Raw genomic sequence first — 111,060 nt, forward strand, 5'->3', positions numbered from 1 at the left:
CGCCGCGTGCTGGCCACCGTGCGGCCGCCGTTATACAGCGGCTGCGTCACCGTCGCCTGCAGCGAGCCGATCTGCCGGTCGGTATCGGCGTAGATGCCGCGTGAGCGCGCCGTGCCGGAATTGTAGCCGGCTGAGCCGGCAACGGTGACGCTCGGCCGCCAGCCCGACAGCGCCTGCGGCACATTCTCATCCACCACCCGCAGCTGCGCCCGCGCCGTCTGCAGGGTCGGGTTGTTGGCATAAGCCTGCGACAGCGCCGCCTCCAGCGTCTGCCCCCGCGCCACCCCAACCATCAACCCACACATCAATACCGACGCCGATAGCATCCGGAACATCGACATCGCCACTCTCCCCAACCCAAGCCGGGGCTCCGCCCAGGCGGCGCGAGATTAGACGAGGCCGCCCGATCCGGCCAGCATCCTCGCCGCCCTGGCGATCACGTAACCGCCCTCAGAAGACGAAGCCCGGCTCCGGCGCGAAGCCTGGCAGCGGCGCCGTGGTGCAGTCAAAGGCTTCGGTGGTGCTGAAGGCGCCGCCAGCGCGGCGGCCGAGCACGGCGGCGCCGGAACGGCCGGGCGCATGGCAGACGCAGACCAGCCGCCCACCTTCCGCCAGACGGTCGGAGATGGCGGTGGGGATGGCCGGCACCTCACCCTCCAGCATGATGACGTCGAAGGGGCCGGCCGGGGCGCCGGTGGCCGGCGGGGCCTCCACCAGCTGCACGGAACCTGGCGCCAGCATCGCGCTATCCGCCAGCGCGGAGCGCGCCAGGGAGAGCAGAGACGCATCGTCCTCCACCGCCGTGACGCGGGCACCGAGGCGGGCCAGCAGGGCGGCGCCGTAGCCGGAGCCAGAGCCCAGCACCAGCGCCGTCTCCCCTTCCCGCACCTCGGCCAGCTGCACCAGGCGGGCCATCATCATGGGCTGCATCAGCACCCGGCCGTGGCCGAGGGGCACGTCCTCATCGGCATGCGCGCGGGCGATGCAGTGCTGCGGCACGAAGAGATGACGCGGCAGCTCCAGCATGGCCTCGATGATGCGGGTGTCGGTCACTTTGTTGGGCCGGACCTGTCCGTCCACCATCCACTTGCGCGCATCGGCGAAATTCATCGGCCGCTCATCCTCGTCCTTCGCGCGGATCACACCCCCGCGCGTGGCCGCGGTTATAGGCGCCGTATTCCGCGGTTCCAAGCGGCAGGCCAGCGACGAACCGCATTGAGGCCGATCTGCCCCCTTGACCCTGAGCCTCTGGCACCCGATACAGCGCCCACGGCCTGATGGCAGAATGGTGATGCAACGGACTGCAAATCCGTGAATGTGGGTTCGATTCCCGCTCAGGCCTCCAAACTAAGACTACAGTAAAGCGTTAGAGCGGAACGATTAAAAAAGCCCCTTGCGGCCCACGAATTGCCCCGCTATAGCGCCCCTCACAAACTGATCCCCGATAGCTCAGCTGGTAGAGCACGCGACTGTTAATCGCTAGGTCGTTGGTTCGAGTCCAACTCGGGGAGCCAATACATAGAAAAGCCCCTGGATGCTTCAGCATCCAAGGGCTTTTTCTTTGGCTTGGCCGTTGCGCGGCCTAGCCGCCCTCCTCGATGACGATCTGGACCCGCCCTGCCGCGTAGCAGGACAGCGTGAAATCGACTGGCCGTCCCTCAGGGTCGGCATTCAGCGCCTCAGCCACCATCACAGGGCGGCTGCGCCCCTGCTGCAGCAGATCGGCCTCCTCCGTCGTGGGCAGCCGCGCCGTCAGGCGGGTGGAAACACGGTGGTAATCAGCAACGCCGCAAGCCTTCATAGCGCCGGTGATGGAGGCGTCCTGCTCCAGCGCCGCCGTGACGCCTTGAAAGCGTGGCAACACGAAATGGTGCTTGCCGAACACCACCGGTCGGCCATCCGCCAGACCCAGCCGCTCCACCACCAGGACAGCGCGGCCTGGGCGCAGGCGAAGCGCCTCGGCCACCAGTTGATCCGCCGGCTGCTCGACCACACGCAGGATGCGCCCGGCGGGTTCCCGGTTCTGCGCCCTTATCACCTCGGAGAAACGGGTGCGGGGACCGAGAGGGTAGTCCACCACATCCTCCGCGACAAAGGAGCCGCGCCCCTGCTCGATACGGATCAGCCCGCGCAGGCTCAGGGCATCCAGCGCCCGGCGCACGGTATGGCGGTTGACGCCGTGGCGGGTGGCCAGTTCGGCCTCGCTGGGCAGGCGGCTGCCGGGGGCGTGCTGGCCGCTGGCGATGGCCTGCTCCAGCACCTGCACGATTTGCCGCCACAGGGCGACGCCCTCTCCACGGGCCAGGTTGTGCGGAGGAGGTGTCATGAAAGCTTCAACCCGCCGGTTCCTTCCAGATGCCACATTCGGCTTGACGCTAGCCTGTTGGATATCTACTCGTCTAGACATCTCAACAGGACACGGAGCCTACCTTGTCCGAGGATATCAAAGCCCGCCGTCGCTGGATGGGCCTGCTCGCACGCTCCAGCCACAATGCCATCCGCGCCCGACTGAACGACGCCCCCCCTCTGCCGCCCCATAGCCGCCTGCGCGGCCCTGAAACCGGCCTCGTGATGCTGCGTGGCCGCGCCGGGGGCGATGGCAGTGCCTTCAACCTTTCCGAAATGACGGTGACCCGCTGCGCGGTGACCTTGGAGGATGGAACGGTGGGGCATGCCTATGTCGCCGGCCGGGACCGGCAACAGGCGGAGCTGGCGGCTGTGCTGGACGCCGCCTTGCAGAACGCGGCGTTGCGGCCGGCGCTGATGGGCGCCGTTGTCGAGCCCCTCGCTGCCCAGGAAGCGGAGCATCGGGCGCGGGAGGCCCGCAAGGCGGCCGCCACCCGCGTGCAGTTCTTCACCATGGCGAACATGCGCTGATGCGCCCCGGATTCACCGACCCCGTGCAGGATGCGCAGTCCTGCTTCCGTGCGGTGCTGGAGGCCATGAGCCGCCCCGGCCGCGTTCAGGTGCTGCCGGACGGCCTTAATCCACCTGCCGCCCTGCATCCTGCCACGGCCGCCGTGCTGCTGACCCTGGCTGATGCCGAGACGCCGCTGCACCATGATGCCGGCGCCGAAGCCGACTCCTGGCTGCGCTTCCACTGCGGTTGTCCGCTGGCGAGCCCTGCCGACGCCGCCTTCGTTCTGGCGGCAGGGCAGCCGCCGGCGATCTCTGCCCTGGCGCAGGGCAGCGATGAGGAGCCGGAGCGCGGCGCCACCCTGATCCTTCAGGTTTCCGCACTGGAAACCGGCCATGGCTGGCGCCTCACCGGGCCCGGCATCGCCCAGGAACACCGGCTTTGGGTGGAGGGCTTGCCCCCCGGTTTCGTGGCTGAGTGGCGGGCGCAGCGGGCCTGCTTCCCTCGTGGGGTGGATGTCATTCTCTGCGCCGGCCATCGCATCGCCGCCCTGCCGCGCGGCATCCGGATCGAGGAGGGCTGACGCCATGGCCTATGTGGCTGTCAAAGGCGGCGAACGCGCGATCGGCAACGCCCATGCCTGGCTGGCCGAAACCCGCCGTGGCGACACGGATGTGCCGGAGCTGGACGTTGCCCAGGTGGCGCAGCAGCTTGGCTTGGCGGTGGACCGGGTCATGGCGGAAGGCTCCTGCTACGACCGTGATCTTGCCGCCCTGGCCATCAAGCAGGCGCGCGGCGACCTGATCGAGGCCGCCTTCCTGCTGCGCGCCTATCGCACCACCCTGCCCCGCTTCGGCTATGCGGCGCCGCTGGATACCGGCGCCATGCGCATCCGCCGCCGGGTTTCCGCGACCTACAAGGACCTGCCAGGGGGGCAGGTCCTGGGCCCGACCTTCGACTACACCCACCGCCTGCTGGATTTCACCCTGGCCGCCGCCGGAGAGCCTCCTGCCCCCGCCCCCGAGGTGGAGGCGGAGGACGCGGAGGCCCCGCGCGTGACGGAACTGCTGGCCCGCGAGAACCTGATGCGGCGCGATGAAGCGTCGGAGGTCGAGCCGGCGGACCTGACGCGCCAGCCGCTCTCCTTTCCCGCAGCGCGGCCAACGCGGCTGCAGAACCTGGCGCGGGGCGACGAGGGTTTTCTGCTGGGCTTGGGTTATTCCACCCAGCGCGGCTACGGCAACAGCCATCCCTTTGTTGGTGAGATCCGGCACGGCAGCGTCACCGTCTGCTTCACGCCGCCGGAACTCGGCTTCGAGATCGAGATCGGTGAGATCGATGTCACCGAATGCCAGATGGTGAACCAGTTCCACGGCAGCCGCAGCGAACCCCCGCAGTTCACCCGTGGCTACGGGCTGGTGCTGGGGCAAGGCGAGCGCAAGGCGATGTCGATGGCCCTGGTGGACCGTGCCCTGCAGGCCGGCGAACTGGGCGAGGACCGCACCGCGCCCGCGCAGGACGAGGAGTTCGTGCTGATGCACAGCGACAATGTCGAGGCGACTGGCTTCGTCGAACACCTGAAGCTGCCGCACTACGTGGACTTCCAGAGCGAGCTGGAAGTGGTGCGCCTGATGCGCGCGACCGCCGCCGAACCGGAGAAGGCTGAGCCATGAGCCGCGACGAGGCCTATAACTTCGCCTATCTGGACGAGAACACGAAGCGGATGATCCGCCGCGCACTGCTGAAGGCAGTGGCCATCCCAGGCCATCAGGTGCCCTTCGGCGCGCGGGAAATGCCGCTGCCCTATGGCTGGGGCACCGGCGGCATCCAGGTGACGGCCGCCGTGCTGGGGCCGCGCGACGTGCTGAAGGTCATCGACCAGGGGGCGGACGACACCACCAATGCCGTATCCATCCGCCGCTTCTTCCACCGCGTGGCGGGCGTGGAGACGACGACGCGCACGTCGGAGGCCACGGTCATCCAGACCCGGCACCGCATCCCGGAAGCCAGGCTGACCGAAGCGCAGATCATCGTCTACCAGGTACCGATGCCGGAGCCGCTGTTCCGCCTGGAGCCCCGGCTGGCGGAGACGAAGCGCATGCACGCACTGGCCGATTACGGGCTCATGCATGTGAAGCTTTACGAGGATATCGCGAAGCACGGCCATATCGCGACCTCCTACAGCTACCCGGTGATGGTGGACGGGCGCTACCTGATGTCGCCCTCGCCCATCCCCGCCTTCGATAATCCGAAGATGCACCGCATGCCGGCGCTGCAACTCTTTGGTGCCGGGCGGGAGAAGCGCATCTACGCCGTGCCGCCCTATACCGATGTGCGGAGCCTGGATTTCGAGGACCACCCCTTCCGGCCGCATCGCGCCAAGGCGCATTGCGCGCTTTGCGCCTCCTGCACCAGCTACCTCGACGAGGTGGTGACGGACGATCGCGGCGGGCGGATGTTCGTCTGCTCCGACACCGACTACTGCGAAACCCGCCAGGCTGAACAACAGAAGGTTGCCGCGGCATGAGCGCGCCTCTGCTGGAGGCTGAGGGCCTCCGCCTCCGCTTCGGCGCCGTGGTGGCGCTGGACTCGGTGGCCATCGATGTCCATCCGGGCGAAGTGGTCGCCATTGTGGGTGAATCCGGCTCGGGCAAATCCACCCTGCTGCGGGTTCTGGCCGGGCAGATGCGGCCCGATGCGGGGCAGGTCACCTACCGCGCCCCGGACGGCACGCCGCACCCGGTGCATGACATGGGCGAGGCCGCCTTGCGGCGCCTGATGCGCACGGATTGGGGCTTCGTGCACCAGCATGCGCGGGACGGGCTGCGCATGGGCGTCTCCGCCGGCGGCAATGTCGGTGAGCGGCTGATGGCCGTGGGCGCCCGCCACTACGGCAATATCCGGGGCGAGGCCGCGGAATGGCTGCGGCGGGTCGAGATCGACCCCGCGCGCATCGACCACCTTCCCCGCACTTTCTCCGGCGGCATGCAGCAGCGGTTGCAGATCGCCCGCACGCTGGTGACGCGCCCGCGGCTGGTGTTCATGGATGAGCCGACCGGCGGGCTGGATGTTTCCGTGCAGGCGCGGCTACTGGACCTGATCCGGGCACTGGTGGCGGATCTCGGCATTGCCGTGCTGCTGGTGACGCACGACATCGCCGCCGCCCGCCTGCTGGCGCACCGCATCATGGTCATGCGGCACGGCCAGGTGGTGGAGCACGGGCTGACCGACCGGGTGCTGGACGACCCGCAGCATCCCTATACACAACTCCTCGTTTCCTCGGTGCTGGCGGCATGAAGGCCTCTCTCTGGACCCAGGACCTGGGCAAGAGCTTCCGGCTGCACCTTCAAGGCGGCATCCGCATCCCTGTGCTGGAGCATGTCGATTTCGCCGTGGCGCCGGGTGAATGCGTGGCGCTCTCCGGCCCCTCCGGCGCCGGCAAATCGACGCTGATGCGCTGCCTTTATGGCAATTACGGTGCCGAGGCCGGGCGCATCCACCTGATGCATGACGGCGCGGCGGTGGAGCTGACCGGTGCCGATGCCCGCGCGATGCGCGAGATCCGCCGGCAGACGCTGGGCTATGTCTCGCAGTTCCTGCGCGTCATTCCCCGCATCGGTGCCCTGGACATCGTGGCGGAGCCGCTGATCGCGCGCGGCGCCGCGCCCGAGCTTGCGCGGACGCGGGCCGAATCCCTCCTGCTGCAGCTCAACCTGCCGCGCCGCCTGCACCACCTGCCGCCCGCGACCTTCTCGGGCGGCGAGCAGCAGCGGGTGAACCTTGCCCGTGGCTTCGCCCCCGGCTACCCCATCCTGCTGCTGGACGAGCCCACCGCGAGCCTCGACGCCGCCAACCGCGAGGTGGTGATCGCGTTGATCGCCGAGGCCAAGGCCGCCGGCACCGCGATCATCGGCATTTTCCATGACGTGGAAGTGCGGGACCGCGTGGCCGACCGTCTCTTCGAAGTTTTGCCCATCCAGGACGCCGCATGACCGCCGAGACCATTCTGACCAACGCCCTGCTGGTCCTCCCTGAAGAGGTGCTGCCCGGCACCCTGGTGGTGCGGGAGGGACGCATCGCGGAGGTGCAGCCCGGCCGCAGCCATGCGCCCGGCGCCATCGACCTGGATGGCGACCACCTGATGCCCGGTGTCATCGACGTGCATACGGACAACCTGGAACGCCAGGTGCAGCCCCGCGCCACAGCGCGCTGGCCTTCCCGCTCCGCCTTCATGTCGCATGACGCGCAGACGGCGGCGGCGGGCGTGACCACGGTGCTGGACGCGCTGTGCCTGGGCGATCTCGGCTTCGACGCGCAGCGGACGGAGACCTTTCTGGACGGCGTGAGGGATCTCGATGCCCTGGCACCGACCGGGCTGCTGAAGAGCGAACATTTCCTTCATCTGCGTTGCGAATTGCCCGCCGCGGACCTGATGCCCTTGCTGGACACGGTGGCGGACCACCCCGCCGTGCGGATGGTCAGCTTGATGGATCATTCCCCAGGTGTCGGCCAGTACGTGGATGTCGAGCGCTACCGCGCCATGCGGGCCAAGAGCTTGCCTCTCGAGGAGGTGGAGCGCCGCATCGACCACCTCCTGGCGCAGCGCGAGCGCCTGCTGGGCCCGCAGCGGCGCGCGCTGCTGGAGCGCTTCGCGGGCCGCGACCTGCCACTGGCCAGCCATGACGACTGGCGTGAGGACGAGATCGCACAAAATGAAGCCGACGGCATCATGATTTCGGAATTCCCGGTCTCGATGCTGGCGGCGGAGGCGGCGCGGCGGCATGGCATGCAGATCATCGCCGGCGCGCCGAACCTGGTGCGCGGCGGCAGCCATTCCGGCAATGTCGCGGCTTCCGACCTGGTGCGCAGCGGGCTGGTGGATGTCTTCGCCAGCGACTACGTGCCGCCCGCGATGATCGAGGCGGTGTGGCGCGCGGCGGCCGAGACCGGCCTTTCCCTGCCCAGGGCCATCGCCACCATCACCGATGCCCCCGCGCGCATGCTGAAGATGCACGACCGCGGCCGCATCGAGGCCGGGCGCCGTGCCGACCTCGTGCGCATCCGGCCGCTGGGCGACATGCCGGTGGTGCGCAGCGTCTGGCGGGCGGGCGAGCGCGTCGCATGACGGCGCGCCTCGCCCTCTACTGGGCGCCGGAGGTTGCTGACCCGCTGCACGCGGCAGCCTCCCGCTGGCTGGGCCGCGATGCCGAAACCGGCGCGACCTTTCCGCAGGAGCCCCTGCCCGGCCTGGATATCGGTGAGATCACGGCCGATCCGCGCAACTATGGCTTCCACGCCACCCTGAAGCCGCCGTTCCGCCTCGCGACATCCTATGAGGCGGCGCGCGCCGAGGCAGCAGCACTGGCGGCGCGGACGGCGCCCTTCCAACTGCCGCCACTGACGGTGATGGATCTCGGCGGCTTCCTGGCCTTGCGGGAAAGCGAACCCTGTCCGGCCTTGCAGGCTTTCGCGGATTCCTGCGTCGCCGCACTCGATGCGCACCGTGCCCCGCCAACCGAGGCCGAGCTGGCGCGGCGCCGCCCCGAACGCCTGAGCGAGTCGCAGCGGGCGATGCTCTCCCGCTGGGGCTATCCTTACGTCTTCGCGGAATGGCAGTTCCACCTGACGCTGTCGCGGCGGCTGTCGGCGGAAGAAAAGGCGGTGGTCATGCCGGCGGCGCAGCGCGCCGTCGGTGAAGTGGCGGCGCGGCCGCGCGTGGTGCGGGAACTCTGCCTCTTTACCCAGGTGGCGCCCGGCGCGCCCTTCCTTATCGCGGAGCGGCTGCCCCTGGGCGGCTGAAGCCGGCGTCGAGGCCGTCGCGCAGCGCCCGCAGCAAGCGGGCCGCGCCGGCCTCGGCACTCGTATCATTCACCACCTGCACGACCTCCAGCCCCTGCGGCAGAGCTGGCTGGCGCATCAGACGCTCGGCGATCTCCTCCGCCGTCTCGCGCCCACGCTGTGCCAGGCGAGCCGCCAGGATGGCCGTGGGGGCCGTGACCTCGATGACGCGGAGGCGGTAGCGGGTATTCGCTTCCGCCAGCACCGCACGCGACAGATTGGCGATCACCACGCGCCCGGCCGCCAGATCGGCCTCGATGTCGCGGGGGATGCCGTAAAGCAGTCCATGCGCCTGCCAGTGCAGCGCGAAGGCGCCACGGTCCCGCGCCGCGATGAATTCCGCCTCGCTCATCGGGAGATGATCCTCGGCGCCGGCATGCTGCGAGGTTTCCGGCGGGCGGGTAATGGCGCGGCGGGCGAAGACGAAGCGCGGGTCCTGGGACAAGGCGGCGCGGGCGGACCCGAGAAGCGTGTCTTTCCCGGCCCCGGAAGGCCCCACAACAGTCATCAACCAGCCTGACATCACCATCCCTCGATTGACCTGTCGCTTTTCCGCGCGCAGAGGGAATGACGCAAGCAGCCGGGGTGCGTTTTTGGCGGCCCCTCCCCTGGAGCAACCGAATGTTCACAACTCGCCCTGAGATTGCCGCCACTTTTGGTGCCGTTGGCAGCACGCACTGGATCGCCAGCCAGGTTGGCATGGCAGTGCTGGAGCGCGGCGGCAATGCCTTCGACGCCGCCGCCGCCGCCGGCTTCACCCTGCAAGTCGCTGAGCCGCATCTGAACGGCCCGCTGGGCGACTGCCCCATCATCATCCACGATGCCAGGACGGGCACGCAGAAGGTCATCTGCGGCCAGGGCGTGGCGCCGGCCGGGCTGAGCGTGGCCAAGGTGAAGGGCGAGCTGGGGCTGGACCTGATCCCCGGCACCGGCCTGCTGGCCGCCATGGTTCCCGGCGCCTTCGATGCCTGGGCCACCATGCTGCGCGACTGGGGCACCTGGACGCTGGCCGACGTGCTGTCCTTCGCCATCGGCTATGCGGAACGCGGCATCCATTACGTGCCGCGCATCTGCGCCACCATCCAGACCGTGAAGCCGCTGTTCGAGGATGAGTGGAAGACCTCCGCCGCCCTCTGGCTGCGGGATGGCGGGCCGAAGCCGGGCGCCCTCTGGGCCAACCCGACGCTGGCCGCCACCTATATCCGCGTGCTGAAGGAGGCGGCCGCCGCTGGCTCCGACCGCGTGGCGCAGATCGATGCCGCCCGGCGCGCCTGGTACGAGGGCTTCGTGGCCGAGGCCATCGACCGCTTCTGCCGGGAGAACGAGGTGCTGGACGCCTCCGGCCGCCGCCATCGCGGCGTGCTGACGGGCGATGACATGGCCCGCTGGCGCGCGCCGGTGGAGGCGCCGCTGGCCTATAACTATCGCGGCACCACGCTGCTGAAATGCGGCCCCTGGAGCCAGGGCCCGGGCATGTTGCAGACCATGGCCATCCTGGCCGGCTTCGATATCGCCGCCATGGACACGACGGGCGATGAATTCGTCCACACCGTGATCGAGGCGATGAAGCTCGGCTTCGCCGATCGCGAGGCCTTCTATGGCGACCCGGACTTCGTGGATGTGCCGATGGAGACGCTGCTCTCCGAGGCCTACAACATCGAGCGGCGCAAGCTGATCGGCTCGCAGGCCTCGATGGAACTGCGCCCCGGCAGCGTCAACGGGCGCACACCGTGGGTGGACCATGAGGCGGAGAAGCGCCTCGCGATGCTGGGTGCCGCGGGCGCGGGCGAGCCGACGGTCTCCCGCCTCGGCGTCTCCGGCGCCGACACCTGCCATGTCGATGTTATCGACTGCTGGGGCAACATGGTCTCGGCCACGCCCTCCGGCGGCTGGCTGCAGTCCTCTCCGGCCATCCCCGAACTTGGCTTCGCGCTGGGCACCCGTGGGCAGATGTTCTGGCTGGACGAGTCGCTGCCCAATGGCCTGAAGCCGGGCAAGCGGCCGCGCACCACCCTCTCCCCCGGCATGGCGCTGCGCGACGGCAAGCCCTGGATGGCCTTCGGCACCCCGGGCGGGGAGCAGCAGGACCAGTGGCAGCCGATCATGATCGCCCGCATGCTCGACCATGGGCTGAATATCCAGCAGGCGATCGACGCACCGGCCTTCCATAGCGAGCACTGGCCGTCCTCCTTCTGGCCCCGCACGGCGCGGCCGGGCAAGGCGGTGCTGGAAGGCCGCCTGGGCCAGGGGGTGCTGGATGCCATGCTGGCGCGCGGCCACAAGGCCGAGCTGGGCGGCGACTGGTCCGAAGGCCGCCTCTCGGCCGTGCGGCAGGAGCCGGACGGCCAGATCTTCGCGGGCGCGAACCCGCGCGGGATGCAGGGCTACGCGGTCGGCCGCTAACGCAGCACGGTCGGCTCCTCCTCCGCCCAGTCGCGGAGGAGGGTGAAGCCGACCGCCAGTAGCACCGGCCCGAGGAACAACCCGAGGAAGCCGAAGGCGAAGACGCCGCCCAGGGCGCCCAGGATGGTCAGCAGCAACGGCAGGTCGGCGCCGCGGCTGATAAGCCAGGGGCGGATGACGTTATCGACGCTGGAAATGCCGGCCGCACCATAGACCAGCAGGAAGATGCCCCAGCCGGTGGAGCCGGTGGCAAAAAGCCAGATGGCGGCGGGCAGCCAGACCACCGGCGCGCCAACCGGCAGGATCGAGACGATGCCGGCCACCACGCCAAAGAGCACGGGCTGCGGCACGCCCGCGATCCACAGGCCCAGGGCCGTCAATGCGCCCTGCGCCACGGCGGTGCCCAGCAGCCCGTAGACCACGCCGACCGTGACGGCGGCGGTGAGTTGCACCAGCCGCCGCGCCTGCGGCCCGGCGATGCGGCTGACCAGCGCATCCAGCACCCGCGCCATGCGGGGGCCATCCCGGTAGAAGAAGAACGACAGCAGGATGGCGATCACCAGTTCCGCCAGGCCGGACAGGACCGCAAGCAGGAAGCCCAGCAGGTTCTGCGCGATGATGCCGGCATAGGGCCGCAGCATGTTGGTGAGGGGCGAGAAATCCAGTTGCAGGGTCGCCCAGCGCTCCTGCAGGAAAGCGCCGATCAGCGGAATATAGCCCAGCTTGTCCCCGATCCCTGGCAGGCCGCCCGCGATGAAGCCTTCCACGGAGTGCCGCAGGCCCTCGATATCCTCCGCCCGCAGCGGCGTGGCGAACAGCAGCGGCAGGCCGATCAGCAGCATCTCCGCCACCACCATCGCCAAAGCGGCCAGCGTGGGAGAGAGCCCGAGCTTCTCGCGCAGCATGCGGCACAAGGGCCAGGTGCAGTAGGACAGGATGGCGGCCCAGAGCAGCGCGGAGATGAACGGCCGCAGCACCAGCAGGCAGCCGACCATCAGCGCCGCCAGTGCAGCGAGGCCCAACAGCCGCGCGGGCCGCAGCGAGTGGTCGTCCGGGGGAGAAGAAAGGCTCATGGGCGGCATGATGGCCTGAGCACCCCCCGCTCCGCCAGCACCGCCCTTGCTCTTCCGCGCCGGGTCTCTAGCCTGCGCCGGCAACGCGGCCATTGCCGCCGCTCCATAAGAGGGAAACAGTCCATGCCGCGCTTTGCAGCCAATCTGTCCATGATGTTCGGGGAGCTTCCCTTCCTGGACCGTTTCGCCGCCGCGCGCGCGGCTGGCTTCAGCGCCGTGGAGTTCATGTTCCCTTATGACTTCCCGGCTGCCGAGATCGCCAAGCGCCTTGCCGACAACGACCTGGCGCAGGTGTTGTTCAACGCGCCCCCGGGCGATTCGAGCAAGGGAGAGCGCGGGACCGCCTGCCTGCCCGGACGGCAGGAAGAGTTTCGTGACGGCGTGCGGCGCGCGCTGGACTATGCCGCCGCCCTCTCCTGCCCCCGCCTGCACCTGATGGCCGGCATCGCGCCCACCGGCGTCGCGCGGGATACGCTGACCGGCGTCTATACCGCCAACCTGGCCTGGGCGGCCGAGGAAGCGGCCAAGTTCGGCGTGAAGCCGGTGATCGAGCCGATCAACCACCGGGATATCCCGGGCATGTTCCTCAACACCATGGACCAGGGCGCCGCCATCATTGCGGCGGTGGGGCCGGAGCGCCTGGGGCTGCAGTTCGACCTCTACCACTGCCAGGTGACAGAGGGCGACATCGTCAAGCGGGTGGAGAAGCACCTGCCCATCATCGCCCACATGCAGGTGGCCGACGTGCCCGGGCGCAACGAGCCGGGCACCGGAGAAGTGAACTGGCCTTTCGTCTTCGAGCGTATCGACGCCCTCGGGTTCCGCGGTTGGATCGGATGTGAATACCGGCCGCTGGGCGAGACGGTCGCCGGCCTCGGCTGGTTCGCCCCCTACCGCGCCTGAAGGGCCGCCGGGTGCAAAAACTTTACCTGGGCCGTTAGAGCGTCAGCTTGAGCACCACTATTAGTGTTGCGTTATCTCGTCAGGAAGCGCATTTTCCCATCCAATGAGCACCGGGCGAGACGCTTCTCCTGCGGCGCTTCCTTTTACCCGGGCTTTAACTGCGAGAGGTCTCCATGCGGTTCGCGGATATCGGTCAGCAATTGCGGGCCTACCGTCTCGAGTCCGGCATGCGGGCGGAGGAAATCGCCGCCCGCCTTGGCGTGTCCCGCGCGGCCCTCTACCGGTATGAGAAGGGCGAGGTCATCAAGCTGGATACGATCCGGCGCCTCGCGGAACTGCTGAAGATCTCGCCGTTGTCCCTGCTGGGAATCGGCGTCGAGTATTTCTCCCGTCCCCTCGCCTTCCAGGAACGGCTGCGGCAGGTCGAGGAACAGGCCGACCAGATCCTGCAGGTCGGCGGCGCCGTCTGCTATCAGGCCACCACGGAAGCCTTCGACGGCGCCCTGGCCGAAGCCTGGGCCGAGGCGGCGGATCAGGCGCCGGAGCGTATCGCCGCCCGTGCCGCCGCCGACCAGGCCATGGGGCTGCTGGCCGCCCGCAAGAAGCTGCACCAGTCCCGGCGCGCCAATATCATCGCCATGCTGTCCGAGACGGCCTTGCGGCGCATGCTGATGGAAGGGGTGGCGTCTGGCGCCGGCCTGTCCGAACGCACCCGCACCCGCTGCCGCCTTGCCGCCCGCACGGAAGCCGAGAACATCGCCGCGCAGATGGAAAGCGTGCCGATCGGCTTGCAACTGGGCCTGTTGGCCTCGGAGCCTGCCGGCAATTTCCTGGTGCTGCGGGGGCGGGAGCGCGCGCATGTCTGCCTCAGCCCCTTTGCGCCAGAAATGACCTCGGGCGCCGCCATCGGCGTCGGCAGCATCACGGCGGCGGATGAGGCGGTGAGCGCGCACCAGCGCGTCGCCGAGGCCGCGTGGCGTGATGCGCTCAAGGGCGCCGCCGCCGCCGCCCGCGTGCGTGACCTGATCCGCGAAACGACGCGCTAAAGCTCCATCCGCGCTTCCATTACTTCATCGTCGCCGGGCACGCGGCGCAGGGCGAAGCCCAGCGCCTTCACGAAGCCGATCATCGGGCGGTTGTCGGCCAGGACCTGTCCGGCCACGGTATGCAGGCCCTGCGCCCGCGCCCAGGCCAGCAACTGCTCCATCAGGTGGCGCGCCAGCCCCTGCCCTTTCCAGGCCGGCAGCGTGACAACGGCGAATTCTCCGATGTCGCTGCCCGGCTCACGGATCAACCGGGCGCTGCCGACGGTGCGGTCCGGCCCGTCCTGGACCTGCTCCACCGCCACGAAGGCCATCTCCCGGTCGTAGTCGATCTGCGTCATGCGCACGATCTGCTCGGGCGGCAGGGCGCGGAGCTGCGTGAAGAAGCGCCAGCGCACGTCCTCGGGCGTCAGTTGCCGGAAGGCCTCGGCATGCGCCTCGGCATCCTCCGGGCGAATGGGGCGCACCGTGAGCTTGCGGCCATCCCGTGCCGTCCATTCATGCGCCAGTTGCGCGGGGTAAGGCGGAACAGCCAGGAAGCCGGCTTCGCCGGGGGGCCGCAGGCGCAGCGAGGCATCCAGCACCACCGCTTCCTGCCCACGGGCCAGCAGCGGGTTGATGATCAGGTCCTCGACTTCGGGGAAATCGACCGCGATCTGCGAGACGCGGACCAGCGCATCCACCACCCGCTCCAGGTCCACGGCGGCCAGGTCGCGGAAGCCGGAGAGCAGGCGGGCACCGCGCGTGCGGCGGATCTGCGCCAGTGCCAGCGCCCGGTTCAGCGGCGGCAGGTCGTAAGCGACATCCGGTTCGAAATCCGAGGCGGTGCCGCCGCGCCCGAAGCCGATCCAGGGGCCGAACATCGCGTCGTCCCCCAGGCGGATCCGCAGCTCATGCGCCTTGGGCGTGCCGAGCCCCAGCATGCGCTGCACCAGGACGCCCTGCAGGCGCAGGTCCGGGTGGTCGCGGCGGGCCTGCTCCAGCATCGTGGACGCGGCCTGCATCACGGCCTCGGCGTCCGGCAGGTTGAGCGTGACGCCGCCAATCTCCGTCTTGCGCGGCAGGTCGGGGCTGGAAAGCTTCACCACCACCGGGAAGCCCAGGCGCTGGGCGGCGGCAGCGGCGGCGGCGGGGTCAGCCGCGACTTCCCCAGGAACGACAGGCTGGCCATAGGCGGCCAGGATCGACAGCGCCTCCTGCTCCGTCAGCGACAGGCGGGACTCCGCCCGCGCGGTATCCAGGATACGCCGGACAGCGGCGCGGTCGGGCGCCAGATGCAGCACGTCCCTTGGCGGCAGCTCGGCGGCGGCGGCGCGGTTGCGACGGTCGGTGGCCAGATGGAATGCCCCCCGCACCGCGGCTTCCGGCGAGGCAAAGACCGCGATGCCCGCCTGCGCCAGTCGCCGCCGCGCCGGCTCGGCGCTGGCATGGCCGAGCCAGCCGGCCAGCACCGGCGCCCCCCGCGTGGCCTTGGCGGCAGCGGCCATATTGCCGGCGGCCACCATCTCATCCTCGCCGGCGGAGGGGGAATGCACCGCCACCACGGCATCCACTTCCGGCAAGGCAGCCAGCAGCGCGGCGGCCTCGGCAAGCCTGTGTGCCTGGCCACGCGGCAGCAGGAGAGGATTGGCCGCCGAGGCGTCGGGCAGCACCATGGCCAGGGTCTGGCCGGCGGCCTCGCTCCAGCGCGCCAGCCTGGCACCGCTGGCAACCACCGCATCGGCCGCAATCTGCGCCGGACCCTGGCCATTGGAGACGATGGCAATGCGGTCCCCCGCCATGGCATCCGGCCCGGTGCGGCGGGCGGGCCGTACCCTGGCCAGGGTTTCGGCGGCGGCCAGCAGATCCTCGAAGCCGCCGACGCGCAGCACGCCGGCGCGCCGCAGCGCGGCCTCCATCACGGCATCCGCCGTCCCGGAAGCGTCACCCTGCCGGCCGCCGGGCCGCAGGGCCACCACGGGCCGGGTACGCGCCGTGGCACGGGCGGCGGAGATGAACATGCGCCGATTCTTGATGCGGCGGATATCCAGCAGCACGGCGCCGGCCATGGCATCGCGGGCCAGCCAGTCCAGCGCCATGGCGAAGCCCAGCCCCTGATTGGTGCCGATGCCGAGGATATGGCTGAAGCCCAACTCCTCCCCGGTTGCCCAGTCGATCACGGCGCGCGCGGTGGCGGCGGATTGGCAAAGCAGCGCCAGCTTGCCGGGCCGGGGCGTGAGATGCGACATGCTGGCGTTCAGCCCGATCGCCGGCAGGCACAAACCGAAGCTATGGGAACCAAAGGCCCGGACCCCGGTCTGCGCCGTCAGCGCCGCCAAGTCCGGTGAAGCCACGGGAACCACGGCCGCGAAGCAACCGCGCGCGGCGAGGCTGGCCATGGCTGCGGCCTGCGCCTCAGGCGGCAGGCAGAGCACGGCCAGATCAGGCGCCTCGGGCAGATCCTCGATACTGGCGGCGGCGGTCAGGCCCGCCTGTTGGCAGCCAATGGCATAGAGGCTGCCCTTGAAGCCGCCGGAAGCCAGGTTGCGCGCCAGGATGGCGGTTTCACCCAGCGTCTCGTCGCCCACCAGCACCACGGATCGTGGGCGGAAGAGCGCCGTGTCACGGAATCCATGCTGGGAGCGGGAGAGCGGAACAGGCAGGTTCATGGCGCCATCAGCATGGCGCGGGCCTGCCTGCCCCGGCAACTCCGCCGGCTTCAGGCCGCCAGCAATTCCTTGGCGGCCAGTTCCCTGGCCAGGAAAGCCGCCAGGGCGCCGGGGCCCGAGCGGGCGGTGCCAGCAAGGCCGGCGGCCTCCTCGGCAGCGGCATTGTAGTTGGTATTGGTGTTGACGTCGTAGACCAGCGCCCGGCCGTCCGCCGTGCGGATGAACTCGACGCCAGCGACATCAATGCCACTGCTGGACAGGAAGCCTTCCAGCCGCTCCCGCAGCGCGGGCTCCATGCTGCCCTCCGGCAGGATGGTGAAGCGCGGGGCAGCGGCGGGCGCGGGCTGGGTGCCCACCGGGCAGGCGGCATCGCCAATGGCGCAGACGTCCGCCGGGCAGAGCTCGAACCCCGCAGTGGTATCGACCTCGATCGCATAAACAAAGCGGCCGCCGACGAACTCAGCACGGGTGATCACCGGACGCGGCGCGCGGATATATTCTTGCAGCAGCCAGATGCCGTCGATCGGCGCTTCATCGTCCGGCAAGGCTGCCAGCTGGTCCGCCAAGGCCTGGGGCGAGGTGAAGAGACGCACGCCGAGGCCCTTGCCGCCCCGGTTCGGCTTCAGGATCACCGGCCCCTCGCCAAAGTGGCGGCGAGCGGTTTCGATCAGCACCTGCGGATCATCCTGCACCAGCACGGTGTGGGGCACCGAAAGGCCAGCGGCTTCCAGCGCGGCGTACTGGCGGACCTTGCTGATCTCCAGATCCAGCGCACGGGGGCCGTTCACCACCCGGCGGCCATGGCGGGTAAGCCAGGCCAGCACAGCGGCGGTCAGCTCAGCGGAATAGCGATGGCCGCGCGTGTGAGAGGACGCGCTCATCCGGTTGTAATAGACGCCTTCCGGCGGCACGGCGGAAAGGTCGAAGACGCCGCGGGACAGGTCCAGTTCCGCCCATGGCAGACGGATGCGGTCAAAGGCCTCCGCAAGAGGCGGGAGCCAGGCGGGATTCTCGTGAATCACGTAAGCCTTGGTCATGACGAATCCTTTCCACCACGGTCGGGCGCGTGGCCCCTATTAGGGCCGGTATATGCCTATGGCGCCGCGCCATTCTAGTGGGAAGGATGTGGGTTTGTTAGTTATCCACTATTTTATGTGTCAAAATACATGATTTACGTCCTGACCGAAGCGATCGAAGCGCGCGCCATAGACGTGAAAGGATATCGCCTCCTCTCCACTAAGATTCGCCAGCCGATGGATGGCGCCAGGATCGGCAGGGCCGCAGGATGTGGAGCCATGCCCACGCAAGACGACGCCGGTCTGCCGAGGCGTCACATTTCCCCCCGGAAGATCGTAGAATGCTTCCGACAACACGCCGCGATAAACGCCGAGAGCGCACCAGGTGCGGTGGGCGTGCACCGGGCTCATCTGGCCAGGCCGCCAGATCAGAGCCACCACCGCATAAGAGCCGTCCGGATCGGCATGAAGAAGATGCCGGATGTAGCTGTTGGGGCAACTCGGGCAGGAGATCCCGGCCAGCAGATCCGGATCATGGAGATGAGCCTGGATGGCGACAGCAACACGTTCAGGCCGCCCGGCCATGTCACTGAGCGCGGCCCGGTGAATATCGGCCAGCATGGAGGAAAGCCCCGCGGTACGAGGCAGAACAAAGGTCATGGCCTCTACACCGCCGTCAGGGCGTCGGGTGCCGTCAATGCTGCCAGAACCATGGCCTGGGATGCGGCCACCTGCTCCTTCATGAAGGCTGCGGCTTCAGCGGCATGGCCAAGCGCCAGTGCTTCGATCAGCGCATGATGCTCATGGGCCATTTCACCTGTGCGGTCGCGCCGCCGCAGGCCTAGGGCCAGCATGCGTGTGCTCTCGTCCAGCAGCCGGTCGATCTGCCGTGCCAAGCGGCCATTGCCGGAGAGTTCCGCTAGCGCGACATGGAAGGCCTTATTGGCATCCAGGAAGGCATGGGTGCTTTCCTCGTCATTCGGCTGGTAACCGCAGGCGCAGATGGAATCGAGGCGGCGCAGTAGCTCCGCATCCACCCGGCCGGCTGCCAGCCGCGCGGCTTCCGGCTCCAGGAGCAGCCGCATGCCAAAGACCTCATGGATGTCGCGGATGGTGACGAGCGACACCGTCCACCCACGGCGCGGCACGGCCTGCACCAAGCCTTCTTCAGCCAGCCGGGCCAAAGCTGCCCGGATCGGCGCCTTTCCAAGACCAATCTGCTGCGCCACCACAGCTTCGCTGAGCGTGGCGCCCGGCCGCATGCGGGTCGTGAGAATTTCTCGCCGCAGCAAGCCGACGGCCTGCTCCGTCAAGGAAGGCGGAACATCAACCGGCGTCATCAATGACATGCAGCTAAACTTCCACTGACATGTCACAACATTATCGAAGCGGAAGTGGCGATGCAAGGAAGCCGCCACCAACGAAAAACCCCCGGCACCTTACGGTACCGGGGGCTTTCCAAAGCCTGTCGCGGTGAGGCGAAGGTTAGTCCTTCATCACCACGGCCTGACGGCCGCGCTGCCCGTCCTTAACTTCCAGCGCCACCTTCTCACCCTGCTGCACGTCCTGCTTGCCAGCGCGCTGCAGAACGGAGGAGTGCAGGAACACGTCCTGGCCGCCATCGTCCGGAGTCACGAAGCCGAAGCCGCGCACCTGGTCGAACCACTTAACAGTGCCGTTCACCGCATAGGTCGGGCCGCTGTCGTCACGGCCGAAGTCGCGGCGCGGCGGCGGACGGTCACCGAAGGAGCGCGGCGCGCCGAAGCCGCCGCCGCCGCCACCGAAGCGGTCGCCACCACCGAAGTCACGGCGCGGCGGACGGTCGCCGAAGCCACCACCACCACCGAAGCGGTCGCCACCACCGAAGTCGCGACGCGGCGGGCGGTCGCCGAAGCCACCACCACCACCAAAGCCGCCGGGAGCACCGAAGTCGCGGCGCGGCGGGCGGTCACCGAAGTCGCGGCGGGGCGGACGGTCGCCGAAGCGGTCACCGCCGAAGTCGCGGCGCGGCGGACGGTCTCCACCACCCGGGCCCAGCTTACGCTCATGGATCTTGGTAACCAGCCGGCGCCCCTGCCGGTCGGAGCCAATCTCGCAGACCAGCTTGTCGCCAGTCTCGGGGGGCTCAATTCCCGCCTCGGTCAGGGCCGATGCGTGGAAGAACACATCCTGGCCATCCGGGCCCAGTACAAAGCCGAACCCCTTACGGCCATTGTACCACTTCACCTCGGCCTCAATCGGCCCGGTGCCACCCTGCGAATCGTTGTCCGGCAACACTGCGTCTCGTATCCGTAAAAACTACACGGCCCGACGGGATGCAGGACCGGCCCCAACATCCTTGCACCACAGGGCAACGATTGCTAGCCGAATCGGTGAAATTCACAAAGGAGTGGCTTGTTTTTCGGTGCCGCGAACAATGAGGAGGGGCCGGCAGGGCCGCCCCCTCCCCGCTCAGCCTTAACCGGCGTCGGCCAGGGCCCGCTTGGCCATCACGCCAACAAGATGCGCGCGGTATTCGGCGCTGCCGTGGATGTCGCTGTTAAGGTCGTCCGACGACTGCTTCACGCCTTCCAGCGCAGCGGCAGACCAGTTGGAAGCCAGCGCCACTTCCATATCGGCCTGCCGGAAGGCACAGGGGCCGGCGCCATTCACGCCCACCCGCACCCCGGCAGGCCCCTTGGCCACGAAGACCCCGGCCATGGAGTAGCGGCTCGCCGGGTTGCGCAGCTTGGCGTAACCAGCCTTCTCGGGAATCGGGAAGGACACGGCCACCAACAATTCGCCCGGCTCCAGCGCCGTGGTGAACATGCCCAGGAAGAATTCGTCAGCCGGGATGCGGCGGCTGTTGGTGATGAAGGTCGCGTTCAACGCCAGCGCCGCCGCCGGGTAGTCCGCCGCCGGGTCGTTATTGGCCAGGCTGCCACCGAGCGTGCCGCGATTGCGCACCTGCGTGTCGCCAATCGTGGCGGCCATGCGGGCCAGCGCCGGAATGCTTTCCGTCACCAGCGGGTTGGTGGCGACCTCGTAATGCTTGGTCATCGCACCGATCACCAGCGCATCGCCTTCCCGCTTCACGCCGCGCAGCTCGGCGATGCCGCCGAGATCCACCAGCGCGGTTGGGCGGTTCAGCCGGTGCTTCAGCGCCGGCAGCAGCGTCATGCCGCCGGAGATGGGCTTGGCATCCGGGTCCGCAGCCAGGATCTTGACCGCATCGGCCACCGAGGTGGGCTTGTGGTACTCGAAATCGTACATGCCCTGCTCTCCTTAGCCAGCCGGCGCCAGTTCGGCGCGCTTGCCATGCATCACATCGGCCGCGGCGGTGATCGCCTTGACGATGTTATGGTAGCCGGTGCAGCGGCAGATGTTGCCATCCAGGCCCTCGCGGATCTCGTGCTCGGTTAGCCCCTGGGGATTCTTCTGCACGAGGTCGATGGCGCTCATCACCATGCCCGGGGTGCAGAAACCGCATTGCAGCGCATGGTACTCGCGGAAGGCTTCCTGCATCGGGTGCAGCGTGCCATCGGCCGCAGCCAGACCCTCGATGGTGGTCACCTTCGCGCCTTCGGCCTGAACCGCCAGGATGGTGCAGGCTTTTACGCTCTCCCCATCGACATGGACCACGCAGGCCCCGCACTGGCTGGTGTCGCAGCCGACATGGGTGCCGGTCAGGCGCAGCTTCTCGCGCAGCAGCTCCACGAGCAGCGTGCGGCTTTCGACCTCGACCGTGTGATTCTGGCCGTTCACGGTCAGTGTGACCTGCGGCATTGGCGCATCCTCCGGAGGCGAAGACGCCGCGACGCGCGGCGATCGGGGATGAAGAGTCATCCGAGCCCAGGGCGCCCGTCAAGTCAGCCCAGCATGATCGCAGCGGTTCCTGGCAGAAGAAATCCGCGAATGCGATGCGTTCGCAAGTAAAGCAGTAAGAAAAGGGGCCGAAGCCCCTTCTCTGTCGTTACTCAGGCGTATTCGGCCACATTGCGCGCCAGCGGGTTCTGGCTTGCCGGTAGGTCGTGCAGGTGGCAGGCCGCCCAATGTCCCGTCACCGTCTGCTGCAGCCGCGGCTCGTCGCTCCTGCAGCGGTCGAAGGCATAGGGGCAGCGGGTATGGAACCGGCATCCGGGCGGCGGCCGGATCGGGCTCGGCACATCGCCCTTCAGGATGATGCGTTCCCGCGCCGCCCCGGGCTCCGGCACCGGCACGGCGGAAAGCAGTGCCTCGGTATAGGGATGTTTGGGCGCGGCGAAGAGGCTGCGCTTCGGCGCGATCTCGACGATCTTGCCCAGATACATCACCGCCACGCGATGCGTCATATGCTCGACGATCGCCAAGTCGTGACTGATGAAGAGCAGCGCCAGCCCGAGTTCCTTCTGCAGATCCTGCAGCAGGTTCACGATCTGCGCCTTCACCGACACGTCCAGTGCCGAAACCGCTTCGTCGCAGATGATCAGCTCAGGCTCACCTGCCAGGGCGCGCGCGATACAGATACGCTGGCGCTGGCCGCCAGAGAATTCGTGCGGGAAGCGTTCCACCGCATCGCGCGGCAGCCGCACGGTGTCCATCAGCTTGCCGAGGCGCTCATTAAGGTCGGCGGAGTTCTTCGCCAGGCCATAATTGCGGATCGGCTCCGCCAGCAGGTCGCGCACCCGCATGCGCGGGTTCAGGCTGCTGAACGGGTCCTGGAAGACCACGCCGATGCGGCGGCGGACGGGGCGCAGCTTGCCCTCGGACAGGTCGTCGATGCGCTGCCCGTCGAGGACCACCTGCCCGCCCGTGGGATTGTAGAGGCGCAGGATGGTCTTGCCGACGGTGGACTTGCCGCAGCCGGATTCACCGACGAGCGAGAGCGTCTCGCCCTTGTTGACGTTGAAGGACACGCCATCCACGGCATAGACATGGCCGGTGGTGCCGCCGAAGAAGCCCGCCTTGATGGGGAAGTGCTTCTTGAGGTCGTTGACCTCCAGCAGCGGCCGGCCGGCATTGGCCGTGAGTTGATCCACGGTTCGGCTCATGGTCTCGCTCATGCGGGCACGGCCTCCTTGGTCGCGTAGTGGCAGGCTGCCTGGTGGCGAGGCGCCTTCTCTTCCAGCGCCGGGGCGATTTCCAGGCATAGTTCGGTCTGCTGCGGGCAGCGGCTGGCGAAGACGCAGCCCTGGATCCGCTTCTTGAGGCTCGGCACCAGGCCGGGGATTTCCGCCAGCCGCGTGCTTTCACCCGTCAGCGAGGAGCCGAGCTTCGGCACCGCGCCGAGCAGCCCCTTGGTATAGGGATGCTTCGGGTTCTTGAAGAGCTCGTTGACCGGCGCTTCCTCGACCTTCCGGCCGGCGTACATAACGATCACCCGCTCCGCCACCTCGGCCACCACGCCGAGGTCGTGGGTAATGAGCACGATGGCCGCGCCCACGCGGTGCTTCAGGTCCCGCATCAGGTCCAGGATCTGCGCCTGGATGGTCACGTCGAGCGCGGTGGTCGGCTCATCGGCGATCAGCAGCTTCGGGTTGCAGGCCAGGGCGATGGCGATCATGACGCGCTGCCGCATGCCGCCGGAAAGCTGGTGCGGGTATTCCTTCACCCGCTTCTCCGGTGCCGGGATGCCGACGAGCTTCAGCATCTCCACCGCGCGCGCCTCGGCCTGCGACTTGGACAGCCCCTGGTGCAGCCGCAGTGCCTCGCCGATCTGCTGGCCGATGGACAGCACCGGGTTCAGCGATGTCATCGGCTCCTGGAAGATCATGCTGATCTCGTTGCCGCGGATGGCACGCATCTCGCGCTCGGAGAGCTTCAGCAGGTCCTTGCCATTGAAGCGGATGGCGCCGGCGATTTTGCCCGGCGGCTCCGGGATGAGCCGCAGGATCGACATGGAGGTGACGGATTTGCCGCAGCCGGACTCACCGACGATGGCAACCGTCTCACCCGCTTCCACGGAAAACGTCAGGCCATCGACGGCGCGGTTCACGCCATCGGCGGTGGCGAAATGCGTCTGCAGGTTTTCGACTTCGAGGAGTGCCATGGTGCTTACACCCGCTTCGCCATGCGCGGGTCGAGGGAATCCCGCAGGCCGTCGCCCAGGAGGTTCACCGCCAGCACGGTAATGGAAAGAAAGATGGCCGGGAAGAACACGATATACGGCTTCACCTGCCACAGGGCACGGCCCTCGGCCATGATATTGCCCCAGGACGGGATGATCGGCGGCGTGCCGGCCCCGATAAAGCTCAGGATGGCCTCGGCGATCATGGCGCTGGCGCAGATATAGGTCGCCTGCACCGTCATGGGCGCCAGGGTATTCGGCAGGATGTGCCGCCAGATGATGACCGGCGTGCGCGTGCCCGAGGCGATCGCCGCCTCGACATAAGGCTGCTCGCGCAAGCTCAGCACCACGCCACGCACGAGGCGTGAGACGCGCGGAATCTCGGCCACGGTGATGGCCAGGATGACGTTGCCGACCGAGCCACGGGTCAGCGCCATCAGCGCGATGGCCAGCAGGATGGAGGGGATCGACATCAGCCCGTCCATGACACGCATGATGATGCTGTCGGCCCAGCGAACGAAGCCGGCGACAAGACCGATGAACAGGCCGATGATCGAGGAGGCGATGGCCACGCCGAAGCCGACGGTCAGCGACACGCGGGTGCCATAAAGCACGCGGGAATAGACGTCGCGGCCCAGCATGTCCGTGCCGAACCACCAGCGCTCACCCGGCGGGCGGGTACGCATGGCCGGCGCCAGGGCGGTCGGGTCCTTGGTCCACAGGAAGGGCGCGAAGACGGCGATGGCCAGCATCACCAGCAGCAGGAACCCACCGATGGCAATGGTGGGATAGCGGTACAGGTAGCCGAGAACGCCTTTCCGCGCGCGGCGGTTCGGCAGGATGTCCGGCATCTGGGGCGCGGCGGCGGGGACCCCGCCGGGCGGGAGTGCGGTGGTGCTCAATACCGGATCCTCGGGTCGAAGAGGGTGTAGCTCAGGTCAATCACCAGATTGACCAGCACGTAAACGAAGGAGAACAGCAGGATCACGCCCTGAATGACAGGATAGTCGCGGCGCAGAATGGCATCCACTGTCAGACGGCCCAGGCCAGGAATTGCGAAGACGCTCTCCGTCACCACGGCGCCGCCGATCAGCAGCGCAACGCCGATGCCGATCACGGTGACGATCGGCACGGCAGCGTTCTTCAGCGCGTGCAGGAACAGGATGGTGCGCTGGCCGGCGCCCTTGGCACGGGCGGTGCGGATGTAATCCTGCTGCAGGATCTCCAGCATCGTCGCGCGGGTGATGCGGGCGATCAGCGCGATATAAACGCCGCCGAGCGAGATGGCCGGCAGGATCAGGTTCTGCAGCCAGGGCCAGAAGCCATTGGAAATCGGCGTATAACCCTGCACCGGCACCCAGTCGAGTTGCAGGGCAAAGATATAGGCCAGCACATAGCCGACCACGAAGACTGGGACGGAGAAGCCCAGCACAGCGAAGCTCATCACCATCCGGTCGATCCAGGAGCCGGACTTCCAGGCCGCCACGACACCCATCGGCACGGCAATGCCGATCGCCAGGATCAGCGTCACCACCATCAGGGACAGGGTCGGCTCGATCCGCTGCGCGATCATGCGCGTCACCGGCAGGTTGGTGAAGATCGACAGGCCAAGGTCGCCCTGGATGATGCGGAAGGCCCATTCACCAAAGCGAATCAGAAAGGGACGGTCCAAGCCGAGGCTGGCCCGGATCCGCTCCACATCGGCAGGCGTCGCCTGGTCGCCAGCGATCACCGCCGCCGGGTCGCCCGGCGCCAAGTATAGCAGGCTGAATACAAAGAGCGCGACAATCGCCATGACTGGAATCGTCGAAGCGATGCGTCGGATGATATAGGCAAACATGAGAATCCGATCAGGTTTTTGAGACACCCCAGAAGAACGGCGCGGGCGCTTTCACGACGCCCGAGATGTTCTTACGCCAGGCCTGGTAGGACAAGAAAAATCCCGTAGGTGCGAAGAGGCCGAAGTCCACGGCGGCCGCATTCATCTTGTCCACGGCCGCTTTCTCGCCCGCGATATCGCTGGCGGCGAACCATTCTTCTCGCGCAGCCTCGATGGCGTCGCTTTTGGGCCAGCCGAACCAGGCGGCATCACCATTGGCGCGCATCGCGGTATAGGGCGCGGGATTGATGCAGTCGGCGCCGGCGTGCCAGGTGTGGAAGATGTGCCATCCCCCCTGCCTCGGCGGCGCCTTGACGGTGCGGCGGGAGCCCACCGTGCCCCAGTCGGTCGCCACGAAATCCACATTCATGCCGATCTGCTTCAGGAGGTCGGCGCTGACATCACCGAAGGCCTTGGTGATCGGCTGATCCTGGGCCACCAGCAGCGTGACCGGCTGGCCATCGTAGCCGGCTTCGGCGAGCAGCTTCCTGGAGCCGGCGATGTCACGCCGGCCTTTCATGATCTCGCCGCCGGCCTCGGTGTAAAGAGAGGTGCCGGGCGTGAAGAAGCCGCCCATCTCCTTCCAGAGGCTCTGGTCCTCGCCGACCAGGGCACGCATGTAGTCTTCCTGGCTGAGCGCCATCATCACGGCGCGCCGCGCCCGCGGGTCGTTGAAGGGCGCGTGGAGGTGGTTCATTCGGAAGCTGCCGACATTTCCAAGCGGATCAGCGATATCCACCTCGATATTGCGGTTCCGCCTCAGGATCGGCACGAGGTCGGCGATCGGGTTCTCCCACCAGTCCACCTCGCCATTCTGCAAGGCGGCGGAAGCGGTGGCGGGGTCGGGCATCACCACCCATTCCACCCGGTCCACCAGCACCCGCTTGCCGCCGGCAAGCCAGCTCGGCGCCTCGTCGCGCGAAACGTAGCCGTCGAACTTGGCGAAGACGGCCTTGGCGCCAGGCACCCACTCTTCACGCACGAAGCGGAAGGGGCCGGAGCCGATATACTCCGTGATCTGCTGGAAGGGATCGGTCCTGGCGACCCGCTCCGGCATGATGAAGGCGCAGGGCGCGTTGTTCTTGCCCAGCGCCAGCAGCATCTTCGGATAGGGCTTCTTCAGCACCCAGCGGAAGGTGCGGTCATCGACGGCCACAAGCTCGTTTTGCAGGGCCCGGATCATCTGGCCCATCGGGTCGCGCACGGCCCAGCGCGTCAGGCTGGCAACCACGTCCCGCGCCAGGACCGGCGCATTGTCGTGGAACTTCAGCCCGGGGCGCAGCCTGAAGGTCCAGGTCAGGCCGTCATCCGAAACCTCCTCCGCCTCCACCATCTGGCGGCGCGGGACGATATCGGCATCGACGCCGTAGAGCGTGTCCCAGACCAGCAGCGAGGCGTTCCGGACCACATACTGGCTGCCCCAGATCGGGTCGAAATTGGCGAGGTTGGCCTGCGGCACGAAGCGCAGGGTCCGCGCCGCCGCGCCCTGGGCGAGCGCGGGCGCCGCCAGGTTGCCAGCCGATGCCAGAACGCTGCCGGCTAGGCCGGCCTTGAGGAAGGACCTTCGTTCCATCGTCATTCTCACCCCGTTCGTCACCGAAGCCAGGGGCCCTGCGAGATGCATGGCCGGATCAGGCAAACACCAAGCACGCGCCGTGCCACAATGCCGCCACAGGCGATCCGCAGGAGAGCTGCGGCATCCTCGATGAAGGCGCCGCCTCTCTCTGCCTCGGAAAAAGGCAAAGCTCGGGGTCAGGCCCTCTTCACGTTCCAGAACAGCGGCAGCCCCTTTGGCACGCCAACCAAGTCACGCCGGTAGGCCGTTGCCTGGAAGTACTGTCCAACAGGCAGATACGGCACATCCTGCAAAGCCTGCAGCTGGATCTGCCGCCCGATCTCCTTCTGGGCGGCAAGGTCCGGCGCCTCGAACCAGGCATTGCGCAGCTCTTCCAGCTTCGGCGCGGTCGGCCAGCCGAACCATGCGGCCTGCCCGTGCCCGCGCAGCGCCTGCTGCACCCCCGGGTTCACCATGTCCAGGCCCGCCCAGAAGGTGAAGAACATGCTCCACCCGCCCTTCTCCACCGGCTCCCGACTGGCGCGCCGCTGCACCACCGAGCCCCAGTCGGTGGACACGAACTCGACGTTCATGCCGCATTTCTGCAGCATGTCGTTGCCCACCTGCGCCAGGGCGTTCAGCGACGGGAAGTCCGAGGCGGCGATCAGCACCACCTTCTCGCCCTTGTAGCCGGCGGCGGCGAGGTCGCGCTTCACCTTGTCAAAGTCGCGCGGGCTGGTCAGCACTTCCATGCCGGCGTTGCTGGCCAAGGGCGTCTCCGGCGGGAAGACGCCGACACCCTCGCGCCACAGCGTGCGGTCGGTGCCGATCACCGACGTCATGAAGTCTTCCTGGCTGACCGCCCCCAGCAGGGCGCGGCGGATCGCCGGGTTGTTGAAGGGCGGGTGCAGGTGGTTGAAGCGCGCCATGCCGACCAAGCCGGTTGGGTCCGGGATTTCCAGCACGATGTCGCGGGAGCGGCGCAGCACTGGCTGCAAGTCGCCAGTCGGCTGTTCCCACCAGTCCATCTCGCCATTCTGCAGGGAAGCGGCGGCGGTGGCGGCATCCGGCATCACATGCCATTCGACGCGGTCGAAATGCACGTGCTTCGGGCCAGCAGTCCAGCTCGGGCTACCCTCGGTGCGGGGCACATAGTCGGCGAACTTCTCGTAGACCACCAGGCTGCCGGGCACCCGCTGGTCCTGCCGGAAGCGGAAGGGGCCGGAGCCGACGACCTCCTTTACGGCAGTCGCCGGATCAGTCTGGGCCAGGCGCTCCGGCATGATGAAGCAGACGGGAGTGGCGGGCTTGGCCAGCGCCTCGAACAGCAGGGGGAACGGCCGCTTCAGGCGGAAGACAATGGTCTTGTCATCGGCGGCCGAGAGGTCATCCAGCACCGAGAACAGCACCTGCCCCAGTGCGTCCCGGGCCGCCCAGCGGCGGATGGAGGCCACGGCATCGCTGGCCCGGACCGGTTCTCCGTCATGGAACTTCATGCCGGGGCGCAGCGTCATGGTGACGCGCTTGCCGCCTTCCTCCACCACATGGCCCTCGACCATCTGGGGCTGCGGCTTGAAGTTCTCGTCCATGCCGTAGAGCGTGTCCCACACCATATAGGCATGGTTCCGGCTGACATAGGCCGTGGTGATGATGGGGTCGACGACGGCCAGATCTGCCTGGGCGATGAACTTCAGCGTCCGGGCATTGGAGCGCTGAGCCACGGCGAAGCGCGGGAAGGCAGAGCCCATGGCGGCACCCGCGGCGCCGGCAAACAACTGGCGTCTGAGCATTCGTCTAGCTTCTCCCACCCATGCGATTCTTGCGGGACGGAGGGAAGCCGAGCCCTGCACCGGACGCAAGGGGTAATCGGTCGCCCACCTCTTGGCAGACTCGGTTGGCAGGCCTATGCGGCGGCATGTCACTGCCATCCCAGCCCGGCCTCCTCGGGCCTCGGCGCCTTGCCCTGGTGGGTGAATTGCTGCGCTTCGGCGTGGTCGGGACGCTCGGCTTCCTGATCGACACCGCGATGCTTTATGCCGCCCTCTCGCTTGGTGCCGGGCTCTATCTTGGCCGGGTGTTGTCCTATGTTACGGCAGCCTCGGCCAACTGGGCGCTCAACCGCGCCTGGACCTTCCGGCAGGCGGACCGCAGCCACCGGGGCCGGCAGTGGACCATGTTCCTGCTGGTTAACCTGCTGGGCTTCGTCATCAATTACGGAACTTACTTGCTGTTGATCACCCTCTGGCCAGTAGCAGCCAGGTATCCGGTGCTAGCAGTCGCGGCAGGAGCGGTAGCAGGACTTGGCGGTAATTTCCTGCTCAGCCGCCGCTTTGTTTTCCAGAAGCGTTGCAGTGACAGCATCACAGGGAAGTGAGAGTAAATCAATTTAAAGGGTGCAACTCCGCACCCGCGAGACTACAACGGCGCCGCTCAGAAACTTTTAAGCTGCGGCCTAACTGGATAGACAATAGAGCCTTAGCGATATCTTGGCTATTAAGGCTCATGACCTTCTTTCTGGTGAGGCGCACGGAGTTCCCGGCTGCATGTTTCTCTCCCGCCGTCATTCCGACCTTCACCGAGGCTGAGAGCACCCGAACCGCATGAATATCTCACCTCGTATGCCCGGTGCCGAGATCGACCCCGGCAACCTCCTGTCCCGTGCCGTTTCAGCCTGTCGCCGTGAGTTTGTGGCCGTCGGCCTGTTCAGCGGCGTGGTGAACCTGCTGCAGCTGACCGTCTCGCTGTACATGATGCAGGTCTTTGATCGGGTGCTGGCCACCCGCAGCATGGACACGCTGCTCTTCCTGACCGTCATCGCCTTCGGGGCCATCCTGCTCCTGGCGGTTCTGGAGGCCGTGCGTGGGCAGGTGATGCAGCGCGTCGCGGCCTGGATCGAGTCGCGCGTGGCGCCCGAGGGCTTCGAGCGCGCGCTGGAAGCCCAGCTCCGCGGCCGCCCCTATCGGATGGAGGCGCTGCGGGACCTCGCGGTCTGCCGCTCCTGGCTCGGCTCTCCCGGCGCCCTGGCCGTCTATGACGTGCCCTGGGTGCCGATCTATCTCGGCGCGATCTTCCTGCTGCACCCCATCATGGGCTGCATCGCCCTGGGCGGCGCGGTGCTGCTCTTCGCGCTGACCCTGCTGAACGAATTCACCACCTCTGCCCTGCTGCGGCAGGCCAGCACCGCCAGCATGGCGGCGCAGCGCCGGTCCGACGCCATCGCCCGCAATGCCGAGGTGATCGACAGCATGGGCATGGGCCCGGCCGTGATGCAGCACTGGCGCGACAGCACGGCCCAGGTCACCGCGCCGCAGCAGAAGGCGGCTGACCGGGCCGCCGTGCTGCTCTCGGCCACCAAGTTCTTCCGCCTCGCCGTGCAGCTCGCCGTGCTCGGCATCGGCGCCTATCTGGTGCTGCAACAGGAGCTGACCTCGGGCGCCTCCATCGCCGGCTCCATCATCATGGGCCGCGCGCTGGCGCCGGTGGAGCAACTGATCGGCGGCTGGAAGGGGCTGGTGCAAAGCCGCCAGGCCCTGAAGCGGCTGAAGGTCTTCCTGTCCATGCCGCGCATCCGCCCGCCGGGCCTGGCGCTGCCGGAGCCCGCCGGCCGCGTGGCCGCCGAGCGCGTGACCTATGCCGCGCCGGGCCAGCCGATGGCCATCATCAAGGGTGTCTCCTTCACGCTGGAGCCGGGTGAGAGCCTCGCCATCATTGGCCCTTCCGCCGCCGGCAAGACGACCCTGATCCGCCTGCTGATAGGCACGCTTGGGCCGACCACCGGCAACGTGCGGCTGGATGGCGCCGATGTCTTCACCTGGAAGCGCGAGGATTTCGGCCGCCACATCGGCTACCTGCCGCAGGACGTGGAGCTGTTCGACGGCACCGTTTTCCAGAACATCGCCCGCATGGCCGATGCCGACCCGGAGGCGGTGTTCGCCGCCGCCCGGCTGGCCGGCTGCCATGAGATGATCCTGCGCCTGCCGCAGGGCTATGACACCCAGATCGGCGAAGGCGGCCAGCACCTCTCCGGCGGCCAGCGGCAGCTGGTCGGGCTGGCGCGCGCCATGTTCGGCAGCCCGAAGCTGGTGGTGCTGGACGAGCCCAACTCCAACCTCGATGGCGATGCCGAGGCGGCATTGCAGCGCGGCGTGGAGGCACTGAAGGAACGCGGCGCCACCGTGGTGCTGGTTTCGCACCGCCCGGCCCTGGTGCAGGGCGTGGATAAGGTCCTGTTGCTGAAGGACGGTGCCGTCGAGATGTTCGGCCCCCGTGCCGAGGTGCTGCGCCGCCTGATGCCGCCGCCCCGCCCTGCCACCGCCGCAACCCCACAGGCCGCAGGCCGTCTGGCTCCGGGAGGCGCCGCATGAGCATCACCACCACACCCGGCGCGCAGCCCCCGGCCCTGCCCGGCCGTGGCGGCCTGCCCCCGCTTTCTCCGGGCCAACTTGAGAACAGCCGTCCACGCACGTCGGGTGCCGTGTGGCTGGGCATCGTGGCCATCGTCGTCTTCTTCGGCGGCTTCATCGGCTGGTCGGTGCTGGCGCCGCTGGCGGAGGCCGCCATCGCCCCCGGGCAGATCCGCAGCGAGGGTAACCGCCGGACCATCCAGCATCTGGAAGGCGGCATCATCAGCGAAATCCTGGCGCATGACGGCGACAAGGTGAAGGCCGGCCAGGTGCTGATGCGCCTGAGCGACGCGCAGTCGGCCGCCAACCTGGAGATGCTGGTGGGCCAGCGCTGGGCGCTGCTGGCGCAGTTCGCCCGGCTGCAGGCCGAGCACCAGGGCGCCAGCGAGATCACCTTCCCGCCCGAGCTGCTCGCCGCCAGCGATGCGCGGGCACTGGAAGCCATGACCGGCCAGCGCACGCTCTTCGCGGCGCGGCAGGCCAGCCTGACCAGCCAGATCCAGGTGCTGGATGCGCGGATCGCCCAGCACGAGGCCACGGCCGTCTCCGCCCAGGCGCAGATCGGCAGCCAGAAGCGGCAGCTGGACCTGATCAAGCGGGAGGAGACGGATGTCCGGACCCTGGTCGCCCAGGGCCTGGAGCGGATGCCGCGCCTGCTGGCGCTGCAGCGCAACGCCGCCTCGCTGGAGGGCAATCTGCAGGACCTGATCGGCCAGACCGAGCGCGCCGCCGCCTCGGCCGCGGAAGCCCGCAGCCAGATGCAGCAGGTGCGTGACCAGCGGCTGGCAGAGGTTTCCACCGAGGCGCGTGAAGTGCGCGTCCGGTTGAACGAGGCCGAGGAGAAGCTGCGCGCCGCCCAGGACGTGGTGACCCGCCGCGACATCGTGGCGCCGGACGACGGCACCATCATCGCCAGCCGCTTCTTCAACCTTGGCGCCGTGGTCCGGGCCGGGGAGCCGGTGATGGAACTGGTGCCGAGCCACGACCGGCTGGTGGCGGAGGTTCAGCTCTCGCCCACGGATATCGACGTGGTCTATCCCGGCCTGCATGCCGAGATCCGGCTGCCGGCCTTCAAGCAGCGGCTGGTGCCTTTCCTGCATGGCCGTGTCACCTATGTGGCCAGCGACGTGACGATCGATGAACGCACCCGCGCCAGCCATTACCGCGTGCAGGTGACGGTGGACGAGGACCAGCTATCGCGCTTGAAGGATGTGGAGCTTCGTGCTGGCATGCCGGTAGAAGCCCAGATCCAGACCGGCAGCCGTAGCTTCTTCCGCTACATCGCCCAGCCGGTGCTCGACAGCTTCCACCGCGCCTTCCGCGAACAGTAACCAGCCCAAGGAGATCCAATGCCTGATCAACCGACTGTCTTCGCCGATGGCATCCTCGATGCGAGCGTAAACTTCGGCGTGGCGCGGCTGACGCTGGCGCAAACCAAGGCAGACGGCTCTCCGGCTCCCTGTGGGCAGTTGGTGATCCCGGTGGTACAGCTTCCGGCCTTCACCAATGGGCTGCTGACCCTGTTGAAGCAGATTGACGCCAAGGTGAAGCAGTCGCAGGCGCAGCAGCCCGGCAACGCGGCAGCGGCTGCGCCGCTTGGTGAAGCGGAAACGATACCCGGTGCCTTCCGCTTCTCGGGAAGCTGAGGTTCTTGAGAAAGGGCGGTGGCAAGCATAGCCACCGCCCTTTTTTTTCAGGCGGCTGAACTTTGATCCCAAAGATCCGGCACCTTCTCCCGCTGCTGTTGGCCGCGTCTCTGCTCGCGGCGCCGGCCCTGGCTGCCGATCCGCCCATCAGTGCATGGGCTGGAGTGAGCCACCCGACCCCAGGCGCGCCACAGGTCATCGGAACACATGGGCTTGGCTGCATCGCCGGGGCCGTTGCCATGCCTCCGGAAGGGCCAGGGTGGGAGGTCGTGCGGCTCTCTCGCAACCGCTTCTGGGGCCATCCGGCATTGATCGGGATGCTTCGAGACCTGAGCAGCGCCGCACGGCGCAGTGGCCTGCCGCCACTGTGGATCGGGGACCTCGGGCAGCCGCGCGGCGGCCGGATGCCCTGGGGCCATACCAGCCACCAGATCGGGCTCGATGCGGATATCTGGCTTGATGTGACGCCCCGGGCAGCAATCCCCAGAGCAGCGCGCGAATCCATCGAGGTTCCCTCGCTGGTCCGGCAGGACGGGCAGGACATCGACCCTGCCTTGTATTCTCCACGCCACGCCGCATTGATCCGCTTGGCTGCCGAACAGCCGGGCGTTGACCGGATATTCGTCAACCCGGCCATCAAGCGGGCACTGTGCCGCAGCCACGCCGGCGAGCCGTGGCTGCGTCGGGTCCGCCCCTGGGGCGGCCACGACTCGCATATGCATGTGCGGCTGCGTTGCCCTCCGGGGCAGCACAGTTGCCAGGATCAGGCGCCGGTGCCTCCAGGCGACGGCTGCGATTCGAGCCTGGACTGGTGGTTCACCCCGAGGCCCAGCCACCCTGCCCCTCGCGCTGCCGTGGCGCCGCCGCGGTTACCGGCGGCTTGCGCCGGCATCGTGGCGGCGCCTTAGGTTCAGCCGCGCAGCCGGGTAGCCAGGACAGGGTTGTCCGTGGCCACCGCTTCGAGCCCAAGGCCGAAGGCCTTCTCCAGCGTTTCCGCATGATTGGCGCCCCAGGCGCCCAACCGCAGGCCGGCGGCGCGGAAGCGGCCGCAGAGTTCCGCGTCCAAGGCCACCACATCGGTTTCCACCATGTCGAAGCCATAGGTCCGGGCGATGGCGATCACGCCCTCGGCGCCGATCGCGTGCAGCAGGCGGTGTTCAAAGAGCCAGATCACGCCGGCCAGGCCGCCAGCCTGCTGGGCCGCCGCCGCGACTTCGGCATCGAAGGCGATGATGCGGCACTGGGCGCGGATGCCCGCCTGGTCAAGGATGGCCAGGCTGCGGTCCAGCAGGCCCGGATAGGCGGCGCCGGTGATGGCGGGCTTCACCTCCACCTGCAGCTGCATGGATTTCCCGGTGAACAGGGCGGCAACCTCGGCCAGCGAGGGGATGGTCCCGCCCCGGCCGCCGCGCAGCCGGATCTGCCCCAGTTCCTCGGAAGAGCGCGTGGCGACAGGCCCCTGCGCCTCCGTCGTCCGTTGCAGCACCGGGTCGTGGATCACCATCGGCACGCCGTCGGCGGAGAGGTGCACGTCGCACTCCGCCTGCTCGATGCCGAGCATCAAACTGTTCTCGAAGGCTTCCAGGCTGTTCTCAGGCCAGAGGAAGGTGCCGCCGCGATGGCTGACGATGTCGGCTTGGTAACGATTCGGCATGGAAGGGTTCGATGGCTCTTTGGCTGCTACGGGTTCTTGGTGGACTGCTTGCGGGTCTACTCTGGCGGTTGGTTCCCCGCACGGGATCTTGTAGTCTGTTTTTCGTCATCGCTGCGGCGGCCGGGCATGAGGATCAGAACGATGTTTGCCATCTCTTCGGCCCGCATGCGTCAGTGGTACCGCGCATCTCTCCTGCTCGGTGTCTTCGCCGCACTGCTGAACGGCCGGGCCTCGATGGCAGAAGAGCCGCTGCGCCTCAAGGTCGTCGGCGGTCTGGCCGATGTATCGCAATACGTGCGGTTTGAGGAACCCTTCTGGCGCAAGCGAATCAGCGAGCTGACGAACGGCCGCGTGGTGGGAGAGATCGCGCCCTTCGACCGTGCCGGCTTCCGCGCCGAAGAGATGCTTCAATTGATGCGCCTCGGCGTCGTGCCGTTCGGCACCGCCCTCTTGGCCGTCGTGTCGTCCGAGGAGCCGGAATTCAACGCGGTGGATCTGCCTGCGCTGAACCCTGACCTCGCCAGCCTCCGCCAGACCGTGCGCCTCTACCGGCCGCACCTGAAGCAGATCCTGCAGGAGCGCTACGGGATCGAGCTGCTGGCCGTCTATACCTATCCGGCGCAGGTCACCTGGTGCCGCCGCCCCTTTACCGGCCTGGGGGATCTGGCGGGGCGCCGGGTCCGCACCTCCTCCGTCGGACAGACGGAAATGTTTGAGGCGCTGGGCGCCACGCCGGTGGTGATCCCCTTCGCGGGCGTCGTGCAGGCCATGAAGTCGGGCGTGGTGGAATGCGCGGTCACCGGCACTCTCTCAGGGCTTGCCGTCGGACTTCAGGAGGTTACCAGCCACATCCATTCCATGGCCCTCACCTGGGGCGTTTCGGTCTTCGGCGCGAATCAGGAAGCCTGGCGCGCGCTGCCACCGGATATTCGCGAGACGATCCGAAAGGGCATCGTGGACCTTGAGGACAACATCTGGGAAAGCGTGGCGCGCGAGACAGGCGACGGGCTTGATTGCAGCGTCGGCAAGCCAAGTTGCAGCGGCAGCGCGCGCGGCAACATGACCATTGTTCCGGTAACGCCGGCTGACGATGCGCGCCGCCGAAGCCTGCTGGTGCAGACCGTTCTGCCGCGCTGGGTGGACCGCTGCGGCCCCGACTGTGCCGACGCCTGGAACCGCTACCTTGGGCCGACCCTAGGCATTCCCGCTTATGCGCATTGACCTGACGCATTCCAGACGACTGCGGCTCGCCGTCCTCTTCGGCGTCGCGGCGCTGCTGCTGGCGCAATGGGTGACTACGGGGCTGCTCGTCAGCCGTGCGCGGGAGGCCGCCGTGAGCGCGGCCTCCGACACGGTGCAGCGCATCGCGCGCGCCGTGGAAGCCTCGCTGAACCGCAACCTCGTATCCGTCGATGCCATGCTGGCCGGCCTGCCGCCGATCCTCGCCTCCCTCTCGGCGGAGGGAACGTTGGATATGACGGTGGTCAACCGCGTCCTGCGCGAGCTGAACAACCAGAACTTCACCTTCCGGGACGTTCTTCTGGTGCAGCCGAATGGAACCCCTGTCGCGTCCGGCCTCGCCGTGTCACGCCGCCGGCCGCTGCCGAGCTCGCTGACCTCTTCCTTCTTCGACAGCGGCTCGCGCGCCGGGCAGGTGCTGATAGGCGGCCCGTTCCGCAATCCCGCCACTGGTGAATGGGCTTTGTTCCTGGCTCGCCGCATCAGCCTGCCGCAGGCCGGCCCGCTGATCGCGGTGGCGGAGGTTCCGGTCCCGGTCATCAGCACCTTGCTGGCGGTGAGCGGCGAAGGCGCCGGCCTGCGCATTGCGCTGGAGCGCGATGACGGCACGCTGATGGCCAGCCTGCCGCATGATGAGACGCTGATCGGCCATAAGCTGTTGCCGCCTTCGGCCGAACGCCTGACCCAGCCGGAGGGTGGCGAGGTCTTCAACTCCGTCAGCCGTTTCGATGGCGCCCAGGTCATCTCCACCGTGCGGCCGACGCTCTACCCTACCCTCTCGCTGGCGGTCAGCCTGCAGATGAATTCCGCCCTGGCTGGCTGGGAGCGGGAGCGCACGCGCGCCTACATGATCTCCGCCGGTTTCGCCGTGCTGGTGATGGTGATCGCGGCGACCCTGATCCTGGCGCTGCGGCAGCGGGAGAAGGTGGAGGCCGAACGCAGCCGCTGGCGTGCGACCCTCGAGAATGCCATCGATTCGATGACCGATGGCTTCGTGATGTGGGATGCCAATGACAGGCTGGTGGCCTGCAACAGCCGCTACAAGGACTTCTACCGCGTCAGTGCGCCCTTCATTACCCCTGGCGCGCATTTCGACGACATCATGCGTGAAGGCTTCAAGCGCGGTCAGTACCCCCAGGCCGGCGAGGACGTGGATGCCTTCCTGGAAGAGATGCGCCTGTGGCACAGGGGCGAGAACCGCCCGATGGAACGGCTGCTCCCCGATGGCCGCTGGGTGCTGATCACGGAGCGCGCGACGCCGGGCGGCGGCACCGTCGGCATCCGGACCGACATCACCGAGATCAAGCGCACCATCGACGACCTGGCCGCGGCGCGCGATGCCGCCGCAGCCGCCGGTGAAGCCAAGAGCCAGTTCCTGGCACGCATGAGCCACGAGCTGCGCACGCCGTTGAACAGCATCCTGGGTTTCGCCCAGGTGCTGTTGAACGACCCGCGCATCACGTCGGACCAGAAGGAGCAGCTCCAGACCCTGCACGATGCCGCCCGCCATCTGCTGGATCTGGTCAACGGCTTGCTGGACCTGTCCAAGATCGCTGCAGGCCGGTTGGAGATGCGGCCGGCACCGACGGAGCTGCGCCCCCTGCTGGAGCGCTGCATCACGCTGATGGGGCCGGAGATCGTCCGCAAGGAACAGCGGTTCCATATGGATGTGCGCGTTGGCACGCCGGAAGCCGTCATGGCCGACCCCACGCGGTTGCGGCAGCTTTTGCTGAACCTGTTGTCCAACGCTGTGAAGTTCACACCGCAGCGTGGCGAGATCTGGCTGCGGGCCATCCCTCTGGATGAAGGCAAGATCCTTCGGCTGGAGGTGCAGGACAGCGGCCCCGGCGTCCCGGCCGAACAGCAGCACCTGCTGTTCCAGGATTTCGTTCAGCTCGCGGCACCGACAACCGGTAACGAGGTCGGCACCGGAACGGGCCTGGGCCTCGCCATCGCGTCGCAACTGGCGGCGCTGATGGGTGGGCGCATCGGCTGCGACAGCCCGCCCGAAGGCGGCGCCCTCTTCTGGGTGGAACTGCCGCTGCCGGAAGTGGAGCTGCCCTGGCAGGGCACCGCCCCTGCCCCCGCTCCCGTCGTCGCTGCCGGCACGAAGCCAAAGCTGCTGGCGGAAGCTCCCGCCCCGGCCCTGTTGCAGGTGCCGGCGCGGGACACGCCGCTGCGCGTGCTGGTGGTGGATGACGTGGCCGCCAACCGGCTGGTGGCGCGCGCCATGCTGACCAGCGCCGGCCACCATGTCACTTTGGTCGAGGACGGCTCAGCGGCACTGGCCGCGGTGCAGGCTGAAGATTTCGACCTGGTGCTGATGGACTTGCAGATGCCGGTCATGGACGGGTTGGAGGCCACCCGGCAGATCCGCAAGCTGGCTCCGCCCCGGAATCAGGTTCCCATCGTCGCCGTGACCGCTTCGGTGCTGCCTGAGCAGGTGGAAGCTTGCCGTGCCGCCGGCATGGATGCGCATCTTTCCAAGCCGATCGACCGCGAAAGCTTGCTGCGCATGGTGTCCGATTTCGGGCGCCGCGTGGCAGTGGCGCCAGCGGCGGGCGCTGCCCCCCAGCCGCCCGTGCTGGACCCCGTGGCCTTCCAGACCTTGACGCGAGACCTCGGTGTCGCGGCGCCAGCCGTGATGTCAGAATTTGCCGTGGAGTTGCGCCGGGGTGCCGAGATGCTTGATGCCATGCACGGCGGCACGGAGGCGGCACAGATGCGCGCCGCCATTCACCGGCTTACAGGCGTCTCCCGCACCCTGGGTGCAGCACGGCTGGTGCAGGCGCTGGAAGCATTGAGCCGCAGCCTGGGCGGAGACGCGGTGGAGGAGAAGCTGGCGCAGGTACGCGCCGCCCTTCAGGAAACCCAGCCTGAGATTCTTCGCTGGCTGGAAACCGCCCCGATGGCGGAAGCGGAACGGGACGCCAGCAACTAGGGCAGTCGCGCCAGCCTCTCGCCCAGCATCGCGAAGAAGCCGTCGGCATCCAGCGTTTCCAGCAGCCGTGCATGGGGTGCCGTGCCGCTGCGGCCCCAGCGGTCGATATGCGTGCGGCCACGCCCTGGGCCGGTGCCGCATTCCACCTGCACCGCCACATCACGTGCGGAGAAGAGTTCGGGCCGGACAATCCAGGCCAGCGCGCAGGGGTCGTGCAGCGGGTGGCCACGATGGCCCAGGCGCCGGGACGGCGGAACCGCCTCCATGATATCGCAGCAGGCCGCGAGGCAGCGGCCGCCGCCCTGTGCCCGCAGCGCGGTGATGCGCTCAGGCGTCACCAGGGCCTGAGCGGTCAGTTCCAGCGTCACCAGTGTCATGGGGCAGCCGGCGGCAAGCAGAATGGCGAGGGCCTCGGGGTCCATGGCGGCGTTGAACTCAGCGCCGGCGGTCCAGTTCCCCTCGCCCACCGCGCCGGTCATCAGCACGATCTCCGCCACGCGGTCAGCCAGGGCGGGCTCGCTGGCCAGCGCCAAGGCCAGGTTGGTGGCGGCCGCGATACCCAGCAGCGTCACCGATCCGGGCGCCGCCTGCCGCAGCGAGGCACGGATGGCATCGGCCGCCAAGCCCGGCGTTGCGGCGGGCCCCTCCGGCAGCCGGACACCCGCCAGGCCATCGGTGCCATGCACCTTCACATCTGCCCGGAAGGCACCCAGCAGCGGCCGATCCGCCCCGGCCACAACAGGAACCGCCTGACCGGTAAGACCAACGATGGCTCGGGCATTGGCCAGGGTGCTTGCCAGCCCGGCATTGCCGCCCGCGACGGTGATCAGCGGCACCTCGATCTCGGGTGAGGCAAGGGCCAGCCACAGGGCGATGGCATCATCCGTGCCCGGGTCGCAATCGATGACGACGTGGCGGGTCATGCCGGCAGCTCCGCCTCGACGATGCTGGCCAGGAAGGCAGCGCCGGTGGCCAGGGCCTCGTCGTTGAAATCGAAATGCGGGTTATGATGAAAGCCCTCGGGATGCACCGGGGCGCCGGTGCCCAGCCAGGCATAGGCGCCGGGGCGGGCTTCCAGCATGGCGGAGAAATCCTCCCCGGCGGTGATGGCCGGGTAGTCATCCAGCGCCTGCGCGGCACCGACCGTGGCAGCGGCCGCGCGATGCATCATGGCGGCCTGCGCGGCGTGGTTCACCGTGGGCGAAAGCCGGCGGGTGTAGGTATAGTCCACCTCCACGCCATGGGTGGCGGCCATGCCTTGCGCGATGCCGCCGATCCGCTGCTCCAGCAGGTCGCGCGTGGCAGCGGTCAGGGCCCGGGCGGTGCCGCGCAGCAGCACCTCGGCGGGAATGACATTGGGCGCATCGGCATGGCCTGCGGCCATATGGCCCAGGCTGACGACACCGACGCCCATGGGGTCAAGCTCCCGCGCCACGATGCTGTGCAGAGCGGCGATGAACTGCGCTGCCGCCAGCGTGGCGTCCGTGCCCAGATGCGGCTTGGCGCCATGCGTGCCGCGCCCACGAAACACCGCCTGCCAGGTGTCGGAGGAAGCCAGCACCGGCCCCTTCGGCACCGCGATGGTGCCGAGCGGCAGGCCCGGCAGGTTGTGCAGGGCATAGACCGCGTCGGCCGGGAAGCAGTCGAAGAGCCCTTCTGCAACCATGCGCTGGCCGCCCCCACGGGATTCCTCGGCGGGCTGAAACACGAAATGCACGGTGCCGGCGAAATTGTCCCGGTGCCCGGCCAGCCATTTGGCGGCCCCCAGCAGCATGGCGGTATGCCCGTCATGGCCACAGGCGTGCATCTTGCCCGGCACCGTGCTGGCATAGGCGGCGCCCGTCGCCTCCGTCATGGCCAATGCGTCCATGTCGGCCCGCAGCGCGATGGCGCGGTTGCCGGGGCGGCCGCGCAGCGTGCCCACCACGCCTGTCACCGCCAGTCCTTCCTCCACGGCAATGCCGGCGGCGCGCAGCTCAGTGGCGACAAAGGCGGCGGTGCGGCTTTCCTCAAAGCCGAGCTCGGGATGCGCGTGCAGGTCCCGCCGCCAAGTGGTCATCAAGGGGGCAAGGGCGGCAAGCGCCTGGGGCGTCGGCATGGCTGGTCCTCGAAGCAGGCCGCCGCGCATCCGTCATGCGTTGCGGCGGGCGGGCCACCATGCCAGTTTGCGCCCCTGCGGACCACCCGCCCCCTTTTCATGCTCCTCCGGAGATCGTTTCCCGATGTCCCGCCTGCGTACCGGCCTGTTCGCGGCCGCCCTTGCCGCTTTTCCTCTTCTCACCGTCTCGACGATCAGCGCACAGGCGCAGGACACGCTGCGGATCGGCATGGAATCCGGCCCGACGAGCCTGGACCCGCATTACGCCAGCATCATCACCAACATCGCCTTCAGCCGGCATGTCTTTCAGCCGTTGATGGAGCAGGATGCGCGGCAGGTGCTGCGCCCCGCCATCGCGAAAGCCTGGCGCGCGGTGGATGACCTGACCTGGGAAATCGCGCTCGACCCCGCCGCCCGCTTCCATGACGGCACGCCGGTGACGGCGGAGGACGTGGCCTTCACCCTCTCCCGCGCCGGGGACGTGCCGAACTCCCCCTCCTCCTTCCGGGTCTATACGAGGCCGATCTCCGCGGTGGAGGCGGTGGATGCCGCGACCGTCCGCATCCGCACCAGCGCGCCGACACCGCTGCTGCCGAACTACCTGTCGCTCGTCATGATCGTGTCCAAGAAGCACGGCGAGGGCGCGACCACCAACGACTACAATTCCGGCAAGGCGATGATCGGCACCGGGCCGTACCGCCACGTCTCCTGGCAGCCGGGCAGCCCTGTGGTGATGGAACGCAACCCGGATTTCCACGGCAAGGCCCCGGCCTTCGCCCGCGTCGAGTTCCGCCCGCTGGCCAATGCCGGCTCGCGCGTCGCGGCGCTGAATGCCGGCGACGTGGACCTGATCGAGATCGTGCCGCCGGACCAATACGCCAAGTTCCAGAAGAACGAGCAGTTCAGCGTGGCGGAGAGCCCCTCCAACCGCCTGCTCTTCCTGACGTTGCACAGCGACCGCGAGAACAGCCCGCATATCCGCGGCCGCGATGGGTCGGTCATTCCCAATCCGCTGCGTGACGCACGGGTGCGCAAGGCGCTCTCCATGGCCATCAACCGGGAGGCCATCACCACCCGCACGCTGCAGGGCCAGGGGAAGCCGGCTGGCGACCTGGGGCCGGAAGGCTACTTCGGCGCCTCGCCCGACATGGTGCCGGAGCCTTTCAACCTGGAAGGCGCCAGGAAGCTTCTGGCCGAGGCCGGCTATACCAACGGCTTCAGCGTCCAACTGAACGGCCCCAACGACCGCTTCGTCAATGACGAGCAGGTGGTGCAGGCCATTGCCCAGATGTGGACCCGCGCCGGGCTGCAGACGACGGTGGAGACCCGCCCGCGCGGCGTCTGGCTCTCGGAAGCCGCCCAGCTGAAGTATTCGGTGAACTTCGCCGGCTTCTCCCCAAACCCGGAGGTGCTGGGGATGCTGGAGACGCAGATCCACACCTGGGACACCAAGCTGGGGCTCGGCACCGCCAATCGGGGCCGCTTCAGCAACCCCGAGATCGACGCCATCATCCAGCGCGCCCGCCAGACCATGGACAATGCGGAACGCGAGAAGCTGACGCAGCAGGCCACCCGCATGGCGATCCGGGACCAGACGGCGCTGATCCCACTGTATTTCGCGGTGAATACCTGGGCCATGAAGAAGGGCCTGTCCTATGAGGCCCGTACCGACGAGATGACGCTGGCCACCAGCGTCTCTCGCGCGCCCTGAGGCGGAGCCCCGGCCCATGGCAGGCAAGGGAGGCGGCACTCCGGCCCAGCAACGCGGTGGGCCGGATCTGGTGCAAGGCATCGAACTGGCGCCGCTTTCCCCGCCTGCCAACCTGACGGCGGAACTGGTCCGCCGGCTGGCCGCTGAGATCCGCGCCGGGCGCCTCAACCCCGGTGACCGGCTGCCGACCGAGCAGGCCCTGATGCGGCAGGCCGGCGTGTCCCGCACCGTGGTGCGGGAAGCTGTCTCCGCCTTGCGGGCCGAGGGGCTGGTGACGACACGCCAAGGGGTGGGCGCCTTTGTGGCCGACCCCGCCGCGCGGGGGCAGATGCGGATCGACCCGGCGGAGATGCAGTCCCTGGCTGATGTGCTGCAGGTGATCGAGCTGCGGATCGCGATCGAAACCGAGGCCGCCGGCCTGGCCGCCGAGCGGAGAGACCCAGCCGCGCTGGCGCGGATCGAGACGGCCGCCGATGCCTTCACCCAGGCGGTGGAAGTCGGCGAGACGGCGGTGGCGCAGGACCTGGAATTCCACCGCGCCGTTTTTGCCGCAACTGGCAACAGCTTCTTTCCGCGCTTCCTGGAGTTTCTGGGCCCGATGCTGATCCCGCGCCAGACGGTGCGCCCCGCCCTGGAAGATGGCGCGGCGCGTACCGCCTATCTCTCCCGTGTGCGGGAGGAGCATGCGCAGATCGCCGCCGCCATCGCCGCCAGCCAGCCGGTTCAGGCCCGTGCCGCGATGCGCCGTCACCTGACCGCCAGCCGCGATCGCTATGCCCGCATGGCCAGGGCCGCCAAGGATCAGTAGGACGGGATCTCCGGCACCTCGGCCAGATATGCGAGCACCGAGCGCGCCAGGGCTTCGACATCCTCGACGGTGGTGAATTCATCCGGGCCATGCGGCGTGCAGGCCGCGCGGCGCAGGCCGCCCAGCAGCAGTTCCTGCACCCCCGCCTGCTGCACGAAGCCCAGGGGCGAACCCTCCCGGCTGCCGATGCGTCGGAATTTGGCGGCAGGGTAGCCGAAGCCCCAGCTCAGCGCCTGCGTCCAGCGGGGCCAGTTCGGCCCCTGGTCAGGGTCCTGGACCGGGGCGCAGTGGCCGGACAGCGACGTCTTGACATTGAGATGGCTGGCTTCGGCGCATCCTTCGTGAATGGCGGCCTGCAACTCGTCCAGCACGGCGTCGAAGTCTTCCCGCGCTGTGTAGCTGCGATGCAGCAGGAGGCGGCAGTGGGTTGGCCAATCCGTCTCCGGCGTGCCGCCATGGATGCTGGAGACGGAAAGCGCCGCCCGAAGATCCTCCTGCTCACTTTCGGAGGCGCCGGCTTCGATCTCTTCCTTCAGGCGCATCAGCCGCGCCATCAGCGGAGCCATGGCCTCGACCGGGTTCGCCACCGAGGTGGGGTCAGGCGGCTCCGGCCCTTCGAGAGAGACCGACAGGTGGATGCTGCCCAGGCTGCCGGACCAGATGCGCGGCGTAGCCGGCCCGTCCAGGCACATGACATGGCCTTCGAGGAGCCCTTCCGACGCCATGCGGCGCAGCCCCGGGTGATGGCCGTCACTACGGTCAGCACAAAAGACCAGGACCGGATCGTATCCAAGCCCGAGCCCTACCGCATCGGCGGCCCGCAACGCGGCCCAGACGGCGGCGATGGCGCCCTTCATCTCGGTCGTGCCGCGCCCGTATAGGCGGCTGCTCTGCCGCGTCAGCGCAAAGGGCGGACGCGTCCAGCCCTCGCCTGCCGGCAAGCTGTTCATGCGGAAATAGATGGTACAGACCCGGCGCCCGGTGCGCCGGGCGGCTACCATGCCGATGTCGGCCCCGCTGCGGGCGGAAGTGCCCCGTTCCCCCGCCGGCGCGGACAGCCTGCGGAAGCTGAAGCCCAGTGGGGTGAACATGTCCCGCAACACATCGGTATAGTCACCGAAGCAGGAGCTTGGCTGGCCGGAGCAGTCGATATTGACCAGCCGCGCCAGCCCGTCGATCCACCCGGTAGCCCCCAGCAAGGGCGCAGCCAGGGACAGCCGGTCAAGATCGGCGTGGTCATAGAGTGAGTGACCGGCCAGGAACTCGCCGTCGGTCACCGCTCCCGCATCCCCTTCCGCTAATCTGCCAATCACCCGACCCCGCCCTGACCCATTTCAGCCTGGGCCATACCGTCTTCAACCGGTTTAGCGGCTTCAACGGAAGGTACGGACCCTCCTTGGCGTGAAGCACGGGCTTTTGAAGGTAAGCAGGGCTGCCTGAGTCATCGCTTTGACAAGCTCAGGCTAGCACGGGGGTGTCCGGCGTCCAGTATTTCTACCTGCGGTAGCGGCTTTCGGAACGGCGGCCGGGCTCCTCGGCGGCGCCGGGGGGCAGCGGCTCGACACGGATATGCGGCTCAGCCGGGTCCGGCTTGCGGGCCGCGGCAGCAAAGCGCGCGGCGGCATGGCCGGCCACCTCGAAGCGGGTTTCCCGCCCCAGGATGCGGATGCGGCCGATCTCATCGCGAGCCACATGGCCGCGGCGGCACAGGAACGGCAGGATCCAGCGCGGGTCCGCCTTGCCGTCACGGCCGACGTTCAGGCGGAACCAGGCCCCCTCGCCCGCGGAAGCGGTGCGCGGCGTACGCGTCGGACGGCGGTCCTCGACCACCGACACCGAGCTGAGTTCCTCGGCAGCCGGCAGCGGTGCCCGCAGCACACGCAGCAGCGCGGCGGCCAGGGCTTCCGGGTTGCTCTGGGCCAGCAGCGCGCGGGCGGCATCCAGTTCCTCGACCGTCGGCTCCTCGGCGGCCAGGGTCGTGGCCTCGGCCGTCAGGCGCTCGGTGTCCTGGGCACGGATGGACTCGGCGCTAGGCGCCTCACCCCAGCTGGCCTGCAGGCGCGCGGCGCTCAGCAGGCGCTCGGCGAAGCGGCGGCGGCTGGGCGGCACCACCAGGACGCTGACACCCTTGCGGCCAGCGCGGCCGGTGCGGCCACTGCGGTGCAGCAGCGTCTCCGGCTCCTTCGGCAGCTCGGCATGGATGACCAGGTTGAGGTCCGGCAGGTCGATGCCGCGCGCGGCCACGTCGGTCGCGACGCAGACCCGGGCCTTGCCATCGCGAAGCCCTTGCAGCGCCCGGCTGCGCTCGGCCTGCGTCAGCTCGCCCGAAAGCGCCACGGCCAGGAAGCCGCGCTCGGTCAGGTTGGCATGCAGCCGGGCCACGGCGGCGCGGGTGGAGCAGAAGACGATGGCGCGCGGCGAATCGGAGGCACGCAGCAGGTTGACCACCGCGCGCTCCATGTCATGCGGCGCCACCACGGCGACGCGGTACTCGATGTCGCCATGCTGGCCGCCTTCCTGGGCGGCAGCGATGCGCAGGGCATCGTTCTGGTAGTTCTCGGCCAGGGTGGCGATGGCGCGCGGCACCGTCGCCGAGAAGAGCAGCGTCCGGCGCCCTTCTGGCGCGGCGTCCAGGATCGCCTCCAGCTCCTCACGGAAGCCGAGGTCGAGCATCTCGTCCGCCTCGTCCAGCACCACGGCCTTCAGAGTGTCAGGGACGAGGTTGCCACGCTCCAGGTGGTCGCGCAGGCGGCCCGGGGTGCCGACAACGATATGGGCACCCTGGGACAGGGCGCGGCGCTCGGCGATCGGGTCCATGCCGCCGACACAGCTCACCACGCGGCCGCCGGCCGGGGCGTAGAGCCAGGCCAACTCGTTCTTCACCTGCAAGGCGAGTTCGCGCGTCGGCGCTACCACCAGCGCCAGCGGGGTGCGGGCCTGTGGCATGCGGTCCTCGCCGCCCATCAGGTCAGGGGCAATGGCCAGGCCAAAGGCAACGGTCTTGCCGGAGCCGGTCTGGGCGGAGACCAGGAGGTCCCGCCCTTCGGTCTCGGGCTCCAGAACAGCGGCCTGCACAGAGGTTGGCTCGGCGTAGCCGCGCTCTTGGAGAGCGCGCAGAAGCACGGCGGGCAGGGAATCGGAAAACGGCATAGGGTATGGAAAATCCGGCAGCAGGGCGTGATGAAAAAGGCAGCAATGGCCGCGGCAGGAGCGGTGCCATCTGCACGTCAGCGCCTGCGATCTGGCTTGTTCTACATGGGATTGCAGAAATTTGCATCGTCAGCATGCATATAGGGAGGGAGGCATTCCCCCAACGCATAGGTAAGGTCCCTGCAAGCATGCTTGCAGCCGCGTCATGCAGGCGTCATTGTAGATAACGGAAATGCACGCCATTTCCCGCGGAATTTGACGCATGCAGCTTGCGCCGCGACACCAACCGCTAAAGCGCCAGGACGCCTGAACGATGACGATGTGCTGCCCCCGTCGGACCTGAGCGCCGACTGACCGCCCCCGGGCCGGGCCGCCATACTGCGTCCGCTCCCCGGATCGTTCCGCCTTTCGCCGAGCATGCCTCGGCCCGCCATCCGGAATTGCCATGTCCGTATCCTCGCCCGGGCCAGCGCCCGCGCAGTCCTCCCCCGCCATCCAGTTGCGCGGGTTGCTCCGCCATTTCCACAACCGCGCCGGCGCCGTCACCAAAGCACTGGACGGCGTGTCGCTGGAGGTCGCCCAGGGCGAGATCTTCGGCATCGTCGGCCGGTCGGGCGCCGGCAAATCCACGCTCATCCGCTGCGTGAATCTGCTGGAACGCCCGACGCAGGGCGAGGTGCGGGTGCTGGGCGAGGACCTGATGCTGCTGGATGACGCGGCGCTGCGGCAGCGCCGGCGCGGCATCGGCATGGTGTTCCAGCACTTCAACCTGCTCTCCTCCCGCACCGTGGCGGAGAACGTGGCCTTTCCGCTGGAAGTGGCCGGCGTGCCGAAGGCGGAGCGCACGGCTCGGGTGGCCGAGGTGCTGGGGCTGGTGGGGCTGGCGCAGAAGGCGGAGAATTATCCGGCCCAGCTCTCAGGCGGCCAGAAGCAGCGTGTTGGCATCGCCCGCGCACTGGCGCCGCGCCCGCGTATCCTGCTGTGCGACGAAGCCACCAGCGCGCTGGACCCCGAGACCACCCATGACATCCTGGGCCTGATCCGCCAGTTGCGGGACAAGCTGGACCTGACGGTGCTGCTCATCACCCATGAGATGGCCGTGGTGAAGGAAATCTGCGACCGCGTCGCCGTGATGGAAGCGGGCCAGGTGCTGGAGCAGGGCCGCGTCTTCGACGTCTTCACCCGCCCGACGCACCCCACCACCCGCAGCTTCATCGCCGGCACCATCGGCCATTCGGTGCCGACGGGCACGGTGGCACGGCTGCCGGCGCCCCGGCCGGGCGAGGAGAAGCGGCTGCTGCAGGTGCTTTTCGCCGGCCCCAACAGCACACGTGCGGTGATTTCCGAGGCCTCGCGCCGCTACGGCATTGACCTCGACATCATCTCCGGCCGCATCGACGAGATTGCGGGCGAGCCTTTCGGCCTGATGGCCCTGGCCGCCTATGGCCCCAGCACGGCGCTGGATGAAGCCGTGGCCTGGTTCGAGGAACTCGGCCTTGTTGTGACCCCGCTGGCGGAAGTGATCTGACCATGATCCCCTGGCTGACCCCGACCCTGCAGGACCTCTTCATCGAGGCTGCCTGGGAAACCCTGATGATGGTGGGCGGCGCAGCGGCGATCGCCGTGGTCATCGGCCTGCCGCTGGCGCTGGTGCTGCATGCAACCGCGCGTGGCGGGCTGGCGCAGAACGGCTTCATCAACCGCCCGGTCGGGCTGCTGATCAATGCCGTGCGCTCCACCCCCTTCATTATCCTGATGGTGGCCATCGTGCCCTTCACCCGGCTGGTGGCCGGCACCTCCATCGGCACCACGGCGGCCATCGTGCCGCTGGCGCTGGCGGCCACCGCCTTCATCACCCGCCTCTTCGAGAGCGCCTTCAGCGAAGTGGACCGCGGCGTGGTGGAAGCGGCCCGCGCGATGGGCGCCACGCGCATGCAGATTCTCTGGAAGGTGCTGGTGCCGGAAGCCATGCCGGGCCTGATCGCCTCCGTCACCGTTACGCTGGTCAGCCTGGTGGGCTTCTCCGCCATGGCCGGCGCGGTGGGTGGCGGCGGGCTCGGCGATCTCGGCATCCGCTTCGGCTACCAGCGCTTCATGCCAGAGGTCATGGCCAGCGTGGTGCTGATCCTCATCCTCTTCGTGCAGGGCCTGCAATCCCTGGGCGACTGGCTGGTGCGCCGCGTCCGGCGCCGCTGAACAAGAACAAACAAGAGCACGGGAATCGCTATGACACCGTTCAACCGTCGCACCCTGCTGGGCGCGGGACTGGCCCTGCCCTTCGCTTCCACCGCCTTCGCGCAGGGTGCCGAGATCGGCACCGCCGCGCGCCCGCTGCGCATCGGCGCGACCGCCGGTCCGCACAGCCAGGTGATGGAGAAGGTACAGGAGATCGCCGCCCGCGATGGGCTGGTGATCCGCATCGTCCCCTTCACGGATTACATCACGCCGAACGCGGCGCTGGCGGATGGCGACCTGGACGCCAATTCCTACCAGCACCAGCCCTTCCTGGAGCAGGCGGTGCGCGACCGTAAGCTGCCGCTGGTGGCCGTGGGCAAGACGCTGGTCTTCCCGATGGGTGTTTATTCCCGCCGGCACAAGAAGCTCGCGGACGTGCCGAATGGCGGCCGCATCGCCATTCCCAACGACCCGACCAATGGCGGCCGCGCGCTGGTGCTGCTGGCGGCCCATGGCGCCTTCAAGCTGCGGGACGGCGCCGACTTCCGCGCCACGGTGGCGGATGTGACGGAGAACCCGAAGCGCCTGCGCATCGTGGAACTGGAAGCCGCGCAGATCCCGCGTGCGCTGGAGGAGGTGGAGGCCGCGGCCATCAACACCAACTTCGCCATTCCCGCCGGGCTGAACCCGGTCCGCGACGCCATCGCCCTCGAGAGCGCCGACAGCCCCTATGCCAACCTCATCGCCGTGAAGCGCGGCAACGAGGACACACCCTGGGTGAAGAAGCTTCTGGCCGCCTACCAGAGCGACGAGATCAAGGACTTCGTGAAGACCACCTTCCAGGGCTCGGTCGCCCCGGCCTTCTGAGACGTAGAGGAACAGTCACCATGATCACCAGACGCTCCCTGATCCTGGCCGGCGGCGCCATGCTGTTGCTGCCTACCGCCCTGCATGCCCAGGGTGCCGAGATCGGCACCGCCGCCCGCCCGCTGAAGATCGGCGTCACCGCCGGCCCGCATGGCCAGGTGATGGAGAAGGTGCGCGACATTGCCGCCCGTGACGGGCTGGTGATCCGCATCATCGAGTTCAGTGACTACATCCAGCCGAACATGGCCCTGGCCTCGGGCGACCTGGACGCAAATTCCTTCCAGACGCAGCCCTTCCTGGACCAGCAGGTGCGGGATCGTGGCCTGAAGCTGGTCTCGGTGGCCAAGACCCTGACCTTCCCGATGGGCATCTACTCGAAGCGGCTCAAGTCCACGGACGCGCTGCCGCAGGGTGGCCGCATCGCCATCCCCAACGACCCGACCCAGGGCGGCCGCGGGCTGATGCTCTTTGCCCAGGCCGGCGTCATCAAGCTGCCGCCGAAGGCCGATGTGAGCGTGACGGTGGCCGACATCGTTGAGAACCCGAAGCGCCTGCGCATCATGGAACTGGAGGCGGCGCAGCTGCCCCGCGCGCTGGATGACGTGGACGCGGCGGCGATCAACACCAACTACGCCATCACCGCCGGCCTGCAGCCGACGCGCGATGCCATCGCGATTGAAGGCGCCAACAGCCCGCATTCCAACCGCATCGTGGTGCGCCAGGGCGACGAGGAGAAGCCCTGGGTCAAGAAGCTCGTCAGCGCCTACCAGAACGATGAGGTGAAGGACTTCGTCGCGAAGACCTTCGCCGGTTCCGTCATCCCCGGCTTCTGAGGAACGAGAAGATGCAACGCCGTCCCTTCCTGCTGGCTGTGGCCGGCGGGCTCTTCCTTCCCGCCGCCCTGCGCGCGCAGGGCGCTGCGGAGATCGGCACCGCCGCGCGGCCGCTGCGCGTCGGCGTCACCAGCGGCGTGCATGCCCAGGTGCTGGAGCAGGTGCGCGACGTGCTGGCGCGCGAGAACTTCGTGGTGAAGATCACGGAGTTTGCCGATTTCATCCAGCCGAACGTGGCGCTGGCGGGTGGTGAGATCGACATCAACACCTACCAGCACCAGCCCTTCCTGGACGCGCAGAAGGCACAGCGCGGCTACGACTTCGTGCCGGTGGGCAAAACCGTGCTGACGGTGATGGGCGTGTTCAGCCGCAAGGTGAAGAACCTGGCGGACCTGCCGAACGGCGCCCGTGTCGCCATCCCGAACGACCCCACCAATGGCGGCCGCGCGCTGCTGCTGCTGGCCAAGGCGGGCGTCTTCAAGCTGCGCGACGGCGCCGACTTCAAGGCCACAGTCGCGGATATCGCCGAGAACCCGAAGCGCATCCGCATCGTGGAGTTGGAGGCCGCCTCCATCGCCCGCAGCCTCGACGATGTCGATGCGGCGGCCATCACGGGCAATTACGCGGTGCCGGCCGGACTGAACCCGCTGAAGGACGGGCTGGCGGTTGAAGGCGCCGACAGCGCCTATACCGTGCTGGTCGTCACTCGCCGTGGCGACGAGAACAAGCCCTGGGCGCAGAAGCTGGCCCGCGCCTATGCCGACCCGGCCGTGAAGGCCTTCGTGGAGAAGACCTTCGGCGGCTCGGTGATCGTGGGTGCCTGATCAGGCGGCGTAGCGCGAGAGCGCCAGGTCCGCGTACTCGATGTTCGGCCGCTGGCCGCCGACCAGGTCGGCGGCCAGCCTGCCGCTGCCGCAGGACATGGTCCAGCCCAGCGTGCCATGGCCGGTGTTCAGGAACAGGCTCGGGTACTTCGTGCCGCCGATGATGGGCGTCCCATCCGGCGTCATGGGCCGCAGGCCGGTCCAGAACTTCGCCTCCTCATAGCGGCCGCCCTCGGGGTAGAGGTCGCGGACGGAATGCAGCAGGGTCTGCTTGCGCTCCTCATGCAGCCGCGTGTCGAAACCGGCGATCTCGGCGGTGCCGCCGACGCGGATGCGGTCGCCCAGTCGGGTGATGGCGATCTTGTAGGTCTCGTCCATCACGGTGGAGACAGGCGCCGCGGCGTCATCGGCCACCGGCACGGTGATGGAATAGCCTTTCACCGGGTAGACCGGCACGTTCAGCCCCAGCGGCGCCGCCAGCTTGGGCGAATAGCTGCCCAGCGCCAGCAGGTAGCGGTCGGCCTTCAGCGTCCCGGCGCTGGTCTCCACCCCGGCGATGTCACCATTTTCCACCAGGATGCGGTTGATCGAGGTGCCGTAGCGGAAGCGCACCCCCTGCTCCTCGCAAAGGGCCGCCAGGCGCTGGGTGAAGACATGCGCGTCGCCGGTCTCGTCGCCGGGCAGGTAGAGACCGCCGACGAACTTCTCCCGCACCCGCGCCAGGGCCGGTTCCGCCGCCACGCAGGCCTGCGGGTCCAGCACCTGGAAGGGCACGTCGTATTGCTTCAGCACGCGCAGGTCGTCGCCGATATGGTCCAGCTGCTGCTGCGTGCGGAAGAGCTGCAGCGTGCCACGCTCCCGGTGGTCGTATTGGATGCCGGTCTCGGCGCGCAGGTCGGCCAGCGCGGTGCGGCTGTATTCCGCCACGCGCACCATGCGGGACTTGTTGGTCTGGTAAGCGGAGTCGGTGCAGTTCTTGAGCATCTGCCAGAGCCAGGACCACTGCACCGGGTCCATGCGCGGGCGGATGACCAGCGGGCTGTGCCGCATGAACATCCATTTCAGTGCCTTCAGCGGAATGCCCGGCGCCGCCCAGGGGGAGGAATAGCCGAAGGATACCTGCCCGGCATTGGCGAAGCTGGTTTCCAGGCCGGCGCCGGGCTGGCGCTCGACCACCTCCACTTCATGCCCCGCACGGGCCAGATACCAAGCCGAGGTGGTGCCGACCACGCCGGCGCCGAGAACGAGAACCTTCATTGTAGCCATGCTCCGCCACGCGCTGAACGGGCGCGTGATCCCGCCAGCCTAGGCGGGATTGCGCAGCATGTGGTTGCTATCAATCGAAGGTCATGCGATTCCGCAGGAGGAATTTAGAAGATCCTGCGAAAGTGACGAAGATTCTACACCCGCCTTCCCTGGACGGCATCGACCATAAGATTCTGCGCCTGCTGCGGGCCGATGGCCGCATGAGCAATGCCGATCTCGCCGCCGCCATCGGGCTTTCCGCCTCCGCCTGCCTCCGCCGCCTGCGGCAGCTGGAGACCAGCGGCATCATCCGCGGCTATACCGCCATCATCGAGGACCCGACGCCGCATTCCCGCACCGTGGTCATTGTGCAGATCACGCTGGAACGGCAGACGGAGGATGCCTTCAACCGTTTCGAGGCCGCCGTCCGCCAGTGCCCCGAGGTCTGCGAGTGCTACCTGATGACCGGCGCCTCCGACTACCAGCTGCGAGTCGAGGCCCGGGACCCGGCGGACTATGAGCGAATCCACAAGGAGCAGCTCTCCCGCATGCCGGGCGTGTCCCGCATCCAGTCCGCCTTCGCCATCCGCGCCGTGGTGCGGGGCACTTCCCCGGCCTGGGTGGAGGACTAACGGCGACGGCACTGGCCTGCCGCGGGCTTGGCTCTTATCGTCCACTTCTCTTGCCGAGGCAGGGCTGGGCGATGTCGGGCTGGTTCGACTTTTCCGGACGGATTTCCCGCCGGCGCTTCTGGCTGGCCTACGTCCTGCCGCTGGCGGCGCTGCTGCTCGGCGCCATGATGCTGGACGGGCTGATGATCACGCGGGGCATCCTGCAGCCCGATGCCGCCCTGCTGACAGACTTCGCGGCGCTGGCGGTGGCCTTCGGCATGCTCAGCGCCTGCGTGCAGCGGTTGCACGACCTGGGCTGCAACGGCGGCTGGGTGCTGCTGATGGCGGCGGTGCCACTGGCCGGGCCGGTGCTGGGCGTGCTGCTGCTGGGATGCCTGCCTGGCTCGGCCCTCCGCAACCGCTTCGGGCCGGCGCCGGTCTAGGCGCCGCGCCAGCCGCCCCAGATCACCGACAGCCGGTCTCCCAGGCCACGGGGTGGTGGCGGCTGGGCCGGATTCCAACTGGCGGAGAGCACATGGCGCAGGTCCCGCGCCGCCAGCCGCGCCGGCAGCGCCGCCGCCAGCGCCTCGCGCGGCAGAACGCCGCGTAGGGCCGCCCGGGCCGCCCGCAGCGATGCCAGGGTCTCCTCCGCCAGGGCACGCGCAACGGTGGCCACCGCTGGCGTCCCGGGGTCCCGCGCCACATCCGCTGGCGTCAGCCCATGCTGCTCCAGGAGGTCGGAGGGCAGCAGGCAGTGCCCCTGCCCTGCCTGGATGCCGATGCCGCGCAGCACACCCGCCATGCCGTAAGCCGCCCCGGCTGCCTGGAGGTGCGGCATCGCGGCAGGCGGGGCTTCCAGCACCCGCCCGGCCACCACGGCATAGCCACCGGCGGAGCCACGGAGGAAGGCCAGCAGCGCATCGCGGCTCGGCATCTCCTCCTCCACCTCGGCTTCCCGCGCATCGACCAGCGGGAGCAGCTCCTCCGGCAGCAATTGCCCGGCGCGAATCGCCTCGGCCAAGGGCTGGGCCACCTCGTGCCGGCGCGGCGGATTGCCGGCGGCAGCCTCTTCCACCACGTCGCGCCACCATTGCAGACGGATCAGGCCGGTCATGGTGTTGCTGGTGGCGGCGCGGGCGCGCGCCAGCTCATGGTTGAAGGCTGTCAGTAGGAACAGCGTCTCCCGCGCCTTGGGCGGTGCGAAAAGCGCGCACAGAAAGCGGTCAGGGTCATGGCGCCGCGCAAGGGCGGCAAGCTCGGACAGCGGCGCGGCATCAGGCATGGCGGCGTTATGAACCGGATGTGCCCGTGCGCAAGCCCGAGCCTTGCTTGACGCGCCCCAGGGCGGAGCCTAGCTCTCAGGGAGGTTACGAATCACCACGGATGGCGGCCTGAGCCGCCATTCCCTTCAAGAACCCGTTCGGGAGTATCGCCGCCATGGCTTTCAGCCTGCCTCCGCTGCCCTATGACACCTCCGCCCTGGCCGCTTCCGGCATGTGCCAGGAGACGCTGGAGCTTCACCACGGCAAGCACCACCAGGCCTATGTCACCGCCCTGAACGGCTTGGTCGAGAGCAAGGGCCTGGCCGGCAAGTCGCTGGAGCAGATCGTCGCTGAGGCCGGCAAGGCCGGTGCCGACGGCCTGCCCGTGCTGAACCAGGCCGGCCAGCACTGGAACCACATCCTGTTCTGGCAGGTGATGAAGCCGAATGGCGGCGGTGAGAGCCTGCCGGGCAAGATCGGCGCCAAGATCAACGAGGACTTCGGCGGCCTGGCTCAGTTCAAGGAAGCCTTCAAGCAGGCAGGCGTGACGCAGTTCGGCTCCGGCTGGGCCTGGCTGATCATGGACGCCACCGGCAAGCTGAAGGTCACCAAGACCCCGAACGGCTCCAACCCGATCGCCACCGGCGAAGGCACGCCGATCCTGGGCGTGGACGTGTGGGAGCACTCCTACTACCTGGACTTCCGCAACGTTCGCCCGGGCTACCTGGACAACTTCCTGAACAAGCTCGTGAACTGGGAAGTGGTCGAGGGCCTGATGAATCAGGGCGGCCTGAAGTCCGGCCAGTCGGCCTGAGCTTCACCCCCGGGTGGATACAAGAAGGGCGCCGGGAGAATTCTCCCGGCGCCCTTTCTTTTTCCGCGCGGGTAAGGCGCTCAGCTCTTGACGTCGTTGGCCGCCGTCGGGCGGATGACGCTGCCGATGGTGTTGCGCACCACGTTGACGCGCATATTCGGCGCCAGCTCGACCTCGATCTCTTCCGAGCCTTCCTTCACCTTGGTCACGGTGCCCAGCAGGCCGCCGCCGGTGATGATGCGGTCGCCGCGCTTCAGCGAGCCCAGCATCACGCGATGCTCCTTGGCGCGCTTCTGCTGCGGGCGGATCAGCAGGAAGTAGAAGACAACAAAGATCAGGATCAGGGGCGCGAACTGCATGATGGCGGCGCCGGTGCCACCGGCAAGCGCGTCCTGAGCATAGGCAGGGGAGATGAACATGATTTCGGGCTTCCGTCTTGCCGGGTGACGGGCGCGAAACTAGCCTCACCTGCTGTTCAGTCAACCTTACCTACATGTCATCTTTTTCTGCGCCGGAGTTGCAGCCCTTGCACGATACCGCTTCCCACCCGCTGCTCCCGACGCTGGCACGCATTGCCGCGGCACTGGAGCGGCTGGCCCCGCCGCCGGCTGCCAGGCCCGACCTGGGCGCCGCGGACGCATTTGTCTGGCACCCCGCCGGCACGAACGGCATGCCGGCCCAGCTGGCGCCGGTGAAGCGCGTGGCAGCGGTCGGTATCGGCCTGTTGCAGGGCGTGGACCGGCAGAAGGACCTGCTGCTGGAGAATACGCTGCGCTTCGCACGCGGGCTTCCGGCCAACAACGCCATGCTCTGGGGTGCGCGCGGCATGGGCAAGTCCTCGCTGGTCAAGGCCGCGCATGCGGCGGCCAATGCCGAGGTGCCCGGCGCCCTGGCGCTGATCGAGATCCAGCGGGAGGATATCCGCACGCTGCCGGAGCTGCTGAACGTCCTGCGCGACAACTCCCGCCGCTTCCTGGTCTTCTGCGACGACCTGTCCTTTGAACGGGAGGACCAGGACTACAAGGCGCTGAAGTCGGTGCTGGATGGCGGCATCGAGGGCCGCCCGGCCAATGTGCTCTTCTACGCCACCAGCAACCGCCGCCACCTGATGGCGCGCGACATGATCGAGAACGAGCGCAGCACCGCCATCAATCCCGGAGAGGCGGTGGAGGAGAAGGTTTCCCTCAGCGACCGCTTCGGCCTCTGGATCGGCTTCCACAATGCCGACCAGTCCACCTTCTTCGCCATGGTGGAAGCCTATGCCGCCGACCTCGGCCTGGCCGTGACGCCGGAGGAACTGCACCGGCAGGCAGTGGAATGGTCCGTCACGCGCGGCGGCCGCTCCGGCCGCGTGGCCTGGCAGTTCATCATGGACCTCGCCGGGCGGAAGGGCGTGGCCTTGCCGGCACGATGAGCGAGGCCCCGGTTCCGCGCCAGCCCACGCGCCCCTGGCCCAAGGGGGCGCAGCGGCGAAATGGCCTGTTCCTGAACCCGGATGGCAGCCGGGCGGGCCCCACCCAGGCACAGATCTGGCGGCTGATGCGGGAGCGGAACCAGGGCACCCCCTGGCCGCCCCATGTCGAGGACCCGGCCTATCCGCCGCCGCAGCCGCCGCCGGAGGGCCATGCGGCGGTCACCTTCATCGGCCATGCCAGCTTCCTGATCCGCTTCCACGATGGCCCGACGCTGCTGACGGACCCGATCTGGAGCGAGCGTTGCAGCCCCTTCCGCTTCGCCGGCCCCCGGCGCGTGCGCCGGCCCGGCCTGGCCTTCGACGCCCTGCCGCCGATCGACGCCGTGCTGCTGAGCCACAACCATTACGACCACTGCGACATCCCGACGCTGCAGCGCCTGCGCGACCGCTTCGCGCCCCGCATCTTCACGGGGCTGGGGAATGGCAGGCTGCTGGCGCGGCATGGGCTGAAGGATGTGGTGGAACTCGACTGGTGGCAGAAGGCAGCCCTGCCCGGCGGCGGTGAAGCCACCTATCTGCCCGCGCACCATGTCGGGGCCCGCACGCTGTTCGACCGTGGCCGCACCCTCTGGGGCGGCTTCGCGATCCAGCCGCCGGGCGGCGGGCGGCTCTACTTCACCGGCGATTCGGCCTGGGGGGCGCATTTCGAGGAGATCGGGCATTTCGCCGGTCCGTTCGACCTCGCGCTGCTGCCGATCGGTGCCTATGAGCCGCGCTGGTTCATGCAGCAGGTCCACATGAACCCGGAAGAATCGGTGCGCGCCTTCGCCGCCATCCGTGCCCGGCAGGCGCTGGCGATGCATTTCGGCACCTTCAGGCTGACACAGGAAGCCATCGACGAGCCGGCGCGGGCCTTGGGCGCGGCCCTGGCCGCCGCCGGCATACCGGCCGAGGATTTCGTCGTCCCCGGCTGCGGCCAGACCTTCGTGGTGCCGCTGACCAACCCCTAGGGGGCGTTGCCGAAGATGCGCTGCAGGACCTGATCGCCCGGGCGCAGGTTCAGCCGCTCCGCCGTGCCGGCGGCCAGTTCCAGCGTGGCACGCACGGGGCCACGGCTCTCGATGGTGGCGAGGCTGCGCGGCACCGTGCGCTCCGCGATGCGGCGGATACGGCCATCGGCATTGATGAACACCATGTCCAGCGAGGTGATGGTGTTGCGCATCCACATCGCGCTCTCGCGTGGCTGGCCCCAGTCGAAGAGCATGCCTTCGTCCGGCTTCACCTCGGGGCGGAACATCAGGCCCACGGTCTGCTGGTCCGGCGAAAGGGCCATCTCCACCGTGAACTCATGCCGGGTGCCGTCGCGGGTGACGATCACCAGCTTTTCGGTGGGCAGGCGCGGCTGCGGCCCGTCCTGGGCGCTGGCGGTGGCGGTGAGGGCGATCAGGGCTGGCAGGGCCAGCAGGAGGCGGCGGCGCATGGACACGGCTTATGCCACGCCGCGGATGAGTTGTGGCAGCCCTTCCAGCGTCGCCTCGGCAAGATGGCGGATTTCTGATCGGACCGCGCCGGGGCGGGGCGTGTCCCGCAGGGTCGTGAACCAATGCTCCGGCGGGTTGCGGCCGGCGGCGCGGTTGAAGGCCAGGGCGCGCAACACGGACTCGGCTGCCGCGGGCAGGCGCTCGGGCGGCGAGCGGCCCTCCAGCACGCCCCAGATCCCGGCCCAGCAACGCCCGACCGACCAGGGGTTGTAGCCCCCGCCCCCCAGCACGATCAGCCGCGGGGCCAGCCGCATCACCGCACGAACCACCGCCCAATGCGCGTTGTTGGAGAGCGAAAGCTTGGCGAGCGGGTCCTCCTCCAGCCCATCCGCCCCGCATTGCAGCATGATGGCCTGCGGGCGCAGGTGGTGGATCAGGGGCAGGATGGCCTGGTGCAGCAGCCAATCCATCTCGCTGTCGTTCAGGCCCTGCGGCACCGGGATGTTGCGGGCATGGCCTCCGGCACGGTCATCCAGCGCCCCGGTGAAGGGCCAGCGCTTCGCCTCATGGATGGAGAGGGTGAAGACGCGGGGGTCGTCGTGGAAGGCATCCTGCACGCCATCGCCGTGATGCGCGTCGATATCCAGGTAGAGGATATTGGTCAGGCCCTGGTCCAGCCAGGCCAGCAGCCCCAGCACGGCGTCGTTGACGTAGCAGAAGCCGCTGGCGCGGTCCGGCTGCCCATGGTGCGTGCCGCCGCCCGGCGCATGCACGATGCCCCCCTCGGCCGTCAGCCGCGCCGCCAGCAACACGCCGCCCGCGCTGGTGGCGGGGCGGCGGAAGACCTCCTTGTAAACCGGGTTGCCATGGGCGCCGATGTGGTGCCGGGCGCGCACCTCGTCCGGTACCTCCTGCGTCTCCTCAGCCGCGCGCAGCGCCGCGATATAGGCCGGCGTATGGAAGCGCGTGAGCTGCTGGACCGTGGCCATGGGGCTGTCCAGCGTCCGGCCAGGGTCCATCCAGCCCAGGGCCTGGATCAGGTCCACGGCTGTTGAAACGCGGGGGATGGCCAGCGGGTGCTTCGGCCCATAGCTGGACTTGCGGTAGATCTCGGAGGCGATCAGCAGCGGCTTCATGGCTCAGCCTAGATGGGGTGGCGCCGGCTCTTGGCACCCCTTGCACGGCCATGCGCCACATGCCTAGAAGCACCTTATCCGGGGGGAGCCCTTTGCTGGGCTGAGAGGCAGGGAATCGGCCCTGCGACCCCTTGAACCTGATCCGGGTCATGCCGGCGAAGGGATCGGAGGTTGTTCTTGGCACCTGCTCTCAGCGTGTCCCTACCCGTCATCCGCCTTGGTGGCCGCCCTGTGCTGGGCGCCTGCGAACTGCGGTTCAGTGGCGGCGAGGTGACGGCCCTGCTCGGCCCCTCGGGCGTTGGCAAATCCACCCTGCTCCGGCTGCTGGCGGGATTGCTGCCACTGCCGCCCGGCGCAAGCCTGATGCCGGAGGATGGCGCGCCCTTGGTCCGACGCATTGCCTGGATGGGGCAGCAAGACCTGCTGATGCCCTGGCTGGACCTTCGCGGCAACGTGATGCTGGGTGCCAGGCTACGCGGCGAGCCCCCCGACCCGGCGCGCGCGGATGCCCTGATCGCCGCCGTTGGCCTGGCAGGGCGGGAGAAGGCGCGCCCCGCCGAACTGTCCGGCGGCATGCGGCAGCGCGCCGCCCTGGCCCGCACCCTCATGGAAGACCGCCCCTTCGTGCTGATGGACGAGCCCTTCAGCGCCGTGGATGCCCCCACCCGCCACCGGCTGCAGGGCCTGGCCGCCGGATTGCTCGCCGGCAGAACCGTGCTGCTGGTGACGCATGACCCGCTGGAAGCGCTGCGCATGGCCCACCGCATCCTGGTGCTGCGCCCGGGGCCGGCAGGCGCGGTGGCGGAGGAACTGCCCCTGCCCGCCTCGCCACCCCTGCGGGCCGCCACGGACCCTGAGGTGCTGGCTGCCCAGGCCGCCCTGCTGGACCGGCTGGCTGAAGCGGCATGAGGGCGCTGATCGCCGCCGCCGGGCTGCTGCTGGCCTGGGAAGGCTTCGTGCACTGGACGGGCGTGCCCGCCTTCCTGCTGCCCTCCCCGCTGCGGGTCTGGAATGTGCTGACCAGCCGCTGGGATATCCTGCTGGGCCATGCCGGCACCACCCTGGCGGAGATCCTGCTGGGGTTGTTCTTCGGCACCGTGCTGGGCGCCGCGACGGCGCTGCTGCTGACCGCGTGGCGCGGCGGGCGCCGCTGGCTGCTGCCGCTGCTGATCGCCAGCCAGGCCATCCCGGTCTTCGCCATCGCGCCGCTGCTGGTGCTGTGGCTGGGCTTCGGCCTGGCCAGCAAGGTCGCCATGGCCACCATCATCATTTTCTTCCCTGTCGCCACGGCCTTCTACGACGGCCTGCGCCGGACGGAGCCCGGCTGGCTGGACCTCGCCAGCACCATGGGCGCCTCGCGCGCCGCCATCCTGTGGCGGGTGCGGGTGCCGGCGGCGCTGCCGGGCTTCGCCTCCGGCCTGCGCGTGGCCGCCGCCGTGGCGCCCATCGGCGCCGTGGTGGGGGAATGGGTCGGCGCCTCCGCCGGCCTCGGCTACGTGATGCTGCAGGCCAATGGCCGCAGCCAGACCGACATGATGTTCGCCGCGCTCGCCATCCTGGCCACCATGGCCATGGCCTTGTGGTTCGCGACCGACCTGCTGCTGCGCCGGATGCTGCCCTGGCAGCCCGATGCCCTTCTGGACCACGGAGAAACCGAATGACCGAGATCACCCGCCGGGCCCTGCCCGCGCTGGCGGCACTGGCCTTGCCGACGGTGGCGCGCGCCCAGGCCGCGGCCCCTGCCCCGGCAGCGGCGAAGCTGACCCTGATGCTGGACTGGTTCGTGAACCCGGACCACGCACCCATCATCATCGCCCAGGAAGGCGGGCATTTCGCCCGTGCCGGGCTGGAGGTCCGCGTCGTCGCCCCGGCTGACCCGAACGACCCGCCGCGCCTCGTCGCGGCGAAGCAGGCGGATCTGGGCGTTTATTACCAGAAGAACCTGTATCTCGCGGTGGATCAGGGCCTGCCGCTGGCCCGCGTCGGCACCCTAGTGGCCACGCCGCTGTCCACGCTGACGGTGTTGCAGGACGGGCCGATCCAGAAGCTGGCTGACCTGAAGGGCAAGAAGATCGGCTTCAGCACGGCGGGCTTCGAGGAGGTGGCGGCGGATACCATCCTGGGTTCCGTCGGGCTTTCCTCCAAGGACGTGACGCTGGTGAACGTCAATTTCGGCCTGTCCTCGGCGCTGATGTCGCGGCAGGTGGATGCCATCCTCGGCGGCTTCCGCAACTTCGAGCTGCACCAGCTGGCGCTGGAAGGCCGCCCCGGCCGCGCCTTCTACCCCGAGCAGCATGGCATGCCGATCTATGACGAGCTGATCTATGTCGCGCACAAGGACCGTGTAAAGGACGCCACGCTGCGCCGCTTCATGGACGCGGTGGAATCCGCCACCACCTTCCTCATCAACAACCGTGAGGAAAGCTGGAAGATGTTCATTGCCGGCCCGCGCAAGGAACTGGACAACGAGCTGAACCGCCGCGCCTTCGCGGACACGGCGGACCGCTTCTCCCTCAGCCCCGCGGCGCTGGACCGCAACCGCTACGACCGCTTCGCCCGCTTCCTGCACGGGCGGAAGATGATCGGCAGCGTGCCGCCGGTGGACAGCTACGCGGTGGAGCTGCCCCCGGCCTGACGCCTGCTGGCGGTGCCGTCAGCTCCGCTGCGGCATCGCCTCCGGCACCACGGTCTGGATCAGCGTGCTGTCGAGCGACTCATAGGCATGGTAGTCGATGGTCTGGTACAGCTCGGCGCGCGTCTGCATCCGGTCCACCATCTTGTGGGTGCCGCCGTCGCGGGCGATGGCGCCGTAGAGTTCTTCCATCCCCTTGGCCGCGACGCGCAGGTGGCTCACCGGCCAGATCACCATCGCATAGCCCATCTCCTGGAACTCTTCCGCCGTGAAGAAGGGCGTGCGGCCGAACTCGGTCATGTTCGCCAGCAGCTTCACACCCGGCATGCGGCGGGCGAATTCGCGGAACATCTCGGCCGTGGTCAGCGCTTCCGGGAAGATCGCGTCGGCGCCGGCTTCCAGGTACAGCTTCGCGCGCGCCACGGCACCGTCAATGCCCTCGCTCGCCGCCGCATCGGTGCGGGCGATCAGGTAGAGGTGCCGCCGCGCCTTGCGCGCCGCTGCCACCTTGGCCGCCATGTCGCGCGCATCGGCCAGCTTCTTGTCGTTCAGGTGGCCGCACTTCTTCGGCAGCAACTGGTCTTCCAGATGCACGGCGCCAGCGCCGGCTTCCTCGAAGGCGCGGACCATGTGCATGACGTTCAGCGCCTCGCCATAGCCGGTGTCGCCATCCACCAGCGCCGGCAGGCCGCTGGCGCGCGCCACCTGGCGGATATGCCAGGCCACGTCATCGACGGTGATCATGCCGAGGTCCGGCAGGCCCATGGTGGCCGACATCGCGGCGCCGGACATGTAGAGCGCCTCGAACCCCGCCTTCTTCGCCAGCAGCGACGCGATACCCAGATGCGCGCCGGGAATGCGCAAAATCTCCGGCCGCTCCAGCAGCGCGCGAAACCTTTGGCCCGCAGGGGCGTCCGGTAGGTCGTCGGCAATCACGTAGGGCATGGCTATTCTCCTCTCCGGACGATGCATCCTTCCTACACCGCGTCCCGAGTCGCCGCCATGGCAGCGCCCCTGGCCCTTTCCGTGACGCCGATCACGCCCTAGTTTTGCCAACGACCGTTACGGATCTCAGGGAGACCAGCCATGGAAATGACCGGCGAAAGGCGCATCGAGGCGCCGCGCGAGACCGTCTGGCGCGCGTTGAACGACCCCGATGTGCTGCGCCAGTCGATCCCTGGCTGTGAGACGGTGGAGCGTATCGGCGACGACAGCTTCCAGGCTCGCGTGGCTGTGAAGCTGGGCCCGATGGCGGCGCGCTTCACCGGCAAGGTGCAGCTGACGAACATCAATCCGCCCGCCTCCTATACCATCGGCGGCGAGGGCAATGGCGGCGCCATGGGCTTCGCCAAGGGCGGCGCCGATGTCAGCCTGGAAGAGCTTTCCGCCACCGAGACGCTACTGAAATACGTCGTGAAGGCGCAGGTCGGCGGCAAGATGGCGCAGCTCGGCGCCCGGCTGATCGACAGCACCGCCAAGCAGATGGCCGACCAGTTCTTCAACCGTTTCGTCGCCCTGGTTTCTGCCCCGGCGCCCGCCGCCGCGGCCGAAGGCGTGCGTCCTTCCGAAGTGGCGGCGCTGCCCCCGGGCACCCGCCCCACCCCTGCCCCCGGCACGCTGGTCGGCGATGCCACGCCGGAAGAGCGGCTGGGCGCCGCGACCCTGGCCGGCGCCGGGCTGGTGGAACATGCCGGCGGCACCCCGCCGGGCACGACGCGGGATGATATCGCCGGCCGCCCCAATATCCCCGCCACCCCGGCTCAACCTGTGCCGGTGAACCTGATGGCCCTGGCACCGACCGAGATCTTCGGCCTGCCGATCACCTTCTGGATCGGCAGCCTGGTCTGGCTGGTGCTGCTCGCGGTGCTCTTCCTGAATGGCTGATTCCGGGTTCCCGGCTTCTGTCGAAGCCACCGAGCGTCTGCTGGCGGCCGGCGGCTATGTGGCCGACCGGGCGCTGGCGACCACGGTGCATCTGGCATTGACCATGGGCCGCCCCCTGTTTCTGGAGGGCGAGCCCGGCACCGGCAAGACCGAGATCGCCAAGGTCCTGGCCAGCGGCCTCGGCCGCAGGCTGGTGCGGCTGCAATGCTACGACGGACTGGACCTCGCCGGGGCTGCCTATGAGTGGAACCATGCGCGGCAGCTGATGGCCATCCGTCTGGCGGAGGCCTCTGGCGAGACGGACCGGCAGGCGCTGGAAGCGGGCATCTACGACCGCCGCTTCCTGCAGGAACGCCCGCTGCTCTCGGCCCTGACCGGCAGCCCCGCCGTGCTGCTGATCGATGAGCTGGACCGCGCGGACGAGCCCTTTGAGGCCTTCCTGCTGGAGATCCTGGCTGATTTCCAGCTCTCCATCCCCGAGATCGGCACGATCCGGGCGGAGACGCCGCCGGTGGTGGTGCTGACCAGCAACCGGACGCGGGAGGTGCATGACGCCATCCGCCGCCGCTGCCTCTACCACTGGGTCGACTACCCCGATGCGGCGCGGGAGCGTGCCATCCTGGACAGCCGCGCGCCGGGCCTGCCGGCGAAGCTCTCCGCCCAGGTGGTGGAATTCGTCCAGCGCATCCGCCAGGGCGACTATTTCAAGTATCCGGGCGTGGCGGAGACCATCGACTGGGCCGCGGCCCTGGACGCCCTGAACGCCACGGAGCTGGAACCGGCGCTGGTGGACGAGACGCTGGGCGCCCTGCTGAAGTACCAGGACGACATCGCCAAGCTGCGCGGTGCCGAGGCCGCGCGGCTGCTGGAAGAGGTCAAGGCGCCACCCACGGTGGCGGTGCCGTTCTGACGGCGCTCGCGGATAATCTGCTGGGCTTTGGCCGGATGCTGCGCCGCGCCGGCCTGCCCATCGGCCCGGCGGAAATCCTGGCTGGCGCCGAGGCGCTCTCCCGCATCGAGCTCGGCGACCGCCAGCAGGCCCAGGCGGCCTTGCGCGCCACCCTCGTTCACCGGCGCGAGCATTTCGAGGTCTTCGACCAGGCCTTCGCGCTGTTCTGGCGGGCGCCCTCCGCCCCCGGAGAGGCCGAGGCGGGGGAAGTGGAACTGCTGGACAAGGCCCCGGCCGCTGCCCGCCGGGTCTCCGAGGCGCTGGGTGGCGGTGCCTCCCCTGCCCCGCCGAAGGTCGAGGCCCGCCCGGACATGGCCCTGACGGTCAGCGCCGGGGAACAGTTGCGGAAGATGGATTTCGAGGCGATGGGCGCGGGCGAGATCGCCGAGGCCAAGCGGGAGATCCGCCGCCTTGCCCTGCCGCTGGCCGCCCGCCCCACCCGCCGCTTCCGCCCCAATGCCGCCGGGCGCCGGACCGATCTGCGCGCGACCCTGAAGGAAAGCCTGCGCCAGGGCGGCGAGGTGCTGGATATCCGCCGGTCTGAACGCGTGGTGCGCCCGCCGCCGCTGGTGGCCATCTGCGACATCTCCGGCAGCATGGCGCGCTACGCGCAGATTTTGCTGCATTTCCTGCATGCCGTCAGCAACGACCGGGACAGGGTCTCCACCTTCCTCTTCGGCACGCGGCTGACCAATATCACCCGACAGCTCCGGCACCGGGATGCCGAGGTGGCCTTCGAGATGGTCAGCCACATCGTGCCCGACTGGTCCGGCGGCACCCGCATCGGGGAGGCGCTGGACCGCTTCAACCGGGACTGGTCCCGCCGCGTGCTAGGCCAGGGCGCGGTGGTGCTGCTGATCACCGACGGGCTGGAGCGCGGCGGGCCGGAAGAGCTGGCCCGGCTGGCGGCGGCCACCGACCGGCTGCGCCATTCCTGCCGCCGCCTGATCTGGCTGAACCCACTCTTGCGCTACGCGGGCTTCCAGCCGAAATCCCAGGGGGTGAGGACGATGCTGCCCTTGGTCCATGAGCATCGCCCCGTCCACAACATCGAGAGCCTGCGGTCGCTGGTGGAGACACTTTCGGCGCCGCAGTCGCGGGCAAGGATGCCGTCATGAGCGACCGGGAAGACATTCTGGCGACCGCCGCCGGCTGGCTGGCCGAGGGCGAGACCGTGGCGCTGGCCACGGTGGTAGAAACCTGGGGCAGCTCGCCCCGCCCGCCGGGTTCGCAACTGGCGGTCACCGCTTCCGGCCGCATGGCGGGCAGCGTCTCGGGCGGTTGCATCGAGGGCGCGGTGGCGGATGTGGCGAAGCAGACCATGGACAGCGGCGCACCCCAGCTCCTGGACTTCGGCATCAGCGATGAGCGTGCCTGGGAGGTCGGGCTGGCCTGCGGCGGCAAGCTGAAGGTCTTCGTGGAGAAGCTGGCGTGAAGGCAGCCCTGCTCTCCCGCCTGCAGGAAGCCAAGGCGGCTGGCCGCCCTGTCGCCCTGCTGACGCGGCTTTCCGATGGCGAGCAGTTCCTCTACCCCGAGGACGCGCCCCCTGCCGCGCTGGCCGAGGCCACCGCTGCCGCCCTGGAGGCCGACAAGGCCGCGAACCTGACGGTGGAGGGCGCGGAATGGTTCATCCAGCCCCACAACCCGCCGCTGCGGCTGATCGTGGTCGGGGCGGTGCATGTGGCGCAGGCGCTGGTGCCGATGGCCGCCTGGCTTGGTTTCGCTGTGACGGTGGTGGACCCCCGCCGCGCCTTCGCGACCGAGGAACGCTTCAACGGCAGCGTCACGCTGCGCGACGAATGGCCGGACGAGGCCATGGAAGCCCTGGCGCCGGATACCCGCACCGCCATCGTCACCCTGACCCATGACCCCAAGCTCGACGACCCGGCGCTGGAAGTGGCGCTGCGTTCCCCCGCCTTCTACATCGGCGCCCTGGGCAGCCGCCGCACCCATGCCAAGCGGGTGGCGCGGTTGCAGGAAGCCGGCTTCGGCGAGGAGGCCATTGCCCGCATCTCCGCCCCCATCGGGTTGGATATCGGCGCGGTGACGGCACCGGAGATCGCGCTGTCGATCATCTCCGAGGTGGTGGCGCGCCGCCGCGGCGCGGCGCTGGGCCTGCGGGCATGATCTTCGGCCCCACGCCACTGGCGGAAGCCGAGGGCGCCATCCTCGCCCATACCGTGCGCCTGGAAGGCCGTGTGCTGAAGAAGGGCACGCGGCTGAACGCCGGCGCCGTGGCGGCGCTGGCGGCATCCGGCCGGCAGGAGGTGATCGCCGCCCGCCTGGAGCCCGGCGATGTCGCGGAGGACGAGGCGGCGCACCGGATCGGCGAGGCCCTGCTCAGCCAGCACGTCGCCCGCACCCGCGCCGCGACCGGCCGGGTCAATCTGCGCTCCGAGGCCGCTGGGCTGCTGGTGGTGGATGCCCCCCTGGTGGACCGGCTGAACGCGCTGGATGAAAGCCTGACGCTGGCGACCCTGCCCAATTTCACCCCGGTCTCGGCCGGGGAGATGCTGGCCACGGCCAAGATCATCCCCTTCGCCATGTCGGGCGAGGTGCTGGAGGTGGCCGAGGGCATCGCCCGCAGCGGCCGCCTGCTGGGGGTGCATCCCTTCCGGCCGTTGAAGGTCGGGCTGGTGCTGACGGAGCTTCCCGGCCTCAAGGAAAGCATCATGGAAGGCGCGGTGGAGGCGACGGGCCAGCGCGTCGCCGGCCTGACCGGCACCCTCCTGCCGCCTGAGCGCTGCCCGCATGAGGAGGAGCCCATTGCCGCGGCCTTGCACCGGCTGCTGCAGGCAGGCGCCGAGTTGCTGTTGATTGCCGGCGCCTCGGCTGTGGTGGACCGGCGGGATGCCGGGCCGGCGGCCATTGTCCGGGCCGGCGGGCGCATCGAGCATTTCGGCATGCCGGTGGACCCGGGGAACCTGATCTGCCTGGGCGAGATCGGCGAGATTCCCGCCATGGTGCTGCCCGGCTGCGCCCGCAGCCCGAAGCTGAACGGCTTCGACTGGGTGCTGCAACGCCTCTTCGCCGGGCTGCGTGTGAAGTCACGCGACGTGATGCGCATGGGCGTCGGCGGCCTGCTGAAGGAAATCGAGAGCCGCCCGCTGCCGCGCGCGGATGCGCCGAAGGGCCAGGCCAGCCCCGCCACACCCCGCCGCCGGCGGCAGGTAGCCGCCCTGGTGCTGGCCGCCGGCCGTTCCAGCCGCATGGCGCCACATAACAAGCTGCTGGTGCCGGACCGCGATGGCCGGCCCATGGTGGCGCGCGTGGTGGACAATGTGCTGGCATCCCAGGCACGCCCGGTGGTGGTGGTCACTGGCCATGACCGTGAGCAGGTGGAAGCGGCGCTGGCCGGCAAGCCCGTCACCTTCGTGCCGGCGGCGGATTATGCGGAGGGGCTTTCAGCCTCGCTTAAAGCCGGGTTGGCGGCGCTGCCGCCGGAGGCCGAGGGCTTCGTCATCTGCCTGGGCGACATGCCCCTGGTCAGCGGCGCCGGCATCGACCGCCTGCTGGGTGCCTTCGACCCGGAGGAAGGCCGCGCCGTGGTGATGCCCACCTTCCAGGGGCAGCACGGCAACCCGGTGCTCTGGTCGCGGGAATTCCTGCCGGAGATGATGGCGCTGACCGGCGACCAGGGCGCGCGCCGGTTGCTGCGCCGCCATGCCGAGCGGGTCTCGGAAGTGGAGATGCCCGACGACGCCGTGCTGCGCGACTTCGACACGCCCGAGGCCCTGGCGGCCCAGCCGGACTTCGCCGGGAAGCTTTCGTGATCCTGATCGCCCTTGGGGCTAACCTGCCGGGGCAGGACGGCAGCGCGCCTCGCGCGACCTGCGAGGCCGCCGCGCGGGCGCTGGATAATATCCCTGGCCTGCGCCTGGTGGCGCTGTCCCGCTGGTGGTCCACCGCGCCCGAGCCACCGCTGCCCGGCGCCCCCTGGTATGTGAATGGCGTGGCTCGCTGTGAGGGCGACGTCGCTCCGGAAGTCCTCCTGGCCGCCCTTCAGGCGCTGGAGAACGCCGCCGGCCGGGTCCGCCCCTACCCCAACGCGCCGCGCACCCTGGACCTCGATATCATCGCCATGGGCGAGACGGTCCGGGAGGCGCCAGACCCCATTCTGCCGCATCCGCGTGCCCATCTGCGGCGATTCGTCCTGCAGCCTTTGGCTGAAGTGGCGCCCGGCTGGGTGCATCCCGTGCTCGGGAAAAGCGTTCAGGATCTGCTGGTTACGCTTCCGCCTGCGGCGATGGAACCGTTCTGATCTTGTGTTTCGCGCCTGCGGTGTCTATCTGGAAGGTTCCGCTGATCTGATGGATTTGGAGGCCTCACCATGGCCCGCGTCACTGTTGAAGACTGCATTCTGCAAGTTCCCAACCGGTTTGAGCTGGTCCTGCTGGCCGCGCAGCGCGCCCGCAACATCAGCCGGGGTGAGGAACTGACCCTCGATCGCGACAACGACAAGAACCCCGTGGTTGCTCTGCGCGAGATTGCCGAACAGACGGTGGAGCTGCCTGCCCTGGAGCAGGACCTGGTGAAGTCCCTGCTGCGCGCGCCGGAGCCGGAGCCTGTCGAGGAAGAGGTGATCGACCTGATCGCCACCGACGAGAACATCTTCGGCGTCATGGACGTGAGCGAAGAGCCGCTGCCGGATGCCGGCGCGGACGACATGTCGGGCGACGATATCGAAGCAGCCATCGCCGCCGAGCTCGGCGGCCGCCGCTGACCGGGCGGGGGCTGGCTTGAAACCGGGCGCCGGAGCGGATCTGTTTCCGGCGCCACGTGCGCCTGAGGGCCTTGCTGAGCCAAGCCTGATACCACGCGTGGAAACGCCGGGCACCGAATTGGCCCGGCGTGTCGCCGCTTATGACCCGCGCGCCGATGTGGCGCTGCTGGAAGCGGCCTATGACCTCGCCGCCACCGCGCATGCCAGCCAGGCGCGCGAGAACGGCGACCCCTACATCACCCATCCCGTGGCGGTTGCCGGCATCCTGGCCGGCTACCGGCTGGACACGGCCACCATCGCCACGGCGCTGCTGCATGACGTGGTGGAAGACACCAGCGTCACGCTGCTGGACCTCGAGAAGAAGTTCGGCAGCGACATCGCCAAGCTGGTGGATGGCGTCACCAAGCTGACGCGGCTGGAACTGCAGTCGGAACGGACCAAGCAGGCGGAGAACTTCCGCAAGCTGGTGCTGGCGATGAGCGAGGACATCCGTGTCCTGCTGGTCAAGCTGGCCGACCGCACTCACAACATGCGGACGCTCCATTACGTGCCGAAGCCCGAGAAGCGGGCGAAGACGGCGCGGGAGACCATGGAAATCTATGCGCCGCTGGCGCAGCGCATCGGCATGGATGCGGTCAAGACCGAGCTTCAGTCGCTCTCCTTCCGCGAGTTGCAGCCAGACGCCTACCAGACCATCACCGCCCGCCTCGCCTTCCTGCGCGGCCAGGGCGCCGACCTGATCGACGAGATCGCGGCAGACCTGCGGGCCAAGCTGGCCGAGGCCGGCGTGCCGCTGCTGGAGGTCACGGGGCGGGAAAAGTCGCCCTATTCCATCTGGCTGAAGATGCACGAGAAGAAGGTGGAGTTCGAGCAGCTCTCGGACATCATGGCCTTCCGCATCGTTACCACCGACAAAGCCAATTGCTATGCCGCGCTGGGCGCCATCCATTCGGCCTATCGTGTGGTGCCCGGGCGCTTCAAGGACTACATCAGCACCCCCAAGTCCAACGGCTACCAGAGCCTGCATACCGGCGTCTCGGTGCCGGAGCGGCGCAACGCGAAGATCGAAGTGCAGATCCGGACCATGGAGATGCACGAGGTCGCCGAATACGGCGTGGCCGCCCACTGGATGTACAAGCAGGGCAGCCCGACCGATACGGCCACGCAGCCCGTCAAGCAGCGCCGCTATCCCTGGGTCAAGGAACTGCTGGAACTGCTGGAATCGGCCTCCGAGCCGCAGGAGTTCCTGGAGCACACGAAGCTGGCCCTGCACCAGGACCAGGTCTTCTGCTTCACCCCCAAGGGCGACCTGATCGCCCTGCCCCGCGGCGCCACGCCAATCGACTTCGCCTATCAGGTGCACAGCCAGGTGGGCGACACCTGCGTCGGCGCCAAGATCAACGGCCGCATCGTGCCGCTCCGGCACGTGCTGGAGAATGGCGACCAGGTCGAGATCATCACCGCGCGGGGCGGCACGCCGAACCCGGCCTGGGAACGCTTCGTCGTTACCGGCAAGGCCAAGGCGCGCATCAAGCGCTTCGCCCTGGCGCGGCAGCGGAGCGAGTTTCAGGAGCAGGGGCGTAGCGCCATCGCCAGGGCCTTCCGCCAGGAAGGCCTGGACTTCAGCGAGAAGCTGGTGGAGCCGGCGCTCAAGGCCTTCAAGCAGCCCAGCTTCGAGGATCTCTGCGTCGCCGTCGGCAACGGCAATGTCTCGCCGCGCGAAGTGCTGCATGCCGCAGTGCCGGAGCTTCGCGGGCCGCCCCGGCCGCATGACCACATGCCCTTCGCCCGCGCGCGCGGCAAGCCGGGCGCCACGGTCATGCGCACCGGCAATGAGCGGCGGCGGGACACGGCCTCCGGCATCGTCGGGCTGGTGCCCGGCATGGCCGTGCAGTTCGCCGGCTGCTGCCACCCGGTTCCCGGGGACCGTATCGTAGGCATCGTCACCACCGGCAAGGGCGTGACGGTGCACAAGAACGACTGCCACAGCCTGGAGGCCTTCGCGGCGACGCCGGAGCGCTTCATCGATATCGACTGGGATCATGAAGCAGGCTCCGGCGGCGCCCATGTGGCGCGCCTGCAGGTCGTCACCAGCAACGAGGACTCGGCCATTGCGGCCATGACGGTGGCCATCGCCAAGCAGAACGGCAAGCTGCACAACCTGCGCTTCACCCACCGCGCCGCCGACTTCGCCGAAGTGGTGGTGGACCTAGAGGTCTCGGACCTGCGGCACCTGTCGCAGGTGGTGGCGGCGCTCCGCACCTGCCCGGGCATCGACCAGGTGGACCGCGCCAAGAGCTGAGGCTAATCCCGCGTCATGATCATCGGCCTCGGCAACGACATCGTGGACATCCGCCGCATCGAGCAGACGCTGGCGCGCCACGGCGACCGCTTCATCGAGCGCATCTTCACCCCCCTGGAACGCCGCAAGGCGGACAGCCGGACGGAAAAGCTGCGCGCCGCCACTTACGCCAAGCGCTTCGCCGCGAAGGAAGCGGCATCCAAGGCGCTGGGCACCGGCTTCCGGCAGGGTGTCTTCTGGAAGGACCTCGGGGTGGTGAACCTGTCCTCCGGCCAGCCATCGCTGCGGCTGACGGGTGGTGCCGCCGCGCGGCTGGATGCCATTACCCCGACCGGCTATGGCGCCCAGATCAGCCTGACCATGACGGATGAATACCCCTATGCGCAGGCGGTGGTGATCATCGCGGCGGTGAAGCTGGCGCTCTAGTCGCCCAGGCGGAAGGCGTCGGCAATCCGGCGCATCCGCCCTTCCCCATCCAGCAGCAGCACATCGAAGCGGATGCCCGCCGTACCATGGCCAGGGTGCGCCGCCAGCCAGATTTCCGCCGCGCGCAACAGCCGTGCCCGCTGTCGCGCTCCCAGGGCATGGGCCGCTTCGGCGAGGTTCGCCCGTGCCTTGACCTCGATGAAGGCCAGCAGTCCGTCCTGCTCCGCCACCAGGTCGATCTCGCCGGCAGCGGTGCGGACACGGCTGTCCAGCACCTGCCAGCCATCCTCCGCCAGGCGGACGGCGACCCGCATCTCGGCGGAGCGGCCACGCGCCTCGGCGGCGGCGCGCAGATCGGAACGGGAGGATGGCGCTGGCATGGTGGTGATGTTCCCGCCGCCACGTCCGCGCCGCAAGCGGCTGGCTCTCTGGTTCCGTGCATCCTAAATCGGTCCATATGCAACGACGCTCCGGCTGGCTTCGCCGCTTCTTCCTGCGCGGGTTCTTCACGGTACTGGCGCTGGTGGTCCTGGCAGGGGGCGGCCTGGCGGCGGCCCTCTGGTTCACGCTGCCGCCCAGCCAAGGGCGGTACAGCCTGCGCGGCCTTTCGGCCCCGGTGGAGATCGTGCAGGACGAGCACGGCATCCCCCGCATTGCCGCCACCAGTGAGCGGGATGCCGCGGAAGCGCTCGGCTGGCTTCATGCCCGGGACCGCATGTTCCAGATGGAAACCATGCGCCGTGGCGCCGCTGGCCGGCTGGCGGAAGTGGCAGGCCCCGCCGCGCTGCGGATGGACCGCTTCAGCCGCACCCTCGGCTTGGCGCAGAGTGCCCAGGCGGATTACGTGGCGCTGCCGGAAGCCACCCGGAGCCTGCTGGATGCCTATGCCCGCGGCGTGAACACCTGGCTGGAAGCGCGGGGCCGCTTCGCCGCGCCCGAATTCCTGGCCCTTGGCAGGCCGGAGCCCTGGGAGCCCTGGCAAAGCCTGCTCTGGGCCAAGGTCATGGGCCTGTGGCTCTCCGGCAACTGGCGCCTGGAGCTGGACCGGGCCCGCCTGGCCGGCTTCCTGCCCCCGGAGCGGCTGGCCGAACTCTGGCCTTCCGACGAGAGCACTGGCCGCGCCGACTTCGCCACGCTGCCATCGGTCGAAAGGCTGGCCCGGCTGGCGGCGGCGGTGCCGGAATTTCCGCGTGACGCGCCGCTGCCCTCCAGCGCCTCCAATGCCTGGGCGGTTTCGGCGGCACGCTCGGCCACCGGGAAGCCGCTGCTGGCCTCGGACCCGCATCTGGGCTTTCAGGCACCGATCCTGTGGTATCTGGCGCGCATCGAGATCGCGGCGCCGGGGCAGCCGCCCCGCTTCCTGGCCGGCGCCACCTCGCCCGGGGTGCCCTTCATGGTGATCGGGCGCAACGCAGCGCTGGCCTGGGGCTTCACGACCACCCATTCCGACACGCAGGACGTCTTCATCGAGCGCCTTGCTGGCGCCGATCGCTACGAGACCCCGGAAGGCCCCCGCCCCTTCACGGTGCGGGAGGAAACCATCCAGGTGCGAGGCCGCGATCCCGAGGTGCTGCGGGTGCGGGAGACACGGCATGGGCCTGTGATCAGCGATCTCGACGGCACCCAGCCCCCTGCGGGAGGAAGCGTGCTGGCGGTGCGGATGGCCAGTCTGGCTCCGCAAGACAGCGCGGCTGCCGGCCTGCATGCGTTGAACAACGCCGGTACGCTGGCAGAGGCTCGTGCCGCCGCCGCCCAGATCACCGCACCGGCGCAGAACCTGATGGTGGCCGCCGCCGATGGCGGCATCGGCATGTTTCTCACCGGCCGCACGCCGGTTCGCCGTGCCGGCGATGGCACGCTGCCCTCGCCCGGTTGGGATGGCAGCCACGACTGGACCGGCTGGGTGCCCTTCGATGCCATGCCGCATGTCGTGAACCCCGAGGATGGCGTGGTGGTCAATGCCAACAACCGGGTGCAGGCGGCGGGTGCCGAGCCTTATCTCGGCCGCGACTGGTATGGCGACTGGCGCTTCCGCCGCATCCACGCCCTGCTGGCCCAGCGCGGCCCGCAGGCGCCACAGGACCTCGCCGCGATGCAGCGGGATGAGGTCAGCCTCTTCGCGCAGGAGCTGCTGCCGGTGCTGCGCGCGATCCCCCGCCCCACCGGCCCCGCCGGCGCGGCGCGGGACCTTCTGCTGGGCTGGGACGGGCAGATGCGGGCCGATGCGCCGCAGCCACTGATCTTCAATGCCTGGTGGCCGCTGGCAGCCCGCGCGGCACTGGCGATGGGCGGCGTTCCGGCCGGTGCTTGGCCACCGACGCCCGAGTTCCTGCGCTTCGTGCTGAACCCTGACAGGCGCGGCGCCCATTGGTGCCGGCCGGCAACGGAAGCGGTTCCGGCCGCGCCGGTTGCTGGCGATGCCTGCGCCGCCCTGGTGGCCGAGGCGCTGGAACGCGCCACGGCGCAGCTGGCCGAGCGCTTCGGCCCCGACCCGGCCGCCTGGCGCTGGGACATGGCGCATCGGGCACGCTTCGAGCACCCGCTGCTGCGCTTCCTGCCCTTCCTAGACGACTGGACGCGCATCGAGATCGGCACAGGCGGCGATGGCGAGACCGTGAACCGCGGCGGCATGGCAGGCGGCGGCTTCGCCCATGTGCATGGGCCAGGCCTGCGGGCAGTCTTCGACCTTTCGGCGCCGGAGGGCGCGGCGGCCGTGATCGGCACCGGGCAGTCCGGCAATCCGCTCTCGCGTTATTGGGCGGACCAGACGCCGGTCTGGGCCGGACATGCGCCGGATGGGGCCTTATTGCTGCCCCTGGGGCCCGTACCGGGGCAGAGCGGCGGCGTTCTGCGCCTGGAACCGGGCTGAGGAGCGCTTCCGGCACATCTCCGCTGTTGCTTCGGCGCCGCTGGCCGGGGAGACTATGTTGGTAGAAAACATGCTCCACCGCACCACGCGCCGCCCGCAATTCTTCTACACGACCGCCCCGATGCCCTGCCCTTATCTGGCGGGCCGGACGGAGCGAAAGGTCGTGACCGAGCTGACGGGCACGGAGTCCGAGGCGCTGCACGACCGCCTGTCACGGGCCGGTTTCCGCCGCAGCCACAACATCGCCTATTCGCCGGTCTGCCCGGGCTGCCAGGCCTGCATCCCCATCCGCATCGCCTGCGACCGCTTCCAGCCCGACCGCACCCAGCGGCGTGTGGCCCGCGACAATGCCGACCTGACGGCGCAGGAAACCAGCGCCCGCGCCACGGCCGAGCAGTTCAACCTGTTCCAGCGCTACCAGCAGGCCCGCCACAACGACGGCGACATGGCCTCGATGGGCTTCTACGACTACCGCGCCATGATCGAGGACACGCCGATCACCACGCATGTCGTGGAATTCCGTGACCCCGATGGCCGCCTGGTGGCGGCCTGCCTGACGGACCGGCTGAGCGACGGGCTCTCCGCCGTCTATTCCTTCTACGACCCGGAAATGGAGCGCCGCTCCCTCGGCACCTATGCCGTGCTCTGGCTGGTGCAGCGGGCGATGCAGCTGGACCTGCCTTTCGTCTACCTCGGCTACTGGGTGCCGCAGAGCCGCAAGATGGCCTACAAGGCCCGCTTCCGGCCCAGCGAGATCCTCACCGGCGGGCATTGGCGGGAATTGCTGGCCACCGACCTGGCTCAGCCGACCGAGTAAGGCCAGCGCCCCAGCCACAGCGTGTCCTCAATGCTCTCCACGCCCGCCGCCAACATGACGAGGCGGTCGAAGCCAAGCGCGATGCCGGCGGTGGCGGGCATGCCGTGGCGCAGCGCCGCCAGGAAATCCTCGTCCACCGGCCAGCCCTCGCCGTAGAGGCGGTGGCGTTCCTCGACATCCCGGGCGAAGCGGCTGGCCTGCTCCTCGGCATCGGTCAACTCGTCGAAGGCATTGGCCAGCTCGATGCCACCCGCGAAGAGCTCGAAGCGCAGCGCGGCACGCGGGTCTGCGGGGTCCCGCCGCGCCAGTGCGGCCTGGGGCGCCGGCCAGTGGGTCAGGAAGGTGGCGCGCTCCCGGCCCAGCTGCGGCTCGATGCGTTCCAGCAGGAGGCGGAAGAACAGATCCTCCCACCCCTCTCCCTCACGTGGCGGCACGCCGGCATGGGCGGCGGCGTCCCGCAGCGCAGCGGCATCGCCCTCACCTGCGGTATCCAGCGTGGCGAGGATATCCAAGCCGCCGCAGTGGCGGCGGAAGGCCTCCGCCACGGTCAGACGCTCGAAGGGCAAGGAAAGATCGGTGCGGATGCCCCGGTGCGTCATCTGGGGCGGCAGCATGGCACGAAGATAGGCCTCCGTCTCGTCCATCAGGGCATCCAGCGAGGCTGCCGGGCGGTACCACTCCAGCATGGTGAATTCCGGGCTGTGGCGGGCCGAGACCTCACCATTGCGCCAGACGCGCGCGATCTCGAAGACCGGCCCGGCGCCGGCCACCAGCAGGCGCTTGATGGCCAGTTCCGGCGAGGTGCGGAGCCAGAGCGGTTCCTCGCCCTCGCCCAGGATGGGGCGGAAGGTGGTGCGGAAGGCGGCCAGATGGACTTCCATGCCCGGCACCGGCACCAGGGCTGGGGTCTCGACCTCGGTATAGCCGCGCGTGGTGAAGAAGGCGCGGGTGCGGGCCAGCAGGTCGGCACGCCGCTTCAGGGCCGGCATCCGGGCGGATAACCGGCGCGGGTGCCAGTCCGGCAGGGAGGAGATGGGTTCAGGCATTGCGGCAACAGGGCTTCCAGGCTTAAGGCCGCCGACCATGCCCGACGGTGTCCCTCATTTGAAGCCGCGCACGCTGCGCGATCCCGCTGCCCTGGTGGAAGCCGGCCTGGCACCGCCCGAGGCCGCCGCCGGCCTTGAGCGGGTCGCCGAGCATTTCGCCATGGCGATCACCCCCGCGGTGCAGGCATTGATCGACCCTGCCGACCCGCTGGACCCCATCGCCCGCCAGTACGTGCCGGATGTGGCGGAGCTGGTGACGCTACCCGATGAGCGGAGCGACCCGACCAGCGATGCGCCCTTCACGCCGGTCAAGGGCGTGGTGCATCGCTACCCCGACCGGGCCCTGTTGAAGCCCCTGCTCGCCTGCCCGGTCTATTGCCGCTTCTGCTTCCGTCGGGAGGTGGTGGGGCCTGACGGCGGCCTGCTGAGCGAGGCGGAACTGGACGCTGCCATCGATTGGTTCGCCGCGACCCCACAGGTGCGGGAGGCGATCCTGACCGGCGGCGACCCACTCATGCTCTCGGCCCGGCGTCTGGAGCACATCATTCGCCGCCTTTCTGCCATTCCGCACCTCGACATCATCCGTATCCATTCCCGTGTTCCTGTGGCGGCGCCAGAGCGAGTCAGTGACGCTCTGGCAGCAGCTTTATCAACGGATAAGGCGATGTTCCTCTGTGTTCATGCCAACCACGCCAGGGAATTCTCGCCGATGGCACGTGAGGCCCTGCGGCGCCTGCAGCACGCGGGCGTCACCCTGCTGGGACAAAGCGTGCTGCTCCGGGGCGTGAATGATTCGGCTCAGGCGCTTGAAGACCTCTTCCGCGCCATGCTCGCCGCGCAGGTAAAGCCCTATTACCTCCACCAGCTGGACCGGGCCCCTGGCACGGCGCGTTTCGAAGTCCCGATCACGGAAGGCCGCGCGCTGCTGCGCCAGCTACGGGGCCGCCTGTCGGGTCTGGCATGGCCTACTTACGTGCTGGATCTGCCAAATGGCGCCGGGAAAGCGCCCCTCGGTCCCGACTTCACCCAGGCCGAGTCGGATGGCTGGACGGTGAAAGGCCCGCTGGATCATCGCGACTACCCCTATCCAGAGCGATAGTCAGATCTCAGGATCATGATCTAACCCGTTGCCGAATACGGCTTTTCTTCCTGGCAATTTCGGCCGCTTTTCTTCTGCCCCTGATGGACTAGGCTTCGCGGCATGCCGCTGTCCCTTTCCATCCTTGACCAGTCCACCATCGCCTCGGGGCGACACGCCGGGGAGGCGGTGCAGGAGACGCTGGAACTGGCGCGGCTGGCCGACCGCCTCGGTTATGCCCGCTACTGGCTGGCGGAGCACCATAACAGCTCCAGCCATGCGGGAACGGCGCCCGAGGTGCTGATCGCCGCCATCGCTGCCACCACCAGCCGCATCCGCGTCGGCTCGGCTGGAGTCATGTTGCCGCATTACGCCAGCCTGAAGGTGGCCGAGCAGTTCCGGATGCTGGAGGCTATCGCGCCGGGGCGCATCGACCTCGGCGTCGGCCGCGCGCCGGGCAGTGATGGGCGCACGGCTTATGCCCTGAACCCCGCCGCCGCCCAGGCGGCCGACCGCTTCCCGCAACAGGTGCAGGAGCTTCTGGGCTGGACCGGTGAAGGACTGCCCCTGGACCACCCCTTCCGCAGCATCCGGGCCCAGCCCGAAGTGCCCACGGCACCACAGGTCTGGATCCTCGGCAGTTCGGATTATGGCGCGCAGCTGGCGGCGCATCTGGGGCTGCCCTACTGCTTCGCCTACTTCATCACCGATGGCAGAGGCGCGGCTGAAGCCATTGAAATGTACCGGCAGAACTTCCGGCCCACAGCCGGCCGGCTGCAGGCCCCACATGCTGCCCTCGGTGTTTTCGCGCTCTGCGCGGATACGGAGGCGGAGGCTCGCCGCCTTTATCGTTCGCGGGAGTTGTGGCGCCTGTCCCGGGACCGCGGCATCTTCCCGCCGCTGCCCAGCGTCGAGGAGGCGGAAGCCTATCCCTATTCTCCGGCCGAGCAGGCGCATCTGGACCGGCTTCGCCCCCGCGCCATGATCGGCACGGCGGAACAGGTGCGGGCACGGCTGGAAGCTCTGGCCAGCGAGCTCGGCGTGCAGGAGATCGCGGTGCTGACGCCGATGCATGACAAGCAGGCGCGGCAGCGCTCATTCCAGCTTCTGGCCGAAGCCTTCGGCCTGGTCGGCGAGGCGGTTTCTTGACAGCCGGGCCTGCCGCACGCTCTACCCCCCTGGACATCGTGGTCGCGGCGGCTGGCGCGGCGTACCGAAGCGGGGCCTCGCGCTATCCCTGACATGACGAACAAGAAGAAGCCTGGCGGCTGGCTGGAAAGCCTCAAGACCGTCGTCTATGCGGGCCTGATCGCCATTGGCATCAGAACCGTGGCTTTCGAGCCTTTCAATATCCCTTCCGGCAGCATGATCCCGACCCTGCTGGTCGGTGACTATTTGTTCGTCTCGAAATACGCCTACGGTTATTCCAAGCATTCGCTGCCGTTCAGCCCCGACCTCTTCGAGGGACGGATCTTCGGCAGCCTGCCGGCCCGTGGCGACGTGGCGGTCTTCAAGTTCCCGCGCGACAACAGCACCGACTACATCAAGCGCATCATTGGCCTGCCGGGTGACCGGGTGCAGGTGCGCCAGGGCCGGCTCTACCTGAACGGGCAGGAGGTTCCGCGGGAATCCCTGGGCCTGTACACGGTGGAAGGCGATGGTCCTCGCATCACGGTGCGGCAGTACCGCGAGTCGCTGCCGGCCTCCCCCGGCTCGCCCGCGCGGCAGCACCAGATTCTGGAAGCTTCCGACGACCAGCGCTACGATAACACGCCTGAGTTTCTGGTGCCCCCTGGCCATGTCTTCGCGATGGGTGACAACCGCGACAACAGCCTGGACAGCCGCGACATGTCGATCGGGGTCGGCTTCGTGCCCCTGGAGAACCTCGTGGGCCGGGCCGAGATGATCTTCTTCTCCGTCGATGGCTCCGCCGCCTGGTGGGAGGTCTGGGCCTGGCCCTTCGCCGTCCGCTGGGACCGGCTGCTGACGGCCGTCCGGTGACCAAGGCCTTCCGCGACCGGGTCGGTTACAGCTTTGCCAATCCGGCACTGCTGGAACAGGCCATGACGCATCGTTCCGCCGCCGACCCGCGGCGGGACATGCTGGATTCCAATGAACGGCTGGAATTCCTCGGCGACCGTGTGCTGGCGCTGGTGATGGCCGAGTGGCTGTCCGAACGCTTCCCGCAGGAGCGCGAGGGCGCCCTGGGAAAGCGGCTGTCGGTGCTGGTGGCGGCGGAGACGCTGGCCAAGGTGGGCGACGCGATCGGCCTGCCCGCCGCGCTGCGCATTCCGCCGGCGGAGGGACGCACGGGCCTGCGCGGCCGCGCGACGGTGATCGCTGATGCCACGGAAGCGCTGATCGGCGCCCTCTACATGGATGGCGGGCTGGACGTGGCGCGCGGCTTCGTCCGCCGCGAATGGGCCAAGCATATCGAGGCCGATCCCACACCCCCGATGTCGGCCAAGAGCCGGCTGCAGGAATATACTTTGGGCCGTGCGGAGGGTCTGCCGGAATACCGGCTGGTCTCCACCACCGGCCCGTCCCATATGCCAGTCTTCGTGGTCTCGGTGCTCGCCGGTGGGCGGGAGGCCGAGGGCCGCGGTGAATCCAAGCGCGCGGCCGAGCAGGCCGCGGCTGAAGCTTGGCTGGCAGCATTGTGAATGAGGTTATGAGCGACATCCCCGAATCCGGCGGCCCGGAGGAGCAGACCCGCTGCGGCATCATCGCCGTCGTAGGCGCCCCCAATGCTGGCAAATCCACGCTGGTGAATCGCCTCACGGGCAGCAAGGTCTCCATCGTTTCCCCCAAGCCGCAGACCACGCGGTTCCGCATCCGTGCGGTGGTGATGCACAAGGGCGCGCAGCTGGTGCTGGCGGATACGCCCGGCATCTTCAGCCCGCGCCGGCGGCTGGACCGCGCGATGGTGGCCGCCGCCTGGGAAAGCACTCAGGATGCGGACCTGGCGCTGCTGGTGGTCGATGCCCGTGCCGGGCTGACCGAGGCGCTGCAGTCCATCGTCTCCGTGCTGAAGCGCAGCAAGGTGCCGGTCTGGCTGGTGCTGAACAAGACCGACCTGATCGACACCAAGCGCCTGCTGCCGCTGACCGCCGCGCTGAACGAGCAGCTCTCCTTCGCCGAGACGCTGATGATCTCGGCCGAGACGGGGGACGGGCTGGAGCGGATGCTGGACATGCTGGCATCCCATGTGCCGCAGGGTCCCTATCTCTTCCCCGAGGACGACCTTTCCGACCTGCCGGACCGCATGCTGGCGGCCGAGATCGTGCGCGAGCAGATCCTGCGCCAGACGCATGAGGAAGTGCCGCACCACGCGACGGTGGAAACGGAACAGTGGGAGGAGCGGCGCGACGGCTCGGTGCGGATCGACTGCACCATCTATGTCGGCCGGGCGTCCCAGAAGGCCATCCTGATCGGCGACAAGGGCGCCAAGATCAAGGAGATCGGCCGCCGTGCCCGCACGGAGCTTGAGGCATTGCTGGAACGCCGCGTCCATCTCTTCCTGAACGTCAAGGAGCGTTCCGGCTGGGACGAGGAGCGCGCCCGCATCCGCGCCATCGGCCTGGAAGACATCGGCTAAAGGCCAGCCGGTGGAGTGGGAAGCCCCCGCCATCGTGCTGGAGGCCCGCCCCTACGGCGAAGGCGGCGCGGTGATTTCGGTGCTGACGGAACAGCACGGGCGCTTCGCCGGCTTGGCCAAGGGCGGTTCCTCCCGCGCGCAGTCCGGCCTGTGGCAGCCGGGCAACCTCGTTGAGGTGCGTTGGGTGGGTCGGCTGGCCGACCAGCTCGGCCACTTCACGGGGGAGATGGTGCATCCCACCGCCGCGCTGGCGATGGACGACCCGCTGGCCCTCGCCCTGCTGAACTCCGCCTGCGCCCTGGCCACCGACGCGCTGCCGGAGCGCGAGCCGCAGCCTCGTGTCTTCGCCGCCCTGCTGCCGATCCTGGCGCATCTGCATGCCGGGGCAGAGACGCTGGTGGATGACTACATCCGCTGGGAAATGCTGCTGCTGGAGGCTCTGGGCTACGGGCTGGACCTTTCCCGCTGCGCCGCCACGGGCACGGTGGAGGCGCTGGACTGGGTTTCGCCCCGCACGGGCCGTGCCGTCAGCGCCGAAGCGGCGGCCCCTTACGCCGGGCGGCTGCTGCCCCTGCCCTCCTTCCTGCATGGTGCCCAGGCCGAGCGTGACCCCAGGGCCTGGCTGCAAGGGCTGCGGCTGACCGGACATTTCCTGGCGCGTGATGCCTTCGGAGCCCGGCACCGTCCCATGCCCCCGGCGCGGGAGCGGCTGGAACACCGTGTGGCGGATCTCGCCGCATGAGCAGCCTCAGGGAGCCAGTGCTGCCCGACCTGCTGCGGCCCGGGTTGCGGTTGGTCTTCTGCGGCAGTGCGCCCGGCGCCGTTTCGGCGGCGCGCGGTGCCTATTACGCCCATCCGGGCAACCGCTTCTGGTCCATCCTGGCGGAAGCTGGCTTCACGCCTTCCCGCTGGCCACCGCATGACTACCCGCGCCTGCTGGAACTGGGCATCGGGCTGACGGATCTGGCGAAGCATGCATCCGGCAATGATGCCGACCTGCCGCCCGATGCCTATGACGTGGTGGGACTGGAGCAGCGCATCCTGGCGGTGCGCCCGGCCATGCTGGCCTTCACCGCCAAAGCGCCGGCGGCGGCTTTTCTCGGCCGCCGTACCAGCGCCATCGGCTATGGCCGGATGGAAGGGCCGCTGGGCTTTCCGCCCATCTGGGTGCTGCCCTCCACCTCCGGCTCCGGCGCCCGCCATTGGGACTCCCGCCCCTGGCTGGCGCTGGGCGCCTGGTTCCGGGGCGAGGCGCCCGGCTAGTCTCCGCCCTAGACCAGCTTCAAGGCACTGAGGCCGGTATAGACGCCGAGCAGGACGATCGCGATGCTGCTGACCACCAGCAGCGCGTTGAAGGCGCCGCTGCCATAGAGGCGTGGATCGGTTTCGGTACGGCGCAGGTGCCAGACCGCCACCACCACGGCCAGCAGGAAGATGCCGGTGGCCACGCCGCCGATCTGCACCATCAGCACCGGCGAACGCATGAAGAGATAGGCCGTGCCCCAGATCAGCGGCAGGGCCACGGTGAAGATACGGATCCAGCGCAGCCGCGCCGCCGTATCCTGCCAGCGCAGCACGCCCAGTTCTGCCAGCAGGTTGACGTACATGCGCGACCAGCTGGGCACCGCCGCCCAGAGGGTGGAGCCCAGCACCACCACTGCGCCGACCAGGAACAGCAGCCCGGCCCACTCGCCCAGCGTATCGGTATACATGCGGGACAAGGCCGTAATCATCTCGTTGCCTTGCGGCACGATGCCCTGCGGGTTCAGGACGGCCGCGCCCATGATGAAGAAGGCAATGGTGCCGAAGGTGTAGATCAGCCAGGACAGGAAGGCGTCCTTGTACATGACGCTGATCCAGCCCTTGGCGCGGCGGCGCCAGGCCTCGCTGCCGTCGTTCGGGCCGACATGGCGGGCATAGCCCTTCTCGATGCACCAGTAGGTATAGAAGGTCAGCTCGTCCGCGCCCACGCCGGTGATCCCGAACATGGCGACCGCGGCACCGATCGCACCCGCCGGAATGGCGAGCGACAAGCCGCTGGCGATGTCCTCCATGGAATAGGCATAGGGGGTGAAGGGCAGGCCCAGCGCGATGCCGATGGTGATGAAGGAGAAGAGCACCACAAGGATGCCGGCACCACGCTCGATACGGCCATAGCTGTTGCTGTAGAGCAGCGCGATGCTGCCAAGGGAAACCACAGCGGTCCAGATGGTCAGCGAGATGCCGCCGAGCGGATCGCCACCAAGCGGCAACAGGATGCTGAGCGCGAGGGCGGTGCCGCCCACCACGCCGCCCATCTGCAGCACCTTGGACAGCGCCATCAACGCCCAGAGCACGTTGATCCAGCTCAGCCGGCCGATGTGGGGGCCTACCTTGTTATAGCCGGTCAGCGCCGGCTGGCCGGTGGAAATGCACCAGCGTGCCAGCTCGATCTGCACCGCCACCTTCACGAAGGTGCTGAAGATCACCATCCAGAGCAGCGCGAAGCCCACCGTCGCGCCCAGCGTGGTGGTCACGATCAACTCGCCGGAACCTACGATGGACGCACTGAGGATCAGCCCCGGCCCCAGGTGCTTGAGTGAATGTGCCCAGCCGACCGGGGGCTCCAAAATGCCGCTTTGTGTGAGGGTATAGGGATCGTCCGGTTGCGCGGCCTCTCGATGGAGGTCGGCCTGGGCCTGGGCGCTCATCCTGTTTGTTCTCCCGGTGACCGCTGTCGTCGCGGCTTGTTGAGCGACGACTATGGATACCGGAAGCGGATGCGTCACCCTGACGGCGGCCTGGGATGACAGGCTTTTGAGGCCAAGCTGAAGCTTTCTGAAGAAAACTTACTATTCTTTGGGGTTGGCGGGCCTGGGCCATCAGCGGGGGCGCAGGCGGCTTTCCACCCCCCGCGCCGCCGCGTCGCAGGAGCTGATGCTAATCATCCCGTCAGGCGGCGCACAAGGCGCCGCCTCCGGGCTCCTCAGTCGCGCAGCTCGGCCGGCACCTTGCCGCCGTTCTCGGCGAGCTTCTTCATGACCTGCTTGTGCAGCCAGATATTCATGCTGGCGGAGTCATTGGTGTCGCCGGTGTAGTTCAGTTCCTGCGCCAGTTCCTTGCGGGCCTGCAGGCTGCTGTCCAGGCCCAGCAGCTTCATCAGGTCGACGATGGACTGCCGCCAGTTCAGGTTCTGCCCGTTCTTGGACGCCATCTCGGTCAGAACCGCATCCACGTCCACGTTCTGCGGCGCGGCGCCAGCCGTGGAGGTCGAAGCCATCGGCGGGGCGCCCGGCGTCGGCACGGAGGACGTGGCCGGGGAGGACGACTGCCCCGCCGCGGGCGTGGTCGGAGCCGGGGCGCTGGTGGTATCAGTGCCAGCCGGTGCCGCAGCCTCCTGCGCCGCCGCCGGCTTCTGCCCCAGGATCTTCGACATGATTGAGCCGAAAATGCTCATGCGCTGTTTCTCCTTGTGATGCGGCCGTGAGCGTGCCGTTGTGGTCGTAACGCCCTGGCGCGGTTCAGGGTTGGCGGCGCCAACCGGGAGCCTCTGCTGACAGTGCAGTGTGTTTCTGTTATGTTCTCGCACTCTGGCGCTGGCGGCGCTGATGCGCTAGCCCACCGAAGCCTCGATTTTCCTAAACGCCTGTTCTGCCGGGGAGCCCACCATGCCCGATGACCTGATTCTTCTGCCGCAGGACGGTGAAGTCCCCACCAACTTCTCGGCCGCCTTGTCCGAGCGGTATCTGGCCTATGCCATGTCCACCATCACGGCGCGTTCGCTGCCGGACGTTCGGGACGGGCTGAAGCCGGTGCACCGTCGCCTGCTCTGGGCCATGCACCAGTTGCGGCTGGACCCGACCGGCGGCTTCAAGAAATGCGCCCGCATCGTCGGCGACGTGATGGGTAAGTACCACCCGCACGGCGATGCCTCGATCTACGAGGCCATGGTGCGGCTGGCTCAGGAATTCGCGGCCCGGTACACGCTGGTCGAAGGCCAGGGCAACTTCGGCAATATCGACGGCGATAACGCCGCGGCCATGCGCTACACCGAGGCCCGGCTGACCGCCGTGGCCCAGGCGCTGCTGGAAGGCATCGAGGACAACGCGGTCGATTTCCGCGCCACCTACGATGGCGAGGAGCAGGAGCCGATCGTCCTCCCCGCCGCCTTCCCCAACCTGCTGGCCAATGGCGCGGCGGGCATCGCGGTGGGCATGGCGACCTCCATCCCCCCCCACAACGCGGGCGAGCTTTGCGCGGCGGCCATCGAGCTGATCCGCAACCCCAAGGCCGAGATCGACGACCTGCTGCGCCATGTGCCGGGGCCGGACTTCCCCACGGGCGGCATCCTGGTGGAAGGCGCGGACGCGATACGGGAAGCCTATGCCACCGGCCGCGGCGGCTTCCGCATCCGCGCGCGCTGGGAGAAGGAATCGCTGAAGAATGGCACCTGGCAGGTGGTGGTCAGCGAGATTCCCTACCAGGTGCAGAAGTCCCGCCTGATCGAGCAGATCGCGCAGTTGATGGAGGAGAAGAAGCTCCCCCTGCTGGCCGATGTGCGGGACGAGAGTACCGACATCGTCCGCATCGTGTTGGAGCCGAAGAACCGCACGGTGGACCCTGCTGTGATGATGGAGACGCTGTTCCGCGCGACGCAGCTGGAGAACCGCATCTCCCTCAACATGAACGTGCTGGACGCCAACCGCACGCCGCAGGTGATGGGGCTGAAGCAGGTGCTGCGCGCCTGGCTGGACCACCGGCACGAGGTGCTGGTGCGCCGCAGCCAGCATCGGCTGGACGCGATCGCCCGGCGGCTGGAGATTCTGGACGGCTACCTGATCGTCTACCTCAACCTCGATGAGGTGATCCGCATCGTGCGGGAGGAGGATCATCCGAAGCCCGCGCTGATCGCCGCCTTCGAACTGACGGAGATGCAGGCGGAGGCCATCCTGAACATGCGCCTGCGCGCCCTGCGCAAGCTGGAAGAGATGGAGATCCGCAAGGAGCACAAGAAGCTCTCGACGGAGCAGAAGTCCCTGCAGGGCCTGCTGGCCAGCGAGACCAAGCGCTGGAACCGCATCGCGGATGAGATCGCGGCGACGCGGGAGAAGTTCGGCGAGGAGACCGAGATCGGCCGCCGCCGCACCACTCTGGATGCCGCCCCGGTGGCCGTGGTGATCGATGAGCGCGCCTTCGTGGAGAAGGAGCCCATCACGGTCATCCTGTCCGAGAAGGGCTGGATCCGCGCGCTCAAGGGCCATGTGCCGCCGGAGAACGAGCAGAAGTTCAAGGAAGGCGACCGCCTCCGCTTCTTCCTGCATGCGCAGACCACGGACCGGTTGTGCCTCTTCGCCACCAACGGCAAGTGCTTCACCCTGAAGGCGGATGCCCTGCCCCGTGGCCGAGGCGACGGCCAGCCGGTGCGCCTGATGGTGGACCTGGGCAATGAGGATGATGTCGTCACGCTCTTTGTCTGGCAGGAGGGCGTGAAGCACCTCGTGGCCTCGACCGACGGGCGTGGCTTCATCGTCAAGAGCGAGGACCTGGTGGCGGAGAAGCGCACCGGCAAGCAGGTCCTGGTGGTGGAGAACGGCCAGGAGGCGGCCTGCCTGATCCCGGCCGATGGCGACACGGTCGCGGTGATCGGCGAGAACCGCAAGCTGCTGGTCTTCCCGCTGGAACAGCTGCCGGAAATGACGCGCGGCCGTGGCGTGGCGCTGCAGGGCTACCGCGATGGCGGCATGGCGGATGTGAAGGTCATTCAAGCCAGCGCCGGCCTGAGCTGGAAGGTGGGCGAGCGGGTGCGGTTGGAAACCGACCTGACCGCCTGGCGCGGAAACCGCGCCGGGGCTGGCAAGCAGCCGCCCCACGGCTTCCCCAAGAACAACCGCTTCGGGGAGTGAGGCGGCGGGAGGTGGCTCAGGCCACCTCCTCATCCAGGCGCTGGAGGTCGCGCAGCTTCGGGAAGAGGCGCATCCAGAGGCCCGCCACCACGACGGTGCCGACACCGCCCAGCACCACGGCGGCCACCGGCCCGATCACCGCGCCCATCGTGCCGCTGCGGAATTCGCCCAACTGGTTCGAGGTGCCGATGAACAGCATGTTCACCGCCGCCACCCGGCCACGCATCTCGTCCGGCGTGCGCAGTTGCACGAGGGTGGAGCGCACCACCACACTGACCACGTCCGCCCCGCCCAGCACCGCCAGCGCCAGCACCGAGAGCGGCAGCCAGGTGGAAAGGCCGAAGACGATGGTAGCCAGCCCGAAGACGCCGACAGCCGCGAACATCAGCAGCCCGGCGTGACGGCGGATCGGCCGCCGCGCCAGCCAGATGGACACCGCCAGGGCACCCACCGCCGGCGCGCCGCGCAGCAGGCCAAGGCCCCAGGGGCCGGCATGCAGGATGTCATGCGCATAGACCGGCATCATGGCCACCGCGCCGCCCAGCAGCACGGCGAACATGTCCAGCGAAATGGCGCCCATGATCTCGGGGCGGGAGCGGATGAAGTGCAGCCCGCCGAAGACCGCTGCCAGCGTCACCTTCTCTCGCGGCCGGGCCGGCTGGCGCAAGCGGATCAGGGTGATGGAAAGGGCGGCGCAGGCATAGGCCACCGCCACGATGGAATAGACCACCCCCGCCCCCAGCCCGTAGAGCAAGCCGCCGGCGGAGGGCCCGATGATGGTCACGGTCTGGAAAACCGAGGAGGACAAAGCCGCCGCGCGGGAAAAGAGCGAGGCCGGCACCAGGCTGGGCAGCAGGGCCTGGAGGCTGGGCTGCTCGAAGGCCTTGGCGACGCCGAAGAGGCCGATCAGCGCATAGATCATCCCCGGCGTCACGGCATGGTGGAATGATGCGAATGCCAGCGCCACGGCGCAGAGGGCGGAGAGCACCTGGCAGCAGGCGGCGATGCGGCGGCGGTCGAAGCGATCCACCACCTGCCCGGCCACAAAGACCAGCACCACCATGGGCAGGAACTGCGCCAGGCCCACCAGGCCCAGCGACAGCGGGCTGCGGGTCAGCTCATAGATCTGCCAGCCCACAGCCACGGTCTGCATCTGGTAGGCCAGGGCTGAAAAGCTGCGGCTGCCCAGGAAAGCCAGAAGGTCGGGTTGTCGAAGGAGCCGTCCTTGGTCCTCGTCGGCCAGAGATGCCTCGGCGGCGGTGGCGCCGGAATTCTGCTGCATAATTACCGTAAGCCTGGAGAAGCACGGGCCGGGATGCCCGGGAGCGGGCACCATAAGCATGCCCGCCGCCGATTCATCGCATTACGAAACCGACATCAGGCCAGTGCCGCTTCCACAGCACGCAGCAGTTCCGGCGAACCCGGTTCCACCTGACTCGGATAGGTCTGGAGCAGCCGCCCGTCGCGCCCCACCAGGTACTTGAAGAAATTCCAGCGCGGCGCCCCGGCCCAGACAAAGAAGGGATGCGCCTCCGGCCCCTTCACATGGCTGATGGCAGCCATGGGGAAGTCCACCCCGAACTCCGCGTCGCAGAAGGCCTTCACTGCCGCATTGTCGGCGGCCTCCTGGTTGAAGTCGTTGGATGGCACGCCCAGCAGCAGCAGCCCTCGGGCCGCATAGGTCTCGTGCAGCTTCTGGAGCGCGGCGAACTGCCGTGCGAAGCCGCAGAAGCTGGCGGTATTCACAACCAGCATCGGCTTCCCCCGCCAGGCGGCGAGGTCGATCTCCCCACCCTCGATGGCCGGGAAGCGGAAGTCGTAGGGATGTGGCGCGGGTGCGGCCGCCATCAGCAGTGGGGCCACCAGCAGCAGGCGTCGGGACAGGTCAGCCATAGCGTTCCTCCAGCCAGGGGTCGCCCCGGTCGTGATAGCCGCGCACTTCCCAGAAGCCGGGCTCGTTGCGGCCGAGGAAGCTGATGCGCCGCACCCATTTGGTGCTCTTCCACAGGTAGAGATGCGGCACCACCACCCGCAGCGGCCCGCCATGCTGCCGCGTCAGCGGCTGGCCTTCCCAGGAATGCGCCAGCAGGTTCTCGGGCCGCGCGAAATCCTCCAGGGTCAGGTTGGTGGTGTAACCGTCATGGGCCTCGAAGGTGACGAAGCGGGCGCCTGGCTTCAGCCGCACCAGGTCCAGCAGCGCCGGGACCGGCACGCCCTGCCAGTGGTTGTCGTAGCGCGACCACTGGGTGACGCAGTGGATGTCGTTGCGCCGCTCTTCCTGCGGCAGGTCGTTCAGCCAGGCCCAGTCCAGCGTCACCGGGTTCTCGACCAGGCCGTCCACCCTCAGGCGGAATTTCTCGACCGGCACCTCGGGCTGGATGCCGAGGTCCAGCACCGGAAAATCCTGCACCAGCCGCTGGCCGGGCGGCAGGCGCTGCTCCGGCGTCGCGGTCTGGCCGGTCAGCAGCCGGCCAGCCTTGGCCCAGGCCTGCTTGGTTTCCACCAGCTTCTGCCGGATGCCGCCGGGTTGGTCCTCTGCCATCGCATCGCCCTCGCTCTGGCACAGTAGGTGACATCGCACGGCCCGGATGCAAGCTTACGGCCGACTTACGAAGGAGGCATTCCACATGCGGTCACCGGTCCTGGCCCTTCTGATGATGCTTGGCGCCGCCCCGGCGCTGGCCGAGGCCACTTCCGCCCTGGATGCCCAGCCCCGCGCGGCGGCCCGCGCCACCCGCCAGATGGTGGCCGCGGCCCATCCCCTGGCTGCCGAGGCCGGCCTGGCGATGCTGCGGCAAGGCGGCACGGCCGTGGATGCCGCCATCGCCGCGCAGGTGGTGCTGACGCTGGTGGAGCCGCAATCCTCCGGCATCGGCGGCGGCGCGCTGTTGATGCACTGGAATGCGGCGCGCCGGCGCGTCTCTGCCTGGGATGGGCGGGAAACGGCGCCGGCCGCCGCCACGCCGGGGCTTTTCCTGAAGCCCGACGGCACGCCGATGCCCTTCTACGAAGCCGTGCTGTCTGGCCGCAGCGTTGGCGTGCCAGGGGTGATGCCGATGCTGGCGGCGGCCCATGCCGTGGAAGGCCGCCTGCCCTGGGCGGATCTCTTCGCCCCCGCCATCAAGCTGGCGGAGGAAGGCTTCGCCATCTCGCCCCGCCTTGCGGCGCAGATCGCCGCCGATGCCGAGCGCCTGAAGCGCAACCCGGCCGCCGCGGCCTATTTCTTCAAGCCCGACGGCGCGCCACTGCCGGAGGGAGCCATCCTCAAGAACCCGGCCCTCGCCCAGACCCTGCGCGCCCTGGCCGAGCGCGGTGCCGCCGCGCTCCAGACCGGCCCGATCGCCGCGGCCATCGTGGAGGGCGTGCAGAAGCATGGCGATGCCAGCAATGGCATGACGGCGGCTGACCTCGCCGCCTATTCACCGAAGCAGCGCATGCCGGTGTGTGGCCCTTATCGTGCCTTCACTGTCTGCGGCTTTCCGCCGCCCAGCTCCGGCGGCGTCGCGGTGGCGCAGATCCTGGGCGTGCTGGAACATTTTCCGCTCTCCCACCTCGACCCGCGCGGAGTGGATGCGGCGCATCTGATCGGCGAGGCCGGGCGGCTGGCCTTCGCGGATCGCAACCTCTACCTGGCGGACAGCGACTTCGTGCCGGTGCCGCTGCGCGGGCTGCTGGAGCCCACCTACCTGACCCTTCGCGCCCAGCTTCTGGACCAGGACCGAGCCGTCGCCAGCCCGCGCGCCGGCAACCCGCGCTGGCGCGATGCCGACCTGGCGCCGCAGCCGGCCCAGCCGGAATACGGCACCAGCCACCTCTCCATCGTGGATGCCGCCGGCAACGCGGTGTCCATGACCACTACGGTCGAGGATGCCTTCGGTGCCCGCCTGATGGTGGCCGGCTTCTTCCTGAATAACGAGCTGACCGATTTCTCCTTCCGCCCCGAGATCAACGGGCGGCCGGTGGCCAACCGGGTCCAGGGCGGCAAGCGGCCGCGATCCTCCATGGCGCCGACGCTGGTCTTCAACCCGGATGGCACGCTCTTCGCGACATTGGGCTCGCCGGGCGGCGCGCGCATCATCGGCTATGTCGCGCAGGCGCTGACCGGCCTGCTGGACTGGAAGCTGGACCCACAGGCGGCTGTCTCGCTGCCGCATATCGGCACCACAGGCATCGAGGTGGAACTGGAGGCCAATACCGGCGCCGCCGGGCTGGAGGGCGCGTTGAAGCAACGCGGCCATGTTGTCACCGTCCGCCCGATGGATTCCGGCCTCCAGGCGGTGGTGGTGACGCCGGCGGGCCTGCTGGGTGGCGCAGACCCGCGGCGGGAAGGCGTGGCGGTCGGGGACTGACCGCCCTCGCCCGCTTACTTCCTGGCGGCCTGCTGGCGCAGATCGGCGATGGTGGCGCGGTGCGTCACCTGCTCAGGGTTCACCCGCACCTCGATCACGGCCGGCTTGCCGCTGGCCAGGGCGCGCTGGAAGGCCGGGACCAGTTCCCCATCGCGCTCCACCAGTTCCCCATGGCCACCGAAGCTCTCGATGAACTTGGTGAAGTCCGGATTGGTCAGCTTGGTGCCCGAGACGCGGCCGGGATAGACGCGCTCCTGATACATGCGGATGGTGCCGTACATGCCGTTGTTGAACACCAGCACAATGGGCGCCACGCCGGCCTGGAAGGCCGTGGCGATCTCCTGCCCCGTCATTAGGAATCCACCATCGCCCACCAGCGCGATGGAGACCCGGTCCGGATAGGTGATCTTGGTCCCGATGGCGGCAGGAACGGCATAGCCCATGGCGCCATTGGTCGGGCCCAGGAACTCCTGCTTCTCCGTCATGTGCATGAAGCGGTTGGGCCAGGTGGCGAAGTTGCCGGCATCGCAGGTGAAGATGGCGTCCGGCGGCAGCACGGCTTCCAGCGCCTGCAATTCGCGCGCGAGGTTCAGCGGGCCTTCATAGTCCGGCGCTTCCGCCTGCTTCACGCGGGCGGCATGGACTTCCTTGGTCCAGGCGGACCAGCGCGGGGCACCGGCCGGCGCCGGCAGCTTCGCCAGGGCCTGGGCGAAGGCATTGATCTCGGCAGTGACGCCCAGGGCCGGGCGATAAACGCGGCCGATCTCGGCCTGGTCCGGATAGACATGGACGATGGGCGTGGCGCCCGCCATGTCGAAGAGCGTATAGCCCTGGCTCACCGGCTCCCCAATACGGGTGCCGAAGGCCAGGATCAGGTCGGCCTGCTTCGCCTTGGCCACCAGCCCGGCATCGGCCCCGACGCCGAGGTCGCCGGCATAGTTCGGCAGGCGGCAGTCGAACAGGCTCTGGCGGCGGAAGGCCACGGCCACCGGCAGGTCCCGCGCCACGCAGAATTCGCGGATGATCCGGCGCGTCTCTTCCGTCCAGCGGGAGCCGCCGAGCACCACCAGCGGCCGCTCCGCCTTCTCCAGCATCGCCAACATCTTATCCATGGCGGCGGGGGATGGATAAGCCGGGGCCACGTCGGCCGGGCCGATGTCGGGCACGGCCACCCGGCGCTTCTGCATTTCCTCGCTGATCGCCACAACCACGGGGCCAGGGCGGCCGGAGGTGGCGACATCGAAGGCATGCGCCATCAGCTCGGGAATGCGGGCCGCATCGTCGATCTGCGTCACCCACTTGGCCACCGAGCCGAACATGCGGCGGTAGTCCACTTCCTGGAAGCTCTCGCGGTCGGTTTCCTCAAAGGGAATCTGGCCCACGATCAGCACCAGCGGCGTGCTGTCCTGCATCGCCACATGCACGCCGATGGCGGCATGGCAGGCGCCCGGGCCGCGCGTCACCAGTGCCACGCCGGGGCGGCCAGTCAGCTTGCCATGGGCTTCGGCCATGTTCACTGCGCCGGCCTCGAAGCGGCAGGTCACCAGCTCGATCTTGTCGCTGTTGGCGTAAAGGCCATCCAGCACATCCAGGTAGGACTCGCCTGGCACGCAGAAGGCGTGGGTGACACCCTGCGCCACCAGCGCATCGGCGAGGATCTGCCCTCCGGTACGGGTGGCGGTGTCCGTGCTGATCGAATCCATGGTCCGACCCTTCCTCCAAAAATACTTCGGGAAGAACTAGCCTGCCGCCGGGCGGCCGACCACCCTGGGAGACGAGGCCAAGCCAGGCTTCGTCAGCCGGACCACACGAGGGGAAAGGCGGGGGTCATCAGGCCCATTTCCAGGCCGCCGGCAGGGTCGTGCCGCAGGCAGTGATCCGGCTTGCGGCAGAGGAGGCCGCAGCCGTCTTCCGCCCCCGCCCATGATGTGGCAACAGCCCCAGGGCGCCGCGACGGGCCGGCGCATCCACAGGGAGGCGGCGATGCGGGCGATATTCGTGCAGATCAAGTGCGAGATGGGTCATGCCTACCGCGTGGCGCGGGAGATGGCGGATACCATCGAGGAACTCTCGGAGATGCATTCCACATCCGGCCAATACGACCTGCTGGGCAAGTTCTACCTGGGCAGTGACCAGGATATCGGCCTCTTTGTCGTGGAACGGGTGCAGACCGTGGAGGGGGTGAAGGACACCTACACCATCCAGACCTTCAACGCCTTCACCGCCACGCGCGGCTAGTTCCAACGCCGCAATTGCCGCGATTCGCCACCGAAACGCCGTTATTGCGTCGATGAAACGCCTTACCGGGTTGTCATGTTCATCCTCTCAGGAGGACTGGATCATGTTCACCCGTCGTGTTCTTCCCGCCTTCGCCCTTGCTGGCACCCTGCTGGTGGCGGGCTGCCAGAACCCGGATGGCTCTACCGACTGGGGCAGCACCCTGGCCCTTGGCGCGGGCGCCGGCCTCGCCACGGCGCTGATCGCCGGCGCGGCTTCCGATGACGGAGGCCGCCATTACCACCGCGGGCCACGCTACAGCGGCGGCTACTATGGCCGGCCGGCCTACGGGCCTGGCTACGGCCGCGGCTATGGTCGCGGCTACGGCTACGGCCGCCGCGGCGGCTGGTAAGTCAGGCGGCGCCCTGCTGGGCGCTGCCACCCTGCTGCGCCTCATGCAGCCGTCTGTACAAGCCACCGGCGGCAACCAGATCCTGGTGGCGCCCCTGCTCGGCAATGCCGTTGCGGTCCACCACCACGATACGGTCCGCGTCGCGGATGGTGGCAAGCCGGTGGGCAATGACCAGCGTGGTGCGGCCGCGTGAGAGTTCCGCCAGCGATTGCTGGATGGCGCGCTCCGTTTCGGTATCCAGCGCGCTGGTGGCCTCGTCCAGGATCAGAATCGGCGGGTTCTTCAGGAAGATGCGGGCAATGGCCAGCCGCTGCTTCTGACCGCCGGAGAGCTTGACGCCCCGCTCCCCTACCACCGTGTCCAGCCCCGCCGGCAGGCCGGCGATGACCGTGTCCAGCCGGGCGCGGCGGGCGGCTTCCAGGATCTCATCCTCGGAGGCGCCAAGTCGGCCATAGGCGATGTTCTCCCGCAGCGTTCCGGCGAACAGGAAGACATCCTGCTGCACGATGCCGATCTGCCCGCGCAGGGAAGCCAGGGTCATCTTGCGGATATCGATGCCGTCGATGGTGATGCGCCCCGCATCGGCCTCATAGAAGCGCGGCAGCAGGGAGCAGATGGTGGTCTTGCCGGCACCGGAAGGCCCGACGAAGGCCACCGTCTCCCCCGCCCGGATCGTCAGGGAGATATTGCTCAGCACCGCCTTTTCCGACCCATAGCCGAAGGAAACGCCTTCGTAGCGGATGTCGCCCTTCAGGCCTGAGACGGCCACGGCATCCGGCGCATCGGCGATGTCGGGCTCGGTATCCAGCAACTCGGTATAGCGACGGAAGCCGGCGATGCCCTTGGGGTAGGTTTCCAGCACCGCGTTGATCTTCTCCACCGGGCGGAAGAAGACGCCAACCAGCAGCAGGAAGCCCACGAAGCCGCCGGCGCTGAGGTCGCCCTGCAGCACGAAGTAACTGCCGGCGATCATCACCACCATCTGCGTCAGCCGCATTCCCAGGTAGGAGATGGAGGTGCTGGCGGCCATGATCTTGTAGGCCTGCAGCTTGGTGCTGCGGTACCTGGCGTTGTCCTCGGCGAAGAGGCGGCGCTCATGGTCCTCGTTGGCGAAGGCCTGGACCACCCGCATGCCGCCCACATTCTCCTCGATCCGGGCATTGAAGGCGCCTACCCGGCTGTAGATGGCGCGCCAGGTCGTGGTCATGCGGCTGCCATAGTGGGCGGAAAGCCAGGCGGTCAGCGGCACGATGACGGCGGTGATGAGCGCGAGCTGCGGATGCACCATGAACATCAGCGCAAAGGCGCCGATGAAGGTCATCACCGCGATGAAGAGGTCTTCCGGCCCATGGTGCGCGACCTCCCCCACTTCCTCCAGATCCCTGGTGACGCGGGCGACGAGGTGGCCGGTCTTCTGGTTGTCGTAGAAACGGAAGGACAGCTTCTGGAGGTGGTCGAAGGCCTTCCGGCGCATCTCCGTCTCGATGTTGATGCCGAGCGCGTGGCCCCAGTAGGTGACCACGGACATCAACCCGGTGTTCAGCAGATAGACGACCAGCAGGCCGGCCGAGGCGAGCAGGATCAGCCCCCAGTCCTGGCCCGGCAGCAGGTAGTCCACGAAGCCACGCACCGCCAGGGGAAAGCCCAGCTCCAGCAGGCCGGAGAGCACCGCGCAGGAGAAATCCAGCAGGAAGAGGCCCCGGTGCGGCCGGTAATAGGCAAAGAAACGTTTCAGCATGGGGTCACTGCACCGGAACGAAGAGAGACCGGCTGATTAGAGGCTTTTTGCCGCCGCGGGAACCATTGGCGTCGCCCCCTGCCCTTGCCGCGCCAGCCTGCCAGTGCGATGGTCCGCGCCACCAGCCCGCCGCCCCGGGGCGAGCCGGCAGCGGCGGCGGGGGCGGATGAGCAAAACTGTCCAGACGAGGACCAGCATGGCCAAGATCAAGGTAAAGAACCCCGTCGTCGAACTCGACGGCGATGAGATGACCCGCATCATCTGGGGGTTCATCAAGGACAAGCTGATCGTCCCCTACCTGGATGTGGACCTGAAGTACTACGACCTCGGCATCGAGTATCGCGACCAGACCGACGACCAGGTCACGATCGACGCCGCCAATGCCATCAAGCAGTACGGCGTGGGCGTGAAGTGCGCGACCATCACCCCGGACGAGGCCCGGGTGAAGGAATTCGGCCTGAAGAAGATGTGGAAGTCCCCCAACGGGACCATCCGCAACATCCTCGACGGCACCATCTTCCGTGAGCCGATCATCTGCTCCAACGTGCCGCGCCTGGTGCCGCACTGGTCTAAGCCGATCGTCGTCGGCCGCCACGCCTATGGCGACATCTACCGCGCCGTCGAGATGAAGGTGCCCGGCCCCGGCACCGTGAAGATGACCTACACGGCCGAGAACGGCGAAGTGCAGGAAATCGGTCAGTTCGACTTCAAGGGCCCGGGCGCTGCCATGATGCAGCACAACCTGAACAAGTCGATCGAGGGCTTCGCCCGCGCCTCCTTCAACTACGGCCTGGCGCGCGGCTACTCGGTGTACTTCTCGCACAAGAACACCATCCTCAAGGCCTATGACGGCAACTTCAAGGACATCTTCCGCGCCATCTTTGACGCCGAGTTCAAGGCGGAGTTCGAGAAGCGCGGCCTGACCTATGAGGACCGCCTGATCGACGACATGGTGGCCTCCGCCCTGAAGTGGGAAGGCGGCTACATCTGGGCCTGCAAGAACTACGATGGCGACGTGCAGTCCGACATCGTGGCGCAGGGCTTCGGCTCGCTCGGCCTGATGACCTCCGTGCTGCTCTCCCCGGATGGCAACACCGTGGAATCCGAGGCCGCGCATGGCACGGTGACGCGCCACTACCGCGAGCACCAGAAGGGCCGCGAGACCTCGACCAACCCGATCGCCTCGATCTTCGCCTGGACCCGCGGCCTGGCCTATCGCGGCAAGTTCGACGGCACCCAGGACGTGGTGGACTTCGCCAACGCGCTGGAGCAGGTCTGCGTCGAGACGGTCGAGAGCGGCTACATGACCAAGGACCTGGCGGTGCTGATCGGCAAGGACCAGCCCTGGCTGAACACCCAGAACTTCCTGTCCAAGCTGGACGAGAACCTGAAGAAGAAGATGGGCTGAACGCCTTTCCTCCCTTCCGGGAACAGATCAGGCGGGGCGCTTCGGCGTCCCGCCTTTTTTCATGGCGACAAGACAGCCGCGCAAGCGGTTGCGCGTGCGGCATTCCCGATCCTAAACTGATTGTAACGGCCGCGCCGCTGCGACGACCGAGCAAGGGAATTATCCGGAATGCCATTCCATCGACGTGGCCTGCTGCTGGGCGGGCTGGCCCTGCCCTTCATCTCACGCGCCTCTCGGGCGCAAGCCAACTGGCCGGCCCGGACCGTGCATGTCACCGTTCCCTATTCCCCTGGCGGTGGCACCGATGTCTTCGCGCGCCTGCTGGCGGAAGGGCTGCGCAGCGTGGTGGGCCAGAGCCTGGTGGTCGAGAACCGGGTGGGCGGCAATGGCGTCATCGGCTCGCAGCAGGTCTCGCGGGCCGATGCGGACGGGTATTCCCTGGCAGTGGTCACGAATACCCACACCATGAACAAATACGCGATGCAGGCCGTGCCCTTCGATCCGGTAACGGACTTCACGCCTATCAGCCTGCTGTCGAGCTTCCCCATGGTCATCGCCGCCTCGGCCAGCGCGCCCTACAAGGACGTGGCCGGGCTCATCGCCTACGCCAAGGCGCATCCTGGCGAGATCAGCTTCGGCAGCTCGGAGGCCTCCACCTCCTATGGCGGCAATGAATTCGCCCGGCTGGCCGGCATCAAGATCGAGGAAGTGGCCTATCGCGGCGGCGCGCCGTTGATGAACGACATCGTTGCCGGCAACCTGCCCCTGGGCTGGACCAGCATTCTCTCCGCAGGCCCTTATTTCAGGAATGACCGGGTGCGCATCCTGGCGGTCACCTCCGCCAGCCGCTCGCCGCTGCAGCCCGAGATCCCCACCGCGGCCGAGGCCGGGCTGCCGGGCTATGGCTTCGCCGGCTGGTACGGCATGCTTGGCCCTGTGGGCATGAAGCCGGACACGGCGGAAGCCATTCATGCCGCCAATCTCAAGGCGGTGGCCCTGCCTCAGTACCGGCAGCGCTTCACCGAGCTGGGCGCCGATCTCAAGATGCTGGGGCCACAGGATTTTGCTGCCTATCTGCGGCAGGAGGACAGCCGCTGGGCCGAGGCTTCGAAGGCCGGGCTGATCAAGCCTTTGCAGTAATGGTTGCCTGCCGCGCGGCCCGTGTCGCGCGGCGTCTCACGGACCTAGTGCCGGCTGGGCGGCCGGCGTGATATGCGCAGCGGCATGGACCTGCCGCTGACGCTCCTCGACTGCATTGCCCTCGCTCTGTTTGCCCTGTGCTGGGCCGGCTACGCCGCCGTGGTGGACCGCGTGCCCTCCATCCATGCCCGCAGCGTCATCGCCGCCATGGATGAGCACCGGCGGCGCTGGATGCGCATGGCGCTGCTGCGGGAAAACCGGATCTCCGACATCAGCATCATCGGCAACCTGATGACCAGCACCTCCTTCCTGGCCAATACCAGCATCTTCATCCTGGGCGGGCTGGTAGCGCTGCTGGGCGCGCCGGAGATCGGCCAGAGGGTCTTTGGCGCGGTGCCCTTCGCCGCCGTGCCGGAAAGCACCGTGGCCTGGGAAGTGAGGCTCTTCCTGCTGATCTTCATCTTCGTCCGCGCCTTCTTCGAGCTGACCTGGGCCCTGCGGCAGTTCAACTACGCCAGCACCTGCATCGGCGCGCTGGGGACGGGCCCAGAGTGGACGGCCCAGGCCGATGTGGCAGCGCAGGTGGCCAACCGGGGCGCGCGGCACTTCAACACGGGGCTGAGGGCCTATTACTTCGGCCTTGCCGCCCTGGCCTGGATTGTTCATCCGGTGGCGCTGATGCTGAGCAGCCTCTTGGTTTTGTCCGAGCTGCACCGGCGCGAGTTCCGCTCGGTGGTACGCGATGCACTGCTGATCCAGGCGCCGCCAAGCGGCCCCTGATCAAGGCAAAGGCAGGCCTCCCACGGCCTTTGCACAGCCTATGGGCAGCCAACCTGCGGTTGCCTGATTCTGTGCCCGGCGCCTCCTTGACGCTCCGGCCCTGCCCGCCTTCTCTGGCGCAAACGGAGGCCATTCAGCCATGCAACGTCGCCATCTGATGATCGCCGCCGGTGCGGCGCTTGCCATGCCGGCCATTCGGCCCGCCAGCGCGCAGGGCAAGCCTGTCCGCTTCGCGCTGGACTGGGCGCTGCAGGGCAACCACGCCATGTGGGTCCTGGCCGACGACAAGGGCATCTTTCGCGACAACGGCCTTTCCGTGAAGATCGACCGTGGCTTCGGCTCGGGCGACACGGCGGTGAAGGTGGCCTCCGGCGCCTATGACCTCGGCTTCACCGACATCAGCACAGCGGTGAAGCTCAATGCCGATAACCCGGACAAGCGCCTGGTTTCCATCTACCAGGTCTTTGACCGCACGGCCGCGGCACTGATCACGCTGAAGGGGCGCGGCATCAACAGCCCCAAGGACGTGGCCGGCAAGAAGGTCGGCGCGCCGGAAGGCGAAGGCAGCCGCATGATCTTCCCGGCCTTTGCCAAGGCCGCCGGCGTCGAGGCCGACAAGATCAAGTGGACCAGCATGGCCGCCAATTTGCGCGACACCATGCTGGCGCAGGGGCAGGTGGATGCGGTCACGGGCTTTCTCTTCACCACCCACTTCAACCTCGTGGGCATCGGCATCCCGGAGGACAATATCCTTGCCTGGCCCTATGCCGAGAATGGCCTCGACCTTTATGGCAGCGCCGTGGTGGCCCGCGCCGACTGGCTGGAGAAGAACCCGCAGATTGCCTCCGCCTTCGTGAAATCCTCCATTCTCGGCCTGCGTGCGCTGCTGGCGGATATCCCTGGCGGCATGGCGGCCATCAAGAAGCGCGAGGCTCTGTTTGACGAGGCGCTGGAAGCCCGCCGCTTCGCCATGACACGGGACCGCTCCATCCTGACGCCGAACGTGAAGCAGAACGGCTTCGGCTATCTGGACATGACCCGCGCGGAAACGCTGATCCGCGTCAATGCCGAGGCTTACGGCGTGTCCAACCCGCCAAGCGTCGCCAGCATGTTCACCAGCGACTTCCTGCCACCCGTGGCCGAACGGCAGGTCTGACCCGCGCCGGGCGGCCGCAACCTTGGACAGGGCGGCCCCCTTCTCCCATATCTGATGGGGGAGATGGATCATGAAGCGCTTCGCAACGGCCCTCGTACTGTGTTCAGTGGCGGGCCTCGCCCAGGCCGCACCGCTGCGCGACGGCGCGACCGGACTCACTGTCGATCCGCCGGCCGGCTACATCGCGCGGGCGGAGGCGCCGGATAAACAGCATGCCGCCACCTTCTCCGTGAAGCGCCCTAGCGAGACGGCCACCGGTTGTCAGGTCGGCTTCACGCGGGTGCCAGGCAATGCCCGTCGGTCCCAGCCCGAGATCAATGCGATGATCCGCAGCCCGGCCGGACAGGAGGCCGGGCGCGCCGCCCTGGCCTCCGTCTACAATGTCACTGAGGCTGCCACGGTGCAGCTCGGCGATGTCAGTGCCCTGCTCTTCCTGGCCAACTTCAAGCCGCACCGGAAGCTGCCGCCGGAGGCACAGAATATCCGCACGCTCTTCGCCATTCTCGAAACGCCGCGCGGCCGCACCAGCATCGTCTGCACGGCGCAGAGTGGAGAATTCGCCAGCCGCCGCCCGGAATTTGAGGCCGTGGTGCGCGGCACGACCCCTCCCTGAGAGGGAAGTGAATTGGCAGAACAGTTTCAAGTGGCGTTAGGGTCGCCCGGCGCGGTTTCCCAGCCCAGCTCCACCAGCGCCACGATGCGGCGCCCGGCGGCATCGGGGCGGCAGACGATGGCGCCCTGCTCTTCCATATAGGAGAGCAGCCGCCGCGCCCGGCCCACGGAACGCGTGCCATAGGCCTGGGCGATGACACCATCCGAAGGGCAAGGAGACCGCTCCAGCGCCGCGCGGCCCAGCAGCAGGAAGACACCCTGCACATCCTCAGGCAGGGCAGCCGCGCGGGCCTGGATCTGCTGCCACTCCTCGCCCTCGGCGGCTTCGGCGCTGATGCCGGCGCGGGCCACCGCCAGCATGCGGCGGAAGGCGGGGATCTCGGGCGGCTTGCCGGGCACCGCATGGATGCGCAGCCGCACCAGGAAGTCCTGGTACAGCACGGAGACGTTGCGGAAGGCTGCCTCGGGCTCCGCCAGGATCTGCCGCAGGATCTTCTCGAGCTGCGCCTTGCGGGCGGCGAGTTCCTCTGCCGTGGCCGCAGGCTCGGCGCGGACCTGCGGCGCCGCCGGTCGCGCCTGTGCCAGTTGCGCCAGGATATCCGGCGGCGGCGCAGCCGGGGCACGGCGCGGCAGTGGGCGGATCGGGTCAGGCGCGGATGCCGCGCTCATCACCAGCTCGCGCGCCTCTTCCGGCGCCGTCTGCGGCAGCGGCACCAGGGATGGGTTTGTGCCGCGGGATTCCGTCTCCACCGCGCCGATGCGGATCGGCAGGGGGCGGCGGGAAAGTGCCGGACCCAGCGCCACGAAGCTGCCGCGCGGCAGGTCGCGGAACATCTCGGCCTGCCGCCGCTCCATGCCCAGCAGGTCGGCGGCGCGGGCCATGTCGATGTCCAGGAAGGTGCGGCCCATCAGGAAGTTGGAGGCCTCGGCGGCGACATTCTTGGCCAGCTTCGCCAGCCGCTGCGTGGCGATGATGCCGGCCAGCCCGCGCTTGCGGCCGCGCGACATCAGATTGGCCATGGCGCCCAGGGAGGCCCGGCGGGCTTCATCCGAAACCTCGCCGGCGGCGGCGGGCGCGAAGAGCTGCGCCTCGTCCACCACCACCAGCATGGGGGCCCAGAAGTCGCGGTCGGCATCGAAGAGGCCACCGAGGAAAGCCGCGGCGTGGCGCATCTGCCCGTCGGCATCCAGGCCTTCCAGGTTCAGCACCACGGAAACCCGGTGCGCGCGGGCCTTGTCGGCGGCGCGCTGCAAGGCGGCCTCGGTATGCTCGGCGGCATCGATGACCAGATGGCCGAAGCGGTCGGCCAGGGTGACGAAATCCCCCTCCGGGTCGATCACCGCCTGCTGCACCCAGGGGGCGGACTGCTCCAGCAGGCGGCGCAGCAGATGGGACTTGCCGGAGCCCGAATTGCCCTGCACCAGCAGGCGCGTGGCCAACAGCTCCTCCAGGTCCAGCGTGGCGGGCTGGCCGCTGCTGGTGGTGCCCATCTCGATGCCGACTGTCATTCCCGTCTCCGTTGCGCGGGGTGCGGTATAGCGGCGCATGGTGGGGCTTGCCATTCACACCGTCCCCCGGTGCATGCTGTCTGCCATGAACCGCCAGCTCATCTCCGGCGCCCGGGTGCTGACACCCGACGCCACCGAAGCCCCCCTCGCCGCCATCCTGATCGAGGAAGACCGCATCGCCGCCATCCTGCCGCCGGATGCGGTGGTGGAAGATGCCAGGCGCCACGATGCCTCCGGCCGCCTTGTGATCCCAGGCCTGGTGAATGGCCATACCCATGGGCATGGCGGCCTCGCCAAGGGTGCCGGCGACAAGTGGGACCTGCCGCTGCTGCTGGCGCATGCGCCCTGGGTCGGCGGCGGGCGCGGCCTGGTGGAGAAGCGGCTTTCCACCACCCTGACGGCGGTCGAGATGCTGAAGAAGGGCTGCACCGCGGCCTTCGACCTTTCCGCCGAATTTCCAGGCCCGACGCAGGAAGGGCTGGATGCCATGGCGGAGGCCTATATTGCGGTGGGGCTACGTGCCGTGCTGGCACCCATGATCGCCGACCGCAGCTTCTTCCAGGCGACGCCCGGCCTGGTCGAAGCCCTACCGGAAAGCCATAGGGAGCGTGCCGCCACCATGCGGATGGCGGATGGCGCCGCCACCCTGGCCACGGTGGATGCCGCCGCGCGGAACTGGCGGCACGGTGCATCGGGCATCGCGCTCGGCATCGGGCCAACCATCCCGCTGCATTGCTCGGACGAGTTCATGCGCGGCTGCCAGCGGCTGGCCGATGAGCATGGGCTGCGGATGCAGACCCATGTTTCCGAAGCGCGCTATCAGGCTGCCGGGGGCGAGGTGATGTATGGCTCCACCCTGCTGGCCCATATGGACCGGCTGGGGCTGGTGACCCCGCGCTTCAGCGTCGCGCATGGCGTCTGGCTGACGCCTCAGGATTTGGAACTGCTCGCCGCGCGCGGCGCCGGCCTGTCCCATAATCCCGGCGCCAATATGCGCCTGGCCTCCGGCATCGCGCCGGCACGGGCAGCGATCCGGGCCGGCGTCCGGGTGGGACTTGGCACCGATGGTTCCTCCTCCTCGGACAACCAGAATATGTTCGAGTCCATGCGGCTTGCGGCCTTCGCCTCCCGCCTCTGGGACGGTGCCGAGGAAGATGACTGGCTTGGCACGGCGGAGACGGTGCGGCTGGCAACGGAAGGCTCCGCCGCCATTCTGGGGCTCGAAGCCGGCAGCATCGCCCCTGGCAAGCTGGCGGATCTGGTCTTCCTCGACCTGGACCACATCAACTGGCTGCCCCTGAACAATGCCGCGAACCAGCTTGTCTGGACGGAGGATGGCAGCGCGGTGCGGGATGTCATGATCGGCGGCGCGTGGAAGCTGCGCGAGGGCCGTGTGCTGGGGCTTGATGAGGCCAGATTGGCCGCCGATGCGCGTGCCGCCGCCGTCCGCCTGGCCGAGGCGACCAGCGAGAGCCGGGCCTGGTGCGAAGCCACCGCCCCGCATGTCGCCTGCCATTGCCGCGCCTTGGCCGGGCGCTTCACCCAGGTCCGCCGGCTGCTGCGCGCCGACTAGCGCAGTGCCGCTTCCGCCCGCCGCACGCCCGCCAGCGGCAGGCGGGCGCGCCCCACCACCTGGTCCTTCACCACCACCAGCCAGCGGTTGTCGGGAACAGGCGGGCGGAGCTCCACCACCCTCGCCTCGTCATCCAGCGCTACGGCGTGGCGCAGGCGCCAGCGGAACCAGACGGGCCCCTGAACGCGAACGACGCGGGCGATTGTCTCGCCCGCGTCGTTGCAACCGATCCATTCCAGCGCCGAGGGGGGATGACCCTCCCCGGCTGCCGGGTCTTCGATGCGGCCTCGCTGCCAGCGGAGCCGCATCCGGCGCCTCAGGCGCTCTGCTTCATGATCTCGTCCGCGACGTTGCGCGGCACCGGATCGTAGTGGTGGAACTGCATGGAGAAGGACGCACGGCCCTTCGTCATGCCACGCAGGTTGGAAATGTAGCCGAACATCTCCTTCAGCGGCACGTGAGCGCGGACGATGACCGAAGTGCCGGCCATGTCCTGACTCTGGATGATGCCGCGGCGGCGGTTGAGGTCGCCCACGACGTCACCGACGTGATCCTGCGGCGTGGTCACTTCCACGTCCATGATCGGCTCCAGGATCACCGGGCCAGCCTTCTTCATGCCCTCGCGGAAGCAGGCCTTGGCGGCGATTTCGAAGGCCAGGGCGCTGGAGTCCACGTCGTGGTACTTGCCGTCCACCAGGGAGAACTTGAAGTCCACCGTGGGGAAGCCGGCCAGCACGCCCGTGTCGGCCTGCACCTTGATGCCCTTGTCGACAGCCGGGATGTATTCCTTCGGCACCGAACCGCCGACGACGGCATTGACGAACTCGATGCCCTCGTTCCGCTCCTTCGGCTCGAAGGTGATCTTCACCTCGGCGAACTGACCCGAACCACCCGACTGCTTCTTGTGGGTGTAGGTCTCGGTGTGGGACTTCGTGATCGTCTCACGATAGGCCACCTGCGGCGCGCCGATGTTGGCGTCGACGCCATACTCGCGGCGCAGACGGTCGATGATGATCTCGAGGTGCAGCTCGCCCATGCCGGACAGGATGGTCTGGCCGGTTTCCTGGTCGGTCTTCAGGCGCAGCGAGGGATCCTCACCGGCCAGCTTCTGCAGGCCGAGCGTCATCTTCTCGACGCCGTCCTTGGACTTCGGCTCGACGGAGATGTCGATGACCGGCACCGGGAAGGCCATGCGCTCGAGCACGACAGGGTCTGCCGGGTCGGCCAGGGTGTCACCCGTCAGGGTGTCCTTCAGGCCCACGATGGCGACGATGTCGCCCGCGAACACTTCCTTCACTTCCTCACGCTTGTCGGCATGCATCTGGAACATGCGGCCGATGCGTTCCTTGTTGCCCTTGGCCGTGTTCAGGACGGTATCGCCCTGGCGCACGACGCCGGCATAAACGCGGATGAAGGTCAGGTTGCCGTACTTGTCGTTGATCATCTTGAAGGCGAGCGCGGAGAACGGCGCGGTCTCGCTCACTTCGATGATGCGGCGCGGGGTCGTCTCATCCTGGCCTTCCTCGGGGGCGACCATGATGCCTTCGACTTCCACCGGGCTCGGCAGGTAGTCGCAGACGGCGTCCAGCAGCGGCTGCACGCCCTTGTTCTTGAAGGAGGAGCCGCAGACGACGGGGCGGAAGGTGCCGGCGATCGTGCCCTTCTTGATGCACTTCTTCAGGGTCTCGACGGAAACGTCGCCCTTGTCGAAGTACTCTTCCATCGCCGCGTCGTCGACCGACAGGGCGGTGTCGAGCAGGATCTGGCGATACTCGGCCGCCTTGTCCTTCAGGTCGTCGGGGATCGGGGCCTCATGGTACTTGGCGCCGAGCTCGTCGCCTTCCCAGATCAGGGCCTTCATCTCGACCAGGTCGACGATGCCCTTCAGGTTGTCCTCGATGCCGATCGGCAGCTGCAGGGCGACCCAGTTGATGCCGAGCTTCTCGGTCAGCGTCTCGGCCGCGCGGTAGAAGTCGGCGCCCGTGCGGTCCAGCTTGTTGATGTAGATGATGCGCGGGACGTTGTAGCGGTCGGCCAGGCGCCAGTTGGTCTCGGACTGCGGCTGCACGCCGGCCACGCCCTCGATCACGAAGACCGCGCCATCGAGCACGCGCAGCGAGCGGTTCACCTCGATGTTGAAGTCGATGTGGCCCGGGGTGTCGATGACGTTGATCCGGTGGCCCTTCCACTCGGCCGTCACGGCAGCGGAGGTGATCGTGATGCCACGCTCACGCTCCTGCTCCATGTAGTCGGTCGTGGTGTTGCCCTCGTGGACCTCACCGATCTTGTGGGACTTGCCGGTGTAGTAAAGAATCCGCTCAGTCGTCGTCGTCTTGCCGGCGTCAATGTGCGCCGTAATGCCGATATTGCGGATCTTGTTGAGCGGGGTGCGCGCCACGGGGGCCTCCATACGCATCGCGGCGCCAGCCGCGTGAAACATCTCTGCGGCGCCGACGACGCCGATTTGTAGCACGGCGCGAGCCGCGCGGGAATCACGATGCGGGCCAGCGGCGGTCCTGTGCACCGCGCACTCGCCCGTCCCGTCCGAACCCGGTCGCCGCGACCGAAGCACCAGCCCCGCCTGAAGGCAGGGACCGCACGGGCCAGGGGGGAAGCATCCTGGCGCCATCGATGCCGAAACGATCACTGCGGCCCGTTGATGCCGCGGACCCGCACTGCGAGTCCCTTCGGCACCGGCCGTTGTGGGCGGCAGATGCACCGGATCGGGCTTCATTGCAAGCGGTAAGACCAGCCCGCCCCCCTTCTCCACCCCCCGGAACGCAGGACACCGATGTTACATTTCCTGAAACACTACGGTGACCTTGATGGGCCATGATGCCGGCATGCTTCCCCAAGGCATCCTCGCCGCCATCCGCTTCGGCCTGGGCCCGCGGCCGGACCAACCCGTGCCGGCGGATGCCGTTGCCTGGCTGAAAGCGCAGATTCGCGACCCCGCCCTCCCGCCGCCCTTGCCCGAGGGCTGGGAGCGGACGCCGACGGCTGCGGACGGCCTGGCCATGCTGCGCCAGGACCAGATGAACCGGGCGCAGCCGGATTACCAGACGCTCGTGCCCGCTTTCTACCGGCTGGAAGCCGCCGCGCTGATGCAGGGCAGCCTGACCACCGCCATGCCCTTCCGGGAGCGGCTGGTGCTGTTCTGGTCCAACCATCTCAGCGTCAGCGTGCGGGAAGGCAGTGTCCGCGCCCTGGCGGGAGACTACGTCCGCACCGCCATCCGCCCGCATGTCACGGGCCGCTTCGAGGACATGCTGGTTGCCGCGATCCGGCATCCGGCCATGCTCTATTACCTGAACCAGGCATCCTCGGTCGGCCCGAACAGCCCGCTGGGCCAGCGGCAGCGGCGCGGGCTGAACGAGAATCTGGCGCGCGAGGTCCTGGAGCTGCACACCCTCTCCCCGGTCTCCGGCTACACCCAGGCTGATGTCACGGAATTCGCCCGGCTGCTGACTGGCCTGAGGGTCGAAACCGCCAACGAGCCGCTCGGCAGCCGATTTTGGCCCACTGCGCATGAACCCGGCGCCAAGACCATCCTGGGCCAGCGCTTCGAGGAGGGGCCGGAGCAGATCGACGCCGCGCTGCGCTGGCTGGCCCGGCATGAGGCAACCCACCGGCACCTCGCCCTGAAGCTGGCCCGGCACTTTGTGGCCGATGCGCCGCCCCCGGCCGTGATTGACCGCCTCTTCGCCGTGCTGTGGAACAGCGGCGGTGACCTCGCCGCCGCTGCCGAGGCCTTGGTGGACCTGCCGGAGGCCTGGGATCGCCCTCTGGCTAAGCTGCGCACGCCGCAGGACTTCGTGCTGGCCAGCATGCGCATCCTTGGTGCCGCGCCGGAGCTTGCGCCAATGGCGGTGAGCGGTGTCGCCTCCCTCAACCAGGCAGTCTGGCTCGCCCCCGCCCCGATCGGTTGGCCGGACTCCGCGGAAGGCTGGCTGCACCCTGAGGGCATGATCCGCCGGATGGAGCTGGCCTATAGCCTCGCCGGCCGCTTCAGCCGGCTGAACCCCAATGAGCTGGTGCCGATCGCGCTGGGCCCCCTCGCTCGGCAGGAAACCATCCGGGCGATCAAAGGCGCCGGCTCGGTCCGCGACGGCCTCACCCTCCTGCTCGCCAGCCCGGAGTTCCAGCGCCGATGAGCAAGACCTCACTTCATCTGCCCCGGCTCGGCCGCCGTGGCCTCCTGCTGGGCCTGTCGGCCATGGCGGTGGCCGGACAGGCTCGGCTGGCGCTGGCACAGCCTGCCGCTACCCCGCAGGAGGCCCGTCTGGTGGTCGTGTTGCTGCGCGGCGCCCTGGACGGGCTGGCGGCGGTGCAGGCCTATGGCGATGCGGATTTCGCGGCCTTGCGCGGTCCCCTGGCCCTGCCCGAGCCGGGCAATGAGGAAGGCCTGCTGGACCTCGGCGGCTTTTTCGGGCTGCACCCGACCCTGGCCCAGGTGCATGAGATGTACCGGGCCAATCAGGCACTGATCGTCCATGCCGCTGCCGGATCCTATCGCACCCGCAGCCACTTCGATGCCCAGGACATGCTGGAAAGCGGCGCTTCCGAGCGTCTGAGCTCCGGCTGGCTGAACCGCGCGCTTGAGGCGATCCCCGACCGCCCCGGCGCCGATGCCCGCACCGGCCTCGCGGTGGGACTGGACATGCCGCTGCTGCTGCGCGGCAAGGTGCCGGTCGGCATGTATGCCAGCCCGCGCGGCGGCCGTCCGGACCCGGACCTCTACGCCCGCTTCGCCGACCTGGCGCATGATGACCCGCTGCTGGGCCCGGCGGTCATGGAGGGGCTGCGGGCCAGAGGCTTCGCGGCGGACCGGCTGGATGACGGGCTTCGCAAGGCGGGCGGCTTCCCCTCGCTCTGCGGCATCGCCGGGCGGTTGCTGGCGGACCCCGCCGGACCGCGTGTGGCCGCGCTGGAAACCGGGGGCTGGGACACCCATTCCTCGCAGATGAGCCGGCTGAACTACCCGTTGCGGCAGTTGGACGAAGGGCTCGGCTCGCTCAAGGCGCAGCTTGGCAGCGCCTGGCAGCATACGGCTGTGCTGGTGATGACCGAATTCGGCCGCACTGTGCGGGCCAACGGCAACCAGGGTACCGACCATGGCACGGGCGGCGTGGCCTTTCTGCTCGGCGGCGCGATCGCGGGCGGCAGGGTCGCAGCCGACTGGCCAGGCCTGGGAGCCGGCAAGCTGCTGGAGGACCGCGACCTGCAGCCTACGGTCGACCTGCGCGAGATCGCCAAGGGGCTGCTGCGCGACCACCTGCGACTACCGGCGACGGCGCTGGAAGCAGCCTTTCCCGACAGCAGGGAGGTCGTGCCGAAAGGCGGCCTCCTGGCCACCTAGCATGCGCCTCAGTCGTCGCGGTGGATGCGCTCCATCCGCTCATGCCGCTCCTGCGCCTCGATCGACAGCGTGGCGATCGGGCGGGCCTCGAGGCGGCGCAGGCCGATCGGCTCGCCTGTTTCCTCGCAATAGCCGTAGCTGCCGTTCGCGATGCGGTCCAGCGCCTGGTCGATCTTGGAAATCAGCTTACGGGCACGGTCGCGGGTGCGAAGTTCCAGTGCCCGGTCGGTCTCGACACTGGCCCGATCCGTGAGGTCGGCTTCGGCAATGCCGCCTTCCCCGAGGCTGGCCAGAGTATCCCCGGCTTCTCGCAACAGGTCCTGTCGCCAGCGCAGCAGCTTCTGGCGGAAATACGCCTGCTGCAGGGGATTCATAAATTCCTCGGTGTCCGAGGGCCGATAATCAGGCGGCAACGTGATCAGCATTGAACTTGATCCCCCGACCAACAGGGGGAGCAGTCTGCTCGACTCCCTTCCCCTGGGCGGGCGGAACATAACGTTGAGCTTTACGCAACGCAAACGGGACTCGAGGCGTTATAGCCTTCCAATTATCACCGATTTGTTTATTACCGCCTCAAAAATAAGCAAACTGTCCAGTCTGCAAGCATTAATACTTCTTAGAAACGAGCGAGCGCGGCGCCCCAGGTCAAACCACCGCCAATGGCTTCCATCAGCACCAGTTCGCCGGGCTTGATCCGGCCATCGCGGGTGGCTTCCGCCAGTGCTAGGGGAATCGAGGCGGCCGAGGTATTCGCATGCCGGCCAACGGTGGTTACCACGCGCTCCGGCGGCAGGCCGAGCTTGCGCCCCATGGCATCGATGATGCGCTGATTGGCCTGATGCGGCACCAGCCAGGAGACATCGGCCTTGTCCAGGCCATTGGCAGCCAGAGCCTCATCCACCACCGAGGCCAGCTTCGAAACGGCATGGCGGAACACCTCACGGCCCGTCATGCGGACCATGCGGCTGGCGGGATCGACACTCAGGATATCGCCATGCGTGCCATCGGCATGGAGGTGGCAGGACAACACGCCGCGCCCTTCGGCGGTA

The 111,060-nt window shown here is 68.5% G+C and carries 107 protein-coding genes, 2 tRNA genes and 1 riboswitch (1 of these 110 only partly in view); of the genes, 66 read left to right on the forward strand and 43 right to left on the reverse strand.

Annotated elements, in window-relative coordinates:
* Positions 1-293 (reverse strand): TolC family protein (locus tag EBE87_RS07270; protein ID WP_233553088.1); only part of this gene is annotated, 293 nt, incomplete at its 3' end.
* A 157-nt stretch (positions 294-450) separates the two neighbouring features.
* Positions 451-1,110 (reverse strand): protein-L-isoaspartate O-methyltransferase family protein, encoded by a 660-nt coding sequence (locus EBE87_RS07275; protein WP_120637211.1) that lies wholly within the window; start codon positions 1,108-1,110, stop codon positions 451-453.
* Between the two features lie 161 nt (positions 1,111-1,271).
* Here EBE87_RS07275 and EBE87_RS07280 point away from each other — a divergent pair.
* Positions 1,272-1,345, forward strand: a tRNA-Cys gene (locus EBE87_RS07280).
* Between the two features lie 93 nt (positions 1,346-1,438).
* Positions 1,439-1,514 (forward strand) — tRNA-Asn (locus tag EBE87_RS07285).
* Between the two features lie 68 nt (positions 1,515-1,582).
* Here EBE87_RS07285 and phnF read toward each other — a convergent pair.
* Positions 1,583-2,326: a phosphonate metabolism transcriptional regulator PhnF gene (gene phnF, locus EBE87_RS07290; RefSeq protein WP_120637169.1), complete on the reverse strand. Its 744-nt coding sequence runs from the start codon at positions 2,324-2,326 to the stop codon at positions 1,583-1,585.
* A 104-nt stretch (positions 2,327-2,430) separates the two neighbouring features.
* Between phnF and phnG the strand changes: the two genes are divergently transcribed.
* Genes phnG through EBE87_RS07330 form a run of 8 tightly spaced genes read left to right on the forward strand, consistent with a single transcriptional unit; the run spans position 2,431 to position 8,656 of the window.
* Positions 2,431-2,877 (forward strand): phosphonate C-P lyase system protein PhnG, encoded by a 447-nt coding sequence (gene phnG, locus EBE87_RS07295; protein ID WP_267898239.1) that lies wholly within the window; start codon positions 2,431-2,433, stop codon positions 2,875-2,877.
* Positions 2,877-3,440 carry a phosphonate C-P lyase system protein PhnH gene (phnH, locus tag EBE87_RS07300; RefSeq protein WP_120637171.1) on the forward strand — a complete coding sequence of 188 codons (564 nt, stop codon included), beginning with the start codon at positions 2,877-2,879 and terminating at the stop codon, positions 3,438-3,440. Before phnG ends, phnH begins: the two co-directional genes overlap by 1 nt.
* A gap of 4 nt (positions 3,441-3,444) precedes the next feature.
* On the forward strand, positions 3,445-4,530 hold the full coding sequence (locus EBE87_RS07305; protein ID WP_120637172.1) for a carbon-phosphorus lyase complex subunit PhnI: 1,086 nt from the start codon (positions 3,445-3,447) through the stop codon (positions 4,528-4,530).
* Positions 4,527-5,384 (forward strand): alpha-D-ribose 1-methylphosphonate 5-phosphate C-P-lyase PhnJ, encoded by an 858-nt coding sequence (locus tag EBE87_RS07310; protein ID WP_120637173.1) that lies wholly within the window; start codon positions 4,527-4,529, stop codon positions 5,382-5,384. The genes EBE87_RS07305 and EBE87_RS07310 overlap by 4 nt, the downstream gene beginning before the upstream one ends.
* Entirely contained in the window at positions 5,381-6,154 is a 774-nt protein-coding gene (gene phnK / locus EBE87_RS07315; protein WP_120637174.1) for a phosphonate C-P lyase system protein PhnK, read from the forward strand. The genes EBE87_RS07310 and phnK overlap by 4 nt, the downstream gene beginning before the upstream one ends.
* Entirely contained in the window at positions 6,151-6,849 is a 699-nt protein-coding gene (phnL, locus tag EBE87_RS07320) for a phosphonate C-P lyase system protein PhnL (RefSeq protein WP_120637175.1), read from the forward strand. Before phnK ends, phnL begins: the two co-directional genes overlap by 4 nt.
* Positions 6,846-7,982 carry an alpha-D-ribose 1-methylphosphonate 5-triphosphate diphosphatase gene (locus EBE87_RS07325; RefSeq protein WP_120637176.1) on the forward strand — a complete coding sequence of 379 codons (1,137 nt, stop codon included), beginning with the start codon at positions 6,846-6,848 and terminating at the stop codon, positions 7,980-7,982. Before phnL ends, EBE87_RS07325 begins: the two co-directional genes overlap by 4 nt.
* Positions 7,979-8,656, forward strand: coding sequence for a DUF1045 domain-containing protein (locus EBE87_RS07330; protein WP_120637177.1), 678 nt, complete (start codon positions 7,979-7,981; stop codon positions 8,654-8,656). Before EBE87_RS07325 ends, EBE87_RS07330 begins: the two co-directional genes overlap by 4 nt.
* Here EBE87_RS07330 and phnN read toward each other — a convergent pair.
* The gene (phnN, locus tag EBE87_RS07335) at positions 8,625-9,203 is read right to left on the reverse strand and encodes a phosphonate metabolism protein/1,5-bisphosphokinase (PRPP-forming) PhnN (protein ID WP_233553089.1); all 579 of its coding nucleotides are present in this window, start codon (positions 9,201-9,203) and stop codon (positions 8,625-8,627) included. The genes EBE87_RS07330 and phnN overlap by 32 nt on opposite strands.
* A 113-nt stretch (positions 9,204-9,316) precedes the next feature.
* Between phnN and EBE87_RS07340 the strand changes: the two genes are divergently transcribed.
* Positions 9,317-11,098, forward strand: a complete 1,782-nt coding sequence (locus tag EBE87_RS07340; RefSeq protein ID WP_120637179.1) for a gamma-glutamyltransferase family protein — start codon at positions 9,317-9,319, stop codon at positions 11,096-11,098.
* Here the strand turns inward: EBE87_RS07340 and EBE87_RS07345 are convergent.
* Positions 11,095-12,171, reverse strand: a complete 1,077-nt coding sequence (locus EBE87_RS07345; protein WP_233553090.1) for an AI-2E family transporter — start codon at positions 12,169-12,171, stop codon at positions 11,095-11,097. The genes EBE87_RS07340 and EBE87_RS07345 overlap by 4 nt on opposite strands.
* A gap of 123 nt (positions 12,172-12,294) precedes the next feature.
* Between EBE87_RS07345 and otnI the strand changes: the two genes are divergently transcribed.
* Positions 12,295-13,074: a 2-oxo-tetronate isomerase gene (gene otnI, locus EBE87_RS07350; RefSeq protein ID WP_120637181.1), complete on the forward strand. Its 780-nt coding sequence runs from the start codon at positions 12,295-12,297 to the stop codon at positions 13,072-13,074.
* 173 nt (positions 13,075-13,247) lie between these two features.
* Positions 13,248-14,120 carry a helix-turn-helix domain-containing protein gene (locus EBE87_RS07355; RefSeq protein ID WP_120637182.1) on the forward strand — a complete coding sequence of 291 codons (873 nt, stop codon included), beginning with the start codon at positions 13,248-13,250 and terminating at the stop codon, positions 14,118-14,120.
* Here the strand turns inward: EBE87_RS07355 and EBE87_RS07360 are convergent.
* From EBE87_RS07360 to EBE87_RS07420, 13 genes are all read right to left on the reverse strand, one after another.
* Positions 14,117-16,765 (reverse strand): bifunctional acetate--CoA ligase family protein/GNAT family N-acetyltransferase, encoded by a 2,649-nt coding sequence (locus EBE87_RS07360; protein WP_120637212.1) that lies wholly within the window; start codon positions 16,763-16,765, stop codon positions 14,117-14,119. The two genes, EBE87_RS07355 and EBE87_RS07360, sit on opposite strands and share 4 nt — an antisense overlap.
* Positions 16,766-16,815: 50 nt before the next feature.
* Positions 16,816-17,802, reverse strand: a complete 987-nt coding sequence (locus EBE87_RS07365) for an ATP-grasp domain-containing protein (protein WP_120637183.1) — start codon at positions 17,800-17,802, stop codon at positions 16,816-16,818.
* A 120-nt stretch (positions 17,803-17,922) separates the two neighbouring features.
* Positions 17,923-18,441: a cysteine dioxygenase family protein gene (locus EBE87_RS07370; RefSeq protein ID WP_120637184.1), complete on the reverse strand. Its 519-nt coding sequence runs from the start codon at positions 18,439-18,441 to the stop codon at positions 17,923-17,925.
* 5 nt (positions 18,442-18,446) lie between these two features.
* Positions 18,447-19,094 (reverse strand): GntR family transcriptional regulator, encoded by a 648-nt coding sequence (locus EBE87_RS07375; protein ID WP_233553091.1) that lies wholly within the window; start codon positions 19,092-19,094, stop codon positions 18,447-18,449.
* Between the two features lie 172 nt (positions 19,095-19,266).
* On the reverse strand, positions 19,267-20,055 hold the full coding sequence (locus tag EBE87_RS29640; RefSeq protein ID WP_147425966.1) for a cold-shock protein: 789 nt from the start codon (positions 20,053-20,055) through the stop codon (positions 19,267-19,269).
* A 183-nt stretch (positions 20,056-20,238) separates the two neighbouring features.
* The gene (locus EBE87_RS07385) at positions 20,239-21,033 is read right to left on the reverse strand and encodes an FAD binding domain-containing protein (RefSeq protein ID WP_120637187.1); all 795 of its coding nucleotides are present in this window, start codon (positions 21,031-21,033) and stop codon (positions 20,239-20,241) included.
* A gap of 12 nt (positions 21,034-21,045) precedes the next feature.
* Positions 21,046-21,546: a (2Fe-2S)-binding protein gene (locus tag EBE87_RS07390; protein ID WP_120637188.1), complete on the reverse strand. Its 501-nt coding sequence runs from the start codon at positions 21,544-21,546 to the stop codon at positions 21,046-21,048.
* Positions 21,547-21,737: 191 nt separating this feature from the next.
* Positions 21,738-22,802 (reverse strand): ABC transporter ATP-binding protein, encoded by a 1,065-nt coding sequence (locus EBE87_RS07395; protein ID WP_199707175.1) that lies wholly within the window; start codon positions 22,800-22,802, stop codon positions 21,738-21,740.
* The gene (locus EBE87_RS07400; protein ID WP_120637189.1) at positions 22,799-23,788 is read right to left on the reverse strand and encodes an ABC transporter ATP-binding protein; all 990 of its coding nucleotides are present in this window, start codon (positions 23,786-23,788) and stop codon (positions 22,799-22,801) included. The genes EBE87_RS07395 and EBE87_RS07400 overlap by 4 nt, the downstream gene beginning before the upstream one ends.
* Before the next feature lie 5 nt (positions 23,789-23,793).
* Positions 23,794-24,708, reverse strand: coding sequence for an ABC transporter permease (locus EBE87_RS07405; protein ID WP_233553092.1), 915 nt, complete (start codon positions 24,706-24,708; stop codon positions 23,794-23,796).
* Positions 24,705-25,646 (reverse strand): ABC transporter permease, encoded by a 942-nt coding sequence (locus EBE87_RS07410; RefSeq protein ID WP_120637190.1) that lies wholly within the window; start codon positions 25,644-25,646, stop codon positions 24,705-24,707. The genes EBE87_RS07405 and EBE87_RS07410 overlap by 4 nt, the downstream gene beginning before the upstream one ends.
* Before the next feature lie 10 nt (positions 25,647-25,656).
* Entirely contained in the window at positions 25,657-27,258 is a 1,602-nt protein-coding gene (locus EBE87_RS07415) for an ABC transporter substrate-binding protein (RefSeq protein WP_120637215.1), read from the reverse strand.
* 179 nt (positions 27,259-27,437) lie between these two features.
* Positions 27,438-29,030: an ABC transporter substrate-binding protein gene (locus EBE87_RS07420; RefSeq protein WP_120637191.1), complete on the reverse strand. Its 1,593-nt coding sequence runs from the start codon at positions 29,028-29,030 to the stop codon at positions 27,438-27,440.
* Positions 29,031-29,206: 176 nt separating this feature from the next.
* Between EBE87_RS07420 and EBE87_RS07425 the strand changes: the two genes are divergently transcribed.
* The 5 genes from EBE87_RS07425 (at position 29,207) to mepA (ending at position 34,197) form a co-directional block, all read left to right on the forward strand.
* A complete protein-coding gene (locus tag EBE87_RS07425) occupies positions 29,207-29,614 on the forward strand; it encodes a GtrA family protein (protein WP_233553093.1) in 408 nt (135 codons plus the stop codon).
* 226 nt (positions 29,615-29,840) lie between these two features.
* A complete protein-coding gene (locus tag EBE87_RS07430; protein WP_120637193.1) occupies positions 29,841-31,604 on the forward strand; it encodes a type I secretion system permease/ATPase in 1,764 nt (587 codons plus the stop codon).
* The gene (locus EBE87_RS07435; protein WP_120637194.1) at positions 31,601-32,974 is read left to right on the forward strand and encodes an HlyD family type I secretion periplasmic adaptor subunit; all 1,374 of its coding nucleotides are present in this window, start codon (positions 31,601-31,603) and stop codon (positions 32,972-32,974) included. The genes EBE87_RS07430 and EBE87_RS07435 overlap by 4 nt, the downstream gene beginning before the upstream one ends.
* A gap of 18 nt (positions 32,975-32,992) precedes the next feature.
* Positions 32,993-33,289 (forward strand): hypothetical protein, encoded by a 297-nt coding sequence (locus EBE87_RS07440; protein ID WP_120637195.1) that lies wholly within the window; start codon positions 32,993-32,995, stop codon positions 33,287-33,289.
* 164 nt (positions 33,290-33,453) lie between these two features.
* A complete protein-coding gene (mepA, locus tag EBE87_RS07445) occupies positions 33,454-34,197 on the forward strand; it encodes a penicillin-insensitive murein endopeptidase (RefSeq protein ID WP_233553094.1) in 744 nt (247 codons plus the stop codon).
* 2 nt (positions 34,198-34,199) lie between these two features.
* On the opposite strand, the gene EBE87_RS07450 is transcribed toward mepA, so the two are convergent.
* Positions 34,200-34,943 carry a glycerophosphodiester phosphodiesterase gene (locus EBE87_RS07450; protein ID WP_120637197.1) on the reverse strand — a complete coding sequence of 248 codons (744 nt, stop codon included), beginning with the start codon at positions 34,941-34,943 and terminating at the stop codon, positions 34,200-34,202.
* Positions 34,944-35,084: 141 nt separating this feature from the next.
* Between EBE87_RS07450 and EBE87_RS07455 the strand changes: the two genes are divergently transcribed.
* Both EBE87_RS07455 and EBE87_RS07460 read left to right on the forward strand, forming a co-directional pair.
* Positions 35,085-36,164 (forward strand): TRAP transporter substrate-binding protein, encoded by a 1,080-nt coding sequence (locus EBE87_RS07455; protein ID WP_233553095.1) that lies wholly within the window; start codon positions 35,085-35,087, stop codon positions 36,162-36,164.
* Positions 36,154-39,123 carry a response regulator gene (locus EBE87_RS07460; RefSeq protein WP_120637199.1) on the forward strand — a complete coding sequence of 990 codons (2,970 nt, stop codon included), beginning with the start codon at positions 36,154-36,156 and terminating at the stop codon, positions 39,121-39,123. The genes EBE87_RS07455 and EBE87_RS07460 overlap by 11 nt, the downstream gene beginning before the upstream one ends.
* On the opposite strand, the gene EBE87_RS07465 is transcribed toward EBE87_RS07460, so the two are convergent.
* Positions 39,120-40,046 (reverse strand): nucleoside hydrolase, encoded by a 927-nt coding sequence (locus EBE87_RS07465; RefSeq protein WP_120637200.1) that lies wholly within the window; start codon positions 40,044-40,046, stop codon positions 39,120-39,122. The two genes, EBE87_RS07460 and EBE87_RS07465, sit on opposite strands and share 4 nt — an antisense overlap.
* A complete protein-coding gene (locus EBE87_RS07470) occupies positions 40,043-41,221 on the reverse strand; it encodes an amidohydrolase (protein WP_233553096.1) in 1,179 nt (392 codons plus the stop codon). The genes EBE87_RS07465 and EBE87_RS07470 overlap by 4 nt, the downstream gene beginning before the upstream one ends.
* A gap of 124 nt (positions 41,222-41,345) precedes the next feature.
* Between EBE87_RS07470 and EBE87_RS07475 the strand changes: the two genes are divergently transcribed.
* Together EBE87_RS07475 and EBE87_RS07480 are read left to right on the forward strand one after the other, a co-directional pair.
* Positions 41,346-42,932, forward strand: coding sequence for an ABC transporter substrate-binding protein (locus EBE87_RS07475; protein ID WP_120637201.1), 1,587 nt, complete (start codon positions 41,346-41,348; stop codon positions 42,930-42,932).
* 16 nt (positions 42,933-42,948) lie between these two features.
* A complete protein-coding gene (locus EBE87_RS07480) occupies positions 42,949-43,740 on the forward strand; it encodes a FadR/GntR family transcriptional regulator (protein ID WP_120637202.1) in 792 nt (263 codons plus the stop codon).
* Here the strand turns inward: EBE87_RS07480 and EBE87_RS07485 are convergent.
* A complete protein-coding gene (locus tag EBE87_RS07485; RefSeq protein ID WP_120637203.1) occupies positions 43,734-45,017 on the reverse strand; it encodes a M20/M25/M40 family metallo-hydrolase in 1,284 nt (427 codons plus the stop codon). The two genes, EBE87_RS07480 and EBE87_RS07485, sit on opposite strands and share 7 nt — an antisense overlap.
* Before the next feature lie 217 nt (positions 45,018-45,234).
* Complete coding sequence (locus tag EBE87_RS07490) at positions 45,235-46,890, reverse strand: DEAD/DEAH box helicase (protein WP_120637204.1); 1,656 nt, start codon at positions 46,888-46,890, stop codon at positions 45,235-45,237.
* 445 nt (positions 46,891-47,335) lie between these two features.
* Here EBE87_RS07490 and EBE87_RS07495 point away from each other — a divergent pair, with 445 nt between their 5' ends.
* Genes EBE87_RS07495 through EBE87_RS07515 form a run of 5 tightly spaced genes read left to right on the forward strand, consistent with a single transcriptional unit; the run spans position 47,336 to position 51,589 of the window.
* A complete protein-coding gene (locus EBE87_RS07495) occupies positions 47,336-48,418 on the forward strand; it encodes a methionine ABC transporter ATP-binding protein (protein ID WP_120637205.1) in 1,083 nt (360 codons plus the stop codon).
* Positions 48,419-48,420: 2 nt separating this feature from the next.
* Entirely contained in the window at positions 48,421-49,086 is a 666-nt protein-coding gene (locus tag EBE87_RS07500) for a methionine ABC transporter permease (RefSeq protein WP_199707177.1), read from the forward strand.
* 30 nt (positions 49,087-49,116) lie between these two features.
* Complete coding sequence (locus EBE87_RS07505) at positions 49,117-49,932, forward strand: MetQ/NlpA family ABC transporter substrate-binding protein (RefSeq protein ID WP_120637206.1); 816 nt, start codon at positions 49,117-49,119, stop codon at positions 49,930-49,932.
* Between the two features lie 20 nt (positions 49,933-49,952).
* Positions 49,953-50,765 carry a MetQ/NlpA family ABC transporter substrate-binding protein gene (locus EBE87_RS07510; protein ID WP_199707179.1) on the forward strand — a complete coding sequence of 271 codons (813 nt, stop codon included), beginning with the start codon at positions 49,953-49,955 and terminating at the stop codon, positions 50,763-50,765.
* Between the two features lie 11 nt (positions 50,766-50,776).
* The gene (locus EBE87_RS07515; protein WP_120637207.1) at positions 50,777-51,589 is read left to right on the forward strand and encodes a MetQ/NlpA family ABC transporter substrate-binding protein; all 813 of its coding nucleotides are present in this window, start codon (positions 50,777-50,779) and stop codon (positions 51,587-51,589) included.
* On the opposite strand, the gene EBE87_RS07520 is transcribed toward EBE87_RS07515, so the two are convergent.
* Positions 51,590-52,846: a D-amino acid dehydrogenase gene (locus tag EBE87_RS07520; protein ID WP_120637208.1), complete on the reverse strand. Its 1,257-nt coding sequence runs from the start codon at positions 52,844-52,846 to the stop codon at positions 51,590-51,592.
* A 131-nt stretch (positions 52,847-52,977) separates the two neighbouring features.
* On the opposite strand from EBE87_RS07520, the gene EBE87_RS07525 reads away from it, so the two are divergent.
* The gene (locus EBE87_RS07525) at positions 52,978-53,466 is read left to right on the forward strand and encodes an Lrp/AsnC family transcriptional regulator (RefSeq protein ID WP_233553097.1); all 489 of its coding nucleotides are present in this window, start codon (positions 52,978-52,980) and stop codon (positions 53,464-53,466) included.
* A gap of 71 nt (positions 53,467-53,537) precedes the next feature.
* The gene (locus EBE87_RS07530; protein ID WP_120637210.1) at positions 53,538-53,888 is read left to right on the forward strand and encodes a DUF805 domain-containing protein; all 351 of its coding nucleotides are present in this window, start codon (positions 53,538-53,540) and stop codon (positions 53,886-53,888) included.
* Here the strand turns inward: EBE87_RS07530 and EBE87_RS07535 are convergent.
* The gene (locus EBE87_RS07535) at positions 53,885-54,727 is read right to left on the reverse strand and encodes a squalene/phytoene synthase family protein (RefSeq protein ID WP_122139947.1); all 843 of its coding nucleotides are present in this window, start codon (positions 54,725-54,727) and stop codon (positions 53,885-53,887) included. The genes EBE87_RS07530 and EBE87_RS07535 overlap by 4 nt on opposite strands.
* Before the next feature lie 155 nt (positions 54,728-54,882).
* Here EBE87_RS07535 and EBE87_RS07540 point away from each other — a divergent pair, with 155 nt between their 5' ends.
* On the forward strand, positions 54,883-55,521 hold the full coding sequence (locus tag EBE87_RS07540) for a superoxide dismutase (protein ID WP_120636395.1): 639 nt from the start codon (positions 54,883-54,885) through the stop codon (positions 55,519-55,521).
* A gap of 80 nt (positions 55,522-55,601) precedes the next feature.
* Here the strand turns inward: EBE87_RS07540 and yajC are convergent, their stop codons facing one another.
* The gene (yajC, locus tag EBE87_RS07545; protein WP_120636396.1) at positions 55,602-55,940 is read right to left on the reverse strand and encodes a preprotein translocase subunit YajC; all 339 of its coding nucleotides are present in this window, start codon (positions 55,938-55,940) and stop codon (positions 55,602-55,604) included.
* 74 nt (positions 55,941-56,014) lie between these two features.
* On the opposite strand from yajC, the gene EBE87_RS07550 reads away from it, so the two are divergent.
* Together EBE87_RS07550 and EBE87_RS07555 are read left to right on the forward strand one after the other, a co-directional pair.
* Positions 56,015-56,935, forward strand: coding sequence for an ATP-binding protein (locus EBE87_RS07550; protein WP_233560057.1), 921 nt, complete (start codon positions 56,015-56,017; stop codon positions 56,933-56,935).
* On the forward strand, positions 56,932-57,945 hold the full coding sequence (locus EBE87_RS07555) for an MBL fold metallo-hydrolase (RefSeq protein WP_233552960.1): 1,014 nt from the start codon (positions 56,932-56,934) through the stop codon (positions 57,943-57,945). Before EBE87_RS07550 ends, EBE87_RS07555 begins: the two co-directional genes overlap by 4 nt.
* On the opposite strand, the gene EBE87_RS07560 is transcribed toward EBE87_RS07555, so the two are convergent.
* Positions 57,942-58,415 carry a DUF192 domain-containing protein gene (locus tag EBE87_RS07560; protein ID WP_120636398.1) on the reverse strand — a complete coding sequence of 158 codons (474 nt, stop codon included), beginning with the start codon at positions 58,413-58,415 and terminating at the stop codon, positions 57,942-57,944. The genes EBE87_RS07555 and EBE87_RS07560 overlap by 4 nt on opposite strands.
* Before the next feature lie 9 nt (positions 58,416-58,424).
* Entirely contained in the window at positions 58,425-59,552 is a 1,128-nt protein-coding gene (locus EBE87_RS07565; protein WP_120636399.1) for an acetoin utilization protein AcuC, read from the reverse strand.
* A gap of 71 nt (positions 59,553-59,623) precedes the next feature.
* Positions 59,624-59,734, forward strand: a riboswitch (TPP riboswitch).
* Here EBE87_RS07565 and EBE87_RS07570 point away from each other — a divergent pair.
* The 3 genes from EBE87_RS07570 to EBE87_RS07580 all read left to right on the forward strand — a co-directional run bounded on the left by EBE87_RS07570 (position 59,730) and on the right by EBE87_RS07580 (position 62,187).
* Positions 59,730-60,461 carry an ABC transporter ATP-binding protein gene (locus EBE87_RS07570; protein WP_120636462.1) on the forward strand — a complete coding sequence of 244 codons (732 nt, stop codon included), beginning with the start codon at positions 59,730-59,732 and terminating at the stop codon, positions 60,459-60,461. (Overlaps the previous riboswitch by 5 nt.)
* Complete coding sequence (locus tag EBE87_RS07575; protein WP_120636400.1) at positions 60,458-61,213, forward strand: ABC transporter permease; 756 nt, start codon at positions 60,458-60,460, stop codon at positions 61,211-61,213. The genes EBE87_RS07570 and EBE87_RS07575 overlap by 4 nt, the downstream gene beginning before the upstream one ends.
* Entirely contained in the window at positions 61,210-62,187 is a 978-nt protein-coding gene (locus tag EBE87_RS07580; RefSeq protein ID WP_120636401.1) for an ABC transporter substrate-binding protein, read from the forward strand. The genes EBE87_RS07575 and EBE87_RS07580 overlap by 4 nt, the downstream gene beginning before the upstream one ends.
* Before the next feature lie 18 nt (positions 62,188-62,205).
* Here EBE87_RS07580 and prpB read toward each other — a convergent pair whose 3' ends face one another.
* A complete protein-coding gene (prpB, locus tag EBE87_RS07585) occupies positions 62,206-63,129 on the reverse strand; it encodes a methylisocitrate lyase (RefSeq protein ID WP_120636402.1) in 924 nt (307 codons plus the stop codon).
* A gap of 141 nt (positions 63,130-63,270) precedes the next feature.
* Here prpB and EBE87_RS07590 point away from each other — a divergent pair, with 141 nt between their 5' ends.
* The 10 genes from EBE87_RS07590 to acpS all read left to right on the forward strand — a co-directional run bounded on the left by EBE87_RS07590 (position 63,271) and on the right by acpS (position 72,468).
* Positions 63,271-64,068 (forward strand): CoxG family protein, encoded by a 798-nt coding sequence (locus tag EBE87_RS07590; protein WP_120636403.1) that lies wholly within the window; start codon positions 63,271-63,273, stop codon positions 64,066-64,068.
* A complete protein-coding gene (locus tag EBE87_RS07595) occupies positions 64,061-64,978 on the forward strand; it encodes an AAA family ATPase (RefSeq protein WP_120636404.1) in 918 nt (305 codons plus the stop codon). Before EBE87_RS07590 ends, EBE87_RS07595 begins: the two co-directional genes overlap by 8 nt.
* Positions 64,979-65,013: 35 nt before the next feature.
* Positions 65,014-66,135, forward strand: a complete 1,122-nt coding sequence (locus EBE87_RS07600) for a vWA domain-containing protein (protein ID WP_120636405.1) — start codon at positions 65,014-65,016, stop codon at positions 66,133-66,135.
* Complete coding sequence (locus EBE87_RS07605; protein ID WP_120636406.1) at positions 66,132-66,452, forward strand: XdhC family protein; 321 nt, start codon at positions 66,132-66,134, stop codon at positions 66,450-66,452. The genes EBE87_RS07600 and EBE87_RS07605 overlap by 4 nt, the downstream gene beginning before the upstream one ends.
* On the forward strand, positions 66,449-67,144 hold the full coding sequence (locus EBE87_RS07610; RefSeq protein ID WP_120636407.1) for an XdhC family protein: 696 nt from the start codon (positions 66,449-66,451) through the stop codon (positions 67,142-67,144). The genes EBE87_RS07605 and EBE87_RS07610 overlap by 4 nt, the downstream gene beginning before the upstream one ends.
* Entirely contained in the window at positions 67,141-68,790 is a 1,650-nt protein-coding gene (locus EBE87_RS07615; RefSeq protein ID WP_120636408.1) for an NTP transferase domain-containing protein, read from the forward strand. The genes EBE87_RS07610 and EBE87_RS07615 overlap by 4 nt, the downstream gene beginning before the upstream one ends.
* Entirely contained in the window at positions 68,787-69,278 is a 492-nt protein-coding gene (gene folK, locus EBE87_RS07620) for a 2-amino-4-hydroxy-6-hydroxymethyldihydropteridine diphosphokinase (protein WP_120636409.1), read from the forward strand. The genes EBE87_RS07615 and folK overlap by 4 nt, the downstream gene beginning before the upstream one ends.
* A gap of 69 nt (positions 69,279-69,347) precedes the next feature.
* Complete coding sequence (gene rpoZ / locus EBE87_RS07625) at positions 69,348-69,740, forward strand: DNA-directed RNA polymerase subunit omega (RefSeq protein ID WP_120636410.1); 393 nt, start codon at positions 69,348-69,350, stop codon at positions 69,738-69,740.
* Positions 69,667-72,042, forward strand: a complete 2,376-nt coding sequence (locus EBE87_RS07630; RefSeq protein ID WP_233552961.1) for a RelA/SpoT family protein — start codon at positions 69,667-69,669, stop codon at positions 72,040-72,042. Before rpoZ ends, EBE87_RS07630 begins: the two co-directional genes overlap by 74 nt.
* Before the next feature lie 15 nt (positions 72,043-72,057).
* Complete coding sequence (acpS, locus tag EBE87_RS07635) at positions 72,058-72,468, forward strand: holo-ACP synthase (RefSeq protein WP_120636411.1); 411 nt, start codon at positions 72,058-72,060, stop codon at positions 72,466-72,468.
* On the opposite strand, the gene EBE87_RS07640 is transcribed toward acpS, so the two are convergent.
* The gene (locus EBE87_RS07640; protein ID WP_120636464.1) at positions 72,465-72,848 is read right to left on the reverse strand and encodes a YraN family protein; all 384 of its coding nucleotides are present in this window, start codon (positions 72,846-72,848) and stop codon (positions 72,465-72,467) included. The genes acpS and EBE87_RS07640 overlap by 4 nt on opposite strands.
* Positions 72,849-72,925: 77 nt before the next feature.
* Here EBE87_RS07640 and EBE87_RS07645 point away from each other — a divergent pair, with 77 nt between their 5' ends.
* Both EBE87_RS07645 and EBE87_RS07650 read left to right on the forward strand, forming a co-directional pair.
* A complete protein-coding gene (locus EBE87_RS07645; protein ID WP_120636412.1) occupies positions 72,926-75,337 on the forward strand; it encodes a penicillin acylase family protein in 2,412 nt (803 codons plus the stop codon).
* 70 nt (positions 75,338-75,407) lie between these two features.
* On the forward strand, positions 75,408-76,154 hold the full coding sequence (locus tag EBE87_RS07650) for an arginyltransferase (RefSeq protein ID WP_120636413.1): 747 nt from the start codon (positions 75,408-75,410) through the stop codon (positions 76,152-76,154).
* Here EBE87_RS07650 and epmA read toward each other — a convergent pair.
* Positions 76,139-77,200: an EF-P lysine aminoacylase EpmA gene (gene epmA, locus EBE87_RS07655; protein ID WP_120636414.1), complete on the reverse strand. Its 1,062-nt coding sequence runs from the start codon at positions 77,198-77,200 to the stop codon at positions 76,139-76,141. The genes EBE87_RS07650 and epmA overlap by 16 nt on opposite strands.
* Before the next feature lie 37 nt (positions 77,201-77,237).
* On the opposite strand from epmA, the gene EBE87_RS07660 reads away from it, so the two are divergent.
* The 7 genes from EBE87_RS07660 to EBE87_RS07690 all read left to right on the forward strand — a co-directional run bounded on the left by EBE87_RS07660 (position 77,238) and on the right by EBE87_RS07690 (position 83,139).
* On the forward strand, positions 77,238-78,299 hold the full coding sequence (locus EBE87_RS07660; RefSeq protein ID WP_120636415.1) for a lysine-2,3-aminomutase-like protein: 1,062 nt from the start codon (positions 77,238-77,240) through the stop codon (positions 78,297-78,299).
* A gap of 102 nt (positions 78,300-78,401) precedes the next feature.
* Entirely contained in the window at positions 78,402-79,427 is a 1,026-nt protein-coding gene (locus EBE87_RS07665) for an LLM class flavin-dependent oxidoreductase (protein WP_120636416.1), read from the forward strand.
* A gap of 93 nt (positions 79,428-79,520) precedes the next feature.
* A complete protein-coding gene (lepB, locus tag EBE87_RS07670) occupies positions 79,521-80,279 on the forward strand; it encodes a signal peptidase I (RefSeq protein WP_120636417.1) in 759 nt (252 codons plus the stop codon).
* Positions 80,276-80,941 (forward strand): ribonuclease III, encoded by a 666-nt coding sequence (gene rnc / locus EBE87_RS07675; protein WP_120636418.1) that lies wholly within the window; start codon positions 80,276-80,278, stop codon positions 80,939-80,941. The genes lepB and rnc overlap by 4 nt, the downstream gene beginning before the upstream one ends.
* 8 nt (positions 80,942-80,949) lie before the next feature.
* The gene (era, locus tag EBE87_RS07680) at positions 80,950-81,876 is read left to right on the forward strand and encodes a GTPase Era (protein WP_120636419.1); all 927 of its coding nucleotides are present in this window, start codon (positions 80,950-80,952) and stop codon (positions 81,874-81,876) included.
* A 10-nt stretch (positions 81,877-81,886) separates the two neighbouring features.
* Positions 81,887-82,618 (forward strand): DNA repair protein RecO, encoded by a 732-nt coding sequence (gene recO / locus EBE87_RS07685; RefSeq protein WP_120636420.1) that lies wholly within the window; start codon positions 81,887-81,889, stop codon positions 82,616-82,618.
* The gene (locus tag EBE87_RS07690; RefSeq protein ID WP_120636421.1) at positions 82,615-83,139 is read left to right on the forward strand and encodes a mismatch-specific DNA-glycosylase; all 525 of its coding nucleotides are present in this window, start codon (positions 82,615-82,617) and stop codon (positions 83,137-83,139) included. Before recO ends, EBE87_RS07690 begins: the two co-directional genes overlap by 4 nt.
* An 8-nt stretch (positions 83,140-83,147) precedes the next feature.
* Here the strand turns inward: EBE87_RS07690 and EBE87_RS07695 are convergent, their stop codons facing one another.
* Together EBE87_RS07695 and EBE87_RS07700 are read right to left on the reverse strand one after the other, a co-directional pair.
* On the reverse strand, positions 83,148-84,566 hold the full coding sequence (locus EBE87_RS07695; protein WP_120636422.1) for an Nramp family divalent metal transporter: 1,419 nt from the start codon (positions 84,564-84,566) through the stop codon (positions 83,148-83,150).
* Between the two features lie 275 nt (positions 84,567-84,841).
* Positions 84,842-85,312 (reverse strand): DUF3597 domain-containing protein, encoded by a 471-nt coding sequence (locus EBE87_RS07700; protein WP_120636423.1) that lies wholly within the window; start codon positions 85,310-85,312, stop codon positions 84,842-84,844.
* A gap of 211 nt (positions 85,313-85,523) precedes the next feature.
* On the opposite strand from EBE87_RS07700, the gene parC reads away from it, so the two are divergent.
* Positions 85,524-87,758 (forward strand): DNA topoisomerase IV subunit A, encoded by a 2,235-nt coding sequence (parC, locus tag EBE87_RS07705; RefSeq protein ID WP_120636424.1) that lies wholly within the window; start codon positions 85,524-85,526, stop codon positions 87,756-87,758.
* A 16-nt stretch (positions 87,759-87,774) separates the two neighbouring features.
* On the opposite strand, the gene EBE87_RS07710 is transcribed toward parC, so the two are convergent.
* The 3 genes from EBE87_RS07710 to EBE87_RS07720 all read right to left on the reverse strand — a co-directional run bounded on the left by EBE87_RS07710 (position 87,775) and on the right by EBE87_RS07720 (position 90,300).
* The gene (locus EBE87_RS07710; protein ID WP_120636425.1) at positions 87,775-89,040 is read right to left on the reverse strand and encodes an MFS transporter; all 1,266 of its coding nucleotides are present in this window, start codon (positions 89,038-89,040) and stop codon (positions 87,775-87,777) included.
* A gap of 95 nt (positions 89,041-89,135) precedes the next feature.
* On the reverse strand, positions 89,136-89,651 hold the full coding sequence (locus tag EBE87_RS07715) for a glutathione peroxidase (protein WP_120636426.1): 516 nt from the start codon (positions 89,649-89,651) through the stop codon (positions 89,136-89,138).
* Positions 89,644-90,300, reverse strand: a complete 657-nt coding sequence (locus tag EBE87_RS07720) for a sulfite oxidase-like oxidoreductase (RefSeq protein WP_120636427.1) — start codon at positions 90,298-90,300, stop codon at positions 89,644-89,646. Before EBE87_RS07720 ends, EBE87_RS07715 begins: the two co-directional genes overlap by 8 nt.
* A gap of 85 nt (positions 90,301-90,385) precedes the next feature.
* Between EBE87_RS07720 and ggt the strand changes: the two genes are divergently transcribed.
* Entirely contained in the window at positions 90,386-92,107 is a 1,722-nt protein-coding gene (gene ggt, locus EBE87_RS07725) for a gamma-glutamyltransferase (protein ID WP_120636428.1), read from the forward strand.
* A gap of 14 nt (positions 92,108-92,121) precedes the next feature.
* On the opposite strand, the gene EBE87_RS07730 is transcribed toward ggt, so the two are convergent.
* Positions 92,122-93,810, reverse strand: a complete 1,689-nt coding sequence (locus EBE87_RS07730; RefSeq protein ID WP_120636429.1) for a thiamine pyrophosphate-dependent enzyme — start codon at positions 93,808-93,810, stop codon at positions 92,122-92,124.
* A gap of 280 nt (positions 93,811-94,090) precedes the next feature.
* Here EBE87_RS07730 and EBE87_RS07735 point away from each other — a divergent pair, with 280 nt between their 5' ends.
* Positions 94,091-94,345, forward strand: a complete 255-nt coding sequence (locus EBE87_RS07735) for an Lrp/AsnC ligand binding domain-containing protein (protein ID WP_120636465.1) — start codon at positions 94,091-94,093, stop codon at positions 94,343-94,345.
* Between the two features lie 103 nt (positions 94,346-94,448).
* Positions 94,449-94,736, forward strand: coding sequence for a hypothetical protein (locus tag EBE87_RS07740; protein WP_120636430.1), 288 nt, complete (start codon positions 94,449-94,451; stop codon positions 94,734-94,736).
* A gap of 1 nt (position 94,737) precedes the next feature.
* Here the strand turns inward: EBE87_RS07740 and EBE87_RS07745 are convergent, their stop codons facing one another.
* Positions 94,738-96,474: an ABC transporter ATP-binding protein gene (locus tag EBE87_RS07745; RefSeq protein WP_120636431.1), complete on the reverse strand. Its 1,737-nt coding sequence runs from the start codon at positions 96,472-96,474 to the stop codon at positions 94,738-94,740.
* 196 nt (positions 96,475-96,670) lie between these two features.
* On the opposite strand from EBE87_RS07745, the gene EBE87_RS07750 reads away from it, so the two are divergent.
* The 5 genes from EBE87_RS07750 to EBE87_RS07770 all read left to right on the forward strand — a co-directional run bounded on the left by EBE87_RS07750 (position 96,671) and on the right by EBE87_RS07770 (position 101,571).
* Positions 96,671-97,882, forward strand: coding sequence for an NADP-dependent isocitrate dehydrogenase (locus EBE87_RS07750; protein WP_120636432.1), 1,212 nt, complete (start codon positions 96,671-96,673; stop codon positions 97,880-97,882).
* 168 nt (positions 97,883-98,050) lie between these two features.
* The gene (locus tag EBE87_RS07755; protein WP_120636433.1) at positions 98,051-99,022 is read left to right on the forward strand and encodes a Bug family tripartite tricarboxylate transporter substrate binding protein; all 972 of its coding nucleotides are present in this window, start codon (positions 98,051-98,053) and stop codon (positions 99,020-99,022) included.
* An 84-nt stretch (positions 99,023-99,106) separates the two neighbouring features.
* On the forward strand, positions 99,107-99,802 hold the full coding sequence (locus tag EBE87_RS07760) for a DUF599 domain-containing protein (protein ID WP_120636466.1): 696 nt from the start codon (positions 99,107-99,109) through the stop codon (positions 99,800-99,802).
* Positions 99,803-99,941: 139 nt separating this feature from the next.
* Positions 99,942-100,958: an ABC transporter substrate-binding protein gene (locus EBE87_RS07765; protein ID WP_120636434.1), complete on the forward strand. Its 1,017-nt coding sequence runs from the start codon at positions 99,942-99,944 to the stop codon at positions 100,956-100,958.
* 70 nt (positions 100,959-101,028) lie between these two features.
* Positions 101,029-101,571 (forward strand): hypothetical protein, encoded by a 543-nt coding sequence (locus EBE87_RS07770; RefSeq protein ID WP_147425914.1) that lies wholly within the window; start codon positions 101,029-101,031, stop codon positions 101,569-101,571.
* A 26-nt stretch (positions 101,572-101,597) separates the two neighbouring features.
* On the opposite strand, the gene EBE87_RS07775 is transcribed toward EBE87_RS07770, so the two are convergent.
* A complete protein-coding gene (locus EBE87_RS07775; protein ID WP_120636436.1) occupies positions 101,598-103,079 on the reverse strand; it encodes an ATP-binding protein in 1,482 nt (493 codons plus the stop codon).
* A gap of 85 nt (positions 103,080-103,164) precedes the next feature.
* Between EBE87_RS07775 and EBE87_RS07780 the strand changes: the two genes are divergently transcribed.
* On the forward strand, positions 103,165-104,652 hold the full coding sequence (locus tag EBE87_RS07780) for an amidohydrolase family protein (RefSeq protein ID WP_233552962.1): 1,488 nt from the start codon (positions 103,165-103,167) through the stop codon (positions 104,650-104,652).
* Here EBE87_RS07780 and EBE87_RS07785 read toward each other — a convergent pair.
* Together EBE87_RS07785 and fusA are read right to left on the reverse strand one after the other, a co-directional pair.
* Entirely contained in the window at positions 104,649-104,960 is a 312-nt protein-coding gene (locus EBE87_RS07785; protein WP_120636437.1) for a hypothetical protein, read from the reverse strand. The genes EBE87_RS07780 and EBE87_RS07785 overlap by 4 nt on opposite strands.
* A gap of 8 nt (positions 104,961-104,968) precedes the next feature.
* A complete protein-coding gene (gene fusA, locus EBE87_RS07790; protein ID WP_408887703.1) occupies positions 104,969-107,062 on the reverse strand; it encodes an elongation factor G in 2,094 nt (697 codons plus the stop codon).
* 433 nt (positions 107,063-107,495) lie between these two features.
* On the opposite strand from fusA, the gene EBE87_RS07795 reads away from it, so the two are divergent.
* Positions 107,496-108,806 carry a DUF1800 domain-containing protein gene (locus EBE87_RS07795; protein WP_120636469.1) on the forward strand — a complete coding sequence of 437 codons (1,311 nt, stop codon included), beginning with the start codon at positions 107,496-107,498 and terminating at the stop codon, positions 108,804-108,806.
* Positions 108,803-110,011, forward strand: coding sequence for a DUF1501 domain-containing protein (locus tag EBE87_RS07800; protein ID WP_120636438.1), 1,209 nt, complete (start codon positions 108,803-108,805; stop codon positions 110,009-110,011). The genes EBE87_RS07795 and EBE87_RS07800 overlap by 4 nt, the downstream gene beginning before the upstream one ends.
* 8 nt (positions 110,012-110,019) lie before the next feature.
* On the opposite strand, the gene dksA is transcribed toward EBE87_RS07800, so the two are convergent.
* The gene (dksA, locus tag EBE87_RS07805; RefSeq protein WP_199707044.1) at positions 110,020-110,433 is read right to left on the reverse strand and encodes an RNA polymerase-binding protein DksA; all 414 of its coding nucleotides are present in this window, start codon (positions 110,431-110,433) and stop codon (positions 110,020-110,022) included.
* Positions 110,434-110,627: 194 nt separating this feature from the next.
* Positions 110,628-111,060, reverse strand: the end of a protein-coding gene (locus EBE87_RS07810; protein WP_120636440.1) for a beta-ketoacyl-ACP synthase III. 542 nt of this gene lie beyond the right edge of the window; only the last 433 of its 975 coding nucleotides appear in the window; its start codon lies off the right edge, out of view; the stop codon is at positions 110,628-110,630.

Origin of the sequence: Teichococcus wenyumeiae (assembly GCF_003696345.1) — a bacterium.
Lineage (GTDB): Bacteria > Pseudomonadota > Alphaproteobacteria > Acetobacterales > Acetobacteraceae > Pseudoroseomonas > Pseudoroseomonas wenyumeiae.

Excerpts from the sequence above, each read along its gene's own strand:
- EBE87_RS07615 (WP_120636408.1), top strand. The coding sequence starts at position 67,141 with ATGATCTTCGGCCCCACGCCACTGGCGGAAGCCGAGGGCGCCATCCTC.
- EBE87_RS07650 (WP_120636413.1), top strand. The coding sequence starts at position 75,408 with ATGCTCCACCGCACCACGCGCCGCCCGCAATTCTTCTACACGACCGCC.
- EBE87_RS07480 (WP_120637202.1), top strand. The coding sequence starts at position 42,949 with ATGGCAGGCAAGGGAGGCGGCACTCCGGCCCAGCAACGCGGTGGGCCG.
- EBE87_RS07730 (WP_120636429.1), bottom strand. The coding sequence starts at position 93,810 with ATGGATTCGATCAGCACGGACACCGCCACCCGTACCGGAGGGCAGATC.
- EBE87_RS07590 (WP_120636403.1), top strand. The coding sequence starts at position 63,271 with ATGGAAATGACCGGCGAAAGGCGCATCGAGGCGCCGCGCGAGACCGTC.
- EBE87_RS07600 (WP_120636405.1), top strand. The coding sequence starts at position 65,014 with ATGCTGCGCCGCGCCGGCCTGCCCATCGGCCCGGCGGAAATCCTGGCT.
- EBE87_RS07575 (WP_120636400.1), top strand. The coding sequence starts at position 60,458 with ATGAGGGCGCTGATCGCCGCCGCCGGGCTGCTGCTGGCCTGGGAAGGC.
- phnF (WP_120637169.1), bottom strand. The coding sequence starts at position 2,326 with ATGACACCTCCTCCGCACAACCTGGCCCGTGGAGAGGGCGTCGCCCTG.
- EBE87_RS07325 (WP_120637176.1), top strand. The coding sequence starts at position 6,846 with ATGACCGCCGAGACCATTCTGACCAACGCCCTGCTGGTCCTCCCTGAA.
- rpoZ (WP_120636410.1), top strand. The coding sequence starts at position 69,348 with ATGGCCCGCGTCACTGTTGAAGACTGCATTCTGCAAGTTCCCAACCGG.
- EBE87_RS07640 (WP_120636464.1), bottom strand. The coding sequence starts at position 72,848 with ATGCCAGCGCCATCCTCCCGTTCCGATCTGCGCGCCGCCGCCGAGGCG.
- EBE87_RS07490 (WP_120637204.1), bottom strand. The coding sequence starts at position 46,890 with ATGCCGTTTTCCGATTCCCTGCCCGCCGTGCTTCTGCGCGCTCTCCAA.
- EBE87_RS07435 (WP_120637194.1), top strand. The coding sequence starts at position 31,601 with ATGAGCATCACCACCACACCCGGCGCGCAGCCCCCGGCCCTGCCCGGC.
- EBE87_RS07365 (WP_120637183.1), bottom strand. The coding sequence starts at position 17,802 with ATGACCAAGGCTTACGTGATTCACGAGAATCCCGCCTGGCTCCCGCCT.
- EBE87_RS07700 (WP_120636423.1), bottom strand. The coding sequence starts at position 85,312 with ATGAGCATTTTCGGCTCAATCATGTCGAAGATCCTGGGGCAGAAGCCG.
- otnI (WP_120637181.1), top strand. The coding sequence starts at position 12,295 with ATGCCGCGCTTTGCAGCCAATCTGTCCATGATGTTCGGGGAGCTTCCC.
- EBE87_RS07355 (WP_120637182.1), top strand. The coding sequence starts at position 13,248 with ATGCGGTTCGCGGATATCGGTCAGCAATTGCGGGCCTACCGTCTCGAG.
- EBE87_RS07505 (WP_120637206.1), top strand. The coding sequence starts at position 49,117 with ATGACACCGTTCAACCGTCGCACCCTGCTGGGCGCGGGACTGGCCCTG.
- EBE87_RS07470 (WP_233553096.1), bottom strand. The coding sequence starts at position 41,221 with ATGCCGACGCCCCAGGCGCTTGCCGCCCTTGCCCCCTTGATGACCACT.
- EBE87_RS07460 (WP_120637199.1), top strand. The coding sequence starts at position 36,154 with ATGCGCATTGACCTGACGCATTCCAGACGACTGCGGCTCGCCGTCCTC.
- EBE87_RS07605 (WP_120636406.1), top strand. The coding sequence starts at position 66,132 with ATGAGCGACCGGGAAGACATTCTGGCGACCGCCGCCGGCTGGCTGGCC.
- EBE87_RS07550 (WP_233560057.1), top strand. The coding sequence starts at position 56,015 with ATGTCATCTTTTTCTGCGCCGGAGTTGCAGCCCTTGCACGATACCGCT.
- phnH (WP_120637171.1), top strand. The coding sequence starts at position 2,877 with ATGCGCCCCGGATTCACCGACCCCGTGCAGGATGCGCAGTCCTGCTTC.
- yajC (WP_120636396.1), bottom strand. The coding sequence starts at position 55,940 with ATGTTCATCTCCCCTGCCTATGCTCAGGACGCGCTTGCCGGTGGCACC.
- EBE87_RS07565 (WP_120636399.1), bottom strand. The coding sequence starts at position 59,552 with ATGAAGCCGCTGCTGATCGCCTCCGAGATCTACCGCAAGTCCAGCTAT.
- EBE87_RS07770 (WP_147425914.1), top strand. The coding sequence starts at position 101,029 with ATGAAGCGCTTCGCAACGGCCCTCGTACTGTGTTCAGTGGCGGGCCTC.
- EBE87_RS07800 (WP_120636438.1), top strand. The coding sequence starts at position 108,803 with ATGAGCAAGACCTCACTTCATCTGCCCCGGCTCGGCCGCCGTGGCCTC.
- EBE87_RS07400 (WP_120637189.1), bottom strand. The coding sequence starts at position 23,788 with ATGGCACTCCTCGAAGTCGAAAACCTGCAGACGCATTTCGCCACCGCC.
- EBE87_RS07660 (WP_120636415.1), top strand. The coding sequence starts at position 77,238 with ATGCCCGACGGTGTCCCTCATTTGAAGCCGCGCACGCTGCGCGATCCC.
- EBE87_RS07760 (WP_120636466.1), top strand. The coding sequence starts at position 99,107 with ATGGACCTGCCGCTGACGCTCCTCGACTGCATTGCCCTCGCTCTGTTT.
- EBE87_RS07360 (WP_120637212.1), bottom strand. The coding sequence starts at position 16,765 with ATGAACCTGCCTGTTCCGCTCTCCCGCTCCCAGCATGGATTCCGTGAC.
- EBE87_RS07560 (WP_120636398.1), bottom strand. The coding sequence starts at position 58,415 with ATGCGCCGCCGCCTCCTGCTGGCCCTGCCAGCCCTGATCGCCCTCACC.
- EBE87_RS07275 (WP_120637211.1), bottom strand. The coding sequence starts at position 1,110 with ATGAATTTCGCCGATGCGCGCAAGTGGATGGTGGACGGACAGGTCCGG.
- EBE87_RS07785 (WP_120636437.1), bottom strand. The coding sequence starts at position 104,960 with ATGCGGCTCCGCTGGCAGCGAGGCCGCATCGAAGACCCGGCAGCCGGG.
- EBE87_RS07555 (WP_233552960.1), top strand. The coding sequence starts at position 56,932 with ATGAGCGAGGCCCCGGTTCCGCGCCAGCCCACGCGCCCCTGGCCCAAG.
- EBE87_RS07430 (WP_120637193.1), top strand. The coding sequence starts at position 29,841 with ATGAATATCTCACCTCGTATGCCCGGTGCCGAGATCGACCCCGGCAAC.
- ggt (WP_120636428.1), top strand. The coding sequence starts at position 90,386 with ATGCGGTCACCGGTCCTGGCCCTTCTGATGATGCTTGGCGCCGCCCCG.
- EBE87_RS07495 (WP_120637205.1), top strand. The coding sequence starts at position 47,336 with ATGTCCGTATCCTCGCCCGGGCCAGCGCCCGCGCAGTCCTCCCCCGCC.
- EBE87_RS07795 (WP_120636469.1), top strand. The coding sequence starts at position 107,496 with ATGCTTCCCCAAGGCATCCTCGCCGCCATCCGCTTCGGCCTGGGCCCG.
- EBE87_RS07520 (WP_120637208.1), bottom strand. The coding sequence starts at position 52,846 with ATGAAGGTTCTCGTTCTCGGCGCCGGCGTGGTCGGCACCACCTCGGCT.
- EBE87_RS07720 (WP_120636427.1), bottom strand. The coding sequence starts at position 90,300 with ATGGCAGAGGACCAACCCGGCGGCATCCGGCAGAAGCTGGTGGAAACC.
- EBE87_RS07345 (WP_233553090.1), bottom strand. The coding sequence starts at position 12,171 with ATGAGCCTTTCTTCTCCCCCGGACGACCACTCGCTGCGGCCCGCGCGG.
- EBE87_RS07740 (WP_120636430.1), top strand. The coding sequence starts at position 94,449 with ATGTTCACCCGTCGTGTTCTTCCCGCCTTCGCCCTTGCTGGCACCCTG.
- EBE87_RS07515 (WP_120637207.1), top strand. The coding sequence starts at position 50,777 with ATGCAACGCCGTCCCTTCCTGCTGGCTGTGGCCGGCGGGCTCTTCCTT.
- phnL (WP_120637175.1), top strand. The coding sequence starts at position 6,151 with ATGAAGGCCTCTCTCTGGACCCAGGACCTGGGCAAGAGCTTCCGGCTG.
- fusA (WP_408887703.1), bottom strand. The coding sequence starts at position 107,062 with ATGGAGGCCCCCGTGGCGCGCACCCCGCTCAACAAGATCCGCAATATC.
- EBE87_RS07385 (WP_120637187.1), bottom strand. The coding sequence starts at position 21,033 with ATGTACGATTTCGAGTACCACAAGCCCACCTCGGTGGCCGATGCGGTC.
- EBE87_RS07540 (WP_120636395.1), top strand. The coding sequence starts at position 54,883 with ATGGCTTTCAGCCTGCCTCCGCTGCCCTATGACACCTCCGCCCTGGCC.
- EBE87_RS07305 (WP_120637172.1), top strand. The coding sequence starts at position 3,445 with ATGGCCTATGTGGCTGTCAAAGGCGGCGAACGCGCGATCGGCAACGCC.
- EBE87_RS07390 (WP_120637188.1), bottom strand. The coding sequence starts at position 21,546 with ATGCCGCAGGTCACACTGACCGTGAACGGCCAGAATCACACGGTCGAG.
- acpS (WP_120636411.1), top strand. The coding sequence starts at position 72,058 with ATGATCATCGGCCTCGGCAACGACATCGTGGACATCCGCCGCATCGAG.
- EBE87_RS07765 (WP_120636434.1), top strand. The coding sequence starts at position 99,942 with ATGCAACGTCGCCATCTGATGATCGCCGCCGGTGCGGCGCTTGCCATG.
- EBE87_RS07340 (WP_120637179.1), top strand. The coding sequence starts at position 9,317 with ATGTTCACAACTCGCCCTGAGATTGCCGCCACTTTTGGTGCCGTTGGC.
- EBE87_RS07410 (WP_120637190.1), bottom strand. The coding sequence starts at position 25,646 with ATGTTTGCCTATATCATCCGACGCATCGCTTCGACGATTCCAGTCATG.
- EBE87_RS07535 (WP_122139947.1), bottom strand. The coding sequence starts at position 54,727 with ATGCCTGATGCCGCGCCGCTGTCCGAGCTTGCCGCCCTTGCGCGGCGC.
- EBE87_RS07710 (WP_120636425.1), bottom strand. The coding sequence starts at position 89,040 with ATGCAGCAGAATTCCGGCGCCACCGCCGCCGAGGCATCTCTGGCCGAC.
- EBE87_RS07775 (WP_120636436.1), bottom strand. The coding sequence starts at position 103,079 with ATGACAGTCGGCATCGAGATGGGCACCACCAGCAGCGGCCAGCCCGCC.
- EBE87_RS07330 (WP_120637177.1), top strand. The coding sequence starts at position 7,979 with ATGACGGCGCGCCTCGCCCTCTACTGGGCGCCGGAGGTTGCTGACCCG.
- epmA (WP_120636414.1), bottom strand. The coding sequence starts at position 77,200 with ATGCCTGAACCCATCTCCTCCCTGCCGGACTGGCACCCGCGCCGGTTA.
- EBE87_RS07580 (WP_120636401.1), top strand. The coding sequence starts at position 61,210 with ATGACCGAGATCACCCGCCGGGCCCTGCCCGCGCTGGCGGCACTGGCC.
- EBE87_RS07665 (WP_120636416.1), top strand. The coding sequence starts at position 78,402 with ATGCCGCTGTCCCTTTCCATCCTTGACCAGTCCACCATCGCCTCGGGG.
- EBE87_RS07645 (WP_120636412.1), top strand. The coding sequence starts at position 72,926 with ATGCAACGACGCTCCGGCTGGCTTCGCCGCTTCTTCCTGCGCGGGTTC.
- EBE87_RS07310 (WP_120637173.1), top strand. The coding sequence starts at position 4,527 with ATGAGCCGCGACGAGGCCTATAACTTCGCCTATCTGGACGAGAACACG.
- phnK (WP_120637174.1), top strand. The coding sequence starts at position 5,381 with ATGAGCGCGCCTCTGCTGGAGGCTGAGGGCCTCCGCCTCCGCTTCGGC.
- EBE87_RS07455 (WP_233553095.1), top strand. The coding sequence starts at position 35,085 with ATGTTTGCCATCTCTTCGGCCCGCATGCGTCAGTGGTACCGCGCATCT.
- EBE87_RS07370 (WP_120637184.1), bottom strand. The coding sequence starts at position 18,441 with ATGACCTTTGTTCTGCCTCGTACCGCGGGGCTTTCCTCCATGCTGGCC.
- EBE87_RS07630 (WP_233552961.1), top strand. The coding sequence starts at position 69,667 with ATGCCGGCGCGGACGACATGTCGGGCGACGATATCGAAGCAGCCATCG.
- EBE87_RS07395 (WP_199707175.1), bottom strand. The coding sequence starts at position 22,802 with ATGAGCGAGACCATGAGCCGAACCGTGGATCAACTCACGGCCAATGCC.
- EBE87_RS07695 (WP_120636422.1), bottom strand. The coding sequence starts at position 84,566 with ATGAGCGCCCAGGCCCAGGCCGACCTCCATCGAGAGGCCGCGCAACCG.
- EBE87_RS07500 (WP_199707177.1), top strand. The coding sequence starts at position 48,421 with ATGATCCCCTGGCTGACCCCGACCCTGCAGGACCTCTTCATCGAGGCT.
- EBE87_RS07755 (WP_120636433.1), top strand. The coding sequence starts at position 98,051 with ATGCCATTCCATCGACGTGGCCTGCTGCTGGGCGGGCTGGCCCTGCCC.
- EBE87_RS07745 (WP_120636431.1), bottom strand. The coding sequence starts at position 96,474 with ATGCTGAAACGTTTCTTTGCCTATTACCGGCCGCACCGGGGCCTCTTC.
- parC (WP_120636424.1), top strand. The coding sequence starts at position 85,524 with ATGCCCGATGACCTGATTCTTCTGCCGCAGGACGGTGAAGTCCCCACC.
- EBE87_RS07420 (WP_120637191.1), bottom strand. The coding sequence starts at position 29,030 with ATGCTCAGACGCCAGTTGTTTGCCGGCGCCGCGGGTGCCGCCATGGGC.
- phnN (WP_233553089.1), bottom strand. The coding sequence starts at position 9,203 with ATGACTGTTGTGGGGCCTTCCGGGGCCGGGAAAGACACGCTTCTCGGG.
- EBE87_RS07735 (WP_120636465.1), top strand. The coding sequence starts at position 94,091 with ATGCGGGCGATATTCGTGCAGATCAAGTGCGAGATGGGTCATGCCTAC.
- prpB (WP_120636402.1), bottom strand. The coding sequence starts at position 63,129 with ATGCCCTACGTGATTGCCGACGACCTACCGGACGCCCCTGCGGGCCAA.
- EBE87_RS07440 (WP_120637195.1), top strand. The coding sequence starts at position 32,993 with ATGCCTGATCAACCGACTGTCTTCGCCGATGGCATCCTCGATGCGAGC.
- EBE87_RS07450 (WP_120637197.1), bottom strand. The coding sequence starts at position 34,943 with ATGCCGAATCGTTACCAAGCCGACATCGTCAGCCATCGCGGCGGCACC.
- EBE87_RS07690 (WP_120636421.1), top strand. The coding sequence starts at position 82,615 with ATGAGCAGCCTCAGGGAGCCAGTGCTGCCCGACCTGCTGCGGCCCGGG.
- lepB (WP_120636417.1), top strand. The coding sequence starts at position 79,521 with ATGACGAACAAGAAGAAGCCTGGCGGCTGGCTGGAAAGCCTCAAGACC.
- EBE87_RS07780 (WP_233552962.1), top strand. The coding sequence starts at position 103,165 with ATGAACCGCCAGCTCATCTCCGGCGCCCGGGTGCTGACACCCGACGCC.
- EBE87_RS07750 (WP_120636432.1), top strand. The coding sequence starts at position 96,671 with ATGGCCAAGATCAAGGTAAAGAACCCCGTCGTCGAACTCGACGGCGAT.
- EBE87_RS07715 (WP_120636426.1), bottom strand. The coding sequence starts at position 89,651 with ATGGCTGACCTGTCCCGACGCCTGCTGCTGGTGGCCCCACTGCTGATG.
- EBE87_RS07530 (WP_120637210.1), top strand. The coding sequence starts at position 53,538 with ATGTCGGGCTGGTTCGACTTTTCCGGACGGATTTCCCGCCGGCGCTTC.
- EBE87_RS07595 (WP_120636404.1), top strand. The coding sequence starts at position 64,061 with ATGGCTGATTCCGGGTTCCCGGCTTCTGTCGAAGCCACCGAGCGTCTG.
- EBE87_RS07465 (WP_120637200.1), bottom strand. The coding sequence starts at position 40,046 with ATGACCCGCCACGTCGTCATCGATTGCGACCCGGGCACGGATGATGCC.
- EBE87_RS07475 (WP_120637201.1), top strand. The coding sequence starts at position 41,346 with ATGTCCCGCCTGCGTACCGGCCTGTTCGCGGCCGCCCTTGCCGCTTTT.
- era (WP_120636419.1), top strand. The coding sequence starts at position 80,950 with ATGAGCGACATCCCCGAATCCGGCGGCCCGGAGGAGCAGACCCGCTGC.
- EBE87_RS07415 (WP_120637215.1), bottom strand. The coding sequence starts at position 27,258 with ATGGAACGAAGGTCCTTCCTCAAGGCCGGCCTAGCCGGCAGCGTTCTG.
- EBE87_RS07510 (WP_199707179.1), top strand. The coding sequence starts at position 49,953 with ATGATCACCAGACGCTCCCTGATCCTGGCCGGCGGCGCCATGCTGTTG.